The sequence below is a fragment of the Streptomyces sp. GL_148 genome, assembly GCF_057834205.1.
The window spans coordinates 6,814,376-6,928,647 of record NZ_CM174396.1 but is presented as its reverse complement, the minus strand read 5'-3'; the positions used below and the strand labels follow the sequence as shown (position 1 = coordinate 6,928,647).

Sequence of the window (114,272 nt, the reverse complement as noted above, 5' to 3'; positions counted from 1 at the left end):
GACCTTGTTGTCCGAGCCGTGCCGGATCTGGCCCGGCTTGACGGGCACCCGGTCCAGGTACGTCGTGTAGCCGACCAGCACCTCGGCGTCGGCCAGCACCCGCCGGGTCTCGGCGGTCAGCCACAGCGGCCCGGCCGGGCCGGTGCCGACGACGGCGACCTCGCCGGGTCCGGACGGCACGCTGCCCGGGTTCCCGATCCGGCTGGGCACCACGGCGACGGCGAAGTAGGGGACGGATGCGGGGTCGGTGTCCGCCAGGACTCCGGTCCGCTCCCCCGCCATCGTCGCGCGCTCCACGTAGCGCGCCTCGGCGAGCCGGCCGCTGTTCTCCATGGCCCGCCGGATGGCGGGGAAGGTGCGGCCGAGCTTCATCACGACCGCCGAGTCGGTGGCGGCGAGGCGGGCCGTGAGCTCCTCCTCGGAGAGGGTGCCGGGCAGGATCGTCAGCACTTCCTCGCCCTCGACGAGCGGCGTGCCGAGCCGTGCGGCGGCGGCGCTCACCGAGGTCACCCCGGGGATCACCTCGGTCTCGTACCGGCCGGAGAGCCGCTTGTGCATGTGCATGTACGAGCTGTAGAAGAGCGGGTCGCCCTCCGCGAGCACGGCGACGGTGCGGCCGGCGTCCAGGTGGACGGCGAGCCGGGCGGCGGACGCCTCGTAGAACTCCTCCATCGCGCCCTGGTAGCCGCCGGGGTGGTCGGTGGTCTCGGTGGTGACCGGGTAGACCAGCGGCTCCTCGATGTGGTCGTCGCGCAGGTGCTTCGCGGCGATGGAGCGGGCGATCGAGCGGCCGTGGCGGGCGGAGTGGTACGCGACCACGTCGGCCTCCGCGATCACCTCGACGGCGCGCAGCGTCATCAGCGAGGGGTCGCCGGGCCCGAGCCCCACTCCGTAGAGCCGTCCGGCGCTCATTCGGCCACGCTCGCGATGGCGTTGACGGCGGCGGCGGCCATGGCGCTGCCGCCGCGCCGGCCCCGGACGATCAAGTGGTCGAGGGCGGAGGGGTGTTCGGCGAGGGCGTCCTTGGACTCGGCGGCGCCGATGAAGCCGACGGGGACGCCGATGACCGCGGCGGGGCGCGGGGCGCCCTCCTCGATCATCTCCAGCAGCCGGAAGAGCGCGGTCGGCGCGTTCCCGACGGCGATCACCGATCCCTCCAACAGGCCCCGGTCGCGCCAGACTTCGAGGGCGGCGGCGCTGCGCGTCGTGCCCATCTTCGCCGCGAGCTCCGGCACGGCCGGGTCGGAGAGGGTGCAGATCACCTGGTTGTCGGCGGGCAGCCGCTTGCGGGTGACCCCGCTGGCGACCATCTGCACGTCGCACAGGATCGGCGCTCCGGCCTCCAGGGCGGCGCGCGCCCGCAGAACGACCTCGGGCGAGTAGCCCAGGTCCCGGGTCAGGTCGGTCATCCCGCAGGCGTGAATCATGCGCACCGCGACCTGGGCGACCGAGGCGGGCAGCCCGGAAAGGTCCGCCTCGGCGCGGATCGTGGCAAAGGACTGGCGGTAGATCTCGGCGCCGTCCTTCTCGTACTCAAACACGGTGTACTCGCTCATTTCTTCACTGCGTCTTCGGACACTCGGGGTTGGCGGCGCGCGTCGGCGACGGCCTGGGCAAGTTCGTGGGACGGCACCGGGCGCCCGTCGAGCCGGTACCCGTCGGAGGTGGCGACGAGGTCGACCCAGGCCGCGCCGCGCGGATGCCCGCACCGGCGCTCGCACCCGGACCAGTGCACGGGCGCGCCGGCGGGCCCGGCCGGCGCCTCACCGTGCGCACCGGGCGCACGGTCCGCACCATCCGCACCATCCGCACGGTCCGCACCACCCGCACCACCCGCACCATCCGCGTCTACGACGGCCCGCGCGTCGGCGCGTACGTCGGACAGCGCCTTGGCGCAGCCCGGCCGCCCGGTACAGGCGGTGACGGACTCCCAGGGGCCGTCGGGCGCGACGGACAGGCCGGCGGCCACGAGCTGCGCGTAGCCGTCGACGGGCCGCCGGGTGCTCGCGCGGGGCAGGACGATGCTGCGCCACGGGGTGATCCGCAGCTCACCGTCGCCTCCCCCGGCGACGCCCACCAGGACCCGCCACTGGTCGGCGGTGAGCCGGCCCAGCGGGGGCAGGACGCACAGCGGCGTCCGGTCGCCGGTGCCGGGTCCCCACGGCCTGGGCGGCGGCGCGTAGGGCCAGGCCACCTCGGGAACGACGGCCGCCGCGATACCGGCCGATCCGAGCCGTACCGCGAACTCCCTGGCATTCAGGGCGTGTTCGGCGGGGAGTTCGGACACCCGCCAGGCGCGGGTGCCGGCGGCGTCCGCGGAGTCGAGGAAGTACTGGGCCGCGAGCAGCGCGGCCCGGGGCGCGTCGGGGGCGTCCACCTCCACCGCGCCCGGGGCCGCACCGAGCCGGACCAGTGCCCGGCCCCGCGGTCCGCCGAGCACGGTGACATCGGGGTCGAGCGCGGCGACGTCCCCGCGCCCGTCGTCGATGGCGAACAGGAACCGTCCGGACAGGGCCGCCGCTCGGGTGCTCGCGCACAGCAGCCGGTCCAATTCCCCGACCCAGGTGGTCACATGGGGCCGCTCGGGGCTCAGGATCCCCGACAGCGGGGTCGCCACGATGTTCCGTACCCGCTCGTGGCTCGGCGCGGGCAGCAGTCCGGCCCCGTCCAGCAGCTCCGCCAGCCCCGCGCCGCAGCCTTCGGCGAGCCCGCGCAGCTGCACGTTCCCGCGCGAGGTGAGTTCCAGGTGCCCGTCCCCGAACCGGTCGGCGGCGAGCGCCAGTACCGAGGCCTGCCGGCCGGTCAGCAGACCCCCCGGGATCCGGACCCGCGCCAGGTACCCGTCATCGGCGGCATGCAGGCGCAGCGCGCCGGGGCAGGCGTCGCCGCGATCCCGTATGACGGGTTCGTCCCGCGCTGCGGCGGAGGGGGGCGTGGGCATGGCGGCGAGCATACCCACGATTCTGCGCCCACCCCCTGTGTCGATCACCACCCCGAACCAGCCACCTCCGACCAACCCCCACCGACACCCGGACCCCTTCCACCCGGCCGGCGCCCGCCGAATCCAGGCCCACCGACGCCCGCCCCCTCCCACCCGGTCGGCGCCCGCCGAATCCAGCCCCGCCGGCGTTTGAGGCGCGGGGCCCGGGGCAGAGCCCCGGCAGCGGCGCCGCACCCGACCACGCCCACCCCCACGCCCCGGCCCCGGACCCGCCCCAAGACCCCCGCTCACCAGCCCCCTAAGATGAGTCCCAGGCGGCCAACAGGCCCGCCATCGCCGAGGACGGCGACATGGGAGGAAGCCCGGTGCGAATCCGGCGCGGTCCCGCCACTGTGAATCCGCGCGGCAGCGAGCCGCACCGGATGAGTCAGGAACTCCCGCCGTCCTCACTGCCCGGGGCGCGGAAACCCCGAGGAAGGCCTGCCGCCGCATGATCCTGCTGCTGTCGACGTCCGACACCGATCTGCTCAGCGCCCGCGCAGCGAACGCCGGGGACGCTCCCGTCCCGTACCGGTTCGCCAACCCCTCCCGCCTTCCCCTCGACGACCTCCCCGGTCTCCTCGACGGCGTCACCCTGGTCGTCGTACGCCTCCTCGGCGGACTCCGCGCCTGGCAGGACGGCCTCGACCTGCTCCTGGCCCCCGGCCAGACCCGCCCGGTGGTCGTCCTGACCGGCGAACAGGCCCCCGACGCCCAGCTGATGGAAGCCTCCACCGTCCCGATCGGCATCGCCGCCGAGGCGCACGGCTACCTCGCCCACGGCGGCCCGGCCAACCTGGAGCAGCTCGCCCGCTTCCTCTCCGACACCGTGCTGCTCACCGGCCACGGTTTCGAGCCCCCGGCGGCCTCCCCCACGTGGGGCCCGCTGGAGCGCGCCCCGCAGCGCACCGAGGGCCCCCGGATCGCGGTGCTCTACTACCGCGCGCACCAGATGAGCGGCAACACCGCCTTCGTGCACACCCTCTCCGAGGCGATCGAGGCCCACGGCGCCCAGGCGCTCCCCCTCTACGTCTCCTCCCTGCGCTCCCCGGAGCCGGAGCTGATCGCGCAGCTGGAGTCCGCCGACGCGATCGTGACCACCGTCCTGGCCGCCGGCGGCACCAAGCCCGCCACCGCCTCCGCCGGCGGTGACGACGAGTCCTGGGACGCCGGCGCGCTGGCCGCTCTCGGCGTGCCGATCCTGCAGGCCCTGTGCCTGACCGGCTCCCGGTCCGCCTGGGAGGAGAGCGACGAGGGCCTGTCCCCCCTCGACGCCGCCACCCAGGTCGCCGTCCCGGAGTTCGACGGCCGCCTGATCACCGTCCCGTTCTCCTTCAAGGAGCTGGACGAGGACGGCCTGCCCGCCTACGTCGCCGACCCCGAGCGGGCCGCCCGCGTGGCCGGGATCGCCGTGCGCCACGCGCGCCTGCGCCACATCGAGCGCCGCGACAAGAAGATCGCCCTGGTCCTCTCCGCGTACCCCACCAAGCACTCCCGCATCGGCAACGCGGTCGGCCTGGACACTCCGGCCAGCGCCGTGGAGCTGCTGCGCACGCTCATCGCGGGCGGGTACGACTTCGGCCCGGTCGAGGACGTCCCGGGCCTGGTCTCCGGCGACGGCGACGAGCTGATCCGCGCCCTGATCGAGGCCGGCGGCCACGACCAGGACTGGCTCACCGAGGAGCAGCTCGCCCGCAACCCGGTCCGCATCCCGGCGGCCGACTACAAGCGCTGGTTCGCCGAGCTCCCGGCCGATCTGCGTGAGAGCGTCGAGCGGCACTGGGGCGAGGCCCCGGGCAACATGTTCGTGGACCGCTCGGCCAACCCCGAGGGCGACATCGTGCTGGCCGCCCTGCGGCGCGCCAACCTCCTCATCCTCATCCAGCCGCCGCGCGGCTTCGGTGAGAACCCGATCGCGATCTACCACGACCCGGACCTGCCGCCCTCGCACCACTACCTGGCCGCGTACCGCTGGATCCAGGCCCGCTCCGAGGACGGCGGTTTCGGCGCCGACGCGATGATCCACCTGGGCAAGCACGGCAACCTGGAGTGGCTGCCGGGCAAGAACGCCGGCCTGTCGGCGTCCTGCGCCCCCGACGCCGCGCTCGGCGACCTGCCCCTCATCTACCCGTTCCTGGTCAACGACCCGGGCGAGGGCACCCAGGCCAAGCGCCGGGTGCACGCCACCCTGGTCGACCACCTGGTGCCGCCGATGGCGCGTGCGGAGTCGTACGGCGACATCGCGCGCCTGGAGCAGCACCTCGACGAGTACGCCCAGATCTCCGCGATGGACCCGGCGAAGCTGCCGGCCATCCGCGCCCAGATCTGGACCCTGATCCAGGCCGCGAAGCTGGACCACGACCTGGGGCTGGAGCAGCGCCCCGACGACGACGGCTTCGACGACTTCCTCCTGCACGTCGACGGCTGGCTGTGCGAGATCAAGGACGCCCAGATCCGCGACGGCCTGCACGTCCTGGGCGGCGCCCCGACCGGCGACGCCCGCGTCAACCTGGTCCTGGCCATCCTGCGCGCCCGCCAGATCTGGGGCGGTACGACGGCCCTGCCCGGTCTGCGCGAGGCGCTCGGCCTCGACGAGTCCGCGGCCACCCGCACCACCGCCGACGAGGCGGAGGAGACGGCCCGCGCACTGGTCCAGGCGATGGAGGACGCGAACTGGGCCCCGGAGGCGGTGGCTTCGGTCGCCGCCGGACACTCGGCGGACGTGGCGGCCGTACTGGACTTCGCGGCCCGCGAGGTCGTCCCGCGGCTGGCCGGCACCACCGACGAGATCGCCCACGTGGTCAGCGCCCTGGACGGCGCGTTCGTCCCGGCCGGCCCCTCCGGCTCCCCGCTGCGCGGTCTAGTCAACGTGCTGCCGACAGGCCGCAACTTCTACTCGGTGGACCCCAAGGCCGTCCCCTCGCGCCTCGCGTGGGAGACCGGCCAGGCCCTGGCCGATTCCCTCCTGACCCGCTACCGCACGGACAACGGCGAATGGCCCGCCTCCGTCGGCCTGTCCCTGTGGGGCACGAGCGCGATGCGCACCTCGGGCGACGACGTGGCCGAGGCCATGGCGCTGCTCGGCGTCCGCCCGGTCTGGGACGAGGCCTCGCGCCGCGTCACCGGCCTGGAGCCGATCCCGCTCGCGGAGCTCGGCCGTCCGCGCATCGACGTGACCCTGCGCATCTCGGGCTTCTTCCGTGACGCGTTCCCGCACGTCATCGGCCTGCTGGACGACGCGGTACGGCTGGCGGCCTCGCTGGAGGAGCCCGCGGAGGACAACTTCGTACGGGCCCACGCGCAGGCCGACCTGGCCGTGCACGGGGACGAGCGGCGGGCCACCACCCGTATCTTCGGCTCACGCCCGGGCACGTACGGCGCGGGCATCCTGCAGCTGATCGACTCCCGCGACTGGCGCACCGACGCCGACCTCGCGGAGGTCTACACGGTGTGGGGCGGGTACGCGTACGGCCGGGGCCTGGAAGGCCGCGCGGCGCGCGAGGAAATGGAGACCGCCTACAAGCGGATCACGGTCGCGGCGAAGAACACCGACACCCGTGAGCACGACATCGCCGACTCCGACGACTACTTCCAGTACCACGGCGGCATGGTGGCCACCGTCCGCGCCCTGCGCGGCACGGCCCCCGAGGCGTACATCGGGGACTCGACCCGGCCCGAGACGGTCAAGACGCGCACGCTGGTCGAGGAGACCTCCCGCGTCTTCCGCGCCCGCGTCGTGAACCCGAAGTGGATCGAGGCGATGCGCCGCCACGGTTACAAGGGGGCCTTCGAGCTGGCAGCCACCGTCGACTACCTCTTCGGCTACGACGCCACGACCGGCGTGGTGGCGGACTGGATGTACGACAAGCTGACCGAGACGTACGTCCTGGACCCGGAGAACCGCGCCTTCCTGGAGGAGGCCAACCCCTGGGCCCTGCACGGGATCGCGGAGCGGCTGCTGGAGGCGGAGTCCCGCGGCATGTGGGAGAAGCCGGACCCGCAGGTCCTGGAGGCGCTGCGCCAGGTGTACCTGGACACGGAGGGCAACCTCGAGGGCGAAAGCGACTGACCACGACTCGGGGGGCCTCCCGGGGCGCATGCCCTCGGGAGGCCCGCCGGGTGACTACACCTTGGCGGTCTGGTTCAGCGCCACCAGCGCCTGCGCCCAGCGCACGTACTTCAGCTGGCCGAAATCTGCGACGGTCTTCACGCCGAAGGCCTCCTGCAGCAGCTCACCGTCCTTGTCGGTGACGCCCTTGAGCGCGGCGACCGGAGCCGCGAGCACCTCCGCGAGCGGCTTGTCGGCCCACGCCTTGTCCAGCACCTTGTCGAGGTCGATCGCCATGGGTGTCCCTCCAGGAACGCCGAAATGTGCACCTATGGATCAAACCTAGAACAATCGGACAAGCATCCCGCGCTGCGACACCAGCACCTCCGGGTGCGTCGAGCGCTCCCCTCTCCCCGCCCCCCACCCCCGACCGAGGGGCGGGCGGCCCGCATCCCCCTTACCGATTCCACGTATAATCCGCCCCGTTCACCCTGAACTTCGCGTCGGATATCGGAACCGAAAAGGCTGTGACCAAGAAATGAATTCACTGCGGGCGCTTCTCGACGGCGGGATTCCGCTGGTGGCCGTCAGCTTCGACGACAGCGAGACCGAGCCGCGCGCACACGCCGCGAAGAGCGCCGGCGTCGACGTGGCCGAACTGCGCGTCGACCGCTACGCGGCGACCGACACGGCCCATGTCCTGGCGCAGGTGGACGCGTTCAAGACACTGCCCGTACTGGCCACCATCCGGTCGGCCCGCGAAGGCGGCGACTGGAAGGGCACCGAGGCGCAGCGGCTCGAACTGTTCTGCGCGCTCGCCCCTCAGGTCCAGGCCGTGGACATCGAGCTCTCCTCCGGGGAAATCCTCTCCGAGGTGATCGAGGCCGCCCACCGGCACGACACGGTGGCGCTCGTCTCCTATCACAATTTCGAATTCACCCCGGACACCGAGGAACTCCAGACGGTCATCGACGACGCGAAGAGCGCCGGCGCCGATGTGGTCAAGGTGTCCACCATGGTCCGGTCCGAGGGCGACGTCCGACGGCTGGCCTCGCTGCTGCTGCGCGCCGGAGCCGAGGACACCCGGCTGATCGTCATCGCCATGGGCGAGGCCGGAGCGGTCTCGCGCGTCTTCTTCCCCGCCCTCGGGTCGCGGATCACGTACTCCTTCTTCGGTGCCAGCTCCGCCCCGGGCCAGCTCGACTTCCCCGAGACCTTCGGCCTGCTGCGCAAGTTCTACCCGGCGTTCGACGAGCGGAAGTCCGCGGAGGCCTGAGCCGCGCCACCGACGCGCCACCGACGCGCCAACGGCGGGGGGCGGGGAAGGACGCCGGGGAGGGAGGCCGGGGAGGAACACGCCGCCTCCCCCGTCTCCCTACCGGTCAGCAGCCCCATCCGCCACAGAACGGCACACACGTCACCTGATGAAGTGAACTCCCCCTTATCCCACCGGCAACACGGGTAGTGCCCTGCTGATCTCGTGAGGAACCAACGAGACAGTCAGATGAAAGGCCCACCCTGCCGTGACGCAGCCGTTTCAACTGCCGGATTTCTATGTGCCTTATCCGGCGCGACTGAACCCCCACCTGGAGGACGCCAGGGTCCACACCAAGAAGTGGGCCCGCGACTTCGGGATGCTGGAAGGTTCCGGCGTCTGGGAGGAGCGCGACCTCGACTCGCACGACTACGCCCTGCTCTGCTCGTACACCCATCCCGACTGCGGCAGCGAGACGCTGTCCCTGGTCACCGACTGGTACGTGTGGGTGTTCTTCTTCGACGACCACTTCCTGGAGATGTACAAGCGCTCCCAGGACCGTGCGGGCGCCAAGGCCTACCTCGACCGGCTCGGCGCCTTCATGCCGATGGACCTTACCGACGGATTCCCCGAGGCCACCAACCCCGTCGAGGCGGGACTCGCCGACCTGTGGGCCCGTACCGTCCCGGCCATGTCGATGGACTGGCGGGAACGGTTCTCCTTGTCCACCAAGAACCTGCTCGACGAGTCGATGTGGGAACTCGCCAACATCAACATCGGACGGGTCTCCAACCCCCTCGAATACATCGAGATGCGCCGCAAGGTCGGCGGCGCCCCCTGGTCGGCCGGGCTCATCGAGTACGTTTCCGCGGAGGTCCCGGCGCGCGTCGCGCACTCCCGCCCCCTCGGCGTGCTGCGCGACGCGTTCTCCGACGCCGTGCACATCAGGAACGACATCTTCTCCTACCAGCGCGAGGTCTCCGACGAAGGCGAACTCTCCAACGCCATCCTGGTGCTGGAGACCTTCCTCGACTGCACCACCCAGGAGGCCGCCGAGGCCTCCAACGACCTCCTCACCTCCCGGCTCCAGCAGTTCGAGCAGACCGCCCTCGCCGAACTCCCCCAGCTCTTCGCCGACCACGCCATGAACCCGGCGGAGATCGCCGCCGTCCTCGCCTACGCCAAGGGGCTCCAGGACTGGCAGTCCGGCGGCCACGAGTGGCACATGGTCTCAAGCCGCTACATGAACAAGGAGGCACGGGCCACCGCGCCGCTCACCCTGCCGTTCATGCCCTCGGGCCTGGGCACCACCGCGCTCGACCTCCGTTCGATCCTCACCCCGCGCTCCCTGGAACTGCGCAAGCGCTCCTTCACCCACGTCCCCTTCGAGCGCACCGGCCCGTCCGTCGTCCCGGACATCTACATGCCGTTCCCGCTCACCCTCAGCCCGTACCGCACCCGCGCGCGCGAGGAATCCGTCGCGTGGGCCCGGGAGATGGGCCTCCTCGACCCCCAGCCCGGCGACCCCGGCTCGGCGATCTGGACCGAGGAGAAGCTCCGCGGCTACGATTTCGCGCTCTGCTCCGCCGGCCTCGACCCCGACGCCACCCCCGAGGCCCTGACCCTCAACGCCTCCTGGCTCACCTGGGGAACGTACGGGGACGACTACTACCCCGTGGTCTTCGCGCAGGCCAAGAACCTGTCGGCGGCCAAGGCCACCCACGCCCGGCTGGTCGCCATGGTCCCGGTGGACCACGCCGAACAGGCCCTGCCCGCCACCGCGATGGAGCGCGCCCTCGGCGACCTCTGGGTGCGCACCAGCCAGGGCATGAGCCCGTCCGTGCGCTCGGAGTTCCGGGCCACCCTCGTGGACATGCTGGAGAGCTGGCTGTGGGAGGTGGACAACCAGATCCTGAACCGCATCCCGGACCCGGTGGACTACGCGGAGATGCGCCGCCGCACCTTCGGCACCTACCTCACCATGTACCTGTGCCGGCTCGGCCAGGCGGGCCGGGGCATCCCCGAGGAGATCTACTCCTCCGGCACCATCCGCTCCCTGGAGAACGCCGCCGCCGACGCCGCCTGCCTGATGAACGACATCTTCTCGTACCAGAAGGAGGTGGAGGTCGAGGGCGAGGTGCACAACTACGTGCTCGTCACCCGCAACTTCTTCGACATCGGCTACGAGGAGGCCCTGCACATCTGCCACTCGCTGATGACGCAGCGCACCGAGGAGTTCGAGCACATCGTCGCCAACCAGCTACCGCTGCTCTACGAGGACTGGAAGCTGGACGCGGGGGCGCGGGCCGGGCTCGACACCTACGTCACCGAGTTGCAGGACTGGCTCGCCGCGATCCTCAACTGGCACCAGAAGGTGAAGCGTTACCGCGAGGAGGACGTGCATCGGCTGGGTGACGGGATCTCCACCGGCGTCCTCAGCGCCGGCTTCGGCATGTCGGCCGCACGGATCTCCCTGCCCGCCGGCTGAGCGCGGACCGCTGATCCCGCGGCGGGGGCGGTCCTCCCTCGGACTCCGTCCGGGGGGACCCCCTGCCCGCCCCCGCCACGCCCGCTCCGCGGCTCCCGGAGAATCACGCGGTGTATGCCCCTCGTAAAGTGGCCCGCGTGATCAGAAAGAGAATCCTCACGGCCCTGCTCATCGGGGGCCTCCTGACGGTGGGCGCTCCGTCCGCCTCTGCCGAGGACACGACGACGTACGTGACCACCGGCCCCGTCTTCAACAAGCCCAAGGGCACGACAGCCGAACAGGGCGCGATCCTCAGCCAGCTCGGCCGCCTCGTCAATGGCGCCCAGAGCGGATCGGACATCCGCATATCGCTGTACCTGTTCGGATCGAGCTGGCTCGCGGATCAGCTCGCGGCGGCGCACCGCAGAAACGTGAACGTGCAGGTCCTCGTCGACGACGACAGCATCACCGAGGCCTGGATGTCCGGCTCCGGTGCGACGGTGAGGGACAAGCTGACCGCAGCCTTCGCGGCGACCCCGCCCGCGGGCGAGACGTACGGCACGTCCTGGTTCAGGGTGTGCGCCGCGAACCAGCCGTGCCTGGCCAAGGGCACGGGCGGCGTCAACCACAACAAGTTCTTCCTCTTCTCCCGGACCACCGGCTCCGGCTTTCCCGACAAGGGCAAGCCGGTCGACAACGTCGTCCTGCAGTCCTCGGGCAACCTCACCACGTGGGACCGCGAGTCCGCCTGGAACGACGCCATGACCGTCGCCGACAACGGGGTCCTGCACGCCGGCTACACCCGCTACTTCGACCTGTTGGCCGCGTCGCAGGCGCTGCCGGACGGTTCCGGGCGGGTCGACAACCTGGCGATCGACGTGGAGGCGGGGCTGGCCAAGGGCTACTTCTTCCCGCGCAACTCGACGGATCCCGCCGCGAAGACGGACGTCGTCGAGAACATCCTGAGCATGGTCGAGACCCCTGTGACGAACCCCGACGGGACCACTGCCCCGGTCTGCTACGGGAACACCGGCGGCCACGGAACGGCCGACGGCCGTACCGTGATCCGCATCGCCAACGGTCACATCTCCCGGCCGGTCGTGGCCGAGAAGCTCTGGAAGCTGGCCAACGCCGGCTGCTTCGTCGACGTCGTCTACGGCAAGCTCGCCGACTACGAAGCGGAGGGTGTGCACCGCGAGACGGCCTACTGGCTCACGAGGACGACTGAGAAGGGCAAGATCTCCCTCCACCGTCTGAGCAACGACGACCTGAAGAACCCGGCCGACCCCCAGGTCTCCGGAACGGCCGGCCACACCAAATACCTGCTCATCGAGGGCTCCTACAAGGGCGCGAAGGACCAGAAGCTCATCTTCACCGGCAGCCACACCTACACCGGCATGGCCCTCACCAGCAACGACGAGGCGCTGTTGAAATACAACAGCTCGACGGTGCACGACGCCTACGTGCTGAACTTCCGCGAGCAGCGCGCCGCCGCGATCGCGGAGGCCCAGTACGGCGGAGCCCTGTAGCAGGACCGGCCAGGGGCCGACGGGGGCATGCCGGCGGCGGGACTAGAACTCGTCGGCCGTGTGCGGCAGCAGTCCGGTACGCAGCCCCGCGTCCAGGGCCGCCGCCGCGCCGGGCGTGTGCTCCACCAGCAGGGCGGCCGCGGCCAGTTCAACGGCCCGGGTCCCGCCGAGGTAGCAGGCCGCGAGCTCCCGTACGTCCAGGGCCAGGTCCGGTTCCCGGCCCGCGGCGGGCTCGTACGTCGCCCCGTCCGGTCCGGCCTTCAGGAGGAACCGCCCCGCGTTCGCGGGCAGCCTTACGTCGGTCAGTTCCAGTACGAGTTCCACGGGCGCGGCCCACGAGCGCCCGGTCAGCGCCGCCGCCACGTCGACCAGCCGCAGCCACAGCGCCGGGAACACGGAGGTGACCCGGACCTGGTCCCGGTCGGCGGCGAAGTGCAGCAGCGGGTCGTCGGCCGGCCGGCCCCACGCGGTGACCCGGCCCGTGAGGTCGAGGGAGGCCACGCATTCCCACAGGGTGGCCGCGACCTCCGGGGTGTCGGCCTCCAGCTCGTCGACCCGGACCAGACCCGGGGTCCGTACGGCCCCGGCGTCCTCCCCGGGCTTCGTGCGGTACAGGACGTAGCCCGCGATCGGCTCGCCCGGCTCCCCCAGGACGATGATCCGCGGCGGGCTGAGCTCCTCGTCCTCCTCGTCCTGCTCGGTGAGCCACTCCTCGGTCCAGCGCCGGTCGCTGCGGGTGGGCCGCCCGGCCCGGACCGCGCGGGCCGCCTCGTGGTACGGGCCGACGACGGCGACCGCCTCATCGGGGGCGACCAGCCGCAGCGGCCGCCGGTCCGGCTCGATGCGCAGGGCCAGCGGCCGGGTGGAGTCGATCTCGATGGTGGCGCCCTGGGTGGCGCCGCCGTAGCCGAAGCGCCCGTAGATGGCGGCCTCGGAGGCCCACAGGGCGGCGACGGGGCTGCCGGCCACCCCCGCCCGCCGCAGCATCTCACCCATGAGGGCGGTCAGCACGCCGCGCCGGCGGTGGGTGGGGGCGACGGAGACGAAGGTGAGCCCGGGACAGGGCAGGTCCGCCCCGGGCACCGAGAGCCGGAACGCGTGCGCGGCCATGAAGCCGACGATCGCGTCGCCGTCGTAGGCCCCGATCCGCAGGCAGTGGGCGAGCAGTTCGCGGTGCCGCTCGCGCCCCTCCTTCTCGGGACGGTCGTGGAAGACCAGGTACGCGAGCTCCAGAGCGCGGTCGATGTCGGCCTCGGGCACCTCGCGGATCTCCACCATGATCCAGAGACTAATCGGTCATGGCGGACCAGTCACTTCATAAGGGGCGGATTCCCGCCACGCCGGCTCCGGGTCAGCGCGCCGCGGGCCCCGTCCAGTCCGCCGGGACGTGCCCGAGCCGGACCCGCTGCGGGTGGTCGCCGACGGGTACGGACACCCGCTTGGCGCCGGTCGCGAAGTCGATGGCCGTGACCTGGTCGGCGCCGCTCTCGGAGATCACACAGCCGGAGCCGTCGCCGTCGACGGTGGCCCAGTAGGGCTTGGCGGCGGGCACGAGCGGCCCTTGCTCCAGGGTGGCCCGGTCCACGACGGTCACGTAATCGTCCATGGTCCCCGCGACGCACAGCTTGGACCCGTCCGGACTCATGGACATGCCGTGGTGCCGGGAGTCGTTGACCCAGGTGGTGCGGTCGGTGCTGGTGGCGGGGTTCTCGGGGAGGGTCTTGATGCGGGTGATCCGGTCGGAGGCCACGTCGTACTCGACGAAGCCGTTGAAGAAGGACACCTGGAAGTAGAGCTTCGACTCGTCCGGGGCGAAGGACATGGGCCGCACCGCGTCGGACAGGTCGGAACGGCCGAAGGCGTCGAGGCGGGCCCGCATGTCGATCACCCGGACCGGGCGGAAGGTCTGCGCGTCGACGACCGTGATCCTGCGGTCGCCCTTCGTCCAGTCCAGCCAGGGTGCGTCGAGGGCGGAGGTCACGTCACCGATGGAGCTGTTCCACAGGAACCGGCCGTCCCGGGTGAAGGCGTTCTCGTGCGGCTTGTCACCGGTGGTGAAGGAGCCGACCTGGCGGCCGCTCGCCATGTCGAGGACGTGCACGGTGTTGGCGGTGGAGGCCGAGACTGCCACGCGGGTGCCGTCCGGGGAGACCGCCATGTGGTCGGCCCGGTAACCGGCCACGGGGAAGCGCCAGTTGACCCGGCCGGTGCGGACGTCGATGGAGACGATGTCGGCGAAGCTGGGGCGGGAGGCGACGACGGCGGAGCCGTCCGGGGTGGTGTACATGTCGTCCACGAACTGGTCGTGGCCCTCGCCCGCGGTGGCCCGGACGCCCAGGAAGTAGGCGAGCTTCACCGGGTTGAGGTAGATCTCCCGGAGCCGCTCCTGCTTGTCCGGGATCATATTGATCCGGCCCACCTTGGCCAGGTCCCCGGTGGAGGCGAGGACGTCGGCGGTGCCCTCCCAGTTGTTGCCCACGAACAAGACCTCGCGCGGGCCCGGGCCGGCGGACCCGGCGCCCGCCGGCAGCCCGGCGCCCACAGCGGGCGCGGGACCCGTCGCGAGGGCGGCCAGCGCCAGCGCGGCCACGGCCGCCAGGGCCGGCAGGGCGCGGCGGTTACTCGTTCGACTGGCAGACATCCGGTCAACTCCATTACGGGGAGACGCTGTTACCGGCCGGTAAGATAGGCGGAACAACGAAAGGGCGCAACCCCCACGGGGTTGCGCCCTTTCCACACCACGCTAGAGCTGGAGCTCGTCACCTCTTCAAGCGACGGAACCGATCCTGCTGATCACCGTGTTCGCGACGTCCGGGTGGATCGGGATGTGCGCGCCGGTCAGGGCCACGCCGGTGCCGCCGCGCCGGTTGGCCACGATCTCCGCGGCGATGGACAGCGCGGTCTCCTCCGGGGATCGGGCCCCGAGGTCCAGACCGATCGGAGAGCGCAGCCGGGCCAGTTCGAGCTCGGTCACACCGACCTCGCGGAGCCGCTTGTTGCGGTCCTCGTGGGTGCGGCGGGAGCCCATGGCGCCGACGTAGGCGACGGGAAGTTTGAGGGCCAGTTCGAGGAGCGGGACATCGAACTTGGCGTCGTGCGTGAGGACGCACAGGACGGTCCGGCCGTCGACCGTACCGGCGGAGGACTGCTCCTCCAGGTAGCGGTGCGGCCAGTCGACCACGATCTCGTCCGCTTCGGGGAAACGCTTCTTCGTGGCGAAGACGGGCCGGGCGTCGCACAGCGTCACCCGGTAGCCGAGGAACTTGCCGATCCGCACCAGGGCGGAGGCGAAGTCGATGGCCCCGAAGACGATCATCCGGGGCGGCGGGACGCTGGACTCGACCAGCACCTTGAGCGGCTCACCGCAGAGGCGGCCGTCGGCGCCGATCTCCAGCACGCCGGTCTTGCCGGCTTCGAGCATGGCCCGTGCCTCGTCGGCGATGGCGCGGTCCAGCTCGGGGTGGCCGCCGAACCCGCCCTCGTGGGAGCCTTCGCCCCGGACGAGTACGGCGCGGCCCATGAGCTCGGCCGGGCCCTCGGCGATCCGGGCGACCGCCGCCGCCTCCCCGCGGGCGGCGGCGGCCAGCGAGGCCGCGAACACCTCCCGGGCGGGAGAGCCCACGGGGACCGGGGTCACCAGGATGTCGATGATTCCGCCGCAGGTCAGACCGACGGCGAAGGCATCGTCATCGCTGTACCCGAAGCGCTCCTGGACGGTCTCGCCGTCTTCGAGCGCCTGCTGGCACAGCTCGTACACCGCACCCTCCACGCATCCACCGGAGACCGAACCGATGGCCGTGCCGTCACTGTCGACGGCGAGGGCCGCTCCGGGCTGCCTGGGTGCGCTCCCGCCGACCGCCACGACCGTGGCGACGGCGAAGTCACGTCCCTGCTCGACCCACCGGTTCAGTTCTTCGGCGATATCCAGCATGGGGGCCTCCTCGGAGGGGTTCAGATTCCAGTATCGGATACGTGGAGGGTGCGGCTTTTGGTACGGATCAGATCAGCCCGGGTCAGCTGACCCCGAGCCAGCCCTCGATCGGGTGCAGCGCGAAGAAGACCAGGAAGATTCCGGTCAGCGCCCACATGAAGGCACCGATCTCGCGCGCCTTGCCCTGCGCCAGCTTGATGACGACGTAGGAGATGACACCGGCGGCGACGCCGGCCGTGATCGAGTACGTGAACGGCATGATCACGACGGTCAGGAAGACCGGGATCGAGGTGGCGCTGTCGGCCCAGTCCACGTGGCGGGCGTTCTGCATCATCATCGCGCCGATGACCACGAGGGCCGCGGAGGCGACCTCACCGGGGACGATCTGCGTGATCGGGGTGAAGAAGAGGCAGAGCGCGAAGAACAGACCGGTGACGACGGAGGCGAGGCCTGTGCGGGCACCCTCACCGACGCCGGTGGCCGACTCGACGAACACGGTCTGGCCGGAGCCACCCGCGATGCCACCGATGGCGCCACCGGCACCGTCGATGAACAGCGCCTTGGACAGGCCCGGCATGCGGCCCTGGTCGTCGGCGAGCTTGGCCTCGGTGCCGACACCGATGATGGTGGCCATCGCGTCGAAGAAGCCGGCGAGCACGAGGGTGAAGACGATCATGCCGACCGTCATGACACCGACGTCGCCCCAGCCGCCGAAGGAGACGTCACCGAAGAGCGAGAAGTCCGGCATCGAGACCGCGGAGCCCGAGAGGACCGGCGGGCCGCTCTTCCAGGCCTTCGGGTCGATGTCCGCGACGGCGTTCAGGATGGCCGCGAGGACGGTGCCGCCGACGATGCCGATCAGGATCGCGCCGGGGACCTTGCGGGCCTGCAGGGCGAAGATGGCGAGCAGGGTCACGCAGAAGAGCAGGACGGGCCAGCCGGCGAGCTCGCCGCCGTGACCGAGGGTGACGGGGGGACCGAATTCCGAGCCCTTGCCGACGAAGCCCGCGTTCACGAGGCCGATGAGGGCCACGAACAGGCCGATGCCCATGGTGATCGCGTGCTTGAGCGCGAGGGGAATCGCGTTCATGATCATCTCGCGGAGGCCGGTGACGACCAGGAGACAGATCACGACACCGTAGATCACACACATGCCCATGGCCTGGGGCCAGGTCATCGCGGGTGCGACCTGCGAGGCGAGCACGCCCGACACGGACAGACCGGCGGCGAGCGCCAGCGGCACCTTGCCGACGAAGCCCATGAGGAGCGTGGTGATGCAGGCGGCGAAGGCCGTTGCGGTGATCAGGGCCGCGGGGGCCATCGTGGTGCCCGCGACGTCCTTGCCCGAAAGGAGCAGGGGGTTCAGCAGGAGGATGTACGCCATCGCCATGAAGGTCGTGATACCGCCACGAACCTCGTTGCCGACGTTGGATCCGCGCTTGCTGATGTGAAAGTACCGGTCGAGCCAAGACTGACCAGCGGGGGTCGAAGAGCCGTCTCCGGCTCCCTCCGCACTGGTCTTGGGCTCCACAGAGGACTGGGTCATGGTGCCTAACTCCCAAGGTTCAAAGGGGCACCCGCATAAAGATTGGAGACACGGGATTTGGGAAAACGCGTTTGGCTGCACGACCCGGGGTGACGGCCCGAGGCGACGCAAATAGTGCACTGGGTGCACTGCGTGTACTGCGGGTACTGCGTGGGTGCGGTACGGCTGGTACTGCTGGTGACACCGGGGGGTAGGTGGTGTGACCGGGGGTGATATCGGGGTACTTCCGGTGAAAACTTGACCGCGAGCGGTGCGGTACTGATGACTCCGGACTTCTTGCTCCGGGCGGTGCGACTGGAAGTGTGACGTTCCCGTGTCACACCGCCCGGAAATCTGGGGGGGGGTCCGGGGGCCTCGCGGCCCCCGGACCACGCCGTCCTAGAGGGTGCCGGTGAGCAGTTCCGGACGGATCGGCGTCTTGTTGATCTCCAGACCGGTCGCCGCCCGGATCGCCGCGATGACGGCCGGGGTGGACGAGAGGGTCGGGGCCTCGCCCATACCGCGCAGGCCGTACGGGGCCTTCGGGTCGGCGAGCTCCAGGACGTCGACCGGGATGGTCGGGGTGTCGAGGATGGTCGGGATCAGGTAGTCCGTGAAGGAGGGGTTGCGCACCTTCGCGGTCTTCGGGTCCACGATGATCTCTTCCATGATCGCGACGCCCAGGCCCTGGGTGGTACCACCCTGGATCTGGCCGACCACGGAGAGCATGTTCAGCGCCTTGCCGACGTCCTGGGCGGTCGCCAGCTCGACGACCTTGACGAGGCCGAGCTCGGTGTCCACCTCAACGACCGCGCGGTGCGCGGCGAAGGTGTACTGGACGTGACCGTTGCCCTGGCCGGTGACCAGGTCGAAGGCCTCGGTCGGGGCGTGACGGAACTCGAGCTCGATGTCGATCGCGTCCTCACCCTCGAGGATGTCGGCGATGTCCGCGAGGACCTCTCCGCCATCGGTGACGACCTTGCCGCCTTCGAGGAGCAGCTCGGCGGTCGCCCACGCGGGGTGGTACGAGCCGTTCTTGCGCCGGCCGATCTCCAGGACCGCCTCGCGGACGGCCTCACAGGTGTTCTTCACCGCGCCACCGGTCATGTACGTCTGCCGCGAGGCGGACGTGGAACCGGCGGAGCCGACCTGGGTGTCGGCCGGGTGGATGGTCACCTGCGTGACACCCAGCTCGGTACGGGCGATCTGCGCGTGGACGGTGATACCGCCCTGGCCGACCTCCGCCATGGCCGTGTGGACCATCGCGACGGCCTCGCCGTTGATGACCTCGAGGGTCACGCGGGCGGTGGAGTAGTCGTCGAAGCCCTCGGAGAAGCCGACGTTCTTGATTCCGACCGCGTAGCCGACGCCGCGGACGACGCCTTCACCGTGGGTGGTGTTCGACAGACCACCGGGCAGCGCGCGGACGTCCGCGCTCTCGCCGGCGGACTCCCACTGGCGCTCCGGCGGCAGCGGACGGGCCTTGACCCGGCGCAGCAGCTCGGCGACGGGCGCCGGAGCGTCCACGACCTGGCCGGTGGGCATGATCGTGCCCTGCTCCATGGCGTTGAGCTGGCGGAACTCGACCGGGTCCATGCCCAGCTTCGCCGCGAGCTTGTCCATCTGGGCCTCGTAGGCGAAGCAGGCCTGGACGGCGCCGAAGCCGCGCATCGCGCCACAGGGCGGGTTGTTCGTGTAGAGCGCGATCGCCTCGATGTCCACGTCCTCAAGGACGTACGGACCGACCGAGAGGGAGGAGGCGTTGCCCACGACCGCCGGGGAAGCGGACGCGTACGCGCCGCCGTCCAGGACGATCTTGCACTTCATGTGCGTGAGCTTGCCGTCCTTGGTGGCGCCGTGCTCGTAGTACAGCTTCGCCGGGTGACGGTGCACGTGGCCGAAGAAGGACTCGAAGCGGTTGTAGACGATCTTGACCGGCTTGTTCGTGGCCAGGGCCAGGAGGCAGGCGTGGATCTGCATCGAGATGTCTTCACGGCCACCGAACGCGCCGCCGACACCCGAGAGCGTCATGCGGACCTTCTCCGGCGGCAGGCCCAGGACCGGGGCGATCTGCTGGAGGTCCGAGTGCAGCCACTGGGTGGCGACGTAGAGCTCGACACCGCCGTCCTCGGACGGTACGGCCAGACCGGACTCCGGGCCGAGGAAGGCCTGGTCCTGCATGCCGAAGGTGTACTCGCCCTCGACGATGACGTCGGCGCGATTGCGGGCCTCTTCCACGTTGCCGCGGATGATCGGCTGGCGGTGCACGATGTTCGGGTGCGGGACGTGACCGATGTGGTGGTCGTCGCGGCCCTCGTGGATCAGCGGCGCGCCCTCGGCGAGGGCGGAGGCCTCGTCCGTGACGAGCGGCAGCTCACGGTAGTCGATCTTGATCTTGGCGGCCGCGCGGCGGGCGGTCTCCGGGTGGTCGGCGGCCACGAGGGCGACCGGCTCACCGTGGTGACGGACCCGGCCGTTGGCGAGAACCGGGGTGTCCTGGATCTCGAGGCCGTAGTTCTTCATCTCGGCCGGCAGGTCGTCGTACGTCAGGACCGAGTAGACACCCGGCATCGCCAGGGCCTCGGAGATGTCGATCGAGACGATCTCGGCGTGGGCCACGGTGCTGCGGAGCGTCTGGCCCCACAGCATGTCCTCGTGCCACATGTCCGAGGAGTACGCGAACTCACCGGTCACCTTGAGGGTGCCGTCCGGGCGCAGCGTGGACTCGCCGATGCCGCCCTTGGTGTGCTTCTGCGTGACGTTGGTCGGCGTACCCGCCGGAACCGTGCGCGTGTTCTGGGCCATGGTCAGACCGCCTCAGACTGACGGGCGGCCGCGAGGCGGACCGCGTCGAGGATCTTCTCGTAGCCCGTGCAGCGGCAGAGGTTGCCGGACAGGGACTCACGGATGTCCTGGTCGGACGGGGAGGGGTTCTCCTCCAGCAGCGCGTCGGCCTGGACCAGGAGGCCCGGGGTGCAGAAACCGCACTGAACGGCGCCGGCGTCGATGAACGCCTGCTGGATGGTGGAGAGCTCGACGCCCTCGCCGGTCTGCGAGTCGCCCGGCTTGGCCTGCCACTGCTTGGCAGCGTCCAGGGTGACGCCGCCCTTGCTGCCGCAGCCGCCGCCGGTGCCGCAGGCACCGCCGTGGCCGTGCTCGTCGCGCTGCTTGGCGAACTCCGCCAGGCCCTCGACGGTCACGACGTCGCGGCCCTCGACCTGACCGGCCGCGACCAGGCAGGAACAGACGGGCACGCCGTCGAGGCGGACGGTGCAGGAACCGCACTCGCCCTGCTCACAGGCGTTCTTCGAACCGGGCAGGCCCAGGCGCTCGCGCAGGACGTAGAGAAGGGACTCGCCCTCCCAGACGTCGTCGGCTTCCTGCTGACGGCCGTTGACAGTGAAATTGACGCGCATGATTACGCAGCCCCTTCAAGCGAGCGGCCGTTGTTCGAACCGCGGTACTGCTCCCACGTCCAGACGAGCTGGCGGCGAGCCATGATGCCGACCGCGTGGCGGCGGTACTTCGCCGTGCCGCGGACGTCGTCGATCGGGTTGGCCGCGCCGGAGGCGAGGTCACCGAACTGCTTGGCGATCGACGGGGTGATGACCTTGCCGGACTCCCAGAAGCCGCCCTCTTCGAGCGCGGCGTTGAGGAATTCCTCGGCGGCCTTCGCCCGGATCGGGGTCGGCGCGGCCGAACCGATGCCGGTACGGACCGTGCGGGTCTCGGGGTGCAGCGCCAGGCCGAACGCGCAGACGGCGATGACCATCGCGTTGCGGGAGCCGACCTTGGAGTACTGCTGGGGGCCGTCCGCCTTCTTGACGTGGACGGTCTTGATGAGCTCGTCGGCGGCCAGCGCGTTGCGCTTGACGCCGGTGTAGAACTCGTCGATCGGGATCAGGCGGGATCCGCGTACGGACTCCACCTCGACCTCGGCGCCCGCCGCGAGCAGCGCGGGGTGGGAGTCGCCGGCCGGCGAGGCGCAACCGAGGTTGCCGCCGACACCGCCGCGGTTACGGATCTGCGGGGACGCGACCGTGTGCGAGGCGAGCGCGAGTCCCGGAAGCTCCGTGCGGAGGTTCTCCATGATCTGCGTGTACGGGACGGAGGCGCCCAGACGTACCACGTCCTCGCCGACCTCCCACTCCCGCAGGAGACCGATGCGGTTCAGGTCCAGGAGGTACTCCGGCCGACGGTGGTCGAAGTTGATCTCGACCATCACATCGGTGCCACCCGCAATCGGCACAGCTGTGGGGAACTCGGCCTTAGCGGCGAGCGCCTCCTCCCAGCTGGCGGGGCGAAGGAAGTCCATGTGCGGCTCTCTTCTTCTTCATCGTGTCGTTCACTTCAAGCCAGGAGGCCGTTGGGCCCTCGACTGGTCGTTCACGTGCTGTTAACGCGGTGTGGACTCAGTACACCGGCCGCGTGTCCCCCGGGTGCAGTCACCGAAACCATGAAGGAGTTGGCTGGGGACCTCCCTCGTCTTGTAGATTCGTATGAAAGGCAGGATGCGACGACCTGCCCGATTTCCAACGGCAACATTCGAGACAGATCGGCGGCGACATCATGCGGCTGCGCGCACTGCTGGAAACCGAGGCGCTGGGGCTGCGGCTGCTGGGCGGCGAGGAAGAACTCGACCGGACGGTCCGCGGGGTCATGACGACCGACCTGAGGGATCCCAGCCGATACCTATCCGGAGGGGAGCTAGTCCTCACTGGCCTGGCATGGAGACGAAATTCAGCCGACTCCGAGCCGTTCGTACGAATCCTCGCGAGCGCCGGCGTGGCCGGGCTCGCGGCCGGCGAGGCCGAGCTGGGTGACATTCCCGACGACCTCGTCTCGGCGTGTCTGCGCAACCGTCTGCCGTTGTTCGCTGTAAACGAAGACGTTGCATTCGCCACCATCACCGAGTACGTGGTGCGGCAGGTGTCGGGAGAGCGTGCCGGCGACCTCGCGGCCGTCGTGGACCGCCATCGGCGGCTCATGACCTCCGGTCCGGCCGGTGGCGGACCCGATGTGGTGCTCGATCTGCTCACCACGGACCTCGATCTCCGGGCCTGGGTGCTCTCACCCACCGGCCGGCAGATCGCCGGGGCGGGCGAGCCGCTGGCGCCGGGCATCTGCGCGGCACTGGCGAGCGAGCACCTCGCGGCGGTCCGGACGGGCCGCAGGGGACCGCACCGGATCTCCCTCCAGGGTATTACCTACTCCCTCTTCCCGATCAGGGGACACGGTCGCGGCGCCGCAGGTCCGGCGGCCCGGGACGTCCGCGAGAGCGTGCTGTCCGACTGGCTGCTGGCCGTCGAGGCCGACGCCGGCGACTGGCCGGCCGAGCGGCTCGACCTGCTCCAGGGCGTCACCCAGCTCATCGCGGTCGAGCGGGACCGCCGCGACGCGGCCCGCACGGTGCGCCGCCGCCTCGCCCAGGAGGTCCTGGAGCTGGTCCAGACGGGCGCTCCGCCCGCCGAGATCGCCGCCCGCCTGCGGGTGGCCGCGCCGGTCCTCCTGCCCGGACTGGGCACCGCCCCGCACTGGCAGGTCGTCGTGGCCCGGGTGGACTGGGACGGCGGTGACATCGCGGGCGGCCCCGTAGCCCAGTCGCTGCTGGAGGAGATCCTCGTAGACCCCTCCGTCTCCGGTCCCGAACCCTCGGACCGGATCGCCGTAGCGCACGCCGGGGACGAGGCGATCGCCCTCGTACCGCTGCCCGCGCCCGCCGGGGAGCCCGGCGAGGAGAAGGGCCCCGACACCGCCCTGCACGCGGAAACGCTGCTCGCGGCCGTACGGGACCCCCTGGCGGCCGGACTCGCCGACGACGGCCGGCTCACCCTGGGCGTCAGCGCGGCCGTGTCCTCCGCCGAAGGGCTCCGCGGAGCCCTGGAAGAGGCCCGGCACGCCCGCCGGGTCGCGGCGGCCCGCCCGGGCCGGGTCTGCGCGGCCGGCCACCACGAGCTGGCCTCGCACGTCCTGCTGCTCCCGTTCGTCCCGGACGACGTCCGCCGCGCCTTCACGGCCCGGCTGCTGGACCCGCTGCGGGACTACGACCGCCGCCACCGGGCGGAGCTCATCCCCACCCTCGAGGCCTTCCTGGACTGCGACGGCTCGTGGACCCGCTGCGCGACGCGCCTGCACCTCCACGTCAACACGCTGAGGTACCGGGTCGGGCGAATCGAGCAGTTGACGGCGCGGGACCTTTCCCGGCTGGAGGACAAGCTCGACTTCTTCCTCGCACTGCGGATGAGCTGAGGAGATCCACCGCCTGACCGGCCGGGGGGCCGGTCGGGACCGATCGGGCTCCCGTCCGGGGCCGGTTGGGGGCGGCTGATGATCCGTCCGGACTTTGTGAAAGAGTTCACCCGACCCCTTGGCCGAACCTGCCGATCCGTGCTCTCATTTCGCCCCAGGGCTCAACGACGTGCTGCTTGGTTGCTTTGGGGAGGGCAATGTGGCGGATACCGCCATGTCCAGTGCCGGAACTATCGGGGGAGACGACCCCCTCCAGCGGGCGATATGGCGGCTGCGCTCGCGCGGCTGTTGGACCGACGCGGCGGCCCTGCTGACGCCGCACCTGCACGATGCCGGAGCCACCGTGCAGCGGACCGCACTGCTGGTCGAACGCTGCCTGTTCACCGGGCAGGGCTGGGCCGAGGCGGAGGACGCGCTGCGGGTCGCCGAAGCGGTCTCGCAGGACGACGACGACCGGGGCGCGGCCGCGTGCGAACGCGGTCACCTGGCGTACGCGGCGACCGTACTGGGCGTGCGCGACCGGGCCGACGAGGCCCGCTCGGCGCTCGGCCGGGCGGCGGCCCTGCTGTCTCCGGGGTCGCGCACCCGGCCGCTGCTGGACTTCCGCCGGGGCCTGGTCGCGGAGCACCTCACGGACGCGCCTTCCTCCGCCCTGCCGGCGTACCGCCGGGCCCACGCGGGCGCCCTGGCCCACGGCGACGTCCTGCTCCTGTCCTTCACCTGGCGGCACCTGGCGGCGCTGGCACTGCGGGACGGGGAGGTCGCCGAAGCCCGCAAGGGCTTCGCGGAATCCCTCCGCATCCGGGAGGACCTCGGCTTCCTGATCGGCACGGCCCCCGCCCTGGCGGCCCTGGCCGAAGCCGAACCGGAACCGGAGGCCACCCGCCTCCGCGCGGAGGCCCGCCGCCTCTTCCACCTCCTGGGCGGCATCCCCACCTGGCTGGCAGACCAACTCCACCCGGTGCCCGCAGTTCCTTCTTGACGCGAACTCCGTCCGGCGGCGGCCGGGCGGAGCGCACGCCACCGCCGTGAGTTCGGCCCTGCGGGGCGAAGTCCCCTACCCGCCCTTCCACCGTTCCCCGGGCCAGCCCGGACCCGGTCCTCAAACGCCGGACGGGCTGGAGGGGCCCCGGGCTGCGCCCGGACCCCCTGGGGCTCCGCCCCAGACCCCGGTCCTCAAACGCCGGACGGCTGAAAAGCCCCAGACCCGGCGCCTCAAACGCCGGACGGCTGGATTGGCGCGGGCGGGCTGGAATGCCCCGGACCCGCACCGCGAACACCGGAGGGACGGCCGGAAAGCCGGACGGACGGCGGGAAGCCAAACCCCGGCCCTCAACTCCGGACGGCAAAGGACCCGCCGGACGCCTGAAAGACCCACCCCGTCGGCGGGGCAGGGGGTCGGCCCGGGACGGGGACGGGGGCGGGGTGGGGTGTTGGCCGGGACGTAAAGCGTGATTTGTGGCGCAGGTACACCCCGCGCCCTGTCTAAGTCAGGGTCAGGGCGCCTAAATCATGCAGTCCAGGCCGACACCCCACCCCGCCCCCGGCACCGGCCCACCCCCGCAGCCACAGCCACGCCGGCCACACCCCAGCCCCGCCGGCGTTTGAGGCGCAGGGTCTGGGGCGGAGCCCCAGGGGCCTCGGCGCAGCCCGGCATCGGTCAGGGAGACGTGAAGTGGCTGCGGATCAAGGACTCCGCCTCCGGGAGGGCGCCCGTGGACAGGGCCGCCAGCACGGCCACATGCTGCGCCGCGTCCGCGACGAGGTCCGTCCGGCGGATGCGGCGCGGCCCCGGCAGGGGCCACTGCGAGCGGCGGTGGAGATCCTCCGCCACCAGGAGCAGCTGGCCGTTGCCCGCCAGCGCGAGCACCGCCCGGTGAAACGCTCGGTCCGCGTCGGCGTACCGCGCCGCATCACCCGCGGCCGCCGCCTCCACGGTCTCCGCGGCCGCAGGCCCCAGCGCGGCCCAGGCCCCGGACGGCACCGTACGGGCCAGCCGCAGCATCACGGGGACTTCGAGCAGCGCCCTGACCTCGGCCAGTTCCGCCAGCTCCCCCGGGGTCCGGGTCAGGACCCGGAAGCCCCGGTTCGGGAGGCATTCGACGACCCCCTCCAGCGCCAGCTGCTGCATCGCCTCGCGCACGGGCGTCGCGGAGACCCCGAAGCGCTCCCCCAGGGCCGGGCCCGAGTAGATCTCCCCCGGCGCCAGCTCGCCCGCGAGCAGCGCCGCGCGCAGGGCGTCGAGGATCTGCCCGCGCACGGAGTGCCGCACCACCTTGCGGTCCTGCTTGAGGTCCTGCTTGAGGTCCTGCTCACGGTCCTGCTGTTCCGGTACCCGGGCTCGGTCCGTATCGCGCACTCGGTCCTCCCACGGGTTTCGACCTGCCCCGAAGGATAGCCCGCCTTCCCACACCCGACAGAGATCAGGTAAGGTAAGGCTTACCTGTTAACGATCGCGTGATTCGGTGGTTCGCGCATGACCGTCATGACCGTCACGGCCGTCGCGCCCACCCAGGGCCACGTCCACCCCGTACGCACCCCCGCCCCGGCCGGCTCTCCGGTGGCGGACGCCTACGCACGGCTGACCGAGGCCTACGCCGGACTGCGCGTCACCGAGCTCGCCCCGCACGAACCCTCCCCTCGCGGTGTGGGGTGGGTCGGTGCGGACGAGCTCGCGGCGGGCGGCGAGGCCCTGGAGGCGTTCCTCGCGTGGGACGAGGCACAGATCCTCCGCGACTACGGGCACCCGGGTCGGCCCGACGTGGTGGCGGGGTTCGGGCTGCACCGGTACGCGTGGATGGCCTGTCTGCTGATCACGATCCCGTGGTTCCTGGACCGGCGCGTACCGCTCCTCCCCCCGGACACCGTGTCCTTCCACCGGACACAGGGCCGGATGGCCGTACGCGTCGACTCCTTCACCTGTCTGCCGGACGACCCGGCGGCAGCGCTCCCCGGGGCCCGGGTCGTGCCCGACGAGGACGCGCTGCGCGCAGAGGTACGGGCTGCGGTGGCCCAGCACCTCGAACCGGTGATGGAGGGCTTCGGCCCGCGGATGCGGCGCGGGCGGCGCGCCCTGTGGGGCATGGCGACCGACGACGTGGTCGAGAGCCTCTGGTACGTGGGCAACCTGCTCGGCGAAGCCGAGGAGCAGCGGGCCGTGCGCGAGCTGGACCAGCTCTTCCCCGGCTCGACCGCCCCGTACACGGGCGGCGCGGGCTTCCGCACCCTGGAGGCCCCGGACGGCCGGGAGCTGCCCACCCGCGACCGGGCGAGCTGCTGCTTCTTCTACACGATCCGCCCCGACGACACCTGCCTCACCTGCCCCCGCACCTGCGACGAGGACCGCGTCGCGCGCCTGACGGCCGACAGCTGAGCGAGGCGTCCGACCCTACGGCGCCAGGGTGCGCAGGACGCAGAACTCGTTCCCCTCGGGGTCGGCCATGACCACCCAGCTCCGGTCCGGGCCCTGGCCCACATCCGTCCGGGTGGCACCGAGGCCGAGCAGTCGGGTCACCTCGTCCTCGGTACTGCAGTCGACCGGGCTGACGTCGAGGTGAAGCCGGTTCTTCACGGCCTTACCCTCGGGCACCCGGACGAACACCAGGGTGGGCGGCATGTGACGGGCCCGGATGTCCTCGACGGTCGGCACCCAGGAGCCGATCTCGACCATGTCCTCGCTCCGGTCGATCACCTTGATGTCCAGGACCTCGCACCAGAAGGCCGCGAGCCGCTCCGGATCGTGGCAGTCGACGCTCAACTCGGTGAACCTGCTCGTCACAAACCTTCTCCAGGACAGTGCGGACCGGCACCACCCAGGGCGCCGACGGGTCGGCCAGTGTCACCCACCCGGGCGTACGGCCGCCACCGACTTTCCGCGCCGCCGCCCCCGCCGACTCAACCCACCCGTCCGACTGACGAAAATCGAACTCAACTCGACCCACCCGAGCTGGAGTTCGAGCCGCAACACCCTATCCGGCGGGCTCCACCCCTCGTTGGCGTCCACTTGCCCCGAAACCCGCGTGTACGACTCACCGCCTGCGCCACTATGGCGCCCGGAAAGCCGCACAGTCCGAACAGCCGCGTAACCGGGATCTCCCTCCTGAAGGAGGGGGCTTTCAGCCGCTGTGGTTGAGGGCCGCCGTTACCAGCACGAGCCAACAACGCATATGGGAGGTGAATGAAGTTGGCTACGTTCCGCGTAGGCGAGAAGACCCACCAGTCCGTGCTTCCTCAGCGGGCTGCTCTGGAATTCGAGTCAGCAGACACCCCCCGGATCGGGGACGAAACGGGACTCGAACACCGCACACGTGCGGTAACCGGCGTGGAACATGTGCGAGGGGAGACCGCCGATGCCTCACCTGACATCGACGGCGTCACCCCCAACCATCAGGTTGGGGAGAAGGCCCGTGAGGGCCACCCCGTCGTGTTCGTCCTAGACAAGGACGGCCATCCGCTGCAACCAACCAGCCCTGCAAGGGCCCGCAAGCTCCTCCATCAGGGCCGGGCCGTCGTGGCTCGGCACACCCCGTTCGTGATCCGGCTCAAGGACCGCACGGTCTCTGCATCGCAGGTGGACGGTGTGGATCTCGGGATCGACCCCGGCTCGAAGCGCACCGGCATCGCCGTGTTCACAGCGAAGGGCGGTGCGCGCCGTGGTGTGTATGCGGTCGAGCTCGCCCACCGAGGCGGCCGGATACGGGACAAGCTCACCACTCGCGCCGCCTACCGGCGCGGCAGACGTGCACGCAATCTGCGCTACCGCGCACCCCGCTTCTCCAACCGCACCCGCCCCAAGGGCTGGCTCCCCCCGTCGCTGCGTCACCGCGTGGAGACCACTACGTCGTGGGCCACCCGCCTCGCGCGCTGGGCACCTGTCCGTGCGGTACACGTGGAGCGGGTGGCGTTCGACACCCACGTCATGTCCCACGGAGGTCCGCTGGAGGGTGCCGAGTACCAGCACGGCACCCTGCACGGCACGGAAGTCCGCGAGTACCTCCTCGCCAAATGGGACAGGGCCTGCGCCTACTGCGGTGCCACAGGAGTTCCTCTCAACATCGACCACATCCACCCACGCTCGCGGGGCGGCAGCGACCGCATCTCCAACCTTTGCGCCGCCTGCATCCCCTGCAACGAGAAGAAGTCCAACCAACGCGTCGAACACTTCCTCGGAGAATCCCCGCGCCTGCTGGCTCGGATCCTTGCCCAGGCCAAAGCCCCGCTCCGCGACGCGGCAGCCGTCAACGCCACCCGTTGGGCTCTGTGGCGCGCCCTCGACGCCGCCTTCCCAACGGTGCACACCGCATCCGGTGGCCGTACGAAGTGGAACCGGCAGCGAACCGACCTGTCCAAGACCCACACCCTCGACGCCCTGTGCGTCGGTGAACTCGACACCGTCACCCGCACCCCGGGCTACATCCTCGCCATCACGGCAACCGGACGCGGCACCTACACGCGCACCCGCCCCGACAAGTACGGCTTCTCCCGCCTCCGCCTGCCCAGGCAGAAGCAGTTCTTCGGCTACCAGACCGGAGACCTCGCCCGCGCCGTCGTCCCCGCCGGCAAGAAGACCGGCACCCACACCGGACGGATCGCTGTCCGCTCCAACGGCTACTTCAACATCAGAACCGCACACGGCCTCGTCCAGAGCATCGGCCACAGACACTTCCGCCTCCTCCAACGAGCTGACGGCTACGCCTACACCACCCGACCCGAAGGGCCTACCGACACCACCTGACCAGCCCTGACAAACCGAAGAGACCTCCGAAGCTCCGCACCCCGAGTCAAGGACTCGTTTCCTCTCCCAGCTAAAGCAGGGAGTATCCACGAAAGAAGCAAGCGATGAGACTGACCGACATATCGCTGGACTGGCTGCTTCCCGGCAGCCTGCTGATCCTGGGCGTACTTGCGGCAGTGGCGGTACTGGCCCGGGGCAAGCGCGAAGGCGAGAAGGCCGGGGTGGCCGAGGACAGCTGGGAGCGCAGCGAGGAGCGGCGGCGGCGCAAGGAAGCCGTCTACGGGACCGCCTCCTACGTCCTGCTGTTCTGCTGCGCGGCCGTCGCCGCGGCGCTGTCCTTCCACGGGCTGGTCGGCTTCGGCCGGCAAAACCTCAACCTGTCCGGGGGCTGGGAGTACCTGGTCCCCTTCGGCCTCGACGGCGCCGCCATGTTCTGTTCGGTGCTCGCCGTCCGCGAGGCCAGTCACGGCGACGCGGCGCTCGGTTCGCGCATGCTGGTCTGGCTGTTCGCGGGAGCCGCCGCCTGGTTCAACTGGGTGCACGCCCCGCGCGGCCTCGGCCACGACGGGGCTCCGCAGTTCTTCTCCGGCATGTCGCTCTCGGCGGCCGTGCTCTTCGACCGCGCACTGAAGCAGACCCGCCGGGCCGCACTGCGCGAACAGGGCCTGATTCCACGGCCGTTGCCGCAGATCCGGATGGTCCGCTGGATGCGGGCGCCCAGGGAGACCTTCGGTGCCTGGTCGCTCATGCTGCTGGAGGGGGTGCGCACCCTGGACGAGGCCGTGGACGAGGTGCGCGAGGACAAGAAGGAGAAGGAGCAGGACCGCCACCGCAGGCGGGATCAACACCGGCTGGACCGGGCGCACATCAAGGCGCTCGGCCGGCAGAACCGGGCGTTCGGGCGCGTGGCCCGGGCCCGTCAGGTCGAGGTACCGGGGCTGGCCCCCGGAGCGGGCTCCGCGCCGGTCGGCGCGGAGCCGGCCATAGCGGAAACCGGACAGCTGCCCCTACGGCGCCGGCCCTCCCTGCAGGCCGTGAGCGGAACCGAACCCGCTGACACGGCCCTCGGCCCCCGGACGGTGGACCTCACCGCCGAGGACGATACGCAGACGCTCCCCCGACTCGACTCCCTGGAACGCAAACTGAAGGACCTGGAGCAGCAGTTCGGCTAAGGCTGAGGCGGAGGTGACGGGCACGGGCCCGCCCGGGATCCCCGTCCCGGGATCCCAGTCTCAGGATCCGCCTCGTGGGGTCCGCCCGATCACTCAGGCGGGCCCCGCCTCCTTCGCTCCGTCGAGCTCGAACCACACCACTTTGCCTCCGCCGAGCGAGAGCCCGAGCGCGTCCACGCCCCAGGCGTCGGCGAGCGACTGCACCAGCACCAGCCCCCTGCCGTGCGTACCGTCGTCGGCGGACGGTACGTGCGGCCGGGGCCGGCGGGCGGCGTAGTCGCGGACCTCCACCCGTAGCCGGTCGGCGGCGAAGGTCGCGGAGACCTCGGCTCCCTGATCGGTGTGGACGAGGGCGTTGGTGACGAGCTCGGTGATCAGCAGCTCGGCCACCTCGGCGGCCTCCGCCCGGCACCGGTGACGCATCAACTCCCTTAAGTCCCTGCGGACTTCCCCGACCGCTTTCAGATCGGCCCGCCGCACGCTCCGGGTGATCCCCGACGCGTCCACCGCCGCCCCGTTCTCGGCCGACGGTTCGCGCGGCACCGGCCGCCCTCTCCGCCACAGCATTCCGGCCTTCGCCCCCACCCGCACGGCGATGTACCTCCCGTATGTCCCCGCTCCCCGACGGCCCGCCTGTCGAACAGGCCTACGGGATGCATGCCCCCCGGGGGAATCCGCACGCATCCGGGCTCAAGGGCGCGGCACGTTACGGAGGTTGGATCGCGCCATCTGGATCATCCGGCCCACCCCTCCGTCCAGCACGATCTTGCTGGCCGAAAGTGCGAATCCGGTCACCATTTCAGCGCTGATCTTCGGCGGAATGGACAGGGCGTTGGGGTCCGTGACCACGTCCACCAGAGCGGGTCCCTTGTGCTTGAAAGCGTCCCTCAAAGCCGCTGTGAGCTGCTTGGGCTTCTCCACGCGGACCCCGTACGCGCCCGCCGCGCGGGCGATCGCCGCGAAGTCGGGGTTCTTGTTCGTCGTTCCGTACGAAGGAAGGCCGGAAACCAGCATCTCCAACTCGACCATGCCGAGGGATGAGTTGTTGAAGAGGACCACTTTGACGGGGAGGTCGTACTGCACCAGGGTGAGGAAATCTCCCATCAGCATGGAGAAACCACCGTCGCCGGACATCGACACCACTTGACGTCCGCGATCGGTGAACTGTGCGCCGATGGCCTGCGGGAGGGCGTTGGCCATGGATCCGTGACTGAAGGAGCCGATGATGCGGCGCTTTCCGTTCGGGGAAAGATAGCGCGCCGCCCATACGTTGCACATGCCCGTGTCCACGGTGAAGACGGCGTCCTCGTCGGCCAGTTCGTCGAGCACCGCGGCCACGTACTCGGGGTGGATGGGCGTGCGCTTCTCCACCTTGCGCGTGTACGCCTTCACCACTCCCTCCAGGGCGTCGGCGTGCTTCTTCAGCATCCGGTCGAGGAACCGGCGGTCCGTCTTGGCCTTCACCCGGGTGTTCAGCGCGCGCAGGGTCTCGCGCACGTCGCCCCAGACCGCGAGGTCCAGCTTGGTGCGGCGGCCCAGGTGTTCGGGCCGGATGTCCACCTGGACGATCTTGACGTCGTCGGGAAGGAAGGCGTTGTACGGGAAGTCCGTGCCGAGCAGGATCAGCAGATCGCACTCGTGGGTGGCCTCGTAGGCCGCGCCGTATCCGAGCAGCCCGCTCATGCCGACGTCGTACGGATTGTCGTACTGGATCCATTCCTTGCCGCGCAGCGCGTGCCCGATGGGGGCCTTGACCCGGCCGGCGAACTCCATGACCTCGGCGTGCGCGCCGGCGGTGCCGCTGCCGCAGAAGAGGGTGACCCGGTCGGCCTCGTCGATGAGCCGGACCAGCTTGTCGATCTCGCCGTCGCCGGGCCGTACGGTCGGCCGCGCGGTCACCAGCGCATGCTCGGCGCTCTGCTCCGGTGCGGGCAGGGAGGCGATGTCCCCGGGCAGGGACACCACGCCGACGCCGCCGCGCCCGATGGCGTGCTGGATGGCGCTCTGCAGGACCCGGGGCATCTGGCGCGGGTTGGAGATCAGCTCGCTGTAGTGGCTGCACTCGGTGAACAGCCGGTCGGGGTGGGTCTCCTGGAAGTAGCCGAGCCCGATCTCGGAGGAGGGGATGTGGGAGGCCAGCGCGAGGACCGGGGCCATGGAGCGGTGGGCGTCGTAGAGCCCGTTGATCAGGTGGAGGTTGCCGGGGCCGCAGGAGCCCGCACAGGCGGCGAGGGAGCCGGTGATCTGGGCCTCGGCGCCGGCCGCGAAGGCGGCGGTCTCCTCGTGGCGCACCTGGATCCACTCGATGCCGCCGGTGCGGCGGATCGCGTCGACGACGGGGTTGAGGCTGTCCCCGACGACTCCGTACATCCGGCGCACGCCGGCGCGCACGAGAATGTCGATGAACTGCTCCGCCACGTTCTGCTTGGCCATGGAGGGGGCGCCCTTCCCTTTTCCGGTTCGGCTCTGTCGGGTGCGCCTCCCATCCACGCATGATCCGCCGGGTCACGCCTCCCAGACCGCGGCGGCCGTCCGGTCGTCGGCGTAGCCCTTGAGGCGGAGCTGGGTGTCCGCGAGGAAGGCGGCGAGGCCCGGCGGGGATGCGTCGGCCCAGCGGGCGGCGAGCTCCGCGGAGAGCGGCTGCTCCTCGCGCATCGGGTCCGCGAGGCCGCCGGAGCACAGGAGCAGGGTGTCGCCGGGGCGGGCCACGGAGGCCCTGAAGCGGAAGCGGAACCCTCCGGGGGGCTCGGCGGGTGCGGGGACGGGGGCCGGCTCCTCCAGGTCCCGCCACTGTCCGTCCCGGAGCCGGAACAGGCCGCCCGCGCCCGCGCCGAAGCAGACCCGGGTGCGGCAGCCGGGGTCGACCGGCAGCAGCAGTCCGCGCAGCCCGGCCGTGTAGCCGTCCTCCGGGAGCCCCAGCTCGGCGGCGCGGGCGCGCAGCTGCCCGTAGCCGCGGTCGGTGAGCCGCTGGAGCCCCGAGCGCAGGGCTTCGCGGCGGCCGTCCCGGATGTCCTGCGACAGCCGCTCCTGGCTCCGCCCGACGGCTCCCGCGACGGAGCGGCACACCTCGGCGGCGGCCTCGGCGGCTCCGGGCGCGGCCCGGTCCCCGCCGGCGAGCACGACCAGGACCAGCGCATCGGGGCCGGTGCCGAAGCGGGCGGTGAGCAGGAAGTCCCGCCGGGCCTCGCCCCGGAACCGGGCGGAGTCCCCGCGCACGGAGGCGGCGCGCAGCGTGTAGCCGCCGTACTGGGCCCCCTCCAGCACGGTGTCGGGGGTCAGCGCGGCGAGGCCGGCCGGATCGGCGGCGGGCAGCGCGATGGGCTCCGCGGCGTAGGTGGGCGGCCGGTCCCCCAAATGCGCCACCACGGGCCGCGGCACCCCGAAAACCCCGGCCCCGGAGGCACCGCCCTCATCCCCGGCCCGAACCTTGGGCAGAGCCCCACTCCCGGCCACGTGCCCGGCCTCGGGGCCGCCCAGCCGACCGGCTCCCTGCCGGGCCTCCTGCCCGTCCCCGCCGCCCGGCCCTCCTGGGCCGGAGCCGCCCGACCGGAGCCCGACGTCGGAACCGTCTGCGGAGACCGGAGCGGCACCCCACCCCACCCCGGACCCGGGATGCGACCCAAGGGCGAAGCCGGTGCCGGTGCCGCTGCCAGGACCTGAATCAGGGCCGGGCCCAGACCCGGGATCGGCCCCAGGGCCGGAACTGGAACCTGAGTCGCGGCCGGGGCCGACGCCAGCGCCGAGGCCGGTGCCGAGGCCGGCTCCGGACCCCGAGGCGGGACCGGGACCGGGACCGAAGCCGGCGCCAAACCCGGGATCGGAGCCGAGGCCGGGGATGGTGCCGGACTCGCGTCCGATGCCGGACTCTGAACCGGCGGCAGCGCCGGACCTGCGATCTGAGCCCGGTCCAAACTCCGACCCGGAGGCGGGACCGGAACCGAAGCCAGTGTCAGACCCGGAGCCGGAGCCGGACCCGAGGCCGGGGACGGTGCCCGGCGCGTGGCCGATGCCGGACTCTGAACCGGCGGCAGCGCCGGACCTGGGATCTGAGCCGGGGCCAGCCCCGGAGGCGGGACCGCGGCCGAAGCCGGCCTCAGACCCAGAAGCGGATCCTGGGCCGGGGACGGCGCCGGACTCGTGGCCGATGCCGGACCCTGAACCGGCGGCAGCGCCGGACCTGCGATCTGAGCCGGGGCCAAACCCCGACCCGGACCCGGACCCTGGAGCGGGGCCAGGCCCGGGCCCCGGAGCCGGACCAGAGCCGAAGCCGGACCCCGGAGCCGGACCAGAGCCCAGCCCGGCCCCGGAACCGGCCCCCGGCGGCGTGCCGGTGCCTTGACCCGTCCAGGGACCGTCATCGGTACCGGTACCGGTATCCGCACCCGGTGCCGGGCCGGCCGGGCCCGGGTGCCCGGCTCCGGCGTATGCGCCGTCGGGGCCGCGCCCGGCCCCTGCCGGGTCCCGCTGCGGGGGCGCAGGTGCTGTGGGCGCCTCGTCCCGTAGGCCCCAGCTCCAGTCGGACGGTTCCCCCGACTCCTCGGCGGGCAGCGCGGGCGGGACGGCGACGCTCCCGAGCGCGTACCAGGTCTGGCCGCCCTCCCGGGGGTCACGGGGCGGCGGCAGCACCGAGCCGCCGTACGCGTCCCCCGCCCGGACCTCAGGCTCCGGCGGGCCAGCCTCCGGCTCCACCGCCGGCCCGGACACCGCCGCAGGCGGCTCCGCTTCCGCCTCGGGCACCTGCCCGACAGCCGGCGCATGCGCCCCCGCCGCAGGCCCGGACTCCGGCGCGGACGCCCCGGCCTCGGCCAGCGGCCCGGAACCCGGTACCAGCGGCCCGGCCTCCGCCACCGGCCCGGCACCCGCCACAGGCCCGGCACCCGGCACTGGCGGCCCGGCCTCGGGCACCGGCCCGAAACCCGCCACCGGCAGCCCGGCCTCCGCCACCACCCCGAAACCCGCCACTGGCAGCCCGGCCTCGGGCACCGGCCCGGTATCCGGTACCAGCGGCCCGGCCTCCGCCACCGGCCCGGAAGCCGCCACCGGCGGCTCCGCCTCCGGGTCCGGCGCGACCAGCGCCCCCGTCGGGTCCCTCCGGGGAGGGGGTACCGGGGCCGGGGCCACCAAGACCGCCGCCGAGCGGAAGCGGTGTTCCAGGGTGTCCCGGGGGTCGGGTTCCGGGCCCGCGTCGGGGTCTTCGTAGAGCTTCTGCCACCAGTCATCCGCGCCCGCGTCCCGCTGACTCATGGCCCTCATTGTCGGGCTCCGGCGGAGCCGAAATCCGGCGAACGCCGGAAAAAGGGCAGGGAGGGGCAGGGAAGGGCAGGGAAAGGGCGGGAAAAAGGGGGGCCCATCGGACCGCCGTCCGATGGGCCCCCTGCTTCATGTCGTACGACTCAGCGAATGTCGTACGCCCGCGCGACCATCTGGGTGACGGTGGCGCCGTTCTTGTCGGTCAGCTCGACCTTGAGCATGACCTGCTTGCCCGCGGCTCCGGCGTGGTCCACGGTCGCGGTCCACTGCCCGCCGCGCTCGGCGACCTCCGCCTCGGTCCAGCTGCCGCCCTCGTCGTACGAGTACGACAGCTTGGCCGACTTGAGCGCGCCCGGCGCGTAGCCCGCGTGCCCGCTGACCGAGAGGCCGATCTGCTGGCCGTTGGCCGCGGCCAGCGTCTTCAGGCCGTCCAGCGGGGCCGAGATCCGCGGGAAGATGATCGGCAGCGCCTGCGAGTACTGCGCCGCGTCGAGCTTCGAGCGGAAGGTCCAGGTGGTCTGGATCCCCGAGGAGCGCTGCCAGGTACGGGCCGGCTGGCCGAACTTCTCCAGCTGCTGGGTCAGTTCGTACGTGGCCTCGCCGGCCGGGACCTCGAAGGCCCCGAACGGGTAGCCGGTGTCGCCCAGCGACTCGCCGTCGCGCTTGAGCGAGACGTTGCCGACGTCGCCGAAGGAGCCCTGCTGCGCGTAGTGCCCGCTGTCGCCCCACATGGCGGAGGCGAAGCCGATCCAGTTGCCCTGCCGCTCGGCCGCCAGCTGGTCCTTGCCCGCGGTGTCGCGCGGCGCCACCGGGCCGATGACCCCGTCGTACCAGTTTTCGGCGCGCCGGGAGCCCGCCTTGTACGTGCGGTGCTGGTCGGTCATGAACTCGCCCCACGGGAAGCTGCTGGAGACCATGTGGTCCCAGGCGGTGTCCCCGGCGGAGTAGTACTCGGTGCGCTTGCCCGGTACCGCGACGGTGTCGATGGAGCCGAAGTACACGGCGTTGCCGAGCGGGCGGTAGGCCCCGGTCACGTCGATGAAGTCGGAGGCGACGCCCATCGACTGGTAGGCCGATTCGACGGCGCCGAGCTCGCGGTCGCGCACCCGGTAGGTGCGGTCGCCGTGGACCTGGCCCTTCTCGATCTGGGCCAGGTTGTAGACGTACGGGCTCTTCGCGCTGCCCTTCCAGCTCAGCGTGAGCGGTCCCTGGGCGAGCTTGGCCAGCAGGGCCTGTCCCTCGGCCGATTCGACGGTCAGCGCCGGGAGGGCGCCGCCCGCGTAGCCGGTGAAGCCCTGCCAGCGGCCGGGGGCGTCGCGGTAGACGAGGACGGCCTTGGCGCCGGCCGCCTTCGCGTTGCCCGCGATCTCGTAGAACGAGCCGTCCTCCGCCATCTTGACCAGGACGATCGCGCCCTTGGCGGCGACGGCGGCGAGCTCCTCGGGGGTGCCCGAGCCCGCGCCCACGAGCGGGGCGCTGCCGGTGCCGTCGAGGTTGTCGCTGCCGGTGGAGGCGGTGATCGGGTGCAGCACCGGGCCGCCGTTCGCCTTCAGCTCGGAGAGCAGCGGAGCGGCCGCCCGCCAGTAGCTGCCGAACTCGAAGTCGCCTTCCTTGGCATTGCCGTCGACCGAGGCGTAGTAGCCGCGGATGGTGCGGCCGCCCATGGCGGTGCCGGCGTGCTGCCACTCCTCGCCCCAGGTGCGGGAGAAGGCGAGGGTGGTGGCGCGCGCCTCGGTGGGCTTGTCGGTGGCGATGCTCAGCTTGGCCGCCTTGCGGGCGTCCAGCACGATCACCGTGTCCTTCTTGATCTCCGTCTGCGGACGGCCGAGGTAGGTGAGCGAGTCGTACATCGTCGGGTTCTCGCCGGCGTCGGGGGTGCCGACGAAGGCGGAGAGGAAGTACGAGCCGGGACGGACCCGGTAGACCTGGTCGGCGGCGCCCTCGTTGAAGCGGCGCTCACCGGTGGCGTCGTCGGTGCCGATCACGTCCAGGGAGGACGGGCCGGTGGCCGGCTTGCCCTCGCGGTCGAGGAGCTTGACGCGCAGCGTGACCGTCTCCGGCTCCACGTAGAGGGAGAAGGGGGTGGAGACGTGCACGCCCTTCGCCGTGGCGACGACGCGGCCGGTGACGTCCCCGTACTGGGAGCGCTCCAGCTTCGCGGCGGGGTCCAGGGCGAGCGGCACCTTGACGGTGGCGCCGGCCGGGACGGTCACGGTGCGCCTGTCCAGGCGGGCGACCTGGCTGCGGACGGCGGAACCGTCGTTGCCGGTGACCTTCTCGACGGAGAGGTTCAGCGTGACGGGCTCGGTCCCCGTGTTGGTGTACGGGACCTCGACGCCGGTGCGGTCGCTGCGGTCCTGCGGCCAGTTGAAGGTGCCGCCCTGGAGGGCGGGGGCGCCGGTGACGGTGGTGTCGACGGCGGCCTTGACGTCGAGGCGGCCACCGCCCGTCTCCCGTACGTCGCCCGGGACCGCGGTGTTGGCGGAGCCGACGAGCGCGGCCTTGATCTGCTGCGGGGTCCAGTCGGGGTGGCGCTGCTTGACGATGGCGGCGGCGCCCGCGACGTGCGGGGTGGCCATCGAGGTACCGGACATGGACGTGTACGCGTACACCCCGCGGCCGCCCATGGCGGCGGCGGAGATCTGGACGCCGGGGGCGGCGATCTCGGGCTTGAGGGTGTGGTTCAGGCCGGCCGGGCCGCGGCTGGAGAAGGAGGCCGTCTTGTCGTCGCGGTCGACGGCGCCGACGGTCAGCACGCTGGGCGCGCAACCGGGCGAGGAGACCGTGTTGTTGCCGGGGCCGGAGTTGCCGGCGGCGATGACGAAGAGGGTGTTGCTGCTCTGGGCCAGCGCCTCGGTGGCGGCGGCCATCGGGTCGTCGCAGGAGAGCTGGGAGGGGTCTCCCAGGCTCATGGAGACCACGTCGGCCTTGCTGTCCACGGCCCACTGCATGCCCGCGATGATCCACGAGTCCAGGCCGTAGCCGTAGCCGTTGAGGACCTTGCCGCTGAGCAGCTGCGCGCCGGGGGCGACGCCCTTCTTCGCCCCGCCGCTCTCGGTGCCGGAGCCGCCGACGGTGGAGATGGTGTGGGTGCCGTGGCCCTGGCGGTCCTCGGCGGTGTCCGAGTCGGTGAAGTTCATCGCCTCGGTCACCCGGCCCTTGAGGTCGGGGTGTCCGAGGTCGGTGCCGGTGTCGAGGACGGCGACCGTGGTGCCCGTGCCGTCGAATCCGGCGGCCCACGCGGCGGTGGCTCCGACCTGCTGGGTGGAACGCTCCAGGTTCGCCTGGACCTTGCCGTCCAGCCACAGCTTCTTCAGCCGGGGGGAGGCGGCCGAGCGTGCGTGCGGGTTCACGTGCGCGCCGGTGACGTCGGCCCAGAAGTCGGCGGCCTTCTCCTTGTCGGCGGCGAGCGCGACGCCGCCGATGGAGCCGAGGACCAGCGACTGCTCGGCGCCGGCCGGAACGGGCGGGGCGCTGCGCGCCAGGCCCGCGGAGGCCTCGTAGACCGCGATGAGCGGGAGCTTCTTGGCGTGGGCGTCGTCGTAGCCCTGCCGGATCAGGCCGGTGACGTTGAAGAGTTCCTCGTCGGCCTTGCCCGCGGCGAGCGCCTTGATCGCGCTCTCGGGGTAGACGTAGAGGTCCTGGCCCGCCTGGCGGGTCTGCACGATCGGCTGCGAGCCGTCCTCGCGGGGCATCGCCGTGGCGGCGGTGCGGCCGGCCGCGTCGGTGGACACCAGGATCCGGTCACCGGTGACCAGGGTCACCGTGACGGGCCCGGTGGGCTGCCGGGCGGCGGCCTCGCTCCCGGTGAGTGGCCTCTTCTCGGTGCCGGTCCCTGCTCCGGACGCTCCGTCGCTCGGCTGTGCCGTGGACGGGCCCACGGCCGTGACGGCCAGGACGGCCGCGATGGCCGCTCCCAGTGCCGTACGCGATATCGGGCGCATCGCTCTCCCCAGGTGAATTCCGGCCAACTACTGCATTGCACGGCGAAATCGCCGCGTAAATGGCTTCTGGCCAGCGGATGTTGGTGCTGCGGTGGCGCCACCTTGGCAGAGGGGCACCTGGTGCGGCGATGATGTCGGCGGCGGGTTTGCGCCGTGGCCGCTTCCCGCCAGGAACGGCACTGAGAGGGCTGGGTGGACGGGTTGCTGAGTGCGATAGGTCTCGACGAAGGACAGGAGTCCGCTTACCGCGCGCTGGTCGCGCTGGGGGCGGCGGAGATACCGGACCTCGCGCACCGGCTGACGCTGCCGGTGCAGCAGACCGAACGGACCCTGCGCCACCTGGAGCGCCACGGGCTCGCCGCCCAGTCCTCCGCCCGGCCCGGCCGGTGGGTGGCGGCACCTCCCGGGGTGGCCCTGGGCGCCCTGCTCACCCAGCAGCGGCACGAGCTGGAGCAGGCGGAGCTGGCGGCGGCGCTGCTGGCGCAGGAGTACCGGGCGGAGGCCGCCGAGCCGGCCGTGTACGACCTGGTGGAGGTGGTGACGGGCGCGAGCGCGGTGGCGCACCGCTTCCACCAGCTCCAGCTCGGCGCCGTCGAGGAGGTGTGCGCGCTGGTCAGCGGCCGGCCGCAGGTGGTGACGGGGACGGAGAACGAGGCGGAGGAACGGGCGTCCGTACGGGGCGTCGCGTACCGGGTGGTCATCGAACGGGAGGTGCTCACCCTGCCGAGCGGGATCCGCGAGGCGTCCACGGCGCTGGCGCGGGGCGAGCACATCCGGGTGACGGCCGCGGTGCCGACCAAACTCGTCATCGCGGACCGGACGCTCGCGATGGTCCCGCTGACGGCGCGCGGCGCGGAGCCGGCGGCGCTGGTCGTGCACGCGTCGGGACTGCTGGAGTCCTTGATGGGCCTCTTCGAGGCGGTCTGGCGGGAGTCGCTCCCGCTGCGGCTGGGCTCCACCGGGGCGCCGGAGGAATCGGACGGCGGTCCCGACTCCACGGACCTGGAGATCCTCACCCTCCTCCTGGCGGGGATGACGGACGCGAGCGTGGCGAAGCACCTGGAACTGGGCCTGCGGACGGTCCAGCGACGGGTCAAGGGCCTGATGGAGCTGGCGGGGGTCACGACCCGGCTCCAGCTCGGCTGGTACGCGTACGAACGGGGCTGGGTGGCCCGATAGCCCCGGGCCGGGCAGGCTGAGCAGATGGATCTGCCTCAGCTGCCCCAGTTGCTGCTGGTGGGGCTGGTGCTGGTGCTCGGATTGCTCGGGGTACTGGTACCCGGCGCCCCCGGCACCCTCCTCGTCTGGGCCGGACTCCTGTGGTGGGCGCTGCACGAACAGTCGTCGGCGGCCTGGGGCCTGCTGGCGGGCGCGACGGCGCTGCTGCTGGTGGTGCAGGTGGTGAAGTGGCTGTTGCCCCCGCGGCGACTCCGGGGGGTCGGCGTCACCCGCCGGATGGCGGTGTACGCGGGCGTGGGGGCGGTACTGGGCTTCGTGCTGCTCCCGGTCGTGGGCACGGCCCCCGGCTTCATGGGCGGCATCTACCTCTGCGAGCGGCGCCGCCTGGGCACCCACGGGGAAGCGTGGGCGTCGGTCCGGGCGGTGATGCGGGCGGTGGGGACGAGCGTGCTGGTGGAACTGTTCGCGTGCCTGCTGGTGGTGGGGGCGTGGGTGGGGACGGTCCTGTGGACGTAAACGCCGGCGGGGCTGGACAAATCCAGCCCCGCCGGCGTTTGAGGCGGTCTTTTCAGCCCGTCCGGGATTTGAGGACCGGGGTCCGGGCAGCACCCGGGGCCGGGTGGTGCCCAGCCCCGGGTGCGGGCTACGGTCAGGCCCGGCCCGTTCGCTTCGCGGAATAGTTCGCGCGGCCCTCCGCCGAGCGGAGCCTCCAGTCGCGCCTGATCTCCGCCCGGAGCCGCGCGTCGGTCTTCGCGACGATCCGCTGGTTCTCCCGCAGCAGCTTGCGGTAGCTGTCCAGCCGCCGCTCCGCCAGCTCCCCGGAGTCCACCGCGGCCCGCACCCCGCACCCCGGCTCCGCCTCGTGCGCGCAGTCGTGGAAACGGCACCGCTCCGCATACTCCTCGATCTCCGAGAAGACCTGCCCGACGCCCGCTTCCGCGTCGAAGAGCCCGACGCCCCTCAGCCCGGGGGTGTCGATGAGCACGCCGCCGCCCGGCAGCGCGAGCAGGTTGCGCGTCGTGGTGGTGTGGCGGCCCTTGCCGTCGACCTCGCGCGCCGCCTGGACCTCCATCACCTCCGCCCCGAGCAGGGCGTTGGCCAGCGTGGACTTGCCCGCGCCGGAGATCCCGAGGAGCACGCTCGTACCGTCCCCGACCACCGCGGCGAGCACGTCCGTGCCCTCCCCGGTCATCGAGGACACGGTGAGGACACCGACCCCGGGGGCCGTCGCCTGCACGTCCTCGACGAGGTGTCCGAGGGTGACCGGATCGGGGACGAGGTCGGCCTTGGTCAGGACGACCAGCGGCTGCGCCCCCGATTCCCAGGCGAGCGCGAGGAACCGTTCGATGCGGCCGAGGTCCAGTTCGACGGCCAGTGACACCGCGATGATCGCGTGGTCGACGTTCGCGGCGAGGATCTGGCCCTCGGACCGCTGCGAGGAGGTGGACCGTACGAAGGCGGTCCGGCGCGGCAGGTACGTCTTCACGTAGCGCGGACTGCCGTGCGCCTCCACCGCCGCCCAGTCGCCGGTGCAGATGACCCGGAGCGGGTCGTGCGGGGTGACGTAGGCGGTGTCGGCGCGGACGATGCCGTCCGCCGTCATGACGTCGCACTGACCGCGGTCGACCCGTACCACCCGGCCGGGCACGAGGCCCTGTTCGGCGTACGGGGCGAACTCGGCCGCCCACGCGTCGTCCCAGCCGTAGGGGGTGAGAGCGCGCGAGGGCGAAGCCTGCGAGAAAGAAGAGGGAGAAGAGAAAGACAAGGGAAACCCTTCACAGGGTGGCCCCGGCGGTGCACGCCGCTACCGGGCGCGAAAGAGGTGAGAGGTCAGCCGGAGGCCACGGGAGTGGAATTGATGAACTCCTGGATGCGGGCAACGCCCATCGCAACGACAGCCATCAGTCACACCTCCCGTACGCACTCACCTGAACACGGCGGCCACCGGCCACCGCAAGGAACGCACTCACCCTAGCCCGACCCCACGGAGCCCCGTCAACCGAATTTCACGCACCCGTGCCAGGCGCGCTCGGGACGCGGCGCAGCGGTGCGCCTCGTCGACCACCTCACGGAGGCGGTCGGCCAGCAGGACTTCACCCAAGTCCCCTTCCCACCCTTGACAGCGGGAGAGGCCACGCACCATGATCCCACGAAATCACGCAAGTTGAGCATCACATGCTACGGATTTCGTTGTCAGGCAGGCTAGTTGCAGTCCATTTCGCGCGTCGCTACTGAGCTGGAGGCAAGTCGAATGCTGATCCGCACGATGACCGACCACGATCTCGTCGATGCGTACGGCATCCGTTATCAGCAGGTTTATCCCCACGGCGGCGAAGCGCTCACGCCCTGGGGATTCGGTCGCGCGGTCGTCGATCCCGACGGAGCGACGGACCCACACACGCACGAGGAGAACGAGGTCTTCCTGATCCTGGAGGGCGTCGGCGAGATGACGATCGGTGAGGAACACCGGTCCGTCGGCCCGAACACGGCCGTCTTCATCCCCGGCGGGAGCCGCCACCACATCAGGAACACCAGCAGCGGTGAGCCGCTGACTTTTCTGTCGATCTACTGGCCCACGGAGCACGGGCACATCGACCTCTGAGACCTCTGAGATCCCTGAGACCCCTGAGGAGAGCAACACAGCATGGCCAAGTTCAGCATCATCACGGCGGCTCCCCCCACGCCCAACGGGGACCTCCATCTAGGGCACCTCGCGGGCCCCTACTCGGGTGCCGACATCTACGCCCGGGCCTGCCGGCTGCGGGGAGAGCGCAGCGTGTACGCCACCGGCTCGGACGTGCACCAGAGCTACGTGCCGGCCAAGGCCCGCTCCCTGGGCCTCGCGCCGCTGGAGATGGCCCAGGGGTTCGCGGACGAGATCGCCACGATCTTCTCCTCGGCCGGCTTCGTCACCGATTCGTATGTCCGTCCCCAGCACTCGCCGCTTCATCAGGAGACCGTCCGCGAGTTCGTCCGTGCGCTCCATGAGCGCGGCCGTCTGGAGCGGCGCACCGAGGACTGCCTGTACTGCGAGAACTGCAGCCGCTACCTCTTCGAAGCGCACGTCACGGGCAAGTGCCCGGAGTGCGGATCGGTCAGCGACGGAAACTCTTGCGAGAACTGCGCCTGGCCCAATGTGTGTACCGATCTGACGGACCCGCACTGCAACGCCTGCGGCTGCGCCCCCTCGCTCCGCAGCTTTGAGCGGCTCGTCTTTCCGCTGAGCCAATACGCCCAACGGCTCGCCGATTTCCATCAGAAGGCCGTGCTGAGCCCTCAACTCGAGGCCCTCTGCCAGGAGATGAACGAGCGCGGCCTTCCGGACATACCGATCAGCCATCCGACCGACTGGGGCATACCCGTGCCGGTGGAGGGCTTCGAGGACCAACGCATCTATGTCTGGGCCGAGATGGTGCCCGGCTACCTCGCCGCGTTCGCCGAGGCGCTGGGCGCCACGGGCGGCGCGGGCGCCACGGGCGGCGCGGCAGAGCACTGGCGGCAGGTCTGGAATGATCCCGGCACCGAAGTGGTGCAGTTCTTCGGCTTTGACAACGGTTACTTCCACGCCGTGCTGTTCCCTGCGCTCCTCATGGCGTACGACGAGACGCTACGGCTGCCCAGCGCGCTGCTGAGCAACGAATTCTACGAACTCGATGCGGCCAAGTTCTCCACCAGCCGGCGGCACGCGATCTGGGCGGGCGACCTGCTCGCCCATGTCCACTGCGACGTCGTCCGGTTCGTCCTCGCGCTCGACCGCCCCGAAGACCAGCGCACCAACTTCACCTGGGACCGCTTCCGCGCACTGGCCGACGGCGAACTCGTCGGCCAGTGGCAGCCATGGCTCGACGCGCTCTTCACCCGGCTGGAGACGGCGAGTGCCGGACGCATCCCGGACGCCGCAGCCGCCTCCCGCTCTCACCGTCGCTACCTCGCCGACCTGGCTCAGCTCGCCGAGCGCGGCCACCGCGCGTACCGGGCCGAGGGTTTCTCGCCCCGGCTCGCGGCCCGCACCTTGAGTGAACTGGTCCGCGGCGCCCGCGGGTTCGCGGCGGCTCAGAGCCGGCTGTACTCCTCCCGGCCCGGGTCTGCGCAAGCCGCGGCGGCGCTCGCGGCGGAGGCCACGGCCGCCCATGTCCTGGCCCAGCTCGCCCATCCCGTCATGCCGGAGTTCGCCGAGCGGCTGTGGCGGGCGCTGGGCTGCCCGGGAGCGCCGGCCTGGAAGGGTGCGCAGCCACTTCCCGTGGGACAGCGTACGGAAGCCGGCGTGACGTTCTTCAGCCCGCTGCCGGCGGATCTCGAAGCGAAGGTGATGGGCTCGTGACCGCCCGGCACCTGCGCTGCCCGGGCCATGCCGCGATCGCATGAAGAGCGCCTTCGTCATCGGGGCGGGCGTGTTCGGGCTGTCGATCGCGCGGGAACTGGCCCGCCGAGGCCGGCGGGTGACCGTCGCCGATCGCCACCCTCCCGGGCACACCGGCCCCTCAACGGCGGAGACCCGGATCCTGCGCTGCTCGTACGGGACCCGGCACTGGTACTCCGCGATGGCCCGGGCGTCCGCACGGCAGTGGCGCGACCTCGGAAGAGAAGTCGGCCGGGACCTGCTGATCCCCTGCGGAGTCCTCAGCTTCGCATCGCGCAGTTCTTCGGGCCCGGAGGACACGGGCTGGGAGCGGGCGTCCCTCGCCGCACTGGACGATCTCGGCATCCCGGCCGAGAAGCTGACGCCACCGGCTGTGGAGCGGCGCTTCCCGGGCGTGGGCGCCGCGGACTTGCTCTTCGCGCTCCACGAACCCGAGTCGGGAGTGCTCCGGGCGCGGCAGGCCGTGCAGGCCCTGGCCGAGTCGGCGCAGCGCCACGGATGCCGACTGCTGCGCGGCACCGCCGTCCCCGACGGTGCCGGGGTGCGGATCGGCGAGGCGACGTACACGGCGGACGTGGTCATCTGGGCGGTCGGAGCGGCTCTGCCCGGCCTCTTTCCCGGACTGACCTCGGCCCGCGCGGCGCGTCAGATCAGCTACTTCCTTGATTCGGCGGAGCTGCCGTGCGCCCCGGGAACTCCGGCGTGGATCGATCGCGGCCATGGTGTCTACGGGGTGGGGGCGCTGAGCAGCCGGGGCGTCAAGGTCGTCCCCGACGTGGAAACACCGGTCGTTGCGCCGTCGCCGGTCGCGCCACTGGAACTGCCCGCCGCCACCAGGAGGTACCTGCGGCGGCGGTTCCCCGCCCTCGGCGCCGCCCCGGTGATCGCGACCGAGACCTGCGCCTACGCGGCGATGGAGGACGAGGAATTTCTCGTGGGACGGCATCCAGCCCATGAGCACGTGTGGCTGGTCGGCGGGGACTCCGGCCACGGGTTCAAGAACGCACCTGCATGGGGGACGTACGTATGCGACGCGGTGGACGGTACGAGAACGGTGCACGCCAGATGGCGGCTTCGCTAGGCGGGCCCCGGCCCGACGACGACGGCGGTCGCGGGGACGGTGACGGCAACCGCGGGGACGGTGACGGTAACCGCAGAGACCGTGACAGCGGTCACCGGGCCGGCGACCAGCTCCTTGACGCGCTGGAGCGGCTCGTTCCCGGGGATGCGGGCCGGAGCTTCGGTACGGACATCGACGAGGCACACGAAGTGCTCCTGTCCGAGGCTCCACGAGAGCAGAAGGAGGCGGTCCTCCGGCGGTGGTTCGGGCGCAACCAGCCCTGTGTCTTCGCCAAGGTCGCGGCGCGCGCGGATGCGCATCCGGTGCTCGACGTGTGCTGGATCGACGACGCCGACCTGGAGCGCGGAGCCCGCCATGTCCAGGAGCGGCTCCAGCAGGCCAGGACCAAGTGGAAGCAGCGGGCATCCGAAGGACTCACCAGCAGCCTGCAGGTCATGTTCAACAGCGAACGTCTCGCGCACGCCGTGCCGGGTCCCGAACTGGTCGAGATCTGCCTGGTGTTGACCGGCCTCTATCTGCCTCAGTGGGCGCCGATCGAGGCCGACACGATATGCCTCGACGGCATTCCGCTGCGGCGGCCCGCCGGACGGATGGAGCTCTTCGCCGCCAGCATGACCACGTTCTTCACCGGAGCGCATCTGACCGGGATCCACGATCACCGGGTTCCGGGCGGAGTGCTGCTGAACCTCAACGCGGTGGGACACCACACCCAGGCGGCCTACGACGCCGGGCAGTTCCCCAGCCTGGCGGCAGCCGTCGAGCGCTCGCACCAGACGGCTTTGCGCTCGGTCGGCAACGGCGGCATCGGCCATCCGGACGGCCACGGCAGCACCTGGCACATCAGGCCGGGGCAACCGGGCGGCTATGGGAAGCGGGGTCCGCAGCGGCCCGGTTACGCGCCACCCGACGCGGACCCCGAGCGGTACGGGTCGCTGTACCACATCGATGTCACCGTGAGTTCCCAGTACGCCGGCCCGAACCCGTTCACGTCGCCCACGCCCCCTGTCGAACCCGAGGAATGGACGATGATGCTCGACTACTTCACCGCCGATGAGACACCCGGCTACCACAACCCCGCCCTGATGAGCGGTCTGCCGATTCCGCCCGGCCAGGCTCATGACGCACCGTGGAAGCCGGTACCCCGGCCGAACACCCTCCGCGAGTTCTGATGGCCGGCGCACCGATGTCCGTGACCGGACCAGAGCATGAACTGCTGAGCCTGGGACCGGGATCCCGCCTGCCTGCCGACGGAGCGCTGCACACCGTGCGGGCGGCCGTCCAGGTCCGCAGCGCCACCCAGCGCTGGGCCGAATACCTGCTGGACGGAGGAGAACATTCGCTGTGGCTGGCTGTCGAGCAGGTCCCCGGCGGCGGCGTACGCGCCTCCCGCTGGACCCGGACCACGGCGGACGCGGCGGGATTCGATCCGTCGCGACCAGCGCTGCGAGGCGTTCCCCTGGAAGAAACGGAGCGCGGACACGCCGACTTCGAAGCCGCCGGAGTCTTTGACGACCTGATGGGCATCACCCCGGGTCACGGGCGGCTCAGCTATTTCGACTATGCCGGGCCGGGAGTCCGCGCTTCGCTGGAGCACTTCTCCTCCGGCGCCCCCGGGCTGCTCGGCATCGGAACGGATCTGCCCGCATTGGGCGACAGAACGGACGAGCAACATGTCTGACGGTTCCGCCAGTTGGCTGGACACCTTCTTCACCAACGCCTATACGGACTCCGACCTCGAACTGCGCGACACCGGGACCACCGAGGCCATGGTCCGATGCGTGTCCTCCGCTCTCGGCCTGGTTCCGGGCGCGGCCCTCATGGACCTGGCGTGCGGCACCGGGCGGCACAGCGTCCCGCTCAGCGCAGCGGGGTACGACGTCACCGGCGTCGACCTGATGGAGCACTATCTCCACGAGGCCCGCGCCCGCGCCCGCGACGCGGGGCGTGAAGTCAACTTCGTACAGGCCGACATGAGGGACCTCGGAGCCCTGCCACAAGGCTCCTTCGACGCGGTCGTGAGCCTGCACACCAGCTTTGGATTCTTCGACACCGAGGATCAGAACCTCTCGGTCCTCACCCAGATCCGTCGGGTACTCGCCCCGGGCGGGAAGCTGCTCATCGATGTGATGAACCGCGACTGGTTCCTGAGCCAGAGCGGCGAGTCGTTCGGGGTCGGGGCGGACGAGTTCGTGGTCAGGAACTTCGACTCCAGCGCCGGGGCCACCTATCTGTACGAAGAGCGGTTCTCCCCGCTGACCAGCAGGATCCGGTGGCACATCCGCTCCGTCGTCGACAAGGGCTCCGCCGACGACGGCTCCGCCGGGAACGGCAGGGAACGGAACGTGACCGCCGACTACCGGATCTACAGCGCACACGAGCTCTCCTCCCTGCTGACCCGCGCAGGCTTCGAAGTCCTCGATCTCTACGGCGACTACGACCTCTCCCCCTTCCATGTGCACTCACCGCACCTCATCTGCACCGCCACCACCACTCCCCGAGAGAAGTGACAGAACATGCACGACACAGCCGCACAGACCGCGCTGCACCGCATGATCCACACTCAGGCCGATGCCCTGGACCGCATGGCCCAGGCAGATCTGGCCGCCCCTGCCGAGAAGCTGGCGGGAGCCCGCCGCGTCCTTCTCGTAGGAACCGGTACCAGCCAGCACGCCGCGGAGCTGGGCACGATGATGCTCGCCGACGCGGGCGTGGACGCCCGCTGGGCCTCCGCGGCCCACTTCGCCCGCTGGGGCGCGCCCCTGCGCACGGGTGATGCCGTGGTCGTCATCACCCACACCGCCGAGACGGCGTTCGCGCTGCGCTGCCGCGAGCAGGTACGCGCCGGGGGAGCGAGTCTGATATCCCTCACCGGCATCGGCAGCGGCTGGCCCGAAGCCGTCGAAACCGTGGAACGGGAGCAGTCCGAGACCTACACCGTCAGCTACACGGCGGCCCTCGCCGTACTCGCCGGACTCGCTCACCGGCTGGGAGCCGGACAGTACGGCCCCGAACAGCTCCGACGCACCGCCACGGCCATCCGCGCGGTGTACGAGGAGGCGGGCATCGAGCAGATCGGGCTGCCGGCCCGCTCTCTGGCCGTCATCGGCGCCGGCCCCTGGGCCGTCACCGCGCGAGAGGGCGCATTGAAGATCCGCGAGGCCTCACGCATCCTCGCCGAAGGCTTCGAGGCGGAGAACTACCTCCACGGCTCGGCCGTGCCGTTCGGCGCGGCCGACGGACTCCTGCTGCTGGAACCCGGTAGCGACCCCGACGGACTGGTCGCCGCGCTGGGCGAGGCCGCACGGCAGGAGGGCATCAGCGTGAGCACGCTGGAGGACCCCGAAGGCGACCTCCCTCCCGTCCTGGCACAACTGCCCATGACCGTACGCCTGCAGCTGCTGGCCGCACGCTTCGCGGACGTACGACGGCAGGACCCCGACGTGGCCATCACCGGCGCCTGGGCCAAGACCGAACTGTGGTCTCTGGGCGCGCCCACGAGCTGACCGCGACAGCCACGCGGTCAGCCGACTCGCGACTCCCTTCGGCCTCTTCCGCGCCGCCGCCCGCGCAGGGCGACGCTCACGGCGCTCTCCCCGCTGCCCAGACTTACCGTCGGTCAGTCGGACCGTAAAACCCTGACCTCAAGTCCGGCAAGGAACTAAGCTGTTCTTCATGGAGAACCGCGGAACCGCAGATCCTGAGACGCTTTACGAGACGCAAATCGCCCCTGCCGCGTCGCATAATGCGTCGATTATCGAGACGGCTCCCGACACCCGCAGGCAGATTCTGCGGGTCTCCATGGAGCTGTTCGGAGTCCACGGCTTCCACGAGACCTCGCTGCGGGAGATCGCCGAACGGGTGGGTGTCTCCAAGCCGGCGGTGCTCTACCACTTCCCCGGCAAGGCCGACATCCTCGGTGCCCTCGTGGAGCCGATGCTCCGCGATCTGGCGGCCGCCCTGGCGCGCGCCGCGGCCACGGCCCCGGCCACGGCCCCGGCCCCGGCCCCGGCCACATCCGGGTCCACGGCATCCCGGTCCACCGCATCCGGGTCCGACCGGGTGCGGTGGGCCGCCATCGAGGGTGTGCTCGACGTCTGGCTGAAGCACCGTCACCTGCTCCGCCTGAACCTCCAGGACATGGCCCTGGCCACCCCCGGCCCGGCCTTCGCCCGGCTGCGCGACGCCATGCTCCGGGCGAACTCCCTGGTCGCGGGGGCGGATCCCGGGTTCACGGAACGGGTACGCGCCGCCCAGGCCATCGCGATGCTCTGCGACCCGGTGGTGCTCTTCGCCGACGCCCCGGTCCCGGCGCTGCGCGAGGCCGTCCTGGACGGCGTACGACGCCTGCTGGACGGGCCCGCAGAGCCCGCGCGGCCCGCGCCCGGAGGCCGGCGCGGGCGCCCCGCCGCCATGAGCCCGGCCATGATCGAGGCCGCCCGCCGGATGCACGCGGCGGGCAGCGGGGCCACCGCGATCGCCGCCGCCCTCGGGGTCTCCCGGGCCACGGTCTACCGGCACCTGCCCCCGGAAGAGGACACCGAGTAACCGCCCCGCCCCACCGGGGTACGCCCGGGCGACGGCGACGCGTCCACACGGGTACGGCGTCCGATTCGTTCAAGACCGGCCGTCGCGAGGGTGCCTAGCCTGACGTCATGACTCCCCGACTCGACATGATCGGCATCGTCGTCTCCGACATGGCCGCATCGCTCGCCTTCTACCGCCGTCTCGGCATCGACCTCCCGGCCGAGGCGGATTCCCAGCCGCACGTCGAGGCCGTCCTGCCGGGCGGGCTGCGGATCGGCTGGGACACGGAGGAGGTCATCCGCTCCTTCGACCCGTCCTGGACGCGCCCCGCGAGCGACGGCCGGGTGGGGCTCGCCTTCCTGTGCGACTCCCCCGCCGAGGTGGACTCGCTGTACGCGGAGCTGACGGCGGCCGGGCACACGGGCCACCTGAAGCCCTGGGACGCCTTCTGGGGGCAGCGCTACGCCGTCGTCCTGGACCCGGACGGCTCCGGGGTCTCCCTCTTCGCGGCGGCAGAAGCAGCCGCACCGGCCGGCCCCGCCGCGTAGGCCCCCGGCGTGGTCCCCGCCAGGGCGCGCACCTCGCGGCTGTAGTGGGCCTGGTCGGCGTATCCGGCCTCCGCGGCCACCGCCGCCTGCGGCAGCCCGCGCCGGGTCAGCGCGAGGGCCCGCTGGAGGCGCAGGATCCGCCCGAGCGTCCGGGGGCCGTACCCGAAGGCGTCGAGCGAGCGCCGGTGCAGCTGCCGCTCGCCGAGCCCGACGGCCTCCGCCACGGCGGCCACGCCCTGCCCGGCGCGCAGCCGGGCCGAAACCTCCGTGACCAGGGGGTCCGGGGGCCCCCCGTCGGCCGTGCGGAGCCGGGCCAGCTCCTCCAGTCCCGCGCGGGGATCCCCGTACGCGGCCACGAGCGCGGTGAGGCGCCGTACCTCGGCGGCGGGCCACAGGTCGGCCAGCTCGACCCGCCGGTCGCGCAGGACCCGGGCCGGTACGCGCAAGCGGTCTCGGGGAGGTGGGGTGCGTTTCCGCGTCGTTCGGTGCGGTGCCTCGGCGTGCTGCCGCATCTCCCGCGTACTGGACGTACTCGGGTGATGCGGCAGTGCGGCGAGGCGCCGTGCCGGGCGACGCGGAGGCGTGCCCCACCTCCCCGAGACCGCTTGGCAGCGCGGGCGCCGTGCCGGGGGCCAGCCGGATCCCGGCGAAGCCGGAGCCCGGGACCTCTCCGGCGGGGTGCGGGGCGGTGTCCGGTCCGGCCACCAGGAGCCGCCCGTCCACCCACAGCAGGTCCATGCACCCGTCGGGCAGCACCATGTCGGCGCCGGCCCCGCCGGCCCGCCAGAGCACCGCTCCGGCGACCGTCAGGGACGGCCGTTCCTCGTACCCCGAACCGGGCACGGAGTCCGCGGGATCAGCCACGGGCACCAGGCTACGGCGGCCGTCAGTGCTTGCGCAGGCGGGAGTGGTAGTCCTCCGGGGGCAGGAACTTCGACCAGCGCTCCGGGAACTCCGAGGGCATGCCCCCGTCCTCGTCGCCCTCGTCGTCCTCCGACTCCCCCTCGGCCAGGGCCCGCCAGGCGGCGGCCCGGGCCACGAGCTGGGCGGCCTCCGCCTCGCGGACCCGCTCGTTCGCCTCGCGCGCCGCCGCGGTGGCCACCGAGGGCCAGACGCGGTCGATGGCGGCGTTGACGGCGGCCCCCACGAGGACGGCGAAGGCCGAGATGCCGATCCACAGCAGGATGGCCACGGGGGCGGCGAGCGATCCGTAGATGGTCGGGCCCTCCACCGTGTTGGTGAGGTAGATCCGCAGCAGGAACGAGCCGAGCACCCACATGGCGAGGGCGACCAGCGCACCGGGCACGTCCTCGATCCAGGGCGAGCGGACCGGTACGGAGACGTGGTAGAGCGTGGTCAGGAAGGCGATGGAGAGCAGCGTGACCACGGGCCAGTACAGGACCGCGATGACCTCGGTGCTCCAGGGCACCAGGCGCACCACCGCGTCCGGGCCGACCACCATCAGCGGCAGCACGATGGCGCCGATCAGCAGGGCGGCGATGTAGAGGACGAAGGCGAGCAGCCGCGTCTTGACGATGCCGCGGTGTCCGTCGAGCCCGTACATGACGGTGATGGTGTCGATGAAGACGTTGACGGCGCGCGAGCCCGACCAGAGGGCGAAGGCGAATCCGAGGGAGATGAGGTCGGGGCGGCCCCGGCCGGTGACGTCGTCGAGCATCGGTTTGGCGATGTCGTTGACGCCCCGGTCGGAGAGCACGGTGCCGACCGCCCGCAGGATGTTCTCCTCGATGCTGGCGACGGTCGTGCCGCCCGACCAGCCGTCCACGTAGCCGAGGAGGCCCAGCAGGCCCAGGAAGAGCGGGGGCAGTGAGAGCAGGGTGAAGAAGGCCGCCTCGGCGGCGAGTCCGAGGATCCGGTACTCGATGCACGAGTTCACGGTGTCTTTGAGCAGCAGCCACGCCATCTTGCGCTTGGAGACGTTGCGGTAGAGGGCGCGGGCCCGGTGGAGGCGTCCCGGAATCCGCTCGGGTGTTTCTTTCACGTGCTGCACGTCCTTACGGTATCGGCATGGCAGCCACCACCCACACAGTCAGCAACCAGGCCCCGCCCCTCGTGGGCCACGACGTCTACGGCAGCGACCGCGTCCTGAGCGAGGGGGTCGAGCGGCACCTCGCGGACGCCGCGCCCGAACTCGCCGCGGAGGTAAGGGAAGAGCTCACGGATCTCGGGCGCGCGGCCGGGTCCCGGCAGGCGCAGGACTGGGGGACGCAGGCGAACGAGAACCCGCCGAAGCTGCGGACGCACGACCGGTACGGCAACCGGATCGACGAGGTGGAGTTCCATCCCTCGTGGCACCGGCTGCTCGGGCACGCCGTGGGCGCCGGGCTCACCGACGCGTGGGGGCGGCCGGCGGGTCATCTGCGCCGGGCGGCCGGGTTCTTCGTGTGGTCGCAGGCGGAGGCGGGGCACGGGTGCCCGGTCTCGATGACGCACGCGGCGGTACCGGCGCTGCGGACCGATCCGGAGCTGGCGGCCGAATGGGAGCCGCGGCTGACCGCGCACGTGTACGAGGAGGGGCTGCGGCCGGCCGGGCAGAAGGCCGGGGTGCTCTTCGGGATGGGCATGACGGAGAAGCAGGGCGGCAGCGACGTCCGGGCGAACACGACGGCGGCGGTGCCGCTGGACGCCTCGGGCGAGTACCTGCTGACGGGGCACAAGTGGTTCTGCTCGGCGCCGATGTGCGACGGGTTCCTCGTACTGGCGCAGGCGCCGGGCGGGCTGACCTGTTTCCTGGTGCCGCGGGTGCTGCCGGACGGGACGCGCAACGTCTTCGCGATCCAGCGGCTGAAGGACAAGCTGGGCAACCGGTCGAACGCGTCGAGCGAGGTGGAGTTCGACGGGACGTGGGCGCGGCGGGTGGGCGAGGAGGGCCGGGGGGTGCGGACCATCATCGAGATGGTCGCGGCGACCCGGCTGGACTGCGTGATCGGTTCCGCCTCGCTGATGCGGCAGGCGCTGACGCAGGCCGCTCACCACGCGGAGCACCGCTCTGCTTTCGGAGCACCGCTCATCGACCAGCCGCTGATGCGCAACGTGCTCGCCGACCTCGCCCTGGAGTCGGAGGCGGCCACCACCCTCACGCTCCGCCTCGCGGCCGCGTACGACGCCGTCCAGAGCACGGGCAACGAGCAGGAGCGGGCCTTCCTGCGCATCGCGGTGCCCGCCGCGAAGTACTGGGTGACCAAGCGCTGTACGCCGATGGTGGCGGAGGCACTGGAGTGTCTGGGCGGAAACGGCTACGTCGAGGAGTCCGGGATGCCCCGGCTGCTGCGCGAGTCCCCGCTGAACTCCATCTGGGAGGGATCGGGCAACGTCCAGGCCCTCGACGTGCTGCGCGCCCTGCAGCGCGAGCCGCAGGCGCTGAACGCCTTCCTCCAGGAGGTCGGCCTGGCGCGCGGCGCCGACCACCGGCTGGATTCGGCCATCAAGAACCTGCTGACCGAGCTCGCGGACCTGGAGGGCATCGAGGCACGGGCCCGGCGGGTCGTGGAGCGGATGGCCTTGGTACTGCAGGGATCCCTGCTGGTGCGCTGGGCTCCGCCGGAGGTGGCCGACGCCTTCTGCGCCTCGCGCCTGGGCGGTGACTGGGGGGCGGCCTTCGGCACGCTGCCGCACACGCTGGATCTGGGATCCGTGGTGGAACGGGCCCGGATCGCGGGCTAGCGGAGGGCCCCAACCCTCCGGAAGCCGGGCTGATGCGGAGGGCCCCAACCCTCCGAAAAGCACTGCGGCCGGGATCCGGGCCCGTCGACCTGGAACAGGGATGGCGCCGCGCCGACTCGGCACCACCCCTGATCCGAGAAGCCCCGAGGAAGGAGCTGTCACGTCGCTTGGCGACGTCCGTAGAGTTTCGATCGGCCGACCGGGACTTGGCGAGAGTTGCAAGACGTTGCAACCTTTGACTCGGAACCGCTCTCCGGGCGTACCGGTCCACCCTGGAAGGGGCGCGCACCGGACGGCCCACCGGGCGGGGCCCGTCGTACGTCTGTTCCGCACGGGGAGGTTCCGGTGGCCCACACCACAGGCAGCGCGGTCGATGCGGCACGCATCTCGGCCATGGACGCGCGGGAGGCCGCGCGTCTGCTCAAGGGGGTACGGGCGGCCGCGCTGGCCGGGGACCGGCCGCCGGCCGCGCCGCGCCCGGAGATCGCCGAGTCCTGGCGCCGGATGATGGCGGGCGGGGTCCACCCGGACCGCGACAGCCGTTCGCGGATGCTGTCGCTCGCCGAGACCGAGGAGCGGCGCCAGAGCTCTCCGCTACGGGACCTGCTGCCCGTCCTGCGCGAAGGGCTGCTGCCCTCGCTGGACGAGGCCCTGCACATCATGGTCGTCGCCGACGCCGACGGGCGGCTGCTGTGGCGGGAGGGCCACTCCTCGATCCTGCGCAACGCGGACCGGCTCGGCTTCGGGGTGGGCGCCCACTGGGACGAGTCGGTGGTCGGCACCAACGGGGTCGGCACCGCCCTGGTGGCCCGCAGACCGGTCCAGGTGTTCTCGGCGGAGCACTTCGTCTCCAGCCACCACGACTGGACCTGCGCCGGAGCCCCCGTACGGGACCCCCGCGACGGCTCGCTGCTGGGGGTCCTCGACGTCAGCGGGCCGCTCGCCACGATGCACCCGGCGACCCTGGCCTGGGTGAGCTCGGTGGCCCGGCTCGCGGAGCGGGAGCTGCGGGTACGGCACCTGGAGTCGCTGGAACGGCTGCGGTCGGTGGCGGCCCCGCTGCTGGCCCGGCTGCCGGGGCGGGCGCTGGCCGTGGACGGCAACGGGTGGACGGCAGCCGTCACCGGGCTCGCACCCGTCGAGCGGATCCCGCTGCCGAAGTCCTTCGGGCCCGGCCGGGTGTGGGTGCCGCAGCTCGGCGACTGCCTGGTGGAGCCGCTGCCGGGCGGCTGGCTGGTGAACGTCACGGAGGCCCGTACCGGCGCCGGGGCGGCCGCCCGCGTCGTCCTCGACCTCAGCCGGCCGGGGGCCTGGCGGGTCACCGTCTACGGCGCCGCGGGGAGCTGGTCGCAGGAGCTGAGCCCGCGCCACGCGGAGCTGCTGTTCCTGCTCGCGGAGTCCCCCCGGGGGCGCTCGGCGGCGGAACTCTCCCAGGAGCTGTTCGGGGACCCGACGCGCACGGTGACGGTCCGCGCGGAGATCTCCCGGGTGCGCCGCAACCTCGGCGGCGTGCTCGCCCACCGCCCGTACCGCTTCGCCCACGACGTGGAGGTGGAGCTGATCCGTCCCTCGAACCCGGCCGCGCTGCTCCCGCACTCCACGGCGCCCGCGGTGATCAGCGCCCGGCTGGGCCCGACCGGGACGGGCATGATTCCCTGACGTCCATGAGCACCGTCACACTGACCACCTGGTCCCTGGAAATGACCGCACCGTCCGACCTCGTCCCGGCGGCCGTCCCGGGTCCGGAGATCCGGATCGTCCGGTCGGAGGTCCCCTCCCCCGAGTTCAGCCGGTTCCTCTACGCCTCGGTGGGCGGTGACATCCACTGGACGGACCGGCTGGCGCTGACCCGCGCCCAGTGGGTGGAGCAGCTGGGCCGTCCCGGCGTGGAGACGTGGGTGGCGTACGACCGGGGCACCCCCGCGGGGTACGTGGAACTCGACCCGCAGCCCGACGGTGTGGTGGAGATCATGTACTTCGGCCTCCTCCCCGACTTCCGGGGGCGGCGCATCGGCGGCCACCTGCTGACCGTGGGCATCGAGCGGGCCTGGTCGCTGGCCGAGCGCTGGCCGGAGCTGGACCCGACGCGGCGCGTCTGGCTGCACACGTGCAGTGACGACGGGCCGACGGCCATGGCGAACTACCAGCGCCGCGGCTTCAAGGTCTTCAAGGAGGAGACGGAGGAGAAGGAGTCCACTCCGACCCCCGGCCCCTGGCCCGGCGCGTAACCGCAGCTGAAAGACGAGCCCCGCCGGCGTTGGAGGCGCGGGGGTCCGGGGGCGGCGCCCCCCGGGAGCGGCGCCGCACACGCCCACGACCCTGGGGCTACCGGGTCCAAAGGGGCTCCTGAGGTGACTCCCGTCACGGGGATCTTGCGATGCGAGACGAGTTCGTCCGGATCGTGGACAGTAGTGGACTCCTCCAATCGCCACATGCCACGCTTCCCCCCATGAACGGAGCTGGAATTGCCTTGGTGAGTCGGCGGCACGTCGACCTCGGCCGCATGTCCAGCGCCATCTGTCCGGCGCGCTGACGCACAGCACCGCCGCGACAGCGCCCCGCACCGACGTCGCCGCGGACGCGAACACACCGCCCGCCGTCAGCTATCACCGCAGTCCCCTGTAGGCCGGTCGACGCCCCAAAAAGGCGACGAAACAGCCACATCCGCTCCACGCGCGCCAGGGGTCACGCCGCCGCTCCCCCTGCCCCTGCCTCGAGCCGCCGAAGAAGGACGTACCGCCATGGCCGCCACCCCCGATACGACCGCAGCCGCCGCACCTGCCGCCGCCGCGCGCCGCAAGACCGGCCGTCACCGCGGTGAGGGCCAGTGGGCCGTCGGACACCACACGCCCCTCAACGGCAACGAGCAGTTCAAGAAGGACGACGACGGTCTCAATGTGCGGGCGCGCATCGAGAACATCTACTCCAAGGCGGGCTTCGACTCGATCGACCCCAACGACCTGCGCGGCCGCATGCGCTGGTGGGGCCTCTACACCCAGCGCAAGCCCGGGATCGACGGCGGCAAGACCGCGATCCTGGAGCCGGAGGAGCTGGACGACAAGTACTTCATGCTGCGCGTCCGCATCGACGGCGGCCGGCTGACCACCGAGCAGCTGCGCGTCATCGGCGAGATCTCCGAGGAGTTCGCCCGCGGCACCGCCGACCTCACGGACCGGCAGAACGTGCAGTACCACTGGATCCGCATCGAGGACGTCCCGGAGATCTGGCGCCGTCTGGAGGCCGTCGGCCTCTCGACCACCGAGGCCTGCGGTGACACCCCCCGCGTGATCCTGGGCTCGCCCGTCGCCGGCATCGCGCTGGACGAGATCATCGACGGCACCCCCGCCATCGACGAGATCTACGCCCGCATCGTGGGCAACCCGGACTTCTCCAACCTGCCCCGCAAGTTCAAGTCCGCGATCTCCGGCTCGCCGCTGCTCGACGTGGCGCACGAGATCAACGACATCGCCTTCGTGGGCGTGAACCACCCCGAGCACGGCCCCGGCTTCGACGTCTGGGTCGGCGGCGGCCTCTCCACCAACCCGAAGCTGGGTGTGCGCCTGGGTACCTGGGTCTCGCTCGACGAGGTCCCGGACATCTACGAGGGCGTCATCTCGATCTTCCGCGACTACGGCTACCGCCGGCTGCGCACCCGCGCCCGCCTGAAGTTCCTCGTCGCCGACTGGGGTCCGGCCAAGTTCCGCCAGGTCCTGGAGGACGAGTACCTGAAGCGCAAGCTGACCGACGGCCCCGCGCCCGAGCAGCCCAGCGGCCAGTGGCGCGACCACGTCGGCGTGCACCAGCAGCAGGACGGCAAGTTCTACGTCGGCTTCGCGCCCCGCGTGGGCCGTGTCGACGGCGCCACCCTGACGAAGATCGCCGCCGTCGCCGAGCAGCACGGTTCCGGCCGGCTGCGCACCACCGCCGAGCAGAAGATGATCGTGCTCGACATCGAGGCGGGACAGGTCGACTCGGTCGTCGCGTCCCTGGAGGCGCTGGACCTGCGGGTCAACCCGTCCCCGTTCCGCCGCGGCACGATGGCCTGCACCGGCATCGAGTTCTGCAAGCTGGCCATCGTCGAGACGAAGGCGCGCGGCGCCTCGCTGATCGACGAACTGGAGCGCCGCCTGCCGGAGTTCGCCGAGCCGCTCACCATCAACATCAACGGCTGCCCGAACGCCTGCGCCCGTATCCAGGTGGCGGACATCGGTCTCAAGGGCCAGCTGGTCCTGGACGACGACGGCAACCAGGTCGAGGGCTACCAGGTCCACCTGGGCGGCGCACTCGGCCTGGAGGCCGGCTTCGGCCGCAAGGTCCGCGGGCTCAAGGTCACCTCGGCCGGTCTGCCGGACTACGTCGAGCGTGTCGTCTCGCGCTTCGAGGACCAGCGCGAGGACGGCGAGCGCTTCGCCGCCTGGGTCACCCGTGCCAAGGACGAGGATCTGTCGTGAGCGAGCGCGCCGCACCGTTCTACTGCCCGTACTGCGGCGACGAGGACCTGTTCCCGAACGAGACAGGCCACGGCGCCTGGGAATGCAGGGCCTGCAATCGAGCCTTCCAGCTGAAGTACCTCGGGCTGCTGGCCCGGGGTGTTCAGTCCAATGACGCTGGAGGGGACGAGATATGACCACGATTCAGGACGCCGGTCCCAAAACCGCGGACCTCAAGACCGCGGACCTCAAGGCGCTGGCCGAGCAGGCGGGCCGCGACCTCGAGGACGCCTCCCCGCTGGAGATCCTCACCTGGGCGGCCGAGACCTTCGGCAAGAAGTTCGCCGTGACCTCCTCCATGGAGGACGCGGTCGTCGCCCACCTGGCCTCCCGCGCCTTCCCCGGCGTGGACGTGGTCTTCCTGGACACGGGCTACCACTTCGAGGAGACCATCGGCACCCGTGACGCGGTCGAGGCCGTGATGGACGTCAACGTCATCACGCTCACCCCGCGCCAGAGCGTCGCCGAGCAGGACGCCGAGTACGGCCCCAAGCTGCACGACCGCGACCCCGACCTGTGCTGCGCGCTGCGCAAGGTCAAGCCGCTCGAAGAGGGCCTGACCGCGTACGCCGCGTGGGCGACGGGCCTGCGCCGCGACGAGTCCCCGACCCGGGCGAACACCCCGGTGGTCGGCTGGGACGAGAAGCGGCAGAAGGTCAAGGTCTCGCCGATCGCCCGCTGGACCCAGGACGACGTGGACGCGTACGTCCTGGAGCACGGGGTGCTCACCAACCCGCTGCTGATGGACGGTTACACCTCCGTCGGCTGCGCCCCCTGCACCCGCCGGGTGGCGGAGGGCGAGGACGCCCGCGCCGGCCGCTGGGCGGGGCGCGGCAAGACCGAGTGCGGACTGCACGGCTGATGACGACCACCAGTGCGGCCGGCAGCGGGGCCACCGGCAAGACCAACGCAGGTACAGAACCGACGGAGACGAACCAGATGAGCGTGAGCGACCAGGGCGCCACCGTGTGGCTGACCGGGCTGCCGAGCGCGGGCAAGACCACCATCGCCTACGCGCTGGCCGAGCGGCTGCGCGCCGAGGGCCACCGCGTGGAGGTCCTCGACGGCGACGAGATCCGCGAGTTCCTCTCCGCCGGTCTCGGTTTCAGCCGCGAGGACCGGCACACCAACGTGCAGCGGATCGGCTTCGTCGCCGAACTCCTCGCGTCCAACGGCGTGAAGGCGCTCGTCCCGGTGATCGCGCCGTTCGCGGACAGCCGTGAGGCCGTCCGCAAGCGGCACGCCGCCGAGGGCACCTCGTACCTGGAGGTCCACGTGGCCACCCCGGTCGAGGTCTGCTCCGAGCGTGACGTGAAGGGCCTGTACGCCAAGCAGGCGGCGGGCGAGATCTCCGGTCTGACCGGGGTCGACGACCCGTACGAGGCCCCGGAGTCCCCGGACCTCCGTATCGAGTCGCACACGCAGTCCGTACAGGAGTCGGCTTCGGCCCTGCACGCGCTGCTCACCGAGAGGGGTCTGGCATGACCGCCACCGTCGCACACGTCCACGAAGGGACGGACGCGCCGTACGCGCTGTCGCACCTCGACGCCCTCGAGTCGGAGGCCGTGCACATCTTCCGCGAGGTGGCGGGCGAGTTCGAGAAGCCGGTGATCCTCTTCTCCGGCGGCAAGGACTCCATCGTCATGCTGCACCTGGCGCTCAAGGCGTTCGCGCCCGCGCCGGTGCCGTTCACCCTGCTCCACGTGGACACCGGCCACAACTTCCCCGAGGTCCTGGACTACCGCGACCGCGCGGTCGCCAAGCACGGCCTGCGTCTGCACGTGGCCTCCGTCCAGGAGTACATCGACGCCGGCAAGCTGCGCGAGCGCCCGGACGGCGTCCGCAACCCGCTGCAGACCGTCCCCCTCACGGAGGCGATCCAGCAGCTCAAGTTCGACGCCGTCTTCGGCGGCGGCCGCCGCGACGAGGAGAAGGCCCGCGCCAAGGAGCGCGTCTTCTCCCTGCGCGACGAGTTCTCCCAGTGGGACCCGCGCCGCCAGCGCCCCGAGCTGTGGCAGCTCTACAACGGCCGCCACGCACCGGGCGAGCACGTGCGCGTCTTCCCGCTCTCCAACTGGACCGAGCTGGACGTGTGGCAGTACATCGCCCGCGAGAAGATCGAACTGCCGGAGATCTACTTCGCCCACGAGCGCGAGGTCTTCAAGCGCAACGGCATGTGGCTGACGGCCGGCGAGTGGGGCGGCGCCAAGGGCGACGAGACCACCGAGACCCGTCTGATCCGCTACCGCACCGTCGGTGACATGTCCTGCACCGGTGCCGTCGACTCCGACGCCACCACGCTGGACGCCGTGATCACCGAAATCGCCGCCTCCCGGCTCACCGAGCGGGGCGCGACCCGCGCCGACGACAAGATGTCCGAGGCCGCGATGGAAGACCGCAAGCGCGAAGGGTACTTCTAGAAATGACCTCCACCACCGATCAGTTCGCCGGCTTGGTCGACCCTTCCGTGACCACGCTGCTGCGCTTCGCCACCGCCGGTTCCGTCGACGACGGCAAGTCCACGCTCGTCGGGCGCCTCCTGCACGACTCCAAGTCGATCCTCACGGACCAGCTGGAGGCCGTCGAGGCCGTGTCCGCCCAGCGCGGTCAGGACACCCCCGACCTCGCGCTGCTCACCGACGGCCTGCGGGCCGAGCGCGAGCAGGGCATCACCATCGACGTCGCGTACCGCTACTTCGCCACCGCGCGCCGCCGGTTCATCCTGGCCGACACGCCGGGGCACGTGCAGTACACCCGCAACATGGTCACCGGCGCCTCCACCGCCGACCTGGCCGTGGTCCTGGTCGACGCCCGCAACGGCGTGATCGAGCAGACCCGCCGGCACGCCGCCGTCGCGGCCCTGCTGCGGGTGCCCCACGTGGTCCTGGCCGTCAACAAGATGGACCTCGTCGGCTACGAGGAGTCCGTCTTCGCGAAGATCGCCGAGGAGTTCACCTCGTACGCCTCCGACCTGGGCGTCCCGGAGATCACCGCGATCCCGATCTCGGCCCTGGCCGGTGACAACGTGGTGGAGCCCTCCGCGCACATGGACTGGTACGGCGGCCCCACGGTGCTGGAGCACCTGGAGACCGTCCCGGTCAGCCACGACCTCACCGCCTGCCCGGCGCGTTTCCCGGTGCAGTACGTGATCCGCCCGCAGACCGCCGAGCACCCGGACTACCGGGGCTACGCCGGCCAGATCGCCTCCGGCGTGCTGCGCGTCGGCGAGGCCGTCACCGTCCTGCCGTCGGGCCGCACCTCGGTCATCGAGGGCATCGACGCGCTCGGCGAGAGCGTCGACATCGCGTGGGCCCCGCAGTCGGTGACCCTGCGTCTGGCGGACGACATCGACATCTCGCGCGGCGACCTGATCGCGCCGTCGTCGAGCTCCCCCGCCACCACGCAGGACGTCGTGGCGACGGTCTGCCACGTGGCGGACCAGCCCCTGTCCGTGGGCGCCCGGGTGCTGATCAAGCACACCACGCGCACGGTGAAGGCGATCGTCAAGGAGATCCCCTCGCGGCTGACCCTGGACGACCTGTCCCAGCACCCGAACCCCGGGCAGCTGGTGGCCAACGACATCGGCCGAGTCGTCGTCCGTACCGCCGAGCCGCTCGCGCTCGACTCGTACGCCGACTCGCGCCGCACCGGGTCCTTCCTGCTGATCGACCCGGCGGACGGCACGACCCTGGCGGCCGGCATGGTGGGCGAATCCTTCGTCTCCAACGCCGGGCCCGATAAGAGGGCAGTCCAGGCTGATGACGAAGGGTGGGACTTCTGATCATGCTTGCCGATATTTTCTCCACCTTCGCGAAGGAGGGCGGCCGCGTAGGCAGCGGCTCCCTCGGCAGCGGCACGGGAGGCGTGGGGCGATGTGCGTGATGACGTACGCGCACCGCATGCGCGCCCACACCCCCCACGAGCCGTACCTGCCCTTGTTCAGCAAACGAAGACGTGCGTCGTGACACGACGCTACGAGAGGAAGCCCTCCCGTGCCTGCCATCGGTACCTCCGCTAAGACCCTGCGCCGCAGCATCGTCGCCGCTGCCGCCCTCCCGCTCCTGATCGGCGCGCTCGCCTCGTGCGGCTACGGCTCCGACGCCGAGAAGGACGACGCTCCGAAGGCGAACGTCGCCGACGACTCCGCCAAGAAGCTGTCGGCCTCCGAGGTCCGCATCGGCTACTTCCCGAACCTGACGCACGCCACCGCGCTGGTCGGTCTCCAGGAAGGCCTGATCGCCAAGGAGCTCGGCGCCACCGCGATCAAGCCGCAGTCCTTCAACGCCGGCCCGTCCGAGATCGAAGCCCTCAACGGCGGCTCTCTCGACATCGGCTTCATCGGCCCCTCGCCGTCGATCAACGCCTACGTGAAGTCCAAGGGTTCCAACCTGCGGATCATCTCCGGCTCCGCCTCCGGCGGCGTCAAGCTCGTGGTGAACCCGGCGAAGATCAAGACCCTGGACGACCTCAAGGGCAAGAAGATCGCCACCCCGCAGAAGGGGAACACGCAGGACGTCGCGTTCCTCAACTGGATCGCCGAGAAGGGCTGGACGGTCGACCCGGAGTCCGGCAAGGGTGACGTCTCCGTCGTCCGCACGGACAACAAGGTCACCCCGGACGCCTTCAAGTCGGGCTCGATCGACGGCGCCTGGGTGCCGGAGCCCACGGCCTCCAAGCTCGTCTCCGACGGCGCCGCCGTCCTCCTCGACGAGACCGCCCTGTGGCCCGACAAGAAGTTCGTGATCACGAACATCATCGTGTCGCAGAAGTTCCTCAGGGAGCACCCGGACGTCGTCGAGGCCGTGCTCAAGGGCACGGTGAAGACCAACGAGTGGATCAACGCCAACCCGGACAAGGCCAAGGCCTCCGCGAACGCGAAGCTCGCGGCGGAGGGCGGCAAGCCGCTCGACGCCAAGGTCATCGATCCGGCGTGGCCGAGCATCCTGATCACCGACGACCCGCTGGCGTCGACGCTGAAGACCCAGTCGGAGTGGGCGGTCAAGGCCAAGCTCATCGAGAAGCCCGACCTGAACGGCATCTACGACCTGACGCTCCTGAACAAGGTGCTCAAGGCGGCCGGCAAGCCCGAGGTCTCCGACGCCGGTCTCGGCGCCAAGTAGTCCCGTACCCCAGCAACCCAGGAGGTGACGACCATGGCCACCATGCTTGCCAAGGCTGCCGAGGGAACGGTAGCGGAGCAGACGCACGCCGCACGCATCGAGCACGTCTCGAAGTCCTTCTCCGGCCCGGCCGGATCGCAGCTCGTCCTGGACGACATCAGCCTCGATGTCGCTCCCGGAGAGTTCGTCACCATCCTGGGTGCCTCGGGGTGTGGAAAGTCCACCCTGCTCAACCTGGTCGCGGGACTGGACAAGCCGTCCGTGGGGTCGATCGAGACCCCCGGCGGCCGTCCGGCCCTGATGTTCCAGGAGCACGCCCTCTTCCCGTGGCTCACCGCGGGCAAGAACATCGAACTCGCCCTGCGCCTGCGCGGGGTGGCCAAGGCCGACCGCAAGCCGGAGGCCGAGCGACTGCTGGAGCTGGTCCGGCTCAGCGGCTCGTACGGCAAGCGGGTCCACGAGCTGTCCGGCGGCATGCGCCAGCGCGTGGCCCTGGCCCGGGCGCTCGCCCAGGACAGCCAGCTGCTGCTGATGGACGAGCCGTTCGCGGCGCTCGACGCCATCACCCGCGACGTGCTGCACGGCGAGCTCACCCGCATCTGGGAAGAGACGAACCTGTCCGTCCTGTTCGTCACGCACAACGTCCGCGAGGCCGTACGGCTCGCGCAGCGTGTGGTCCTGCTGTCCTCGCGCCCCGGCCGGGTCGCGAAGGAGTGGACCGTGGGCATCCCGCAGCCGCGCCGCATCGAGGACGCGGACGTCGCGGAGCTGTCCCTTGAGATCACTGAACACCTGCGTGGGGAGATCCGCCGCCATGGCCAGCACTGACACCACTCCCGACGCCCAGTCCAAGGGCAAGGCCGAAGACCTCGCCGGACTGGAGGCGGGCCTCGACGCGCTCGACGCCGTCCAGACCCACCGCACCCCCGTCCGCGAAGTCCTCGTCAAGAAGGTCCTGCCGCCGGTCATCGCCGTCGGCCTGGTCCTCCTCGTCTGGCAGATCCTCGTCGCCGCGAAGATCACCGACGAGACCAAGCTCCCCGCCCTGTCCTCCGTCTGGGACAGCCTGTCCGACATGTGGATGAAGGGCACCCTGCTCGAGGTCATCTGGACCAGCGTTTCGCGCGGTCTGCTCGGCTTCCTGCTGGCCCTGGCCATCGGCACCCCGCTCGGTCTGCTCGTCGCCCGGGTGAAGTTCATCCGCGCCGCGATCGGCCCGATCCTCCAGGGGCTGCAGTCGCTGCCCTCGGTCGCCTGGGTGCCCCCGGCGGTGCTCTGGTTCGGGCTCAACGACGCGATGATGTACACCGTCATCCTGCTCGGCGCCGTCCCGTCGATCGCCAACGGCCTCGTCTCCGGCATCGACCAGATCCCGCCGCTGTTCCTGCGGGCCGGCCGCACCCTGGGCGCCACCGGCCTGCGCGGCGCCTGGCACGTGGTCATGCCGGCCGCGCTGCCCGGGTACCTGGCCGGCCTCAAGCAGGGCTGGGCCTTCTCCTGGCGCTCCCTGATGGCCGCCGAGATCATCGCCAGCTCTCCCGACCTGGGCCTGGGCCTGGGCCAGCTCCTCGAGAACGGCCGCAACAACATCGACCTGCCGGGCGTGTTCCTCGCGATCATCCTGATCCTGGTCGTGGGCATCGCGATCGACCTGCTGATCTTCAGCCCGGTCGAGCGGTGGGTGCTGCGCACCCGCGGCCTGCTGGTCAAGAGCTGATCACGTGTCCGCGCACCTCACGCACCGGGCACAGGGCCCCGCCCTGCTCGTCATCGCCCACGGCAGCCGCGACCCGCGGCACGCGGCGACCGTGCACGCCCTCACCCGGCGAGTACGGGCGCTGCGGCCGGGGCTGCGTGTGGAAACGGCGTTCCTGGACTTCGACACCCCGACCGTCGACCAGGCGGTGGCCTCGCTCTACCTGTCGGGCGTACGCGAGATCGTGGCGCTCCCGCTCCTCCTGACGCGGGCGTTCCACGCGAAGTCCGACATCCCGGCGGTGCTCGCCGGAGCCACGTCCCGCCTGCCGGACCTCTCGGTCCGGATCGCGGATGTGCTCGGCCCGTCGCCACTGCTGCTGGCGACCCTGGAGCGCCGGCTGTGGGAAGCCGGCCTCACCCCGGCGGACCGCGCCACCACCGGTGTGGTGCTCGCGTCCGCCGGTTCCTCAGACCCGGAGGCGATCGCAGTGATCGCTGAAATCGCGCGGGAGTGGCGGCACACCGGTTGGTGCGCCGTGCGGCCTGCGTTCGCCTCCGCTGTTCTCCCCCGGACGGAGGACGCCGTACGGGCGCTGCGCGCGGAGGGCGTCCGCCGGATCGCGGTGGCCCCCTACGTCATCGCCCCCGGCCGGCTCCCCGACCGCATCGCGGCGGGCGCCGAAGCCGCGGGCGCCGACGTGGTCTCCGCCGTCCTCGGCCCGTCCCCGGAACTGGCCCGGCTGTTGCTGCGCCGCTACGAAGCGGCCGCCGCGGCCCCGGCCCGCATCCCGGCCCTGGCGGCCTGACCCGCCGCTGCGCGGGGCGAAGTCCCCTACCCGCCCTTCGCCCGTTCCCCGGGCGCTGCCCGGACCCGGTCCTCAAACGCCGGACGGGCTGGATAATCCAGCCTCGCCGGCGTTTGAGGCGCGGGGTCTGGGGCGGAGCCCCAGCTGGGGGTCCCCCGGACGGAGTCTGGGGGATGGTGGAAGGGCGGGTAGGAGACTTCGCCCCGCGCAGCGGCGAGGGTCGCTGCGGGGACTTCGCCCCGCAGGGCCTACCCACCCCCACCCGGGCTACGCCCTCCCCGCGGCCTCGTCGGCCAGGGCCGTCAGGTCCCGGGCGGACATCGCCCCGGGCGGCAAGCCCTCCCGCGCAAAGATGTTCGCCGCGTGCCGCAGCGTGTCGTTGACCGGAGTGGCCACCCCGTGCAGCCGCCCCAGCAGGACGACCTCCCCGTTGAGGTAGTCGGCTTCCACCGACCCCGTCCCCCGCGCCAGGCTCTGCCAGGACGACCCGCCCCGCACCACCCCGGCCGGCGCCTCCACCTTGCCGTCGCGCGCGGACGACTGCTCCGCCTCCGAAGCCCAGTCGATCCCCGCGGCCGCGAAGGCGGCCTTCGCCTCGCGTACGGCCCGCAGCAGCAGCGCCGCCTTCGCGGGCTCCGGCTCGGGGCCGGTCGTCGCCTGGATCGCGTTGCCCAGATTGCCCAGCAGCTTCGCGTACTTCCACCGCATCACGTCCTCGACGACCGGCGCCCCGAACCCTGCCTTCTCCAGGTCGGCCGCGATCCGCCGGACGGGCCCGTCGGCGCCCCTCGCGGCCTTCCCGAGGTGCAGGATCCCGGTCAGCGGAGCACACACCGCGGAAACCACCCCCGGCTCCAGGAAGGTCGCCGGCAACCACACGCAGACCCCGTACACGCGCGCGAAGCGGCGTAGGGCGAGGCGTTCGCTCTCCACTCCGTTCTGCGCGCACAGCACCGGCAGCCGCTGCGCGGCCGTACCGCCGCCCGCGACCTCCGCGTCGGCCCACGCGTCGAGCGCGGCGAGCGCGTCCTGGGTCTTCACGGTAAGCAACAGCACGTCGTCGGGGCGCAGTTCACCCAGCTCGGCCGGGACCGTGACGACAGGCAGCCGGTGCACCCGCTCCCCGTCCGCCGTGGTGAGCCGCAGCCCGCTCGTCCGCAGGGCCTCCGCGTGCGGGCCTCGCGCGACGAGGACGACCTCACTGCCGGACTCCGCGAGACGTCCGCCGATGGTCGCGCCGATCGCTCCGGCGCCGATGATGATGTAACGCATGCCCACGAGCCTGGCACATCCGCGGTCCTGGGCTACGGTCGGGCCATGTCTGTTGACGTGGATGAGACGTTCGCACTCGGCGGGGACCTGCCCGTACGCCGCCTCGGCCTGGGCACCGGCGGCCTGGTGGGCGCCGGCTACTGGGGCCCGCGCGCCGCCCGCCCCGCATCGGTCGCGCTGCTGCGCACCGCCGTCGCACGCGGGGTCACGCTGATCGACACCGCCGACAACTACGGCCCCCACCTGGCCGAGGAACTGGTCGCCGAAGCCCTCCACCCGTACGGGGAGCGGCTGGTGGTCTCCACCAAGGGCGGGGTGGTGCGCACCGGCCCCGACCAGTGGCATGCGGCGGGCCGCCCGGAGGACCTGCGTTCCATGTGCGAGGCGAGCCTGCGCAGGCTCCGCCTGGACCGGATCGACCTCTACCAGCTGCACCGCTTCGACCCGGCCGTCCCGCCGGCGGAGCAGCTGCGCACGCTGGCCGAGCTCCGGGCGGAGGGCAAGATCCGCCACATCGGGCTGAACACGGTGACGGCGGACCAGCTCAGGGAAGCCCTGTCCCTGGTCCCGGTGGCCTCGGTCCAGAACCCGTACAACCTCCTGGACCGTTCCTCGGCGGAACTCCTCGCGCTGTGCGAGGAGCGCGGCGTCGCCTTCCTCCCCTACTACCCGCTGGGCAGCGGCGCCCTGACCCGGGAGAGCGCCGCCGCACTGACTGCGGTCGCCGCCGAACACGGCGCGTCCAGCGGCCAGATCGCCCTCGCCTGGCTCCTCCAGCACTCCCCGGTGCTGTGCCCCACGCCCGGGACCGGTTCCCCGGACCACCTGGCGGAGAACCTGGACGCGGCAACGGTCCACCTGACTCCGCACGAGATGACCCTGCTGAACGGGCTGGCGGACTAGGTCGTCTCTTTCGGCCTGGTCCCCGTCCACTGCCCCGAGGGTCAGTCCCGCGTGAGCTCCACCAGCTTGGCGACCGTGTTCCAGTTGCGGGTGGTCACGTCCAGGCCCTTGACCAGCGCGGGCTTCGCGAGGGCCTCGCCGAGTTTGGAGCGGCCGAGGCCGTTCGGAGCGTAGAGGTAGATGACGCGGTCGCCCACGCGGTACTCCTCCGGGAGGTACGCGGGGGCGTCGATCGAGGCGAAGCGGGACTCTGCGGGCTGCTCGGAGCAGAAGGTGGCGTGCAGCTGCTTGCCTTCGAGGTCGGCGGCCGGGAAGGGGCAGGCGTCGGCGACGGCGCGCAGGTAGGCGCCGTCGAGGACCAGGCAGGGGACCCGGAAGCCGAAGTGGGCTTCGATGGCCGCTTCCAGGTCGCGGGCGAGGTCGGCCGGGGCCTTGCCCGTCGTGCTGGTGAAGACGGCGTTGCCGCTCTGGAGGTACGTCTGCGCGTCCTCATGGCCGAGGCCTTCCAGGACCTGGCGCAGCTCGGCCATCGGCACCTTCTTGTTGCCGCCGACGTTGATGCCCCGGAGCAGCGCCGCGTACTTCGCCTTGGCCGGCTTGGCCGTCTTGGCCGGCTTGGTCGTCTTGGTCATGCCTGCACGATAGGGCGCGGCCGGAGCGGAGTTGCGTGTGGCGCAGGCGGAGCCCAATTCGTTTGATGGCGGGGGCAGTCGGTAGGGTGCCAGGTCACGACCGCAACCGGTGGGATACGGGCTGGTCAGGGCTCTGCCGCAGTGCGTGGCATCTCCATGGCTGCCGTACGGGCGCCTGCCCGCTCGCTCGCATCTCGGGGCGGTCTTCACGGCCGGGCAGTCGGAACCCGGCCGCCGGGTCAGGAGGAATGCGTGGCACAGCTCATCGCCGAGGTCTCAAGGACGTTCAACGAGTTCCTGCTCTTGCCGAACCGCACCCGGACCGACTGTTCGCCCGCCACGGTCGACCTGTCCACGCCCCTGGTCCGGCACGTCGTGGGCCGGCGGTCGGCGATCGAACTCGGCTCCCCGTTCACCTCCGCGATCATGCAAGCGGTGAGCACACCGGAACTCGCGATCGCGCTCGCACGCAGCGGCGGACTGAGCTTCCTGCACCACAACCAGTCGGTCCGGGACCAGGCCGCAGCCGTCCGCGAGGTGAAGAACTTCAAGGCCGGGTTCGTCACGAGCGACACCAACGTCCGCCCGGACGACAGCCTGAGCCACCTGGTCGCCGTCATGCGACGCACCGGTCACAGCACCGCCGCGGTCACCCACGACGGCACCCCCGTCGGCCGCCTGCTCGGCCTGGTGACCTCGCGCGACTTCCACCCCCAGCGCCACGACCTCGACGGGCCGGTGAGCGGCCGGATGACCGCCCTCGCCGACCTGCCCCACGCCGGCGCCGACATCACGCTCTCCGAGGCCAACGCCCGGCTGTGGGACCAGCGGCTGGACTGCCTCCCGGTGCTGGACGCCGAGGGCCGTCTGCAGTACCTGGTGTTCCGGTCCGACTACGCGGACAACAAGCGCTTCCCGAACCAGGCCGTGGACAGCGCCAAACGCCTGCGGGTGGGTGCGGGCATCAACACCCACGACTACCAGGAGCGGGTCCCCGCCCTGATCGAGGCGGGCGCGGATGCCCTGTGCTTCGACTCCTCCGACGGCTACAGCGACTGGCAGGCGCAGGCCCTGGCCTGGGTGAAGAAGCACTACCCGGAGATCCCGACGGGCGGCGGAAACGTGGTCGACGGCGAAGCGTTCACCTTCCTCGCGGAGGCCGGGGCGGACTTCGTGAAGGTGGGCGTGGGCGGCGGCTCCATCTGCATCACCCGCGACCAGAAGGGCATCGGCCGCGGCCAGGCCAGCGCCGTGCTGGACGTCGCCGCCGCCCGCGACGCCTTCCGCGATCGCACCGGCGAGTACGTGCCGATCTGCTCCGACGGCGGACTGGTGCACGACTACCACGTGGCCCTGGCGCTGGCGATGGGAGCCGACTTCGTGATGATGGGACGCTACTTCGCCCGCTTCGACCAGGCCGCCGGCGCCAAGCTCCCCTCCCGGGACGGCTTCGTGAAGGAGTACTGGGGCGAGGGCTCGCACCGCGCCCGCAACTGGCAGCGCTACGGACAGGGCGGCCAGGGCCTGATCTTCGAGGAAGGCGTGGACGGCTACGTCCCCTACGCCGGCGACCTCACTGAAGGGCTTGCCCTGACCATCGCCAAACTCAAGACCACGATGGTCTCCTGCGGTTCGGCCACGCTCGCGGAATTCCAGTCCACCGCCCGGCTGACCCTGGTCTCCGACCAGAGCTTCCAGGAGAGCCACGCCAACGTCACCCTGCGGGACACCCCGGCGACCCTCGCCTGAGTTCACGCCGTCCGCGCCCCGGGCAGTTCGGCCCCGCGCAGTTCGGCCTCGATCAGGTCGGCCGCCTGTCGCGTGCCGCCCTCCGTCGCCATCTCGCGGCGGATCCGGTCCGCGCGGGCGGCCACCCCCGGGTCGGCGACCAGGGCGAGGACGGCTTCGCGCAGGGTCGCGGCGTCGGCCTCGGCCATCGGGACGTGCCGGGCGACACCGAGGGCGGCCAGCATGTCGGCGTTGGCGAACTGGTCGACGGCCTGCGGGACCGCGACCATCGGGGTGCCGGTGGCCAGCCCCTCCTGGCAACCGCCCGTGCCCGCGTGGGTGATGAAGGCGTCGGCCTGGCTCAGGATGTCCAACTGGGGAACCCAGCGGTGGACTTCGACGTTGGCGGGGACCGCACCGAGCTCGGCCTCGTCGGTGAACTTGCCGATCTGGAGCACCACGTGCCAGTCGGGCAGGTCCCCGAAGGCCTCCAGGCAGGCCCGGTAGAAGGCCGGCTGCTTGGTGAAGGTGGACCCGAAGGAGACCAGGAGGACCTTCTTCCCGTCGGCGCCCGCGGGGCGCGTCCAGGTGCCCTGGGTGGCGCTGCGGTCGCCCTGGCAGGCGCCGACGAAGGTGTACACGGCCTCGTCGACCCGGTCGGCGTGGGGCTGGAGGGCGCGCGGGATGAGGACGACGCTGCGGCGGGGGCGGCCGACGAAGCGGTCGCTGTCCTCGTCGATGCCGTTCTCGTCGAGCCAGGCGCGGAAGCGGTCGTAGTACGCCTTCCCGCGCGCGGACGCCCGCAGTTCGGCGGTCATCGGCTCGCCGACCTCCTCCTCGTAGCCGGTCCAGGCGACCAGGGTCGGGGAGAGGGAGACGGCGGGGACGCCCCAGCGGTGGGCGAGGACCCGCGCGGGGTAGGCGGTGATGTCGTGGAGGACGAGGTCCGGCTCGTCGCCCTCGAAGGCGGCCGCGAGCTGCGGCAGGGCCTGGACGGCGTCGGCGAGGAAGGGCTCGATGTTGTCGATGAGCTCGGTGCCCCACGCGTCGGGGTCCTCGTCGGTGGGGAGGGTGGAGTTCCAGATCACCGGGGTGGCGCCGGTCTCGGCGATCTTGTCGGCGTACGCGGCGGGGATGGCGTAGCTGACGCGGTGGCCACGGGCGACCAGTTCGCGGATCACTTCGATGCTCGGGTTCACGTGGCCGGCGGCGGCGATGGAGAACATGGCGATGTGGGCGGGCTTCGGCGTCGTGGTCATGAGGAAAAGATAACGAGACGAGACGTCTCGTGCAACCTGTGGGGGAAAGCTCTCGAGGACGGGCCGGATGCGAAACTTGTCCGGTCATGAGCACCCGGGTACGCCCCGGTGCCGCCCGGGGCACCCGGGGAAACGGACGGACTGCGGAGACGGCATGGACGAGGCACGCGCCCGGGAAGCCCTGACGGCGGCGGGCCTGGCACCGGCGGGGGCGTCCGGACCCCGGCTGCTGGCCCTCGGCGAGAACGCCGTCTTCGCGCTCGACGACGGCCTCGTCGCCAAGGTCGGCCGGGAGGCGGCGCTGCTGCCGCGCGCCGGGCTGGAGCTCGCGGTGGCGGCCTGGCTCGCGGAGTGCGGGGTTCCCGCGGTCCGGGCGGCCGAGCCGGAGCCCCGGCTGGTGGACGGGCACCCGGTGACGGTGTGGCACCGGCTCCCCGACGCGGTCCGCCCGGCCGGCCCGGGGGACCTCGCGGCGCTGCTGCGGCAGATCCACGCCCTGCCCGCGCCCCCCTTCGCACTGCCCCCGCGCGATCTGCTGGGCGGGGTCGAGCGCTGGCTGCGGCTCGCGGGCGGGGCGATCGATCCGGCGGACGCGGCGTATTTGCGGGCCCGCCGCGACGGGTACGCCGCCCAGGTCGCCGGCCTCACCCCGCACCTCGCGCCGGGCCCGATCCACGGCGACGCGCTGCCCCGCAACGTCCACGTGGGCCCGGACGGGCCGGTGCTCGTCGACCTGGAGACGGTCTCCGCCGACCTGCGCGAGCACGACCTGGTGGTGATGGCCCTCTCCCGCGACCGGTACGGACTGCCCGGCGCGTCGTACGAGGAGTTCACGGCGGCGTACGGCTGGGACGTGCGCGACTGGGAGGGCTGCGCGGTCCTGCGCGGCGCCCGCGAGACGGCCAGCTGCGCCTGGGTCTCCCAGCACGCCCCGGCCAACCCGAAGGCCCTGGCCGAGTTCAGCCGCCGGGTGGCATCCCTGCGCGAGGGCGACCCGGAAATCCGCTGGCATCCGTTCTAGGGGTCGCGTATCAATTCCGGCATATGAAACTTCCCCTCGCCATCCACCGGGCCCGGCTCGGCCCGGCGGAGTTCAAGGTGATCCGCCCGGCCCGGCCGCCGGCGCGCGCGGTGCTGTCGGAGGGCTACTGGTACCTGGACGCCCAGGTCGACCAGCAGGCCGCGCAGCTCGTCGCCGGGCTGTGGTCGCTCGCCGCCACCTCCCCGCGCTCGCTGGTCCACGTACCGCTGCGGCGCACCGACCCCGACACCGGCGAGGCGGGCCTCGACCTGGTCCTCCTGCACCACTCGCTCCAGTTCGCCCCCTCGCGCTGGAAGGAGCTGCGGGCCCGGCTGGGCCCGGGCCGGCCGCAGACCGCGGACCTGCCCGGGCCGCCTTCGGCGGACCGCGGCGTCGACCACCGCCCGGAGCGGCTCCACCGGGAGAACCGGGACCGGTTCCACCAGCACGTCCACGCCGGGACGCTGTTCATGACGGGCAGCGCCAAGCTGTTCGCCGACACCTCGTGGCTCTTCGCCGACGTGGCCCACCGGGGTCCGGGCTACGTCCGGGCCCACCCGCGCCACGCGCACTACTGCGCCACGATGGGCCAGGGCGACGGCCTCACGGCCGACGGCGGCAGCGGGCTGCACGTCGTCTACCGTGATCAGTGGCCGGACCGCTGACCCGCCGCCCCTCGTGGGGTCAGGCCGCCGCGCCGGACCCCGTACGGGCCTCCCATTCACGGCCGATGCCGCGCAACATCGCCGGGTACACCCCGAGGTAGCGGAAGGGCTTGATGCCCGCCATGTAGACGGCGCCGAGGAGGCCGTTCGGCTTGACCAGGACGGCCATCTGACCGTGGTAGCCGCCGGCTCCGTCCGGGACCCAGCCGATGTGCAGCACCCCGTGCACGGTCCGGTTGGCCGTCTCCGCCGCCCATTCGTCATGGGTCTGGTAGACGGAAGTGAACGGGAACGTGCTGAGGTCGGGCCCGCTGGGCCCCTCGGCGAGGTCCGCGGGCAGCCGGTCCCGCAGCGCCGGGACCCTGCCGCCGACGCCGTCGGCCGGCTTGTCCCAGCCGAACAGCGCCCCGAGCTTCCAGCGGATCGCGAAGAGCGCGCGCCCCACGGGGGAGTCGACCATGCTCCCGTTTCCGCTCGCGAACTGGTCCACGAGCCGTGCGAGGTCGTCCGGTCCGCCCGGTGTCGGCAGTGCCCACACGTCCTCGAGCTGGAAGTCGCCGGCGATCTCGTGGATCCGCCAAGGACGGTCGGTGTGCGCGGTTCTGGGGAGTCTCATGAGCAAGCCCCTATCTATACGATGCCGTATAGATAGCAGACTAACACTGATCTATACGCCACCGTATAGATCGGTGGACGGCGCACGTACCGAGGGGAGACACGCCGTGGGCGCGACCCGCACGCCACGTCACAGCTGGATCGAGGAGGGGCTGCGCGCGCTCGCCGCCGGAGGCCCGCAAGCCGTCCGGATCGAGCCGCTCGCGCAGGCTCTCGGTGTCAGCAAGGGCGGCTTCTACGGGCACTTCGGCAACCGGGACACGCTGCTCACCGAGATGCTCGACACCTGGGAGCGCGAGGCCGCCGAGGCGGTGATCGAACAGGTCGAGGGCGCGGGCGGCGACCCCCGGGCCAGGCTGAAGCGGCTGTTCGCCATCGCCGCGGCCTCCGACAGTCCGGCGCGGGGCGTCCCCCTCGACCTCGCGATCCGCGACTGGGCGCGGCGCGACGAGTCCGTCGCGGAGCGGCTCCGGCGCGTGGACAACCGCCGCATGGACTACCTGCGTTCGCTGTTCGCCGCGTTCGTTCCCGACGAGGACGACGTCGAGGTCCGCTGCATGATCGTCTACTCCATCCGGATCGGCAGCTTCCTCATCGCCGCCGACCACGGCCCCCGAAGCCGTTCCGAGGTCATGGAGCACACCCGGGACTGGCTGCTGCGATAGGCGATGGCGGGGGCCCGGGAGCCCGGTCTCCCGAACCGTCCGTCAGACCCGGTACGGCACCACGGGCCAGGCCCGCTCGACTATCGCCTCGGGGTCCGAGGTCCGCCGCAGGTAGCTCTGCAGCGAGGCCGCCTGTTCGGCCGCCGCGCGGATCTGGAGCTCGTGCAGGTCCGCCAGGGCAACTGTCCCTATCGCCGCGTGCACGGCTCCCATCCGCCGCGCTGCGCGGGCCGCCGCCAGCGCGTCCGCGCCCGCGTCGTGCGCCGCTTCCAGGGTCACGCCGTAGTGCTCGCAGAGGGCCTGGAGGGTCCGCCGGCCCTTGCGGTACCGGTCCGCGTGCTTGTCCAGCACCAGCGGGTCGATGACGGGCGGCGCGGACGTCCCCGGCCAGCGCTCGCCCAGCGGACGGATCCCGTGGCGGCGGCACTCGCGGTCCAGCAGGGTCAGGTCGTACCGCGCGTTCATCACCACCAGCGGGGTCCCCGAGCTCAGCGCCTCCACGAGCGTCCGGGTGATCTCCTCGATCGCCGCGGCCGCCGCCATCCCCCGCGAGCGGGCGTGGTCCGTGGAGATGCCGTGGATGGCCGAGGCCTGCTCCGGGATGGGTACGCCGGGATCGACGAGCCACGTCCGCTCCCCCGCCACCTGCCCGTCCGGCCCGACCGTGACGACGGCCGCCGTCACGATCCGGTCGGACTCGATGTCGGTCCCCGTGGTCTCCAGATCGAAGGCCACCATCGGCCCGCCGTGCCAGTCCCCCATCCAGTCCCCCGCCCAGTCCCCCATCGCGTGCCCCCCGTACCCGTCCCTTTACGTCAACGGCTTTCAGCCTGCCACGGGCCACTGACAGCCCGGGAGCCGGGGCGGCCGCCCCCGCTCACGACACCGGGCGGGAGTCCTGCCAGATCGACTCGAATTCCTCGCGGTACGTCGGGAACAGCCCGTGCTCGTGGCCAGGTCGTACCTGTGCGGCCCGGCCGCCGCCCCGCAGGACCAGGACCGGTGCCTCCATGCCCCGGGCCCGGCGCAGGTACGACTGGACCACCGCGATGCCCGAGGACTCGCCCTCCACCAGGTACGCGGTGAAGCGCGGGGTCTCGTCGAAGACGTGGATCTCGAAGCGCGAGGGGTCGCGCAGGCCCGCCCGGACCCGTCGCACGTGCAGGATGTTCATCTCCACCGAGCGGCTCAGCTCGCCCTTGCGCAGGCCCAGCTCCCGCTCGCGCCGTTTGACCGCGCTGCTCGCCGGGTTCAGGAACAGCAGCCGCACCCGGCAGCCGGCTTCCGCGAGCCGTACGAGTCTTCGGCCCGAGAAGTTCTGGACCAGCAGGTTGAGCCCGATGCCGATGGCGTCGAGCCGCCGCGCACCGCCGAAGAGGTCCTCGGCCGGGAGCTGGCGCTGCAGCCGCACCCGGTCCGGGTGGACGGAGATGACGTCCGCGTACCGGTCGCCGACCAGGTCCTCGACGGCGTCGATGGGCAGCCGGTCCGCCGCCGGCGAGCCCGCGCCGCCGCCCAGTACCTCCAGCAGCCGCGCCGACGCCCGCTCGGCCTGTTCCAGGACCGCCCGCGACAGGGCCCGGTTGCGCGAGACGACGTTGCGGGTGACCTCCAGCTCGTCCAGCGCCTGCTCGATCTCGCGCCGGTCGTCGAAGTACGGCTCGAAGCAGGGCCAGTGCTGGACCATCAGCTCGCGCAGCTGCGGCAGGGTGAGGAAGCTCAGCACGTTGTCGTCGGCGGAGTCCAGCAGGTAGCCCTTGCGCCGGCTGACCTCCCGTACGGCGACCGCGCGCTGCACCCACTCCTGGCCGGCGGGACCCGCGGCCGCCACCACCCAGTCGTCCCCGCCGTGCACGGGCTCGTAGACCGGCCGCAGGACCGCCCCGACCACGGACCGCAGCCGCTGCTCGATCAGGTTGAGCCAGATGTACGCACGGCCGGCGCGCTGGGCCCGGGTCCGGACCTCGCTCCAGGCGTCCGCGCCCCAGTCCAGCTCGGCACCGGCTCCCGCCTGCGCCTTCCCGGTCCCACCGGCCTCCGGCGGGGCCAGCGACACGGCCCCGGCGGGAATCCCGCCGGCCGCACCGCCCGCGGCGTCCGCCGGGCCGCCCTCGTGACCACCGTCACCAGGGGGCAGCTCCAGACCTCCCGAGCTCACCCGTGCACCGCCTCCTGCGTCTGGACGCCCGTCTCCAGTGATCACGGAAGGGTACTCCGCGCGTGCGGCACCCTGCAGCCCGATGCGCGGCCCTGCGGCCGGGCGCGGGCTCACGGTCCGTACCCGGCCCGCCCGTTGGCCCATTATCCGCTCTGCCGACGATCCGATCTCCCCATGGTCCGGCAACCCTCTTACCAGCTCTCCGGGTCACCCGGTAGCACCCTCCCAAGTCCCCGCGTGAGACCCCTCTTTCGGGGAAGATCTGGCAATGACGTGGTCCACGCCGGATCAGCCCTACACAGAGGGACACCAGAGGGACAGAGGGGAAGAGTCGTTTCTATGCAGGTCTGGCCGGGACAGGCGTATCCGCTCGGCGCCACGTATGACGGCGCCGGCACCAATTTCGCGGTCTATTCGGAGGCCGCCCGACGCATCGAGCTGTGCCTGCTGCACGACGACGGTTCGGAGACCGCGATCGAACTGCGCGAGACCGACGCGTTCGTCCGGCACGCCTACCTGCCGGGCATCATGCCCGGCCAGCGCTACGGGTTCCGGGTGCACGGCCCCTACGAGCCCGAGCGCGGCCGGCGCTGCAACGCGGCGAAGCTGCTCCTGGACCCGTACGCGCGGGCCGTCGCGGGGAGCGTCGACTGGGGCGAGGAGGTGTACGGCTACCACTTCGGCCGGCCCGACTCCCGCAACGATCTGGACTCCGCGCCCAAGAGCATGAGTTCGGTCGTGGTCAACCCGTACTTCGACTGGGCCAACGACCGGCCGCCGCGCCACGAGTACCACCACACCGTGCTCTACGAGGCCCACGTGAAGGGCCTGACCATGCGTCACCCGGACCTCCCCGAGGAGCTGCGCGGCACGTACGGGGCCCTCGCGCACCCGGCGGTCATCGGGCACCTGACCAAGCTGGGGGTGACGGCGCTGGAGCTGATGCCGGTCCACCAGTTCGTCAACGACCACCGCCTCGTCGACGACGGGCTCAGCAACTACTGGGGCTACAACACCATCGGCTTCTTCGCCCCGCACAACGGCTACGCCTCGGGCGACCGCGGCCAGCAGGTGCTGGAGTTCAAGTCGGCCGTCCGGGCCCTGCACGAGGCCGGCATCGAGGTGATCCTCGACGTGGTCTACAACCACACGGCCGAGGGCAACCACCTGGGCCCGACGCTGTCCTTCCGGGGGCTGGACAACGCCTCGTACTACCGGCTGGCGGACGACCCCCGGCACTACATGGACACCACCGGCACCGGGAACTCGCTGCTGATGCGCTCCCCGCACGTGCTCCAGCTGATCATGGACTCACTGCGCTACTGGGTCACCGAGATGCACGTGGACGGCTTCCGCTTCGACCTCGCGGCCACGCTGGCCCGCCAGTTCCACGAGGTGGACCGGCTGTCCTCGTTCTTCGACCTGGTCCAGCAGGATCCGGTGGTCAGCCAGGTCAAGCTGATCGCGGAGCCGTGGGACCTGGGCGAGGGCGGCTATCAGGTGGGCAACTTCCCGCCGCTGTGGACCGAGTGGAACGGCAAGTACCGGGACACCGTACGGGACTTGTGGCGCGGGCAGCCGCGCACGCTCGCGGAGTTCGCGGGCCGGCTGACGGGCTCCTCGGACCTCTACCAGGACGACGGCCGGCGGCCGCTGGCCTCGATCAACTTCACCACCTGCCACGACGGTTTCACCCTGAACGACCTGGTCTCGTACAACGAGAAGCACAACGAGGCCAACCGTGAGGGCAATCGGGACGGCGAAACCCACAACCGGTCCTGGAACTGCGGGACGGAGGGGCCGACGGAGGACCCGGAGACCGTGGAGCTGCGTGAGCGCCAGATGCGCAACTTCATCGCCACGCTGATGCTTTCGCAGGGCGTGCCGATGATCAGTCACGGCGACGAGTTCGCCCGCAGCCAGGGCGGCAACAACAACGCCTACTGCCAGGACAACGAGCTGTCGTGGGTGACCTGGCCGGAGCCCGGCAAACCGGCGCCCGCGCTCTTGGAGTTCACCCGGCGGATGGTGTGGCTGCGGCGGGAGCACCCGGTGTTCCGGCGGCGCCGGTTCTTCCACGGCCGGCCGGTGGAGGGGACGCACGACGAGCTCTCGGACATCGCCTGGTTCACCCCGCACGGCGAGGAGATGCGGGCCCGCGACTGGCAGGCCCAGCACGCGCGGGCGCTGGCGGTGTTCCTGAACGGGGAGGCCATCTCGGAGCCCGGCACCCGCGGGGAGCGGATCACCGACGACTCGTTCCTGCTGATGTTCAACGCGGGCGCCGAGGCGCAGGACTTCACGGTCCCGGCCGGGCACGGAGCGCAGTGGCGGCTGGTCGTGGACACGGCGCGGCCGGAGGTGCTGGCACCCGGTACCGGGCCGCAGTATGCGGCCGGGGACCGGGTGACACTGACGGGACGGTGTCTGGTGGTGCTTCAGCGCCCGGCGTAGGCGGCGCCTTCCAGGACGGCGTCCGGACGGGCGCCCGTGCCGGAGGCCACCGGGGCGTGCGTACGGGCCGCCGGCACCTTGGTGACGAGGGCCAGGACCAGGCACAGGGCGGCCGCGCCCACGGCCACCGCGAAGGCGGCCCAGGGCCCGTACCACTCGGCGAGCCGCCCGGAGACGGCGAGCGAGGCGGCCTGGCCGGCGACGAGCGAGCTGGCGGCGATGGCCATCGACTCGGCGAGCCGGGACGGCTCCACTGCCCGCTCCGTGAGCGCGAAGGCGGTGATCAGGTGCGGTGCGTAGGCGGCTCCGAGCACGGTGACGACCACGTACAGCGGCCACAGGGTGTCCGTGAAGAGCAGGGGTACGGAGAGCACGAGCGCGGCGGCCGTGGCCACCCGCCAGCGCAGCCGCAGCCCGAAGCGGGCGGGCAGCGCGCCGAGCGAGAGCCCGACGGCGGCGCTGACGACTCCCATGGCCGCGTACACGATGCCGGCCTGGCCGGGGACGCCCAACTGTGCGGTAAGGGCGGCGATTCCGGCCTGGCAGGCACCGAACATGGCGCCCTGGAGGGCGAGGGAGCCCCGCACCGCGAAGACCACGCGCGGCGGGCGGACCCGGGAGCGCTCCTTGTCCCGGCGGACTCCGGCGGGCACTCCGGCCGTGACGGCGGCGGTCGGGTGCAGCGCGTAGAGGGTGCCGAAGACGGCGACGAGGGCGGCCGCGCCGCCCAGCGCGACGGCCGGGTGCAGGGCGAGCGTGGCCAGGCCCACGAGGGCGGGCCCGAAGACGAAGGAGACCTCGTCCAGGGTGCCTTCGAGGGAGTGGATGGCGCCCACGACGCTCTCGTCGGACTTGGCGCGGTGCGCCAGGGCCACGGAGCGGGTACGGGCGAGCGGTCCGATCAGCGGGACCGAGGCCCCGGTGATGAAGCCGATCGCGGCGAGCGGGACGGTGGCGAGGTCGGCGAGCGCCCCGGCCACCAGGGCGGCGGTCGCCACCGCGTTGACGGCGGCGGCCGCCAGGACGACGGAACGCTGCCCGTGGCGGTCGGCGAGCCGGCCCAGGACGGGGCCGAAGACGACCTGTCCGGCGGAGAGGGTGCCACCGACTATGCCCGCGGTGGCGAGGGAGCCACTGGTCTCGGCGACCAGGAGGACGCTGCCGAACTGCGACATCGCGACGGGCAGGCGGGCGAGGAAGGAAATGAGCGGGAGTAGGGGCCCGGTCAGGGCAATTACTTTTCGATAGGTGTTGACGGTTCCAAACACTTGAGCAACGTTAACCCGGCGCAGTCACCCGGATGCATTGGGTAATGGCACGGAATCCCGCATCCTGGGTACGTACGTTCTCATGAGCCTGCCCCCGCGCACCGGTCGCACCCGCCCCGAGTTCAACCGGCCGGAAACCGATGTACCACCGGCCGTCACCCCGGCGTCGACCTACCGCCTCCAGCTGCGCCCCGAGTTCACCTTCGGCCACGCGCGGGGCGTCGTACCGTACCTCGCCTCGCTCGGCGTGTCGCACCTGCACCTGTCCCCCGTGCTGGAGGCGGTGCCCGGTTCGTCCCACGGGTACGACGTCACCGACCACACCCGGGTCCGGGTGGAGCTGGGCGGAGAGGACGGGCTGCGGGCCCTGGCCGCCGAGGCGCGGGCGCACGGGCTCGCACTGGTGCTCGACATCGTGCCGAACCACATGGCCCTGCCGGCGCCGCTCGGCCTCAACCGGCCGTTGTGGGAGGTGGCCCGGGAGGGGCCCGGCTCGCCGTACGCGCGCTGGTTCGACATCGACTGGGAGGCGGGCGGGGGGCAGCTGCTGCTGCCCGTGCTCGCGGAGCCGCTGGATCCGGGATCCATCGAGATCGGGGAGGGCGCCGGCGGGGCCGTGCTGCGGATCGGGAAGCTGGAGTTCCCCCTCCGCGAGGGCACGGCCGCTCTGGAGCCGGCGGCGCTGCTCGCCGCCCAGTGGTACCGGCCCGCGTGCTGGCGGGAGGCCCGCACCGGCCTCAACTACCGTCGCTTCTTCACCATTTCGGAGCTGATCGGGGTCCGCGTCGAGGACCCCGAGGTCTTCGCCGTCACCCACGCCAAGGTGCTGGAACTGGTCCGGGACGGGGTCGCCGGCGGGCTGCGGATCGACCACGTGGACGGCCTGGCGGACCCCGAGGGGTACCTGCGGCGACTGCGTGACGCCGTCGGCGGGGACTGCTGGGTGGTGGTCGAGAAGATCCTCGCCCGCGAGGAGCGGCTGGCTCCCGCCTGGCCGGTGGCCGGGACCACCGGGTACGACGCGCTGTACCGGGTGGACGGGGTGCTGACCGACCCGGCCGGGGCCGCGCGGCTCGACGCCCGGTTCCGCGAGGCGACCGGGCAGCCCCGCTGGGAGGTGACGGCCGCGGCGGGCGCCCGGGAGGTCCTGACATGGGACCTGGCCGCCGAGCTCGCCACCCTGGAGCGATTGGCGGGCCCGGAACTCGCCTGTGCGGTACGCGAGTTGCTCATCGCCTATCCCGTCTACCGCCCCTACCCCGGCGATCAGCGGCTCGCGCCGGAGGCCCTGGAGCGGGCCGCCGCGCGGTCCGGCGCGGGCCCGGTGGCCGGCGTACGCGAACTGCTGCTGCGGGACCCGGCCTTCGCGGCCCGCTTCGCCCAGACCTCGGCGGCCCTGCGCGCCAAGTCCCTCGAGGACAGGGCGTTCTACCGGTACGCCCCGCTGCTGTCGGCCACGGAGGTGGGCGGGGATCCGGGGGCTCCGGCGGTCACGGTGGCGGAGTTCCACGCGTACTGCGCCGAGCAGGCGCGGCTGTGGCCCCACGCCGGAACGGTGCTGACCACGCACGACACGAAGCGCAGCGCGGACGTCCGGGCACGGATCTCGGCGCTCTCGCAGGACCCGGATTCCGTGCCGGAGCCCACCGGCGCGGATCCCCAACTCGCCTGGGTGGCCTGGCAGACGGCGTACGGACTCGGAGCCGGCGACTCCCCCGTGGTGCGCCGCGACCGCCTCGCGCAGGCCCTGCTCAAGGCCGTCCGCGAAGCCGCCCTGCACACCTCGTGGACCGAGCAGAACCGGGCGTACGAGGCCACGGTCCCGGGGTACGTCGTGGCGGCCGCCGCCCCGGAGCCGGCCGGGCCCCTGGCGGCGGCCGCCCGCGCCAATCTGCTCGGCGCGGCGCTGCTGCACCTGGCCATGCCCGGGGTCCCGGAGGTGTACCAGGGCGCGGAGACGGAGTACCGGGCCCTGGTCGACCCGGACAACCGGCGACGCGCCGTCTTCCCCCGGGAGGCCCTGGCCCGGCTGGACGCGGGGGCCGCGCCGTCCGGCACGGCCGAGGAGAAGCTCGCCCTCACCGCCGCCCTGCTGCGGCTGCGGCGGAGCCGGCCCGGGCTGTTCACCGGCTACGCGCCGCTGCTCGCCCGGGGCCCGGCGGCGGAGCACTGCGTGGCCTTCGCCCGCTCGGCCGGCCTGGTGGCGGTGGCGACCCGCCTGTCGCACGGACTGGCCGGGGCCGGCGGCTGGCGGGACACGGCCCTGCCCCTGCCGCCTGGACGCTGGCGGCACCTGCCGCTCCTCGGCGCGGGGGCCGCTGCCGCGGCCGCGTACGCAGGCGACCTGCCGCTCGCGGAACTCCTGGGCGACACCACCCCGGTAGCCATCCTCCTCCGGGAGGACCCGACCCGGGCATGAGCTGCTCCCCGCCCCGCCCTTTCACCGTTTCCTGGGGCTCCGCCCCAGACCCCGGTCCTCAAACGCCGGACGGGCTGGATTTTCCAGCCCGTCCGGCCACATCCAGCCTCGCCGGCGTTTGAGGCGCGGGTCCGGGCGGTGCCCGGGCCGGGCGAAGACGGCTAGGGCAGGCTCGCGGCGGGAATGGGATCACCTGTGACCCTCATCCGTGACATGTGCTACCCCACCCCCCACGAACTGGCCCTGGCCGCCCGCGCCCTGGCCGATGAACACCCCGCCCTGGCCCGGCTCCGCCAGATCGGCGCGTCCCGGGCCGGGGAACCCCTGTGGCTGCTCTCCGTGGGCCGCACCCCGGCGACGACTGCGGCAACGGCTCCGAACGTGCTCGTCGTCGCCGGCGCCCACGCCAACGAGCCCGTCGGCGGGGCCACCGCCCTCGCGCTCGCCCGGCACCTGATCCGCGTACCCCCCGCCACAGCCACAGCCACAGCGACCTGGCACTTCCTGCTCTGCGCCGACCCCGACGGCGCGGCCCTGCACCGCACTCCCCGCCCGTACTCCCTGCTCGACTACCACCGGAACTTCTTCCGGCCGCCCGGCCCCGAACAGCCCGAGTGGGCGCCGTCTTTACTGCCCCCGGACCGTCTTCCGCCGGAGACCCTCGCCCTGACCCGGCTCATCGACGAGCTCCGGCCCGTCCTCCAGGTCTCCCTGCACGGCACCGATCTCGGCGGCTCCTGGGTGCAGCTGACCCGGGACATACCCGGTCTCGCGGAGCCCTTCGGCAAATCGGCCGCCGAGCTGCGCATTCCGGTCGAGACCAGCGCCTCCGACGCCTCGGGGTGGCCCTCGCCGGGGGCGGGGATCTTCGTGATGCCCGAGCCCGGGACCAGGGACGACGGGCCGTTCCACCCCGAGGACACCCGGCTCAGCACCTGGTACCACGCCCACCGCCACGCCGGCACCACCGCGATCGTCGAAGTCCCCATGTGGGCCTCGGACCTGGTCGACGACCCGGCCCCGCACCCCGACCCGCGCGCCGCGCTGCGCGTCCTGGCCGGCCGGCTCACCGCCGACGCCGCGCAGGTGGCGGCCCTGCGGGAGGGCGCGGCCGACGGTACGGACCCGGCCGCCGGGGCCCTGCTGCGCGCCGTGGACTGGACGCTCGCGCTGATCCCCCGGATCACCGCCGAGTGGACGGGCCCCGGGGCTCCCGCCGAGGCGACGGCGGCTTACATCGGGAGCATCGACGCCTTCGGACGGCGGCTCTCGCTGCGCGCCGCGGCGATGCTGCTCCGGGTGCTGCGCGCCCAGGGACAGCCGACGGCACCGGCCCTGGACCGGCTCGTGACGGGGTGGTGCGAGGAGTTCGCGGACCGCTTCCAGGCGCGCTGGGTCCCGGTGGCCACACAGGTGGAGCACCAGTCCCGGGTCGTCCTGGCGGCCTACGACCGGCTCGTGGCGGCGGGCCGGTAGCCGGGCCGGAGCGTGAGGCGGACAGGCGGGCAGGCGGGCAGGCGGGCAGACGGGGCCTGCAGGCGGGGACCCGTGGGCGGGCGCGGGCTACTCCACCGGCAGGGCGTACCGGAGCTTCGGCTTGCCGGTGGCCCCGAGCCGGTCGTAGAAGCGGATCGCGCCCTCGTTCCAGTCGGGCGTCTGCCACTCGACGTGGCCGAGGCCCAGCTCGCGTGCGAGCGCGGCCACCCCGTCCATCAGCGCCGCGCCGAGGCCGTGTCCGCGGGCCTCCTCGGCCAGGTAGAGGCAGTCCATGTGGAGGTAGTGGCGGGCCTCCCAGAAGGAGAATTCGGCCGAGCAGGCGGCGTACCCGGCGACCTCGCCCTGCGGGGTCTCGGCCAGCAGCACCCACAGCCGGGCCCCGTCGGCGAACAGCTGCGCGCCGAGCCGGTCGGCGAGCGGGGCCGGGCGGGGCGCGGACCTCTCGTACACCATGTGCTCGCGCATGAGCTCGACCAGCCGGGGCAGGTCCTCGGGGCGCGCGGGCCGTACGACGGGGGCGGCAGACGTGTGTTCCATGGGTTCCATCCTCCGCACGGCACGCTTCGGCCCGGCAACCGGGTCCCGGGGCCGGCCTCCGGCCGCTCCCCGCCCGCGCCCCCGCACGCCCGGGCCCCCGCCGGGCTCCCGCCGGACCCCCCAGCCTCGGATTCAGCCGCCCGACAGCCGGAAGCTCATCCGCCCGAAGCCGATCTGGTCCCCGTCCCGCACCACCGCCGAGCCCGTCACCCGGCGCCCGTTGACCGTGGTCCCGTTCGTGGAGCCGAGGTCCCGGACCACCCAGACCCCGTCCCGGATGCCCAGTTCCGCGTGGGCCCGCGACACGGTCTCGTGGCTCAGGCGCAGCCCGTTGCCCGGGTCGCGGCCGATCCGCAGCGGTCCGGCACTCGGGTGCGGAAGGAGCAGCGGGGGCAGCTTCTCCACGGCCCAGGCCCGCCGTACGCCCACGGACACCGCCGAGACCCGCCCCACCCAGCCGAACAACCGACGGGTCCACGGGCTCTCCTCGCCCTCCCGGCCCTCCAGGTCCGCGGTGAGCACGGCGAGGTCCTCGGAACGTCGGGCGACAAGGGCGAGTTCCATGCGGCGCAGGAAGGTGTCGTGCGACAGCTTGCCGACGGCGGCACCCTCCCTGAGCTGGCCCAGGGCGCGGTCGCGCTCGGCATCGGAGAGCCGCGGCGCGGGGAAGGCGGAGAACTCGAAACTCGACGTCACCAGGTGATTGTCGGCCTGTCGGGGGCAGAGTGTCCAGAACTCCCGCGCCCGGCCGGGGATGATGGCCCGGAGACGCAGGTTGGGTAGCGCCGCCAGACGAGGGGACCGTCCGTGCAGTTCGAGGTGTGGGCACCGCTGACAGACCGGGTAGCACTGCGGCTCGACGGGGCCGCGTACGCGATGGAGCGCGATCCGCAGCGCCCCGGCTGGTGGGTCGTGGAGGCCGCGGCACGGGACGGATCCCACTACGGGTTCCAGCTGGGCGGCGGCCCGGAGGCTCACGTTCCCGGTGACGATCCGCGCGACCCGGTACACCCCGGACACCACGCGGAGCACCCGGCCCATCCGGACCACACGCACCCCGTACGCCCCGATCCGCGCGGCCGGCGCCTGCCGGAAGGCCCCGACGGGCTCTCGGCCGTGGTCGACTTCGCCGCCCTCACCCCTGCCGAACCGGCGCCCTCCCCCCGGGTGCCGCTGCAGGACGCCGTCCTGTACGAGCTGCACATCGGCACCTTCACCCCCGAGGGCACCTTCGACTCGGCCGCCGCCCGCCTCGGCCACCTCACCGCCCTCGGCATCACCCACGTCGAGCTGATGCCGGTGTGCTCCTTCCCCGGGCGGCACGGCTGGGGGTACGACGGCGTCGCGCCGTGGGCGGTGCACGAGCCGTACGGGGGGCCGGCCGGGCTGATCCGGTTCGTGGAGGCCGCGCACACCGCCGGGCTCGGCGTGGTGCTCGACGTGGTGCACAACCACCTCGGCCCCTCCGGCAACCACCTCCCCGTCTTCGGCCCGTACTTCACCGAGACCCACCACACCCCCTGGGGCGCGGCGGTGAATCTGGACGCGCCCGGCTCCGACGAGGTGCGCGCGTACTTCCTGGGCAGCGCGCTGGCCTGGCTGCGCGACTACCGGATCGACGGGCTGCGGCTGGACGCGGTGCACGCACTCGCCGACGACCGGGCGCTGACCTTCCTGGAGGAGCTGTCCGCGGCGGTGGACGAGCTGGCCGCCGAGACGGGACGGCCGCTGTTCCTGATCGCGGAGTCGGACCGCTGTGATCCCCGCACCACGAACCCGCGCGCCGCCGGGGGCCTGGGCCTGCACGCGCAGTGGAACGACGACTTCCACCACGCCCTGCACTGTGCGCTCACCGGCGAGTCGCAGGCGTACTACGCGGACTTCGCCGAGGCCCCGCTCGGGGCCCTCGCCAAGACCATGACCCGGGCCTTCTTCCACGACGGGACCTGGTCCTCCTTCCGGGGCCGCCACCACGGCCGCGCGGTGGACCGCGGCCGCACCCCGGCGCACCGCTTCCTCGGCTACGCCCAGACCCACGACCAGATCGGCAACCGCGCGCTGGGCGACCGGCTCTCGGCCTCCCTGTCCCCCGGGCTGCTGGCGTGCGCGGCGACGGTGGCGCTGACCGGGCCGTTCGTGCCGATGCTGTTCATGGGCGAGGAGTGGGGCGCCGGCACGCCGTGGCAGTACTTCACCGACCATCCCGACGAGGAGCTCGCCGAGGCCGTACGGGCGGGCCGGCGGCGGGAGTTCGCGGAGCACGGCTGGAAGGCGGAGGAGATCCCCGACCCCCAGGACCCCGCCACCCGGAACCGCTCCTGCCTCGACTGGGCGGAGCCGGGCCGTGCGGCACACGCCCGCCTGCTGGACTGGTACCGCGCCCTGATCACGCTCCGCCGGACCCACTCCGACCTGCGCGATCCCGATCTGGCGGCGGTGCGGATCGCCCATGACGAGGAGCGCCGCTGGCTGACGTTCCGCCGGGGCGACGTCCGCGTGGTGGTGAACCTCTCCGCGGAGCCGGTCACCGTCGCGCTCGGCCGCAACGGCGTCCGGGTCCTGGCCGCCTGGCTCCCCGTCGAGCATCCGGACGCCGACGGACGGGTCCACGTACCGGCCGAGTCGGCGGTGGTCCTGGGCCCCTGAGGCCCGTAAACCCGGTCGCGGAGGCCCGGGGCCGTCTGGTGGGATCGACCCCATGAAGATCGAATCTGTCGGAACGTCCGCGGCCGGGGGCAGCCGCTCGGCCAAGTACGACCGGATCGGGGTGGGTTACCGGGAGGTCCGGCGGCCCGATCCGCGGCTGGCCGCGCTGATCGCGGACGCCCTGGGGGACGCCCGGACCGTCGTCAACGTGGGCGCGGGCGCCGGTTCGTACGAGCCTCAGGATCGCGAGGTGACGGCCGTGGACCCGTCCCGGGTCATGCTCGACCAGCACCCGGGGACCCGCAAGGTCAGGGCCGGAGCGCAGCAACTGCCCTTCCCCGACGGGGCGTTCGACGCCGCGATGGCGGTGATGACCGTCCACCACTGGCCGGACCCCGCGGGCGGTCTGGCGGAACTGCGGCGGGTCTCCCGGCGCCAGGCCGTCTTCACCTGGGATCCGGAGCACCGGACGCCTGATCTGTGGTTCTTCGAGGAGTACTTGCCGGAGGTCGGGGAACGGGAGCGCTCCACGTTCGTCCCGCTGTCCGTGGTGACCGGGGCGCTGGACGCGCACACCGTGCTGCCCTTCCCCGTCCCGCACGATTTCACCGACGGCTTCCGGGCCGCCTTCTGGCGCCGGCCCGAGTCCTACCTCGACCCGGTCGTACGGGCTGCCAGCTCCACCTTCGCGAGCCTGCCGGCCTCCGTCGTGGAGCCGGCGATCGCCCGGCTGCGCGAGGACCTGCGGTCGGGGGCCTGGCAGCGGCGCCACGCCGCCCTGCTGGAGCGGGAGAGCGTCGACTACGGCTACCGCCTGGTCCTCGCCGGGGCCTGAACCCCCGGCGAGGGGCGCTCTCCCACTGCTGCGCGCTTACTCCACGATGGCCAGCTCCCGGGAGGCGTTGTTGAAGCTGCGGCAGCCGTTCTCGGTGACCGTGATGATGTCCTCGATGCGGACCCCGAACCGCCCCGGGAGGTAGATCCCCGGCTCCACGGAGAAGCACATGCCGGGGACGAGGACCTGCTCCTCCCCTTCCACCATGTACGGCGGCTCGTGCGTGGTGACTCCGATGCCGTGGCCCGTGCGGTGGATGAACTGCTCGCCGTATCCGAACTCCGTGATCACCGCGCGGGCCGCCCGGTCCACGTCCTGGCAGGCGGCCCCCGGCCGGGCCGCTGCCACGCCCGCCAACTGGGCCTCGCGGACGATGTCGTGGACGCGCTGCTCTTCCTCGGTGGGTTCGCCGACGTGGACGGTACGGGAGATGTCGGAGCCGTAACCGTGCTTCAGGCCGCCGAAGTCGAGGACCACCATGTCCCCGTGCTCGATGACCCGGTCACCGGCCTCATGGTGCGGGTTGGCGCCGTTGGGGCCGGAGCCGACGACGGTGAAGTCCACCTGGGAGTGGCCGTGCACGCGCAGCAGCGCGGCCAGGTCGTCGGCGACGTCGCTCTCCCGGCGCCCGGCGAAGGGGACGTGGAGGATCTGCGCGTACGCGGCGTCCGCCGCCTCGCCGGCCGCCGCGAGCCGGGCCAGCTCGCGCTCGTCCTTGACCGCGCGCAGCATCGGCAGCGCATCGGTCAGCGAGACGTACGAGGTCGTCGGCAACTCCCTCTGCAGTCCGAGCAGATGCAGCGCCCAGGCATTGTCGCTGACCCCGAAGCGGCCGGTCGCGTCCAGCAGCGGGGAGGTCACGGTGTACGGGTTCTTCCCGTCGGCCCAGTCCCGCAGGGTCAGCGCGCCCGCGCCGGGGGACTTCGCCGCGTCGGGGGCTTCCAGCGCGGGGACGACGAGGACGGGGTCCTGCCCGGCTGCGAGGACGAGCAGGGTCATCCGCTCGGTGTCGACGGGCCGGTACCCGGTGAGGTGGGCCAGGTCGGGCCCGGGGGCGACCAGCAGGCCGGCGAGCCCCGCGTCGGCGGCGGCCTGCGCGGCGGCGGCCATCCGGGCGGCGTAGTCGGCGGCAGTGAAGGGATCGGAGTCATGGTCCATGCCGGGATCCTCCCGCGCCCCGCCCCCGGACGGCAGGGGGCCGCGCCGATCACCCCGCCCCCGCCCCCGCACTGCCCGCTTCGCGGGGGCTTGTCCCCCGGGGCTGCGCCCCGGACCCCTGAACGCCGGCGAGGCTGAATCCTTCAGCCCGTCCGGCGTTTGAGGACCGGGTCCGGGCAGAGCCCGGGGAACGGCGGAAGGGTGGGTAGGGGACGGGCCCCGCAGGGCTTCGTGTCACGCCGGGGTCACCGCCCGCAGGGCCCACTCCAGCGGCCCCCGCCGCAGCTCCGTACCGCGCAGGAAGTGGCCCCAGGCCAGGCACCCGATCACCGCGACCCCCGAGAACGCGGCCAGCACGCCCCAGCCGCTCCAGCCCCGCAGGAACACCGCCAGCGCGAGCGCGTGCGCCACGTACACCGTCAGGGCCATCGCCCCGACGGCGGCGAGCGGCCGCAGCAGCCGCGTCGCCGCCCGTCCCGCGCCGTGCGCGGCCAGGGCGAGCAGGCCTATGAGGGCCGCCCCGACTCCGGAGTTGCCGAGGGTCTCCAGCGGGGTCTGGCTGTAGGGGCCGGCCACCAGCAGCCAGTCCCAGGAGGTGCTGGGAACGGCACCGAACTGCTCCGCCAGCACGGCCGCGACCGGGTCGGGCTCCGCCGCCGCCCAGGGGTGCTCCCGTGCGACGGCCTCCAGCAGCGGCCCGCGCCGCCCGCCGGGTCCCAGCGCGAGCCAGGAGGCGCCGTAGCCGGCGACGGCAGCCGCCGCCCCGTAGCCGGTCAGCAGCCGCAGCGACCGCTCGCCCCGCAGGTCGGCGAGGCGGCCCAGGGCCATGCCGGCCAGGATGTACGGGAAGTAGGTGAGCAGCGGGTACGCGCCCGAGAGCAGCAGCTCCCGCAGCATCGCCCCGGCCCCCGCCCAGCTCGCCAGGTCGGAGGGGACGGGTGTGGCACCGCGCCCGCCGGTGCGCAGCCCGAGGGCTGGGCCCAGGAGGTAGGAGAGGACCGGGCCCAGCACCACCGAGGCGCCGGCGACGGCCGTCAGGGTGCGGGTGCGCAGCCGGGTGAAGGGTTCGGCGGCCAGGAAGTAGACGGCGTAGAAGGCCAGGATCACGAGGATGCCGGGCGAGAGCGCGGCGAGGCACAGGCCGAGCGCGGCGAGGATCGCGCAGCGGGTCAAGGTGGCCCGCAGGGGCGGGGGTCCGGCGGAGCGGGCGCGGGCGAGCGCGAGGGAGAACCCGGCGATGAGGGTGAAGACGGCGGGTGCCCGGCCGTCGGCGGCGACGAGCAGCCAGCCGGGCCCCTCGGGCGTGGGCGGCGGGCCGACGTGCACGGCGAACATGCCGAGGACGGCGATGCCGCGGGCGGCGTCCAGCCCGGTCAGTCGGTTTGTTCCCATACGGGTAGGGATGGCGATCCGGGCCGCGGGGTTGCCTGTGCCCCCGCCCGGAGCCGGGTCGCCGGGTCGCCGGCCGGGTCGCCAACCGGGTCGCCGGAAAAGCCGTCGCGGGAGCACCCCGCTGATCAGCTATGCTGTGCTTGCACATCGAACGGGTGGTCCGCCGCCCTTCGTGGTGGGTGTAGCTCAGTTGGTAGAGCACCTGGTTGTGGTCCAGGTGGCCGCGGGTTCAAGTCCCGTCACTCACCCTGTTGATCCCGTGGGGGTTACGAGTTTTCCTCGTAACCCCCACGGGTTTTTTCGTTCCCCTGCCGGAGCGGCGCGTCGCGGGCGGCCGGGCCCGCCTGCCCGGGCCCTGGCAGGATCACACGTATGAAATGGGACATCGGGGGCGATCCGGCGCTGCTCCTCGCCGTCCTCGTGGCGGCCGCGGTGTTCGGGGTCACCGTGTGGCTGTGGCCCCGGCTCGCGGGGTCGAGGGTGCGGCCGGTGCTGGGGCGGGCCGGGCTCCAGCTCGCGATCACCCTGACGACCGGGTCGGCGCTGCTGCTCGCGGTGAACTCCTCGTACGGCTTCTACGGGTCCTGGCGCGACCTGCTGTCGCTGCGCCGCGAGGCCCCGGCGCCGGCGGGCGCCCGGGCCCCGGGGCGGGGGGCGCTGCTGGTGCGGGGGACCCACTCCTGGCGGCACGCGGGCTCCGACGACCCGGCGGTGATCGGCCGGATCGAGGTGGTGACCGTGCGCGGGGCCCGCAGCGGGCTGTCGGGGCAGGGGTACGTGTACCTGCCGCCGCAGTACGTGCACGCGTCGGCCGGGCGGCGCGCGGAGTTCCCGGTGGTGCTGGCGCTGACCGGGTTCCCGAGCACGCCGGGGGTGCTGATCGACCGGCTGCGGTATCCGCAGCTGGCTCTGGAGGCGGTACGGGCGGGGCGGATGCGGCCGGCGGTGCTGATCCTGATGACGCCGACGGTGGCGCCGCCCAGGGACACGCAGTGCGTGGACGTGCCGGGCGGGCCGCAGGCGGGGACCTTCTTCGCCCGGGACCTGCCGGCGGCGGTCTCCTCGGCCTACGGCCTCACCCGGGATGCCCGGGGGTGGGGCGTGATGGGGAATTCGGTGGGCGGCTACTGCGCGCTGAAGCTGGCCCTGCGCACGCCGGACGCCTACCGGGCGGCGGCCGCGCTGTCGGCCCCGTACGCGGCGGCGCGGGACGCGGACACCGGTGACCTGTTCGGCGGCGACGCGGGCCGCCGGCAGGAGGACGACCTGCTGTGGCGGCTGCGGAACCTGCCGCAGCCGCCGGTGTCCCTGCTGGTGGCGAGCAGCCACAAGGGCGAGCACCAGTACCCGGCGACGCTGGAGTTCATCGACGCGGTACGGGCGCCCGCGCGGGTGTCCTCGATCCTGCTGCCGCGGGGCGGGCACACCTACGAGACGTGGGCGCGCGAGGTGCCGTCGGCTCTGGAGTGGCTGGTGAGGCGGCTGAGCCCGCACTGAGGGACGGCACCCGGCCCCGCCCTACCCGCGCAGGAAGGCCTCCACCTCGGTGGCGAAGGCCACCGGGCTCTCGTGGGGCGCGTAGTGGCCGGCGCCGGGCAGCGGCCGGATGCGGCAGTTCGGGTACGAGACCTGCCAGGTGGCCCGCATGAAGTCGACGGTGAGCGCGAGGTCGTACTCGCCGACGAGGACCAGCACCGGGACGGTGCTGCCCTTCACGGCGGCGGACAGGTCGAGCGGCTGCCAGCTCGCGAGGTACCCGGCGAAGGCCTCCGGCCGGGACACGGCGAGCGAGTGCGCGACCATCCGCTCCACCCAGTACGGGCTCGCGCGGCGGCCGGTGACGATGTCGAGGATGGCGCGGCGGTTCTCGGCGTTGCCGGCGGCCCCGTAGAAGAGGTCGTGGGTGGCGTCGTCCATCTCGTAGGGGCCTGCGGGGACCGGGTTGATGCCGATCAGCTTCTCGACGCGCTCGGGTGCGCGCACGAGGACCTGCTGCATGGCCTTGCCGCCCATGGAGTGGCCGAGGAGGGAGAAGGTGTCCCAGCCGAGCTCGTCGGCGAGCGCGAGGACGTCGTCGGCGATCTCGGGGAGCGTGTAGCGGCCGGGGACGTCCCCGCGGTCGCCGTAGCCGCGGTAGTCGAGGAAGGCGTACGAGAACTCCCGCGGGTCCAGACAGTCCAGTACGGAGCCCCAGTTGGCGGACGTGCCGAACCAGTCGTGCAGCACGATGACGCGGACGGGGCCGGTACCGATCCTGCGGTGGGCGATGGCCATGCGTTCTCCCTCGGTGACGGGGCGGAAAGAATTGCCGCCGTACGTTCTGCCCACCGCGCCTACCATCACACCGTGAAGCCGACACCTTCCGTTGCCGCGGCCGCCGTGGTCCGCGTGGAGCGCATCCGGGTCCGCGACGGGCGCTCCCCGGACCGTCACCCGTACCATCCGGCGCGCTACGAGATCACCCACCCGGCCGAGATCGCCGAACTCCTCGCCGTCTGGCCCGAGCCCGTGCCCGAGCGGCCGGCCGGACCCGACCCGCAGGACGCCTTCGTCTGCATGTGCATGGAGCACGATCCGGACCCGTTCGACGCCACGGACGATCCCGCGATCCGCCACGTACCGCCCGTGCGGCCCGAGCCGCTCGCCCGGCTGCTCGACCGCGACGCCCCGGACGGCATTCCGGCCCGGCACCGGGCCCGGTGGGTGGCCGCCGCGCCCGAGGTGCTGCGCGGGTACGCCGGGGCCATGGCCCGGGGCGAGGATCCGCCGCGCCCCGCACGGATCTCGCTGGCCGCCGCCTTCTCCTGGCAGGGAGCCGTGCGCGAGGACCCCACCGACGCGGCCTCGCTCCTGGCGGAACTGGCGCCCGGGCGGCTGCTCGTGGGGGCGGCCACCGAGGACCTGGCGTGGGCGGTACGGGAGACCGACCGCGGCGGGCTCGACGCGGCCGTGCGGTTCTTCGCGAGCGAGGAGTTCACCACCCGCCACCCCAAGCGGCGCCGTGTCCCGGACACCGCCCGGGACCTGCTGCTCCGGCACGCCCGCAGCCACCGTCCCCGCGACCTCCCGGTCCTGGAACGGCGGCTGCTGCGCATGCCGGACGACCGCGTCAGACGGTCTTGATCGCCGGGTCCGAGACTCCGGCCGCGCCCGTCTCCACGTGGCCGGCGAAGCGGCGCAGGAAGGTGGCGTCGGCGTCGGAGACGACGGTGACGTCGTACCAGCGGGCCGTGCCGGACAGCACCACGGTGTGCGCGACGGTGCCGGCCGCCGCGACGCGCACGGTCTGGGCCGTGCCGCCGTAGGCGTTGGTGACGGTCAGGTTGACGGCCGCGGTGCCCCCGTTGGTCAGGGACAGCACCAGGTTGCCGGTGGTCTTGTCGTGGCGGGCCGTGACCTCGGGGCCGGCCTTCTTCGCCGGGCCCTTCCAGGTGCGCAGGAAGCCGTTCGGGCCCCAGACCGAGAGGTTGATCTGGTTGCCGGTGGAGCTGCTCGTGCTCCATGTGTCCGACAGGGTCTTGCCCGCCTCGACCGTGTAGGGCCAGGGGCCGTCCGTACGGTTGCCCGAGGTGCTGTGGAAGTGGGCGCCGAGGGAGGGACCCGAGGAGAAGGTCAGGGTGAACTTACCCGTGGAGACCGTGGCCTTGCCGTCCACGTACGGGGCGTAACCCAGTGCGCGGGTCGGCTTGGAGCCCGCCTCCTGCTTGGGCAGGGTGCCCGTGGCCGGAGGGGTCGGGTGGTAGGACGGGTGCCGGTTCTTGTCCGGCGGTACGTACGCCGCCGTGGACGGCAGGGCGGCGGGTGCGGCGTCGGCCTGGGTGAAGTCGAAGGCCGAGGTCAGGTCGCCGCAGACCGCCCGGCGCCACGGGGAGATGTTGGGCTCCTGCACGCCGAAGCGCTTCTCCATGAAGCGGATCACCGAGGTGTGGTCGAAGGTCTCGGAGCAGACGTAGCCGCCCTTGCTCCACGGGGAGACCACGATCATCGGGACGCGCGGGCCGAGGCCGTACGGGCCGGCCGCGTAGCCGGAGACGCCCCCGGTGTACAGGTCGCCGGTGACGCTCGCCGTGGACAGGCCCCAGGCGGAGGAGGTGGGCGGGTACGGCGGCACGACGTGGTCGAAGAAGCCGTCGTTCTCGTCGTAGGTGATGAAGAGGGCCGTCTTCGCCCATACGGCCGGGTTCGCGGTCAGCGAGTCCAGGACCTGCGAGATGTACCAGGCGCCGAAGTTCGTCGGCCAGTTGGAGTGCTCACTGAACGCCTCGGGGGCGGCTATCCAGGAGATCTGCGGGAGGGTGCCGTTCACGACGTCCGCGCGCAGCTTGTCGAAGTAGCCGCCGCCCGCCTTGACGTCGGTGCCGGTCCGGGCCTTCTCGTACAGGGCGCTGCCGGGCTGGGAGTTGCGGTAAGTGTTGAAGTACAGCAGTGAGTTGTCGCCGTAGTTGCCGCGGAAGGCGTCGTTGATCCAGCCCCAGGAACCGGCCGCGTTCAGGCCGTCGCCGATGTCCTGGTAGACCTTCCAGGAGACTCCGGCCGACTCCAGGCGCTCGGGGTAGGTCTTCCAGCCGTAGCCGGCTTCCTGGTTGCCGAGGACCGGGCCGCCGCCCACTCCGTCGTTGCCCGTGTAACCCGTCCACATGTAGTAGCGGTTGGGGTCGGTGGCACCGATGAAGGAGCAGTGGTAGGCGTCGCACACCGTGAAGGCGTCGGCGAGGGCATAGTGGAACGGGATGTCGTTCCGGGTCATGTACGACATGGTCGTGGCCGTCTTGGCCGGGACCCACTTGTCGTACTTGCCGTTGTTGTACGCCTGATGGCCGCCCGCCCAGTCGTGGTTCAGGCCCTCCAGGAACTGCATGCCCAGATCGTTGATCTGCGGGTTGAAGGGCAGGATGTCCTTCGTGCCGTTGGACTGGTGGAAGACGGACTTGCCGTTGTCCTGGAGGACCGGCCTCGGGTCCCCGAAGCCCCGGACCCCCTTCATCGCGCCGAAGTAGTGGTCGAAGGACCGGTTTTCCTGCATGAGGACGACGATGTGCTCGATGTCCTGGATCGTGCCGGTACTTCCCTGGGCCGAGATGGCGGCGGCCCGCGCGATGCTCTCGTTCAGCATCGTGATGGCGGCGGCGCCACCGGCGATCTGCAGGAACCTGCGCCGATTGACTTCAGTCATGGAGGACGACCTCTGCGGGTGAGACGGGGGCGGGGGGATGTAAGGGGCGCCCCAAGAACAGCGGCCCCGGGGTACCGGTCGGCGTTGCTTTCATGACAGTGGGCCGTACACCTGGAGAACGGAATACCTCGTCGGACGGTTCATGCCCCACGCGCCACTTCCCTTCGCGGCCGTGGCCGGCGTGCGGCGGCCGGCGGTCCCGGGTACTCACCCGGCCGACCGGCGGGATGAGCATCCGTACTCAGGACCGGGACCGGACGGCGCGTCATCGTGAGGGCATGCCGAATCAGCCATCCGTACCGCGCCCGCGGCTCCGCGCCGGGATCACAGCCGTCGCCGGCATCCTGCCCGGGGACGTCCTCACCTCCGACCGGCTCCAGCACGAGATCGCCGGCCGGACCGGACTCACGCTGCCGCCACGGCTGTTGACCCAGGCCACCGGCATCCGTACCCGCCGGGTCGCGGGCGACGGGGTGTACGCGTCCACGCTCGCGGTGGGCGCGGCCCGCCGGGTACTGGACAGCGCCGGGCTCGGGCCCGCCGACATCGACCTGCTGCTCTTCGCCTCCGCCTCCCGGGATGTCGCCGAGCCCGCCACCGCGCACATCGTGCAGGCCGAACTCGGCACGAAGGCCCACGCCTTAGACGTCACCAACGCGTGCAACAGCTTCGTCAACGGCATCGATCTCGCCCGCGCCATGATCCTCGCCGGCCGGGCCCGGCGGGCCCTGGTGGTCACCGGGGAGACCCCGAGCCGGGCCGTACGGACGGCGCCCGCCGACTTCGCCGAGTTCCGCGCCGGCTTCGCCGGCTACACCTTCGGCGACGCGGGGGCCGCCGTGATCGTGGAGCCGGTGGAGCGCGGCGGGATCCTCGACGTGGACACCGAGACCCACTCCGAGCACTGGGAGGTCGGGGGCATCCCGGGCGGCGGTTCGCGCCACCCGCGCGGGGACGCGTACACCTACTTCCGCGGCGACGGGCACGAACTGCGCGGGGTCTTCGAGAAGGTGGGCACCGCCGTCATCGACCGGACCCTGCACCGCACGGGCATGGACTGGGACGACTTCTCGAAGGTGCTGGTGCACCAGGTGACGGTGCCCTATCTGGAGCGGTTCGCCGAGCTGACCGGGGTGCCGGCCGGGAAACTGGTGGTGACCGTGCCCGAGCTCGGCAATATCGCGAGCGCGACGATCGGGGTTCAGCTGGACCGGATATTCGGTGAACTGAAGCCCGGAGACCGGGTGTTGTTCGTCGGGCTCGGCGGCGGGATCAGCATCATGACGATGCTCTGGGAGAAGTCGTGAGCGCGGCCGGGCGGTTGTGGGTGGTGGTGCCCGCGCACGAGGAGGAGGCCCGGATCGGCGGGACCCTCGCCGCGCTCGCCCGCCAACGGGACCGGGATTTCACCCTGTTGGTCGTCGACAACGCCTCGGCCGACCGGACGGGCGCCGTGGCCCGGGAGTTCGCGGCGGGCGCCCCCTTCGCGGTGGAGGTCATCGAGGAACCGGAGAAGGGCGTCGGCTCCGCCGTGGACACCGGCTTCCGGTACGCGATCGGGCGCGGCGCGACCCTGCTCGCCCGCACCGACGCCGACTGCCTGCCCCACCCGGGGTGGACGGGCGCGGCGCGGGCGGCGCTGGCCCGCGACCCCGGGCTGGTGTGCGGGCGGATCGTGGCCCGCCGCGACGAGCACGGTCCGCTGGGCAGGGCCGGTTTCGGGGTCCTCGTACGGCTCGCCGGGCTCTTCGGCCGGCTGCGGCCCGAGCACGCGCGGCGCCGCGGCTACCGCGCCCCGTACCGGATGCACGCCGGGAACAACATGGCCATCACCGCCGAGCTGTACCTGGCCGTCGGCGGGATGCCCCGGCGCCCCTCCCCCACCGACCGGCTCTTCCTCAACGCGGTGCGCCGCCACACCGACCGGATCACGCGCTGCCGGGCGATGGTCGTGGAGAACTCCACGCGCCGGCTGCGGGCCTACGGGATCACCGGCACGGCCCGCTGGTACCTCGGCCGCGGCAGCGGCCCGCACGGAACGGACGACCCCCGCTGATGCTGGACCGCCTCGACCACGCGCTGCGCGCCCGCCCCGAGCGGCCCGCCGTCCTGACCGCCACGCGTACGGGAGCCACCCGGACCGCCGCCACGCGCGGGGAACTCGCCGAGCTGGCCGACGCGTTCGCCGCCGCGCTGTACGCACGGGGGCTGCGCCCCGGGGACACCGTCGGCGTCGCCGTACGCCCCGGGCCGCGCGCGCTCGCCGTCCTGCTCGCGCTGTGGCGGCTCGGTCTGCGCGGGGCCGTCCTCGACCCGGGCGCCGGACCCGACGTTCTGCGCGCCCGGCTGGCTTCGGCGCGGCCCGTGCTGGTGCTGGCCGACGCCGCCGCGCAGGCGGTGGCCGGGTGGGCACGGCCGCTGGCCCGGCGGGCGGCCGGGCTGGAACTGCCGGAGCTGGCCGGGCTGGGCGCGCCGGTGGCCACGGTCGGGCGGCGGCTGCCGGGGTGCGCGCCCGCGCTGGACCTGCGGGCGGCGCGGGGCGGTGTCCCCCCGCGGTTCACGGGTGACGGGGACGGCGACGCCGTCATCGTGTTCACCTCCGGGACCACCTCGCGGCCCCGGGCGGTGGTGCACACACGGGCGAGCCTGGCCGCGGGGATGGAGACGGTGTCGGCACTGTTCTCCCCCGCGGCCTCCCCCGCCCCGGGGAAGTCCTGGGCTTTTCCCGCGGCCGGCGAACCCGTGCTCGGCGGCACCTTCTTCGTGCTCGTCCCCGCCCTCGTGCGCGGCGCCCCCGTGGCCCTCCCGGCGCGTTCGCCCCGGGTGCTGGCCCGCCAACTGGCCCGGCTGGCGCCGCGGGACACCTACCTCACCCCGCCGCAGCTGCGGGACGCGCTGCGCGCGGGGGCCCGCTTCCGGGGGCGGGTGTGGACCGGATCGGCTCCGGCGAGCGCGGAACTGCTGGGGCGCGTCAGGGAATCGGGAGCCGATGAGGCCTGGGGGGTGTACGCGCTCACCGAGTTGTTCCCGGCCGCCGCGGTGGAGTCCCGGGAGAAGGCCGCCCACGAGGGCCCTGGCGACCTGGTCGGCGCCCCGCTGCCCGGCGTGCGCGCCGAGGCCGACGCGGACGGGCAGCTGCTGCTGGCCGGCCCCGGGGCCCGGCACCGCTACCTCGGCGAGGCCCCGGACCCGTGGGTGCGTACGGGCGACCGGGCGCGCCTGGACGGCGCGGGCCGGATCGTGCTGGAGGGCAGGGCCAAGGACATGGTGCTGCGCCGGGCCGAGAACATCTACCCGGGCCTGTACGAACCGTCCCTGCACGTGCCCGGGGTGGAACTGGCGCTGCTCGTGGGGGTACCGGCGGATGCCGCTGACCGCCACGGCGACGGCTACGGCGACGAGCGGCTCGTGGCGGTCGTCCAGCCCTGCCACGGCGCCGCCGAGCCCGCGCTGCGGGCCGCGCTGGCGGGCCCGCTGCGCCGCATGGGCACGGCCGCGCCCGACGCCCTGCTGTTCGCGCGGATCCCGCTGTCGGGACGCTCCCGCAAACCGGACCGCGCGGCAACGGCGGCTCTGGCGGCCCACCGGCTGGGCTCCGTCGCTGGCTCGCGCTCTGGCTCCCGCCCCGACTCCGACTCCCGCTCCGGCTCCGGCTCCGGCCCCGGCCCCGACTCCGGCCCCGCACGGAACGGAGCGCACCAGCCATGAACCGCCACCCCGGCCAAAGCCTCCCGCGCGCAGCGGCGCGCCCCGTGACGGCCGCACCCACGTGGCGGGCCCGCGCCCGCGCCGCCCGGCAGCGGGTCGGCGCCGCCCGGCTCCGCCCCGGGACGGGGCCCCGCGCCCGGCCCGCCGCCACCACCCCGTGGCGGGCCCGCACCTCGGACGTCCGGGAGCGGGTCATGGCCTCGCACCGCCGCTACACCCGGGCCAACGGCGACGCCCTCGCGGGCTCGCTCACGTACGCCCTGCTCGTCGGGACGGCCCCGGCGGTGCTGCTGCTCGGCTCGCTGGCCGGCCGGGCCGGGGCCGGTGGAGGCGGAGGCGGGGCCGGGCGGGCCGTGGACGGGCTGGCCGCGGCCCTGCTGCCCGCCGCCGCGGCTCCGCTGGCCGGGCGGCTGCCCACCGCTGCCCCGCACTGGCGGCCGCTGCTCGTCCTCGCCCTCGGCTGGTCGGTGGTGCGGCTGACCCGGGCGCTGCGTACGGGCATCCGGGCCATGTGCGGGCAGAACGCGGGCAGCGGAAACCCCGTGCGCGACGCGGCCCGGGACATCGCGGGCGCGGCCGCGCTCTGCCTCGCGGGCACCGCCATCGCCGCCGTGGTGACGGCGGGCGGTCCGGGCTGCGCGGTGCCCGCACTGTGGGCGCTGTTCGCGGCCGTCCTGTGGCTCGCCCCGCGCCGGGTCGCCGGCAGGCCCCGGCCGGCCGCCCTCGCGGGTCCGGCGCTGGCGGCCGCACTGGCCTGCCGGCTGCTCGCCCTCGCCGCGGACCCCTATCTCGCCGCGACCGCCGCACTGCACGAGGACCTCTACCGCGGGGCCGGGCCGCTGATCGGACTTCTCGTCTGGGGCGGCCTGTGCGCCCGGGTGCTGCTCCGCGCGGCCTCCTGGGCCGCCACCACCAGCCAACCGGAAGGAGCGAGGAGTTGACGAACCTGTGGGTGGTCGTGCCCGCGTACAACGAGGCGGCGGCCATCGGGACCACCCTGGCCGCGCTCGCCGCCCAGCACGACACCGGATTCACGCTCGCGGTCGTGGACAACGCCTCCACCGACCGGACGGCGCAGGCCGTACGGGACTTCGCTCGCTCGGCCCCCTTTCCCGTCGAGCTGGCCCGGGAGGAGCGGCCCGGCGCCGGGACCGCCGCCGACACGGGCTTCCGGTACGCCATCGCCGCCGGCGCCACCCACCTGCTGCGCACCGACGCCGACTGCCTGCCCGCCCCGGACTGGACGGCCGTCGCGAAGGCGGAATTCGGGCGGGGCGCCGAGATGCTGTGCGGCCGCAGCGTGCCGCGCAGCGACGAGCGGCCCACCCTCCTCGAAGCCCGGCTGCTGCCGGCGCTGATCCGGCTCACCTCGCTCTACGGCCGCTACCGGCGGGCCCACCGCCACCCGCGGTACCGCACCCCGTACGTCCTGTGCCACGGCCACAACCTCGGCATCACCTCCGGCCTCTACCTGCGCTGCGGCGGCGCCCTGCGGGTGCCGCTGCACGAGCGGTCCGAGGACGTGGCCCTGCTGAACCGGGCCCGCGAGCACAGCGACCGGATCGTGCGCGCGGAGCACCTGGTGGTACAGAACAGCCTGCGCAGGCTGCGGAGTTGGGGACCCCGCCGCACCCTGCTCTGGTACTGGGACCGGCGCTACCGGCCCGCCGACACCGCGGAGACACACGTCCGATGACCACCGACCCGACGATCCCCACCCCGATCCGGACCCCGGTCCGGACCCGCGCGACGGCCGGTACGAAGGCCCGCACCAAGGCCCACACCAAAGCCCGCCGCCGGGACCGGCGCGTCTACCTGCGCGCCCACCCGCTCCTGTTCGCACTGCTCGCCGCCACCCGCGGGCGGCCCGTGCGCCGGATCGGCCGCGGCACGCTGCTCGTCCACGGCACGGCGGCCTACCGGGAGGCGCTGACCCGGCTGCCGCTGGACCGCACCGCGCCCGGCACCACGGGCGGCGCGGCCCGGGCCGCCCGGGTGGAGGGCGTGCTCTTCGATCAGGAGGGCTCCGGCCACCGGGCGGCCCGGCGGGAGCTCGCCGAGCTGCTCGGCGCGGCCGGGACCAGGCAACTGCGGCCGGTATGGCATCCGTTGCTCCTACGGCGGCTCGCGCCGCTGCCGCTCGGGGGCACGGTGGACCTGGTCCCGCTGGCCCGGGAACTGGCCGGCTCGGTGGTGTACGCGCTGCTGCGTCCCGGCGCCGAGGGCGGCTCCCCCGCCTGCCCGCTCGCCCTCGCGGAGGCCGCAGCCGAGGCCGCGGCCGCCTCCGTGCGCAGCCACCTCCCCGGCCCGCCCCGCCCCGGCGCCGAGGTGGCTGCGGTCCGCGCCGCCGAGCGGCTCCGCGGGCTCCTGGGTCCCGGGGCGGACGACCGGGCCGCGATGCTGGCGGTCGCGGCCGTCAACACCACCGTCGCGGCGCTGCCCCGGGCCGTGGCCTGGTGCGCCGACGCGGGGCTGTGGGACCAGGCGGCGGATCCGGCGCTGTGCCCCGCCCTGGCCGACGAGCTCCTGCGCGTGACGGCGGCCTCCCCCCTCCTCCCCCGGGTGGCCGCGGCCGACGGCTCGGTCGGGGGCTGCCCGGTCCGGGCCGGGGACCGGCTGCTCCTGGTGGCCCGGCACGCGGCCGGAGCCCACCTGTGGGACCCCGACGGGCGCCGCCCCGCCGAGCCCGGCGTCGCCCGCCTGGTCTTCGGCGCCGGGCCGCACGCCTGCCCGGGAGCCCGCCTGGCGCGGGGGCAACTGGTCGGCGTACTGGCGGCGTTGGCTCCGCACCGGCCGGTCGTGGTCCGGGCCCGGGTGGACCGCCGGGCCGCCCTGCCCGGGTGGCGTTCGCTGGTCGTACGGGCGGCGGCATGACATCCCGTAGGGCGACATCCCGTAGCGCGGCCGGGGTACGGATCGCCGTCACGGGCGCGAGCGGCTTCTGCGGCGGGCACGTGGCCCGCGCCGCCGCGGCGGCCGGGGCCCGGGTGGTGTGCGTGGGCCGCAGGCCGGGCCCGCTCGGGGAACACCGCTTCTGGGACGCGTCCCTCGCGGAGCCGGACCTCTCGGGCGTGGACCTCGTCGTGCACTGTGCGGCGGCGGTCGGCGATCCGGCCCCGGGCTCCCCCGCCGAGGCCGTCATGCACGCGGTCAACGTGACCGGCGCCGAACGGCTGTTGCACGCGGCGGGCGCCCGGCCGGTGGTGTGGGTCGGCAGCGCCAGCGTCTACGACCCCCGCCTGGACCGCACGCTCGTCCGCGAGGACCACCCGCGCGCGGGGCACCTGAACGCCTACGGCCGCACGAAGGCCGCCGGCGAGGCCCTGGCGCTGGCCGCAGGCTCCGTGGTTCTCCGCCCGCGCGCCGTCTACGGCCCCGGCGACACCCAGCTCCTGCCCCGGCTGCTCTCCCGGGTCCGCGCCGGGACCCTGTTCCTGCCGGGCCCGGACGTCCCGCTCAGCCTGACGGCGGTGGAGAACCTGGCCGGGGCCTGCCTGGCGGCTCCCGCCTGGCCCGCGGGCGCGTACAACATCGCCGACGCCCGCCCCTACCGCCGCGACGCGGCCGTCCGCGAGGTCCTGCGCGCCCACGGCATCCGCGCCCGCGTACGCCACCTCCCGCCGGCCCTGGCGGCCCTGGCGGCCGGGATCACGGAAGCCCTGTCCCGGGGCGAACCGCCCCTGAGCCGCTACGCGGTGGACCAGCTCGCGCACCCGGTGGTCCTGGACCTGACCCGCGCCCTCTCCCAGGGCTGGACCCCGTCCAGAGCCCTCCCCGACTACCTCGCCGGCCTGCGGGGGTGAGCCGCGCGAGGACGACGACAGCGAGGGCTGGATCCGACCGGAACGGGGCCAACGGGCGCCGGTGAAGGCCCTGTTGTTAGGGTGGCGCCATCGATGAGGGGCGGGGGCCATGGCAAGCGATGCAGATCTCAACGCGTCCGAGGGCGACCTGACGCGGCTCGCCGACGACATGGATTCCATGCAGCGGCACCTCGACGCCCAGGTCCGGCGCATGGACGCGATCGTCGACCGGATAGAGGCGGGCTGGAAGGGCGAGACCGCCCAGGCCTACCGGGCCCTGCACCGGGGCGCCGCCGAGGACGCCGTACGCATCCGGGAGATCCTCGTCGTCCTCGAGGAGGCCGTACGCATGGGCCGCGACGGGTTCACCCAGCAGGAGCTGGACGTACTCCAGGCGTTTCGCAGAGTGCGCAGCTCGGTCGACGTCGCACGCGAAGTGGACCGACTCTCCGAGGGCACGGCGGGCACGGCGCCGGCAGCACCGCGCAGCGCCCTCTCGGACATCTGACGCACACGTACTCCCGAGGAAGGGGAGCTCCGCATGTCCGGTGGTGACCACATAGGAGTCAGCTTCGCCGCGCTGCAGGGACTGACGCGGGAGCTGGAGGACATCCTTCGCCTGCTCAACGAGCGGCTCGAGGCGCTTTACGCGCGCACCGAGAAGGTGGCGCTGAGCTGGGAGGGCGAGGCCCGTGACGCCTTCGTCGACGAACTCGACCGGTGGGACCGGCAGATGCAGGACCTGGAAGCCGCCCAGAAGTGGCTGCACGAGGTCGTGACGACGGGCCACTCGAACTACAGCGCCGCGCACCGGGCCGTGCTGCGCGGCTGGGGGGCGGGCTGATGGCCGGGCCCACGGCACCCGCCCAGGGCGGCGGGTTCGATGTCACTCCCTCCCAGCTGAACGGTGTCGCCGGGAACGTGGCCCTGCAGCAGAACATGCTGCACACGGCGGCGAACGACTTCCTCTACGACCTCGTGGAGTACATGGACTGCGGCGGGTACGGGAGCGCCGCGCAGGGCGTGTCCGCCGCGTACGTCAAGGTGGGGAATCGTTTCCTCGAAGTATGGGCCCGGAGCGTCGCCGGCGTGGGGGGCGTCGCGGTCGGATTCGTCACGACGGCGAACAACTACTCCCGGGCGGAGGCCGCCAGCCATCCGTCCGCCGCGGTTCCCCCCGTCCAGTTCCCCGTCCCCAAGGTCATCGACACGCCCCCGAAGTACCAGCAGATCACCGACCTGCGCTGGGGCGACATGGACGACTACAGCAGCGGCTTCATCTCCTGGCTGATGGAGGGCGTTCCCGACTGGGCGGCGGACATCCTGCGCGGGCTGTTGCACCACGTCGGCCGGTGGGGAAAGGCCGCCGACATCCTGCCCCTTCCGGACTACCTGGAGATCGACAAGATCGCCCTGGCCTGGCTGAGGCCCGGCTTCGCCGTCACGCAGGTGGACAGCGCCCTGACCGAGCTGGTCGGCTCCATCTCCGACCCCAACAACGGCGAGTGGCAGTCGGCGATGCGCCAGTTCGTCAGCTCCCTCTGGGGCACCACGGCGTGGGGCACCTCGACGGCGGGCTACCAGTGGAAGCACGACGCCGCCGGCGGGCAGGGCAGCGGCAGCCATCCCGTGATGAGCGTGCTCTTCGACACCACCCAGGAAGTCAGCAAGGCGATGCGCACCTTCGCCGAGTCGGCCGAGAGGATGCGCCACGAGGTGTGGCGCCTCTACAAGAAGGCCATCCGGGACGCGCTGGCCGAGCTGACGGATCTGCCCGACTTCGACGACGTCAAAAAGATCGGCAAGAAGCTGCTGGGGATGGGCAAGGAGGTGGCCATCGGCATCACGCTCAAGGTGGACACCGCCGCGATCAACCGGGCGGTTTCGGCGTACGAAGCCGAACTGCGCGGGGTGGAGAGCCGCCTCAACGCGCTGATGCTGGCCCTCGACGAGGCGTACCGGAGCGCTCCGACCTTTCAGTCGGAGGAGGGCCGCTCCCAGGCCTTCGGCGCCCGCTCCCTGAACGAATTCAAACCCGAGCACCGCTTCACCGTCCCGGGGCAGGACCCGGACAACATGTTCTATCCGATGGACCTGGCGAACCAGGAGGGCCTCTACGACAGCCATCCCATCGACAAGCACGTCGGCATGACCGACGACCAGCTCAGGCAACGCCTCCGCGATCAGGCGGGCGCCCCCGCCGCTTCGTCCTTCAAGGATCTCGCCGCCGCACAGAGATACACCCAGTCGACCATCGAGAACATCGACAATGCCGATCGCATCTCGAAGTGGATCGAAAGCGTCGAAAAGAAGATACAGAACAATCCGAACTACGACCCGAACAAATCCGAGATTCAGCCGCCGCTCTATCTGGAGTTCCCGAACGAGTCCACGGGGCGCAGCGTCGCGCGCGGCGACTATGATGCGGACGGGATGAACGCACAGGCCACGGACAAGAACTGGGTGCAGGTGCGACTCATCTACAAGGACGGCCTGGTGCCCCCCTTCATCGTGCTCACCGCCATGCCGCACAACGGACCCTAGAAAGGTGGATTACGTGCAGCCATCCCCTACGGCGCTGTTCACCGGCGGCCCGGCGCTTCGGCTCATCGATCTCGCCCTCTCGGTCCAGGACTCGGGCGGGAAGCTCTCCCTGGACGACGAGATCCGGCGCTACATCCGGGTGGTCGGCAAGGACTGGGCCGCCCATTGGAATTGCCCGGTCTACGTCGCGGCCGGCGTACTGGAGTTCACCGGGGATTGCGTCGCACAATCCGGCACGCTCGCATCATATCCGCCGGAATTCAGGGAAAAGGTGACGCGGGCCGCCGCCGGAATGGATCCCGCCGAGTATCTGCGCACGCTTGCCGAAATGGTGCGGATCCTCGACCGCGAACCGGCGCCCGAGTACGACGAGCTGCCGATGGCGGGGTGGGAATTCCTTCAGGTCTTCCCCTACCTCTTCGGCTTCGACGCCGTCCTCATGGACGAGGGAGACCTCCCGTTCGCGGACAATGTCCGCAGGTTCGTGACCAGCGAGCATCCGTACTGCACGGATCGCGCCGTCGCCCTCACTACGGAGGCTCAGCGCGCCCTCGTGCTCTTCCCCGGCGAGCAATGCCTCAGGGGCCACAACTACTGGGGCACCCGCGATCGTCTGCGCGAGCTCATCGACACCGTCAACGACCACATGCAGCGAGAGCACTCATGACCCCCGCCGAGAGCACGGCCGCGGCCGCGAACCGCGCCGCCACGTATCCCGACCGCGAGACGGCCCAGTGGGCCACTCAGCAGGTCGTCACCCACAACGAGCAGGTGATACACCGCTGGTTGGCGCAGTCCACCCGACAGCGGCTCACCATCGAGGCCGCGTGGCCCTCCCGCCCCGAGCCCGTCGGCCGGGTCCTGCTCCAGGCGATGATGCTGGCCGGCCGGGACGCCGTGGACGTACGGGCCGCCCGCGTCGTGCTCCGGCGCAATGCCGCCGCCGCGCACGGGTTCAGCGTCCACCGCACCTTCCCGATCTACCTCTAGAGGCTGCCCCGTGTCCCTCAAGCCCCTCGAACACGACCGGAAGTACGGCGAACTCGACCAGGTGATCCGCGCACACCTGGGCCGCACCGCGGACGACGAAGAGGCCCTCACCGCCTACCTCCGGCACTGCTGGCGCACCCGCCCCTGGGCCATCGCCGTCGCCGAGCACCAGCTCCGCGAGTACGCGCAGAACCCGCCGGGACGGCTCCGGCTGCGCCTCGGCGAGTTCTACCCCGTGCCCGACGTCGGGCTGCCCGACAACGAGATCCAGGACTGGCTGCTGCGGCTGGCGGCCCGGCTCAAGGAGAGCGTGGAGACGGGCGCGGCCCCGGCCCCCGCCACCCCGCGGACCCGCTGGGAGTGGCACGCCCGGTTCCCCGAACTCGGGCAGTTGCTCGGCGGCTGGTTCTCCCAGGACATGCCGGACGAGTTCGAGGACCACGAGGCGGCCCTGCGGGACTACCTCGACGGCACGGATCGGGGCTTGATCGCCCAGCTCGGCGGCGAACTGCACGACCTGCTGTCCCTGCCGCTGGACGAATCGGACTACGCGCTCGCGCTGGCGGAGCTCGGCATGGAGGTCGATCCGCCCGCCTCCCGCGGCCCCGGCGCCTGGCTCGCCGAACTGGCGGACCTGCTGCACTGAACCGGACGGACCCGCTCCAAAGGCGGGCCCGCCGGCCCGGTCAGCGCCCGGCGGTCCCCTCGGCCGGGGTGAGCCGCAGGGAGATGGAGTTGATGCAGTACCGCTGGTCCGTGGGGGTCGGGTAGCCCTCGCCCTCGAAGACGTGGCCCAGGTGGGATCCGCACTTCGCGCACAGGACCTCGGTGCGGACCATGCCGTGGGCGACGTCCGCCTTCAGTTCGACCGCGTCGGAGTCCTTCGGGTCGTAGAAGGACGGCCAGCCGCAGTGCGATTCGAACTTCTCCGTGGAGCGGAACAGTTCGGAGCCGCAGCCGCGACAGCTGTAGACGCCCTCGGTCTTGGTGTCCGTGTACTCACCGCGGAAGGCGGGCTCGGTCCCGGCGAGGCGCAGCACCTGGTACTCGGAGGGGGTCAGCTCCGCCTGCCACTGCTCGTCCGTCTTCTCTACCTCGTACGACATGACTGTTCTCCCGCTTTCCCGCTCTTCCCAGAGCCGTCAGTTCGACAGACGGGCCAGGATGGCCGGCCCCAGGTCGGTGACGTCGCCCGCACCCATGGTGAGAACGAGATCGCCGGGCTTGGCCATTCCCGCGATGACGTCGGCGACGGCTTCCTTGGAGTGCTCGGGGGTGACGTCGGCCCCGGCGGCGCGCGCGGCGTCGATGATGATCTCGCTGGTGATCCCGGGGACCGGGTCCTCGCGGGCGGGGTAGATGTCGAGGACGACCGAGGCGTCGGCGAGGGCGAGGGCCTGGCCCATCTCCTTGCCGAGTTCCTGGGTGCGGGAGAACAGGTGCGGCTGGAAGACGACCAGGATGCGGGAGTCCCCGGCGGCGCCGCGGATGGCCTCCAGGTCGGCGGTCATCTCGGTGGGGTGGTGCGCGTAGGAGTCGATGACCTGGACCCCGGCGGCCTCGCCCTTGAGCTGGAGGCGGCGCTTGACCCCGGTGTACTTGCCGAGGGCGGAGGCCAGGTTGTGCGCCGGGATGCCGAGCGCGACGCCGGCGGCGAGGGCCGCGACGGCGTTGTGCGCGTAGTGGCGGCCGGGCACGGAGACGGTGAAGGTGAGCATCCGGCCGTCGATGACGACGGTGACCTCGCTGCTCAGCCCGCGCGGGGTGATCTTGGTGATCTGAACGTCGGCGGTGGGCTCCTCGCCGTACGTGACGATCGTCAGATCGGGGTTGCCGCTGACCCGCCCGGCGATCTCGGCCGCGCCGGCCTGGCCGTGGGCGATGACCAGGGTGCCGCCGGCCGGGATCTTGCCGACGAAGGTCTCGAAGGACTCGTAGATCTCGTCCATCGACGCGTAGTTCGCGTGGTGGTCGAGCTCCGCGTTGAGGATGATCGCGACCTGCGGGGTGTACTTGTGGAAGCTGCGGTCGCTCTCGTCGGCCTCGGCCACGAAGATGTCGCCCTCGCCGTGGTGGGCGTTGGAGCCGGGGGCGTCCAGGTCGCCGCCGATGGCGTACGAGGGGTCCAGGCCCAGCGCCGAGAGGGAGACGGCCAGCATCGAGGTGGTGGTGGTCTTGCCGTGGGTGCCGGCGACGGCGATCGGCCGCAGGCCGTCCATCAGCCCGGCCAGGGCGTCGGAGCGGTGCACGACCGGGATGCCGAGCTCGGCGGCGCGGGCCAGCTCCGGGTTGTCGGCGCGGATGGCGCTGGAGACGACCACGCAGGTGGCGTCGTCGGCGAGATGACCGGCGGCGTGCCCGACGTGGACCGTGGCGCCGTGGGCGCGCAGCGCCTGGGCGGTCTCGGAGTCACGGGCGTCGCTGCCGGCCACCTGGGCGCCGCGCTGGGCCAGGATCTTCGCGATGCCGGACATGCCGGCGCCGCCGATGCCGATGAAGTGGGGCCGTTCCATGGCGGTCGGCAGGCCGGGCTTCATTCAGGTAGCTCCAGGATCGAGTGCGTACGTACGGCAGCCGGATGCGCGGTTACGGGGATACCGGGATGCGCGGTCCGGCCGCCTCCACCCTATTCCTTGTGGGCGAAGAGCTTGAGCACCGGAACGCCGACCTTGTGGCGCGCCCGCGAGGCCCAGTCCCGGTGGAAGAACTCCTCGACGTAGTGCGGGGCGGTCAGCACGATCACCTCGTCGGCGTTGGTCTCGTCCACCACCGCCTTCAGCTTGTCGAGCGGATGCTCGTCGACGATCTGCCCGACGGCCTTGGCGCCCTTGGCCCGCAGGGACGCGAGGGAATGCTCGATCGCCAGTTCGGCCGGGCCGCGGGCGGCCTCGCCCTCCGGTTCGTCGCCCTCGTGAATGGCCTCGGGAAGCTCACCGAGCGCTACGTCGTCGATGGCGCGCAGCAGCCGGTCCCGGTCGCCGCGGGGCTGCATGAGGACGATGAAGGAGACCGGCTCGTCTCCGTGGAGGGTCGTGACGAAGTCCACGTCGACGGGGGTCAGCGGCTGCTCGATCATCAATACGCTCGTGAACACGGACGCCCTCTCCTTCGTGGGCCGAGGCCGGCCGGCCGGCCCCTGCGGAAACCATCCTGCCCCGCTGTCACACGGGGCCTATGCGGTTATACCTGCCCACTTATGTGCCCAGCGGAAGCTAAGCGGAACGACAAATTCCGCCTCTCTTCAGATCCGACGGTAACGCGTGAAGAGAAACCCGGCCTCTTCCAGCAGGCAGGCCGGTGCGAGCTGGTGCGGAACCGTGACGGACGGCCCCCCGGAGATCCGCTGGGCGTCACCCGCCGTGAGCATCGGCGAGATCGTCAGGCACAGCTCGTCCAGCGCGTCCGCGGCCACGAACTGGCCCAGCAGCCGGGGCCCGCCCTCGGTGAGCTGGCGGCGCAGCCCCCGGTCCGCGAGTTCCCGTACGGCCCTGGCCGGGTCCACGCCCGCCCCGTCGCCGGCGACCACCACCTGCGCCCCGGCCCTGGCGGCCTCGGCGACCCGGTCGGCGGGGGCGGCGGCGCCCGTGAGCACCAGGGTGGGCGCGAGCGGGGAGGTGAACAGCGGCAGCGAGAAGTCCAGGTCCAGGCTCGCGGAGACCACGGCGATGACGGCGGCGGGCCCCTGACCGGCCGCCGCGCGGCGGGCGGCGAAGGCCTCGCGGGCCCGCGCCGGGCGGTAGCCCTCCTGGCGAACCGTTTCCGCACCGACGACCACCACATCGGCCAGGGCCCGCAGGGTGCCGAAGATCCGCATGTCGGTCTCGTTGGAGATGGGCTGGGAACGCCCGTCGTGCTGGGCCGCGCCGTCCAGGGTGGAGACCATGTTGGCCCGCAGCCAGTGGCCGTCCGGGCCGAGCCCGGGGTACTCGTACGCCTCGGCGAGTTCGTCCAGCGACCACTCACGGTCGGTCTGGTCCGCTGATGTCTGATCGGTCACAGGGAACAGGCGTCGCATCGGTGCAGTGTGCCACGCCCCGTAGAGTTAAGAGCTGTGTCAACATCACTCTCGCCCTCAGCGTCAGCCTCCGGGCGGCCCCCGATAGCCGACGCGGGACCGCAGTCCCTGTGCGCCCGCGAGCCGCGGGTGCCCGCGGAACGGCTCGTGGCCGAGATGGTGCCGCCGCCGCGCTTCGACTCGGTGCGCTTCGACACCTACGACCCGGACCCGGCCCAGCCCAGTCAGTCCGAGGCCGTCACCGTGCTCAGCGGCTTCGCCGCCGGCCTGGGCGGGGCGCACGCGTCCGGTGCCGGCAAGAAGCGCTGGTTCTCGAGGACCCCGAAGAGCACCGCCCCCACCGGCCCGCGCGGGGTCTACCTCGACGGCGGCTACGGCGTCGGCAAGACCCACCTGCTGGCCTCCCTCTGGCACGCCACCCCGGCCGAGCCGGCCCTCAAGGCCTTCGGCACCTTCGTGGAGCTGACCAACCTCGTCGGCGCGCTCGGCTTCCAGCAGACCGTCCAGACCCTCGGCGGGCACCGCCTCCTGTGCATCGACGAGTTCGAGCTCGACGACCCGGGCGACACCGTCCTCGTCTCCTCCCTGCTCAGCCGCCTGGTCGAGCAGGGCGTGGCGCTGGCCGCCACCTCCAACACCCTGCCCGGCAAGCTCGGCGAGGGCCGCTTCGCCTCCGCCGACTTCCTGCGGGAGATCCAGGGGCTCTCCGCGCACTTCCGTCCGCTGCGCATCGACGGCCAGGACTACCGCCACCGCGGCCTGCCCGAGGCCCCCGCGCCGTTCTCCGACGAGCAGGTGGCGAAGGCCGCGTACGCCACCGAGGGCGCGAGCCTCGACGATTTCCCGGGGCTGCTGGAGCACCTGGCGAAGGTCCACCCCAGCCGGTACGGGGCCCTGACCGACGGCATAACGGCCGTCTGCCTCACCGACGTCGGCCCGGTCCCGGACCAGTCGACGGCGCTGCGCCTGGTGGTCCTCGCCGACCGGCTGTACGACCGGGAGGTTCCGGTCCTGGCGGCGGGCGTCCCCTTCGACAAGCTGTTCAGTGACGAGATGCTGAACGGCGGCTACCGCAAGAAGTACTTCCGGGCCATCTCGCGGCTCACCGCGCTGGCACGCGACGCGAAGCCCCTGGTGTCCCAGTAGGTTTGGAGACGTCGGCCCGTTCCGCGGGCCGGCCGTTTCCACTTCTGCGAAGGGATCCACCATGGCTGGCGCCACCCGCAATGCACACGCCGTCTGGGAAGGCGACCTGTTCGAGGGCAAGGGCGAGGTCACGCTCGACTCCTCCGGCCTCGGCAGCTACCCCGTCTCCTGGCCCGCACGGACCGACGCGGAGGC

At 72.3% G+C, this 114,272-nt stretch carries 97 protein-coding genes, 1 tRNA gene, 2 pseudogenes and 1 riboswitch (2 of these 101 running past the window's edge); of the genes and pseudogenes, 62 read left to right on the top strand and 38 right to left on the bottom strand.

What is annotated here, in order from left to right; genetic code table 11:
• The 3 genes in view from AC3IYI_RS31405 to AC3IYI_RS31395 are tightly spaced (each overlapping or abutting the next) and all read right to left on the bottom strand, a layout consistent with a single transcriptional unit that may run on beyond the window.
• A protein-coding gene (locus AC3IYI_RS31405) for a precorrin-2 C(20)-methyltransferase (RefSeq protein ID WP_489406844.1) crosses the window boundary here: on the bottom strand, positions 1 to 912 show its 5' portion. It extends 576 nt beyond the left edge of the window; the window shows 912 of its 1,488 coding nt (coding positions 1-912); the start codon lies at positions 910 to 912; its stop codon lies off the left edge, out of view.
• The gene (locus AC3IYI_RS31400) at positions 909 to 1,556 is read right to left on the bottom strand and encodes a precorrin-8X methylmutase (RefSeq protein WP_243338785.1); all 648 of its coding nucleotides are present in this window, start codon (positions 1,554 to 1,556) and stop codon (positions 909 to 911) included. The genes AC3IYI_RS31405 and AC3IYI_RS31400 overlap by 4 nt, the downstream gene beginning before the upstream one ends.
• Complete coding sequence (locus tag AC3IYI_RS31395) at positions 1,553 to 2,941, bottom strand: cobalamin biosynthesis protein CobG (protein ID WP_489406843.1); 1,389 nt, start codon at positions 2,939 to 2,941, stop codon at positions 1,553 to 1,555. Before AC3IYI_RS31395 ends, AC3IYI_RS31400 begins: the two co-directional genes overlap by 4 nt.
• A 333-nt stretch (positions 2,942 to 3,274) precedes the next feature.
• A riboswitch (cobalamin riboswitch) is annotated at positions 3,275 to 3,378 on the top strand.
• Between the two features lie 53 nt (positions 3,379 to 3,431).
• Here AC3IYI_RS31395 and cobN point away from each other — a divergent pair.
• A complete protein-coding gene (gene cobN, locus AC3IYI_RS31390) occupies positions 3,432 to 7,049 on the top strand; it encodes a cobaltochelatase subunit CobN (protein WP_489406842.1) in 3,618 nt (1,205 codons plus the stop codon).
• Positions 7,050 to 7,103: 54 nt separating this feature from the next.
• Here cobN and AC3IYI_RS31385 read toward each other — a convergent pair whose 3' ends face one another.
• On the bottom strand, positions 7,104 to 7,325 hold the full coding sequence (locus AC3IYI_RS31385; RefSeq protein ID WP_489406841.1) for a hypothetical protein: 222 nt from the start codon (positions 7,323 to 7,325) through the stop codon (positions 7,104 to 7,106).
• Between the two features lie 241 nt (positions 7,326 to 7,566).
• Here AC3IYI_RS31385 and aroD point away from each other — a divergent pair, with 241 nt between their 5' ends.
• The 3 genes from aroD (at position 7,567) to AC3IYI_RS31370 (ending at position 12,279) form a co-directional block, all read left to right on the top strand.
• Positions 7,567 to 8,304 (top strand): type I 3-dehydroquinate dehydratase, encoded by a 738-nt coding sequence (gene aroD / locus AC3IYI_RS31380; protein WP_489406840.1) that lies wholly within the window; start codon positions 7,567 to 7,569, stop codon positions 8,302 to 8,304.
• A 247-nt stretch (positions 8,305 to 8,551) separates the two neighbouring features.
• Positions 8,552 to 10,771, top strand: a complete 2,220-nt coding sequence (locus AC3IYI_RS31375; RefSeq protein ID WP_489406839.1) for a terpene synthase family protein — start codon at positions 8,552 to 8,554, stop codon at positions 10,769 to 10,771.
• Between the two features lie 137 nt (positions 10,772 to 10,908).
• A complete protein-coding gene (locus AC3IYI_RS31370; protein ID WP_489406838.1) occupies positions 10,909 to 12,279 on the top strand; it encodes a phospholipase D-like domain-containing protein in 1,371 nt (456 codons plus the stop codon).
• Positions 12,280 to 12,321: 42 nt separating this feature from the next.
• Here AC3IYI_RS31370 and AC3IYI_RS31365 read toward each other — a convergent pair whose 3' ends face one another.
• The 7 genes from AC3IYI_RS31365 to AC3IYI_RS31335 form a co-directional block, all read right to left on the bottom strand.
• Entirely contained in the window at positions 12,322 to 13,557 is a 1,236-nt protein-coding gene (locus AC3IYI_RS31365) for a GNAT family N-acetyltransferase (RefSeq protein WP_489406837.1), read from the bottom strand.
• Positions 13,558 to 13,630: 73 nt separating this feature from the next.
• Entirely contained in the window at positions 13,631 to 14,920 is a 1,290-nt protein-coding gene (locus AC3IYI_RS31360) for a YncE family protein (protein ID WP_489406836.1), read from the bottom strand.
• 126 nt (positions 14,921 to 15,046) lie between these two features.
• Entirely contained in the window at positions 15,047 to 16,210 is a 1,164-nt protein-coding gene (locus tag AC3IYI_RS31355; RefSeq protein WP_489406835.1) for an XdhC family protein, read from the bottom strand.
• Positions 16,211 to 16,292: 82 nt separating this feature from the next.
• The gene (locus AC3IYI_RS31350) at positions 16,293 to 17,756 is read right to left on the bottom strand and encodes an NCS2 family permease (RefSeq protein WP_489406834.1); all 1,464 of its coding nucleotides are present in this window, start codon (positions 17,754 to 17,756) and stop codon (positions 16,293 to 16,295) included.
• Positions 17,757 to 18,134: 378 nt separating this feature from the next.
• Positions 18,135 to 20,540 carry a xanthine dehydrogenase family protein molybdopterin-binding subunit gene (locus AC3IYI_RS31345; protein WP_489406833.1) on the bottom strand — a complete coding sequence of 802 codons (2,406 nt, stop codon included), beginning with the start codon at positions 20,538 to 20,540 and terminating at the stop codon, positions 18,135 to 18,137.
• Positions 20,541 to 20,542: 2 nt separating this feature from the next.
• Positions 20,543 to 21,151, bottom strand: coding sequence for a (2Fe-2S)-binding protein (locus AC3IYI_RS31340; protein WP_243338761.1), 609 nt, complete (start codon positions 21,149 to 21,151; stop codon positions 20,543 to 20,545).
• A 2-nt stretch (positions 21,152 to 21,153) separates the two neighbouring features.
• Positions 21,154 to 22,050, bottom strand: a complete 897-nt coding sequence (locus tag AC3IYI_RS31335) for an FAD binding domain-containing protein (protein WP_250744166.1) — start codon at positions 22,048 to 22,050, stop codon at positions 21,154 to 21,156.
• Positions 22,051 to 22,304: 254 nt separating this feature from the next.
• On the opposite strand from AC3IYI_RS31335, the gene AC3IYI_RS31330 reads away from it, so the two are divergent.
• Positions 22,305 to 23,984: a PucR family transcriptional regulator gene (locus tag AC3IYI_RS31330; RefSeq protein WP_422519080.1), complete on the top strand. Its 1,680-nt coding sequence runs from the start codon at positions 22,305 to 22,307 to the stop codon at positions 23,982 to 23,984.
• Between the two features lie 199 nt (positions 23,985 to 24,183).
• Positions 24,184 to 24,966, top strand: a complete 783-nt coding sequence (locus AC3IYI_RS31325) for a hypothetical protein (protein ID WP_489406832.1) — start codon at positions 24,184 to 24,186, stop codon at positions 24,964 to 24,966.
• Between the two features lie 678 nt (positions 24,967 to 25,644).
• Here the strand turns inward: AC3IYI_RS31325 and AC3IYI_RS31320 are convergent.
• Positions 25,645 to 26,343, bottom strand: a complete 699-nt coding sequence (locus tag AC3IYI_RS31320) for a GntR family transcriptional regulator (RefSeq protein ID WP_489406831.1) — start codon at positions 26,341 to 26,343, stop codon at positions 25,645 to 25,647.
• A gap of 126 nt (positions 26,344 to 26,469) precedes the next feature.
• On the opposite strand from AC3IYI_RS31320, the gene AC3IYI_RS31315 reads away from it, so the two are divergent.
• Complete coding sequence (locus AC3IYI_RS31315) at positions 26,470 to 27,357, top strand: (2Fe-2S)-binding protein (RefSeq protein WP_489411743.1); 888 nt, start codon at positions 26,470 to 26,472, stop codon at positions 27,355 to 27,357.
• A 15-nt stretch (positions 27,358 to 27,372) separates the two neighbouring features.
• Here AC3IYI_RS31315 and AC3IYI_RS31310 read toward each other — a convergent pair whose 3' ends face one another.
• The gene (locus AC3IYI_RS31310; RefSeq protein ID WP_489406830.1) at positions 27,373 to 27,762 is read right to left on the bottom strand and encodes a VOC family protein; all 390 of its coding nucleotides are present in this window, start codon (positions 27,760 to 27,762) and stop codon (positions 27,373 to 27,375) included.
• A gap of 543 nt (positions 27,763 to 28,305) precedes the next feature.
• Between AC3IYI_RS31310 and iscB the strand changes: the two genes are divergently transcribed.
• Both iscB and AC3IYI_RS31300 read left to right on the top strand, forming a co-directional pair.
• Positions 28,306 to 29,718: an RNA-guided endonuclease IscB gene (gene iscB, locus AC3IYI_RS31305; RefSeq protein ID WP_489406829.1), complete on the top strand. Its 1,413-nt coding sequence runs from the start codon at positions 28,306 to 28,308 to the stop codon at positions 29,716 to 29,718.
• A 104-nt stretch (positions 29,719 to 29,822) separates the two neighbouring features.
• Positions 29,823 to 30,890, top strand: coding sequence for a DUF2637 domain-containing protein (locus AC3IYI_RS31300; RefSeq protein ID WP_489406828.1), 1,068 nt, complete (start codon positions 29,823 to 29,825; stop codon positions 30,888 to 30,890).
• A gap of 93 nt (positions 30,891 to 30,983) precedes the next feature.
• Here the strand turns inward: AC3IYI_RS31300 and AC3IYI_RS31295 are convergent, their stop codons facing one another.
• From AC3IYI_RS31295 to AC3IYI_RS31280, 4 genes are all read right to left on the bottom strand, one after another.
• On the bottom strand, positions 30,984 to 31,370 hold the full coding sequence (locus tag AC3IYI_RS31295; protein WP_388509985.1) for an ATP-binding protein: 387 nt from the start codon (positions 31,368 to 31,370) through the stop codon (positions 30,984 to 30,986).
• Positions 31,371 to 31,580: 210 nt separating this feature from the next.
• Positions 31,581 to 33,323: a pyruvate dehydrogenase gene (locus tag AC3IYI_RS31290; protein WP_489406827.1), complete on the bottom strand. Its 1,743-nt coding sequence runs from the start codon at positions 33,321 to 33,323 to the stop codon at positions 31,581 to 31,583.
• Between the two features lie 72 nt (positions 33,324 to 33,395).
• A complete protein-coding gene (locus AC3IYI_RS31285) occupies positions 33,396 to 34,256 on the bottom strand; it encodes a protein phosphatase 2C domain-containing protein (protein WP_489406826.1) in 861 nt (286 codons plus the stop codon).
• A gap of 2,027 nt (positions 34,257 to 36,283) precedes the next feature.
• The gene (locus tag AC3IYI_RS31280; RefSeq protein WP_489406825.1) at positions 36,284 to 40,084 is read right to left on the bottom strand and encodes a S8 family peptidase; all 3,801 of its coding nucleotides are present in this window, start codon (positions 40,082 to 40,084) and stop codon (positions 36,284 to 36,286) included.
• A 201-nt stretch (positions 40,085 to 40,285) separates the two neighbouring features.
• Here AC3IYI_RS31280 and AC3IYI_RS31275 point away from each other — a divergent pair, with 201 nt between their 5' ends.
• On the top strand, positions 40,286 to 41,263 hold the full coding sequence (locus AC3IYI_RS31275; protein WP_489411742.1) for a helix-turn-helix domain-containing protein: 978 nt from the start codon (positions 40,286 to 40,288) through the stop codon (positions 41,261 to 41,263).
• 24 nt (positions 41,264 to 41,287) lie between these two features.
• A complete protein-coding gene (locus AC3IYI_RS31270; RefSeq protein WP_489406824.1) occupies positions 41,288 to 41,779 on the top strand; it encodes a DUF456 domain-containing protein in 492 nt (163 codons plus the stop codon).
• 133 nt (positions 41,780 to 41,912) lie between these two features.
• On the opposite strand, the gene rsgA is transcribed toward AC3IYI_RS31270, so the two are convergent.
• The gene (gene rsgA, locus AC3IYI_RS31265; RefSeq protein WP_489406823.1) at positions 41,913 to 43,028 is read right to left on the bottom strand and encodes a ribosome small subunit-dependent GTPase A; all 1,116 of its coding nucleotides are present in this window, start codon (positions 43,026 to 43,028) and stop codon (positions 41,913 to 41,915) included.
• A 486-nt stretch (positions 43,029 to 43,514) separates the two neighbouring features.
• On the opposite strand from rsgA, the gene AC3IYI_RS31260 reads away from it, so the two are divergent.
• From AC3IYI_RS31260 to AC3IYI_RS31250, 3 genes are read left to right on the top strand one after another with little or no spacing between them, the layout of a single operon-like run.
• Complete coding sequence (locus tag AC3IYI_RS31260; RefSeq protein ID WP_489406822.1) at positions 43,515 to 43,865, top strand: cupin domain-containing protein; 351 nt, start codon at positions 43,515 to 43,517, stop codon at positions 43,863 to 43,865.
• A 42-nt stretch (positions 43,866 to 43,907) separates the two neighbouring features.
• Positions 43,908 to 45,584: a methionine--tRNA ligase gene (locus AC3IYI_RS31255; protein WP_489406821.1), complete on the top strand. Its 1,677-nt coding sequence runs from the start codon at positions 43,908 to 43,910 to the stop codon at positions 45,582 to 45,584.
• A 40-nt stretch (positions 45,585 to 45,624) separates the two neighbouring features.
• Positions 45,625 to 46,704 carry an FAD-dependent oxidoreductase gene (locus AC3IYI_RS31250; protein ID WP_489406820.1) on the top strand — a complete coding sequence of 360 codons (1,080 nt, stop codon included), beginning with the start codon at positions 45,625 to 45,627 and terminating at the stop codon, positions 46,702 to 46,704.
• Here the strand turns inward: AC3IYI_RS31250 and AC3IYI_RS31245 are convergent.
• Entirely contained in the window at positions 46,701 to 46,889 is a 189-nt protein-coding gene (locus tag AC3IYI_RS31245; protein WP_489406819.1) for a hypothetical protein, read from the bottom strand. The genes AC3IYI_RS31250 and AC3IYI_RS31245 overlap by 4 nt on opposite strands.
• A 3-nt stretch (positions 46,890 to 46,892) precedes the next feature.
• Between AC3IYI_RS31245 and AC3IYI_RS31240 the strand changes: the two genes are divergently transcribed.
• The 6 genes from AC3IYI_RS31240 to AC3IYI_RS31215 all read left to right on the top strand — a co-directional run bounded on the left by AC3IYI_RS31240 (position 46,893) and on the right by AC3IYI_RS31215 (position 51,776).
• A complete protein-coding gene (locus tag AC3IYI_RS31240; protein WP_489406818.1) occupies positions 46,893 to 47,873 on the top strand; it encodes a hypothetical protein in 981 nt (326 codons plus the stop codon).
• The gene (locus tag AC3IYI_RS31235; RefSeq protein ID WP_489406817.1) at positions 47,873 to 48,382 is read left to right on the top strand and encodes a DUF4178 domain-containing protein; all 510 of its coding nucleotides are present in this window, start codon (positions 47,873 to 47,875) and stop codon (positions 48,380 to 48,382) included. Before AC3IYI_RS31240 ends, AC3IYI_RS31235 begins: the two co-directional genes overlap by 1 nt.
• Positions 48,375 to 49,211, top strand: coding sequence for a class I SAM-dependent methyltransferase (locus AC3IYI_RS31230; protein ID WP_489406816.1), 837 nt, complete (start codon positions 48,375 to 48,377; stop codon positions 49,209 to 49,211). Before AC3IYI_RS31235 ends, AC3IYI_RS31230 begins: the two co-directional genes overlap by 8 nt.
• 6 nt (positions 49,212 to 49,217) lie before the next feature.
• A complete protein-coding gene (locus AC3IYI_RS31225; protein WP_489406815.1) occupies positions 49,218 to 50,207 on the top strand; it encodes an SIS domain-containing protein in 990 nt (329 codons plus the stop codon).
• A gap of 169 nt (positions 50,208 to 50,376) precedes the next feature.
• Complete coding sequence (locus AC3IYI_RS31220) at positions 50,377 to 51,249, top strand: TetR family transcriptional regulator (RefSeq protein WP_489406814.1); 873 nt, start codon at positions 50,377 to 50,379, stop codon at positions 51,247 to 51,249.
• 107 nt (positions 51,250 to 51,356) lie between these two features.
• Positions 51,357 to 51,776, top strand: coding sequence for a VOC family protein (locus AC3IYI_RS31215; protein WP_489406813.1), 420 nt, complete (start codon positions 51,357 to 51,359; stop codon positions 51,774 to 51,776).
• Here AC3IYI_RS31215 and AC3IYI_RS31210 read toward each other — a convergent pair.
• A pseudogene (locus AC3IYI_RS31210) lies at positions 51,689 to 52,222 on the bottom strand (helix-turn-helix domain-containing protein); the annotation flags it as partial. The gene AC3IYI_RS31215 and the pseudogene AC3IYI_RS31210 sit on opposite strands and share 88 nt — an antisense overlap.
• A 440-nt stretch (positions 52,223 to 52,662) precedes the next feature.
• Positions 52,663 to 53,787, bottom strand: a complete 1,125-nt coding sequence (locus AC3IYI_RS31205; protein ID WP_489406812.1) for a YihY/virulence factor BrkB family protein — start codon at positions 53,785 to 53,787, stop codon at positions 52,663 to 52,665.
• Between the two features lie 17 nt (positions 53,788 to 53,804).
• On the opposite strand from AC3IYI_RS31205, the gene AC3IYI_RS31200 reads away from it, so the two are divergent.
• The 14 genes from AC3IYI_RS31200 (at position 53,805) to AC3IYI_RS31135 (ending at position 67,574) form a co-directional block, all read left to right on the top strand.
• Positions 53,805 to 55,460 (top strand): acyl-CoA dehydrogenase family protein, encoded by a 1,656-nt coding sequence (locus tag AC3IYI_RS31200; RefSeq protein WP_489406811.1) that lies wholly within the window; start codon positions 53,805 to 53,807, stop codon positions 55,458 to 55,460.
• A 393-nt stretch (positions 55,461 to 55,853) separates the two neighbouring features.
• Complete coding sequence (locus AC3IYI_RS31195; RefSeq protein ID WP_489411741.1) at positions 55,854 to 57,119, top strand: helix-turn-helix domain-containing protein; 1,266 nt, start codon at positions 55,854 to 55,856, stop codon at positions 57,117 to 57,119.
• Positions 57,120 to 57,124: 5 nt separating this feature from the next.
• The gene (locus tag AC3IYI_RS31190) at positions 57,125 to 57,688 is read left to right on the top strand and encodes a GNAT family N-acetyltransferase (protein WP_489406810.1); all 564 of its coding nucleotides are present in this window, start codon (positions 57,125 to 57,127) and stop codon (positions 57,686 to 57,688) included.
• A gap of 149 nt (positions 57,689 to 57,837) precedes the next feature.
• Positions 57,838 to 57,993, top strand: a complete 156-nt coding sequence (locus tag AC3IYI_RS31185; protein WP_351382296.1) for a putative leader peptide — start codon at positions 57,838 to 57,840, stop codon at positions 57,991 to 57,993.
• Between the two features lie 208 nt (positions 57,994 to 58,201).
• Positions 58,202 to 59,911, top strand: a complete 1,710-nt coding sequence (locus AC3IYI_RS31180; protein WP_489406809.1) for a nitrite/sulfite reductase — start codon at positions 58,202 to 58,204, stop codon at positions 59,909 to 59,911.
• A complete protein-coding gene (locus tag AC3IYI_RS31175) occupies positions 59,908 to 60,087 on the top strand; it encodes a DpnI domain-containing protein (protein ID WP_214956597.1) in 180 nt (59 codons plus the stop codon). Before AC3IYI_RS31180 ends, AC3IYI_RS31175 begins: the two co-directional genes overlap by 4 nt.
• Entirely contained in the window at positions 60,084 to 60,812 is a 729-nt protein-coding gene (locus AC3IYI_RS31170) for a phosphoadenylyl-sulfate reductase (RefSeq protein ID WP_489406808.1), read from the top strand. Before AC3IYI_RS31175 ends, AC3IYI_RS31170 begins: the two co-directional genes overlap by 4 nt.
• Positions 60,813 to 60,889: 77 nt before the next feature.
• Complete coding sequence (gene cysC, locus AC3IYI_RS31165; protein WP_215148038.1) at positions 60,890 to 61,435, top strand: adenylyl-sulfate kinase; 546 nt, start codon at positions 60,890 to 60,892, stop codon at positions 61,433 to 61,435.
• Positions 61,432 to 62,370 carry a sulfate adenylyltransferase subunit CysD gene (cysD, locus tag AC3IYI_RS31160; RefSeq protein WP_243338715.1) on the top strand — a complete coding sequence of 313 codons (939 nt, stop codon included), beginning with the start codon at positions 61,432 to 61,434 and terminating at the stop codon, positions 62,368 to 62,370. Before cysC ends, cysD begins: the two co-directional genes overlap by 4 nt.
• 2 nt (positions 62,371 to 62,372) lie before the next feature.
• Entirely contained in the window at positions 62,373 to 63,731 is a 1,359-nt protein-coding gene (locus AC3IYI_RS31155; RefSeq protein ID WP_489406807.1) for a sulfate adenylyltransferase subunit 1, read from the top strand.
• Between the two features lie 211 nt (positions 63,732 to 63,942).
• Entirely contained in the window at positions 63,943 to 65,070 is a 1,128-nt protein-coding gene (locus tag AC3IYI_RS31150) for an aliphatic sulfonate ABC transporter substrate-binding protein (protein WP_489406806.1), read from the top strand.
• Positions 65,071 to 65,103: 33 nt separating this feature from the next.
• A complete protein-coding gene (locus AC3IYI_RS31145) occupies positions 65,104 to 65,898 on the top strand; it encodes an ABC transporter ATP-binding protein (RefSeq protein ID WP_489406805.1) in 795 nt (264 codons plus the stop codon).
• On the top strand, positions 65,885 to 66,787 hold the full coding sequence (locus AC3IYI_RS31140; protein ID WP_489406804.1) for an ABC transporter permease: 903 nt from the start codon (positions 65,885 to 65,887) through the stop codon (positions 66,785 to 66,787). The genes AC3IYI_RS31145 and AC3IYI_RS31140 overlap by 14 nt, the downstream gene beginning before the upstream one ends.
• A 4-nt stretch (positions 66,788 to 66,791) precedes the next feature.
• Positions 66,792 to 67,574 (top strand): sirohydrochlorin chelatase, encoded by a 783-nt coding sequence (locus tag AC3IYI_RS31135; RefSeq protein WP_489406803.1) that lies wholly within the window; start codon positions 66,792 to 66,794, stop codon positions 67,572 to 67,574.
• Between the two features lie 267 nt (positions 67,575 to 67,841).
• On the opposite strand, the gene AC3IYI_RS31130 is transcribed toward AC3IYI_RS31135, so the two are convergent.
• Positions 67,842 to 68,846, bottom strand: a complete 1,005-nt coding sequence (locus tag AC3IYI_RS31130) for a ketopantoate reductase family protein (protein WP_489406802.1) — start codon at positions 68,844 to 68,846, stop codon at positions 67,842 to 67,844.
• Positions 68,847 to 68,891: 45 nt separating this feature from the next.
• On the opposite strand from AC3IYI_RS31130, the gene AC3IYI_RS31125 reads away from it, so the two are divergent.
• Positions 68,892 to 69,749 (top strand): aldo/keto reductase, encoded by an 858-nt coding sequence (locus AC3IYI_RS31125; RefSeq protein WP_489406801.1) that lies wholly within the window; start codon positions 68,892 to 68,894, stop codon positions 69,747 to 69,749.
• A 41-nt stretch (positions 69,750 to 69,790) separates the two neighbouring features.
• Here AC3IYI_RS31125 and AC3IYI_RS31120 read toward each other — a convergent pair whose 3' ends face one another.
• Entirely contained in the window at positions 69,791 to 70,381 is a 591-nt protein-coding gene (locus tag AC3IYI_RS31120; protein WP_489406800.1) for a DUF1697 domain-containing protein, read from the bottom strand.
• 252 nt (positions 70,382 to 70,633) lie between these two features.
• On the opposite strand from AC3IYI_RS31120, the gene AC3IYI_RS31115 reads away from it, so the two are divergent.
• Positions 70,634 to 72,130, top strand: a complete 1,497-nt coding sequence (locus AC3IYI_RS31115; protein WP_489406799.1) for an IMP dehydrogenase — start codon at positions 70,634 to 70,636, stop codon at positions 72,128 to 72,130.
• Between the two features lie 2 nt (positions 72,131 to 72,132).
• Here AC3IYI_RS31115 and mgt read toward each other — a convergent pair.
• A pseudogene (mgt, locus tag AC3IYI_RS31110) lies at positions 72,133 to 73,403 on the bottom strand (macrolide-inactivating glycosyltransferase).
• Positions 73,404 to 73,522: 119 nt separating this feature from the next.
• On the opposite strand from mgt, the gene AC3IYI_RS31105 reads away from it, so the two are divergent.
• Both AC3IYI_RS31105 and AC3IYI_RS31100 read left to right on the top strand, forming a co-directional pair.
• A complete protein-coding gene (locus AC3IYI_RS31105) occupies positions 73,523 to 74,389 on the top strand; it encodes a phosphotransferase enzyme family protein (RefSeq protein WP_489406798.1) in 867 nt (288 codons plus the stop codon).
• Positions 74,390 to 74,412: 23 nt separating this feature from the next.
• Positions 74,413 to 75,054, top strand: coding sequence for a hypothetical protein (locus AC3IYI_RS31100; RefSeq protein ID WP_489406797.1), 642 nt, complete (start codon positions 74,413 to 74,415; stop codon positions 75,052 to 75,054).
• Between the two features lie 19 nt (positions 75,055 to 75,073).
• Here AC3IYI_RS31100 and AC3IYI_RS31095 read toward each other — a convergent pair whose 3' ends face one another.
• Positions 75,074 to 75,670: a DUF2867 domain-containing protein gene (locus AC3IYI_RS31095; RefSeq protein ID WP_489406796.1), complete on the bottom strand. Its 597-nt coding sequence runs from the start codon at positions 75,668 to 75,670 to the stop codon at positions 75,074 to 75,076.
• Positions 75,671 to 75,776: 106 nt separating this feature from the next.
• Here AC3IYI_RS31095 and AC3IYI_RS31090 point away from each other — a divergent pair, with 106 nt between their 5' ends.
• Positions 75,777 to 76,334, top strand: coding sequence for a TetR/AcrR family transcriptional regulator (locus AC3IYI_RS31090; protein WP_489406795.1), 558 nt, complete (start codon positions 75,777 to 75,779; stop codon positions 76,332 to 76,334).
• A 42-nt stretch (positions 76,335 to 76,376) separates the two neighbouring features.
• On the opposite strand, the gene AC3IYI_RS31085 is transcribed toward AC3IYI_RS31090, so the two are convergent.
• A complete protein-coding gene (locus AC3IYI_RS31085) occupies positions 76,377 to 77,120 on the bottom strand; it encodes an exonuclease domain-containing protein (RefSeq protein WP_489406794.1) in 744 nt (247 codons plus the stop codon).
• 91 nt (positions 77,121 to 77,211) lie between these two features.
• Positions 77,212 to 78,492, bottom strand: a complete 1,281-nt coding sequence (locus tag AC3IYI_RS31080) for a DUF5919 domain-containing protein (protein WP_489406793.1) — start codon at positions 78,490 to 78,492, stop codon at positions 77,212 to 77,214.
• Between the two features lie 339 nt (positions 78,493 to 78,831).
• Here AC3IYI_RS31080 and glgX point away from each other — a divergent pair, with 339 nt between their 5' ends.
• Entirely contained in the window at positions 78,832 to 80,946 is a 2,115-nt protein-coding gene (gene glgX / locus AC3IYI_RS31075; RefSeq protein ID WP_489406792.1) for a glycogen debranching protein GlgX, read from the top strand.
• Here glgX and AC3IYI_RS31070 read toward each other — a convergent pair.
• The gene (locus tag AC3IYI_RS31070; protein WP_489406791.1) at positions 80,931 to 82,214 is read right to left on the bottom strand and encodes an MFS transporter; all 1,284 of its coding nucleotides are present in this window, start codon (positions 82,212 to 82,214) and stop codon (positions 80,931 to 80,933) included. The genes glgX and AC3IYI_RS31070 overlap by 16 nt on opposite strands.
• A gap of 82 nt (positions 82,215 to 82,296) precedes the next feature.
• On the opposite strand from AC3IYI_RS31070, the gene treY reads away from it, so the two are divergent.
• Together treY and AC3IYI_RS31060 are read left to right on the top strand one after the other, a co-directional pair.
• Positions 82,297 to 84,633 carry a malto-oligosyltrehalose synthase gene (gene treY / locus AC3IYI_RS31065; RefSeq protein ID WP_489406790.1) on the top strand — a complete coding sequence of 779 codons (2,337 nt, stop codon included), beginning with the start codon at positions 82,297 to 82,299 and terminating at the stop codon, positions 84,631 to 84,633.
• A gap of 195 nt (positions 84,634 to 84,828) precedes the next feature.
• Positions 84,829 to 86,109, top strand: coding sequence for a M14 family zinc carboxypeptidase (locus tag AC3IYI_RS31060; RefSeq protein ID WP_489406789.1), 1,281 nt, complete (start codon positions 84,829 to 84,831; stop codon positions 86,107 to 86,109).
• A gap of 87 nt (positions 86,110 to 86,196) precedes the next feature.
• Here AC3IYI_RS31060 and AC3IYI_RS31055 read toward each other — a convergent pair whose 3' ends face one another.
• Both AC3IYI_RS31055 and AC3IYI_RS31050 read right to left on the bottom strand, forming a co-directional pair.
• Positions 86,197 to 86,667: a GNAT family N-acetyltransferase gene (locus tag AC3IYI_RS31055; RefSeq protein ID WP_489406788.1), complete on the bottom strand. Its 471-nt coding sequence runs from the start codon at positions 86,665 to 86,667 to the stop codon at positions 86,197 to 86,199.
• Between the two features lie 132 nt (positions 86,668 to 86,799).
• Complete coding sequence (locus AC3IYI_RS31050; RefSeq protein WP_489406787.1) at positions 86,800 to 87,363, bottom strand: FHA domain-containing protein; 564 nt, start codon at positions 87,361 to 87,363, stop codon at positions 86,800 to 86,802.
• 111 nt (positions 87,364 to 87,474) lie between these two features.
• Here AC3IYI_RS31050 and treZ point away from each other — a divergent pair, with 111 nt between their 5' ends.
• Together treZ and AC3IYI_RS31040 are read left to right on the top strand one after the other, a co-directional pair.
• Positions 87,475 to 89,313, top strand: a complete 1,839-nt coding sequence (gene treZ / locus AC3IYI_RS31045; protein ID WP_489406786.1) for a malto-oligosyltrehalose trehalohydrolase — start codon at positions 87,475 to 87,477, stop codon at positions 89,311 to 89,313.
• Positions 89,314 to 89,365: 52 nt separating this feature from the next.
• Entirely contained in the window at positions 89,366 to 90,148 is a 783-nt protein-coding gene (locus tag AC3IYI_RS31040) for a class I SAM-dependent methyltransferase (RefSeq protein WP_489406785.1), read from the top strand.
• Positions 90,149 to 90,184: 36 nt separating this feature from the next.
• Here the strand turns inward: AC3IYI_RS31040 and AC3IYI_RS31035 are convergent, their stop codons facing one another.
• Together AC3IYI_RS31035 and AC3IYI_RS31030 are read right to left on the bottom strand one after the other, a co-directional pair.
• Positions 90,185 to 91,306, bottom strand: coding sequence for a M24 family metallopeptidase (locus tag AC3IYI_RS31035; protein ID WP_489406784.1), 1,122 nt, complete (start codon positions 91,304 to 91,306; stop codon positions 90,185 to 90,187).
• Between the two features lie 234 nt (positions 91,307 to 91,540).
• On the bottom strand, positions 91,541 to 92,698 hold the full coding sequence (locus tag AC3IYI_RS31030) for a heparan-alpha-glucosaminide N-acetyltransferase domain-containing protein (RefSeq protein ID WP_489406783.1): 1,158 nt from the start codon (positions 92,696 to 92,698) through the stop codon (positions 91,541 to 91,543).
• 175 nt (positions 92,699 to 92,873) lie between these two features.
• Here AC3IYI_RS31030 and AC3IYI_RS31025 point away from each other — a divergent pair.
• Both AC3IYI_RS31025 and AC3IYI_RS31020 read left to right on the top strand, forming a co-directional pair.
• Positions 92,874 to 92,946 (top strand) — tRNA-His (locus AC3IYI_RS31025).
• A gap of 124 nt (positions 92,947 to 93,070) precedes the next feature.
• A complete protein-coding gene (locus AC3IYI_RS31020; protein ID WP_489406782.1) occupies positions 93,071 to 94,195 on the top strand; it encodes an alpha/beta hydrolase in 1,125 nt (374 codons plus the stop codon).
• Between the two features lie 21 nt (positions 94,196 to 94,216).
• Here the strand turns inward: AC3IYI_RS31020 and AC3IYI_RS31015 are convergent, their stop codons facing one another.
• Complete coding sequence (locus tag AC3IYI_RS31015) at positions 94,217 to 94,972, bottom strand: alpha/beta fold hydrolase (protein ID WP_489406781.1); 756 nt, start codon at positions 94,970 to 94,972, stop codon at positions 94,217 to 94,219.
• Between the two features lie 72 nt (positions 94,973 to 95,044).
• Here AC3IYI_RS31015 and AC3IYI_RS31010 point away from each other — a divergent pair, with 72 nt between their 5' ends.
• A complete protein-coding gene (locus tag AC3IYI_RS31010; protein ID WP_489406780.1) occupies positions 95,045 to 95,821 on the top strand; it encodes a hypothetical protein in 777 nt (258 codons plus the stop codon).
• On the opposite strand, the gene AC3IYI_RS31005 is transcribed toward AC3IYI_RS31010, so the two are convergent.
• Positions 95,808 to 97,871 carry a phosphocholine-specific phospholipase C gene (locus tag AC3IYI_RS31005; protein ID WP_489406779.1) on the bottom strand — a complete coding sequence of 688 codons (2,064 nt, stop codon included), beginning with the start codon at positions 97,869 to 97,871 and terminating at the stop codon, positions 95,808 to 95,810. The genes AC3IYI_RS31010 and AC3IYI_RS31005 overlap by 14 nt on opposite strands.
• A 278-nt stretch (positions 97,872 to 98,149) precedes the next feature.
• On the opposite strand from AC3IYI_RS31005, the gene AC3IYI_RS31000 reads away from it, so the two are divergent.
• The 13 genes from AC3IYI_RS31000 to AC3IYI_RS30940 all read left to right on the top strand — a co-directional run bounded on the left by AC3IYI_RS31000 (position 98,150) and on the right by AC3IYI_RS30940 (position 109,562).
• Positions 98,150 to 99,178, top strand: a complete 1,029-nt coding sequence (locus AC3IYI_RS31000) for a 3-oxoacyl-ACP synthase III family protein (protein ID WP_489406778.1) — start codon at positions 98,150 to 98,152, stop codon at positions 99,176 to 99,178.
• Entirely contained in the window at positions 99,175 to 99,927 is a 753-nt protein-coding gene (locus AC3IYI_RS30995; protein ID WP_489406777.1) for a glycosyltransferase family A protein, read from the top strand. The genes AC3IYI_RS31000 and AC3IYI_RS30995 overlap by 4 nt, the downstream gene beginning before the upstream one ends.
• Positions 99,927 to 101,579 carry an AMP-binding protein gene (locus AC3IYI_RS30990; protein WP_489406776.1) on the top strand — a complete coding sequence of 551 codons (1,653 nt, stop codon included), beginning with the start codon at positions 99,927 to 99,929 and terminating at the stop codon, positions 101,577 to 101,579. The genes AC3IYI_RS30995 and AC3IYI_RS30990 overlap by 1 nt, the downstream gene beginning before the upstream one ends.
• Positions 101,576 to 102,520 carry a YhjD/YihY/BrkB family envelope integrity protein gene (locus tag AC3IYI_RS30985; RefSeq protein ID WP_489406775.1) on the top strand — a complete coding sequence of 315 codons (945 nt, stop codon included), beginning with the start codon at positions 101,576 to 101,578 and terminating at the stop codon, positions 102,518 to 102,520. The genes AC3IYI_RS30990 and AC3IYI_RS30985 overlap by 4 nt, the downstream gene beginning before the upstream one ends.
• The gene (locus AC3IYI_RS30980; protein WP_489406774.1) at positions 102,517 to 103,275 is read left to right on the top strand and encodes a glycosyltransferase family 2 protein; all 759 of its coding nucleotides are present in this window, start codon (positions 102,517 to 102,519) and stop codon (positions 103,273 to 103,275) included. The genes AC3IYI_RS30985 and AC3IYI_RS30980 overlap by 4 nt, the downstream gene beginning before the upstream one ends.
• Entirely contained in the window at positions 103,272 to 104,453 is a 1,182-nt protein-coding gene (locus AC3IYI_RS30975; protein WP_489406773.1) for a cytochrome P450, read from the top strand. The genes AC3IYI_RS30980 and AC3IYI_RS30975 overlap by 4 nt, the downstream gene beginning before the upstream one ends.
• Positions 104,450 to 105,382: an NAD-dependent epimerase/dehydratase family protein gene (locus AC3IYI_RS30970; protein ID WP_489406772.1), complete on the top strand. Its 933-nt coding sequence runs from the start codon at positions 104,450 to 104,452 to the stop codon at positions 105,380 to 105,382. Before AC3IYI_RS30975 ends, AC3IYI_RS30970 begins: the two co-directional genes overlap by 4 nt.
• A gap of 109 nt (positions 105,383 to 105,491) precedes the next feature.
• Entirely contained in the window at positions 105,492 to 105,890 is a 399-nt protein-coding gene (locus AC3IYI_RS30965) for a WXG100 family type VII secretion target (protein WP_489406771.1), read from the top strand.
• 33 nt (positions 105,891 to 105,923) lie between these two features.
• On the top strand, positions 105,924 to 106,226 hold the full coding sequence (locus AC3IYI_RS30960) for a WXG100 family type VII secretion target (protein WP_489406770.1): 303 nt from the start codon (positions 105,924 to 105,926) through the stop codon (positions 106,224 to 106,226).
• A complete protein-coding gene (locus AC3IYI_RS30955) occupies positions 106,226 to 107,926 on the top strand; it encodes an RNase A-like domain-containing protein (RefSeq protein WP_489406769.1) in 1,701 nt (566 codons plus the stop codon). Before AC3IYI_RS30960 ends, AC3IYI_RS30955 begins: the two co-directional genes overlap by 1 nt.
• A 4-nt stretch (positions 107,927 to 107,930) precedes the next feature.
• Complete coding sequence (locus AC3IYI_RS30950; RefSeq protein WP_489406768.1) at positions 107,931 to 108,593, top strand: hypothetical protein; 663 nt, start codon at positions 107,931 to 107,933, stop codon at positions 108,591 to 108,593.
• Positions 108,590 to 108,916, top strand: a complete 327-nt coding sequence (locus AC3IYI_RS30945) for an RNase A-like domain-containing protein (RefSeq protein WP_489406767.1) — start codon at positions 108,590 to 108,592, stop codon at positions 108,914 to 108,916. Before AC3IYI_RS30950 ends, AC3IYI_RS30945 begins: the two co-directional genes overlap by 4 nt.
• 10 nt (positions 108,917 to 108,926) lie before the next feature.
• Positions 108,927 to 109,562 carry a contact-dependent growth inhibition system immunity protein gene (locus tag AC3IYI_RS30940; protein ID WP_489406766.1) on the top strand — a complete coding sequence of 212 codons (636 nt, stop codon included), beginning with the start codon at positions 108,927 to 108,929 and terminating at the stop codon, positions 109,560 to 109,562.
• Between the two features lie 40 nt (positions 109,563 to 109,602).
• Here the strand turns inward: AC3IYI_RS30940 and msrB are convergent, their stop codons facing one another.
• The 4 genes from msrB to AC3IYI_RS30920 all read right to left on the bottom strand — a co-directional run bounded on the left by msrB (position 109,603) and on the right by AC3IYI_RS30920 (position 112,931).
• Positions 109,603 to 110,022: a peptide-methionine (R)-S-oxide reductase MsrB gene (msrB, locus tag AC3IYI_RS30935; protein ID WP_489406765.1), complete on the bottom strand. Its 420-nt coding sequence runs from the start codon at positions 110,020 to 110,022 to the stop codon at positions 109,603 to 109,605.
• 36 nt (positions 110,023 to 110,058) lie between these two features.
• On the bottom strand, positions 110,059 to 111,453 hold the full coding sequence (murC, locus tag AC3IYI_RS30930; RefSeq protein WP_489406764.1) for a UDP-N-acetylmuramate--L-alanine ligase: 1,395 nt from the start codon (positions 111,451 to 111,453) through the stop codon (positions 110,059 to 110,061).
• An 89-nt stretch (positions 111,454 to 111,542) separates the two neighbouring features.
• The gene (locus AC3IYI_RS30925) at positions 111,543 to 112,010 is read right to left on the bottom strand and encodes an indole-3-glycerol phosphate synthase (RefSeq protein ID WP_250742023.1); all 468 of its coding nucleotides are present in this window, start codon (positions 112,008 to 112,010) and stop codon (positions 111,543 to 111,545) included.
• A 147-nt stretch (positions 112,011 to 112,157) separates the two neighbouring features.
• Positions 112,158 to 112,931: a pyrimidine reductase family protein gene (locus AC3IYI_RS30920; protein WP_489406763.1), complete on the bottom strand. Its 774-nt coding sequence runs from the start codon at positions 112,929 to 112,931 to the stop codon at positions 112,158 to 112,160.
• 36 nt (positions 112,932 to 112,967) lie between these two features.
• Here AC3IYI_RS30920 and zapE point away from each other — a divergent pair, with 36 nt between their 5' ends.
• Both zapE and AC3IYI_RS30910 read left to right on the top strand, forming a co-directional pair.
• The gene (zapE, locus tag AC3IYI_RS30915; RefSeq protein ID WP_489406762.1) at positions 112,968 to 114,077 is read left to right on the top strand and encodes a cell division protein ZapE; all 1,110 of its coding nucleotides are present in this window, start codon (positions 112,968 to 112,970) and stop codon (positions 114,075 to 114,077) included.
• A gap of 61 nt (positions 114,078 to 114,138) precedes the next feature.
• Positions 114,139 to 114,272: the 5' portion of an OsmC family protein gene (locus tag AC3IYI_RS30910; RefSeq protein WP_489406761.1), read on the top strand. It continues 298 nt past the right edge of the window; 134 of the gene's 432 nt are visible here — the first part of the coding sequence; it begins with the start codon at positions 114,139 to 114,141; its stop codon lies off the right edge, out of view.

Bases quoted from the DNA above. Each gene is read 5' to 3' on its own strand.
- cysD (WP_243338715.1), top strand. From the start codon at position 61,432: ATGACCGCCACCGTCGCACACGTCCACGAAGGGACGGACGCGCCGTAC.
- AC3IYI_RS31200 (WP_489406811.1), top strand. From the start codon at position 53,805: ATGGCAGCCACCACCCACACAGTCAGCAACCAGGCCCCGCCCCTCGTG.
- AC3IYI_RS31290 (WP_489406827.1), bottom strand. From the start codon at position 33,323: ATGGCCAAGCAGAACGTGGCGGAGCAGTTCATCGACATTCTCGTGCGC.
- murC (WP_489406764.1), bottom strand. From the start codon at position 111,453: ATGAAGCCCGGCCTGCCGACCGCCATGGAACGGCCCCACTTCATCGGC.
- AC3IYI_RS31280 (WP_489406825.1), bottom strand. From the start codon at position 40,084: ATGCGCCCGATATCGCGTACGGCACTGGGAGCGGCCATCGCGGCCGTC.
- AC3IYI_RS31300 (WP_489406828.1), top strand. From the start codon at position 29,823: ATGAGACTGACCGACATATCGCTGGACTGGCTGCTTCCCGGCAGCCTG.
- glgX (WP_489406792.1), top strand. From the start codon at position 78,832: ATGCAGGTCTGGCCGGGACAGGCGTATCCGCTCGGCGCCACGTATGAC.
- AC3IYI_RS31315 (WP_489411743.1), top strand. From the start codon at position 26,470: ATGACCGTCACGGCCGTCGCGCCCACCCAGGGCCACGTCCACCCCGTA.
- AC3IYI_RS31330 (WP_422519080.1), top strand. From the start codon at position 22,305: ATGCGGCTGCGCGCACTGCTGGAAACCGAGGCGCTGGGGCTGCGGCTG.
- aroD (WP_489406840.1), top strand. From the start codon at position 7,567: ATGAATTCACTGCGGGCGCTTCTCGACGGCGGGATTCCGCTGGTGGCC.
- AC3IYI_RS31255 (WP_489406821.1), top strand. From the start codon at position 43,908: ATGGCCAAGTTCAGCATCATCACGGCGGCTCCCCCCACGCCCAACGGG.
- AC3IYI_RS30960 (WP_489406770.1), top strand. From the start codon at position 105,924: ATGTCCGGTGGTGACCACATAGGAGTCAGCTTCGCCGCGCTGCAGGGA.
- AC3IYI_RS31020 (WP_489406782.1), top strand. From the start codon at position 93,071: ATGAAATGGGACATCGGGGGCGATCCGGCGCTGCTCCTCGCCGTCCTC.
- AC3IYI_RS30985 (WP_489406775.1), top strand. From the start codon at position 101,576: ATGAACCGCCACCCCGGCCAAAGCCTCCCGCGCGCAGCGGCGCGCCCC.
- AC3IYI_RS31125 (WP_489406801.1), top strand. From the start codon at position 68,892: ATGTCTGTTGACGTGGATGAGACGTTCGCACTCGGCGGGGACCTGCCC.
- AC3IYI_RS31180 (WP_489406809.1), top strand. From the start codon at position 58,202: ATGGCCGCCACCCCCGATACGACCGCAGCCGCCGCACCTGCCGCCGCC.
- AC3IYI_RS31215 (WP_489406813.1), top strand. From the start codon at position 51,357: ATGACTCCCCGACTCGACATGATCGGCATCGTCGTCTCCGACATGGCC.
- AC3IYI_RS31130 (WP_489406802.1), bottom strand. From the start codon at position 68,846: ATGCGTTACATCATCATCGGCGCCGGAGCGATCGGCGCGACCATCGGC.
- AC3IYI_RS31145 (WP_489406805.1), top strand. From the start codon at position 65,104: ATGGCCACCATGCTTGCCAAGGCTGCCGAGGGAACGGTAGCGGAGCAG.
- AC3IYI_RS31225 (WP_489406815.1), top strand. From the start codon at position 49,218: ATGCACGACACAGCCGCACAGACCGCGCTGCACCGCATGATCCACACT.
- AC3IYI_RS31030 (WP_489406783.1), bottom strand. From the start codon at position 92,698: ATGGGAACAAACCGACTGACCGGGCTGGACGCCGCCCGCGGCATCGCC.
- AC3IYI_RS31140 (WP_489406804.1), top strand. From the start codon at position 65,885: ATGGCCAGCACTGACACCACTCCCGACGCCCAGTCCAAGGGCAAGGCC.
- AC3IYI_RS31005 (WP_489406779.1), bottom strand. From the start codon at position 97,871: ATGACTGAAGTCAATCGGCGCAGGTTCCTGCAGATCGCCGGTGGCGCC.
- AC3IYI_RS31235 (WP_489406817.1), top strand. From the start codon at position 47,873: ATGGCCGGCGCACCGATGTCCGTGACCGGACCAGAGCATGAACTGCTG.
- cysC (WP_215148038.1), top strand. From the start codon at position 60,890: ATGAGCGTGAGCGACCAGGGCGCCACCGTGTGGCTGACCGGGCTGCCG.
- AC3IYI_RS31100 (WP_489406797.1), top strand. From the start codon at position 74,413: ATGAAACTTCCCCTCGCCATCCACCGGGCCCGGCTCGGCCCGGCGGAG.
- AC3IYI_RS30945 (WP_489406767.1), top strand. From the start codon at position 108,590: ATGACCCCCGCCGAGAGCACGGCCGCGGCCGCGAACCGCGCCGCCACG.
- AC3IYI_RS31360 (WP_489406836.1), bottom strand. From the start codon at position 14,920: ATGTCTGCCAGTCGAACGAGTAACCGCCGCGCCCTGCCGGCCCTGGCG.
- AC3IYI_RS31095 (WP_489406796.1), bottom strand. From the start codon at position 75,670: ATGAGACTCCCCAGAACCGCGCACACCGACCGTCCTTGGCGGATCCAC.
- AC3IYI_RS30920 (WP_489406763.1), bottom strand. From the start codon at position 112,931: ATGCGACGCCTGTTCCCTGTGACCGATCAGACATCAGCGGACCAGACC.
- AC3IYI_RS30955 (WP_489406769.1), top strand. From the start codon at position 106,226: ATGGCCGGGCCCACGGCACCCGCCCAGGGCGGCGGGTTCGATGTCACT.
- AC3IYI_RS30975 (WP_489406773.1), top strand. From the start codon at position 103,272: ATGACCACCGACCCGACGATCCCCACCCCGATCCGGACCCCGGTCCGG.
- AC3IYI_RS31385 (WP_489406841.1), bottom strand. From the start codon at position 7,325: ATGGCGATCGACCTCGACAAGGTGCTGGACAAGGCGTGGGCCGACAAG.
- AC3IYI_RS31395 (WP_489406843.1), bottom strand. From the start codon at position 2,941: ATGCCCACGCCCCCCTCCGCCGCAGCGCGGGACGAACCCGTCATACGG.
- AC3IYI_RS31400 (WP_243338785.1), bottom strand. From the start codon at position 1,556: ATGAGCGAGTACACCGTGTTTGAGTACGAGAAGGACGGCGCCGAGATC.
- AC3IYI_RS31120 (WP_489406800.1), bottom strand. From the start codon at position 70,381: ATGACCAAGACGACCAAGCCGGCCAAGACGGCCAAGCCGGCCAAGGCG.
- AC3IYI_RS31355 (WP_489406835.1), bottom strand. From the start codon at position 16,210: ATGCTGGATATCGCCGAAGAACTGAACCGGTGGGTCGAGCAGGGACGT.
- AC3IYI_RS31340 (WP_243338761.1), bottom strand. From the start codon at position 21,151: ATGCGCGTCAATTTCACTGTCAACGGCCGTCAGCAGGAAGCCGACGAC.
- msrB (WP_489406765.1), bottom strand. From the start codon at position 110,022: ATGTCGTACGAGGTAGAGAAGACGGACGAGCAGTGGCAGGCGGAGCTG.
- AC3IYI_RS30970 (WP_489406772.1), top strand. From the start codon at position 104,450: ATGACATCCCGTAGGGCGACATCCCGTAGCGCGGCCGGGGTACGGATC.
- AC3IYI_RS30965 (WP_489406771.1), top strand. From the start codon at position 105,492: ATGGCAAGCGATGCAGATCTCAACGCGTCCGAGGGCGACCTGACGCGG.
- cobN (WP_489406842.1), top strand. From the start codon at position 3,432: ATGATCCTGCTGCTGTCGACGTCCGACACCGATCTGCTCAGCGCCCGC.
- AC3IYI_RS31270 (WP_489406824.1), top strand. From the start codon at position 41,288: ATGGATCTGCCTCAGCTGCCCCAGTTGCTGCTGGTGGGGCTGGTGCTG.
- AC3IYI_RS31170 (WP_489406808.1), top strand. From the start codon at position 60,084: ATGACCACGATTCAGGACGCCGGTCCCAAAACCGCGGACCTCAAGACC.
- AC3IYI_RS31055 (WP_489406788.1), bottom strand. From the start codon at position 86,667: ATGGAACACACGTCTGCCGCCCCCGTCGTACGGCCCGCGCGCCCCGAG.
- AC3IYI_RS31220 (WP_489406814.1), top strand. From the start codon at position 50,377: ATGGAGAACCGCGGAACCGCAGATCCTGAGACGCTTTACGAGACGCAA.
- AC3IYI_RS31260 (WP_489406822.1), top strand. From the start codon at position 43,515: ATGCTGATCCGCACGATGACCGACCACGATCTCGTCGATGCGTACGGC.
- AC3IYI_RS31365 (WP_489406837.1), bottom strand. From the start codon at position 13,557: ATGGTGGAGATCCGCGAGGTGCCCGAGGCCGACATCGACCGCGCTCTG.
- AC3IYI_RS31250 (WP_489406820.1), top strand. From the start codon at position 45,625: ATGAAGAGCGCCTTCGTCATCGGGGCGGGCGTGTTCGGGCTGTCGATC.
- AC3IYI_RS31350 (WP_489406834.1), bottom strand. From the start codon at position 17,756: ATGACCCAGTCCTCTGTGGAGCCCAAGACCAGTGCGGAGGGAGCCGGA.
- AC3IYI_RS31335 (WP_250744166.1), bottom strand. From the start codon at position 22,050: ATGGACTTCCTTCGCCCCGCCAGCTGGGAGGAGGCGCTCGCCGCTAAG.
- AC3IYI_RS31195 (WP_489411741.1), top strand. From the start codon at position 55,854: ATGGACGCGCGGGAGGCCGCGCGTCTGCTCAAGGGGGTACGGGCGGCC.
- AC3IYI_RS31185 (WP_351382296.1), top strand. From the start codon at position 57,838: ATGCGAGACGAGTTCGTCCGGATCGTGGACAGTAGTGGACTCCTCCAA.
- AC3IYI_RS31345 (WP_489406833.1), bottom strand. From the start codon at position 20,540: ATGGCCCAGAACACGCGCACGGTTCCGGCGGGTACGCCGACCAACGTC.
- AC3IYI_RS31015 (WP_489406781.1), bottom strand. From the start codon at position 94,972: ATGGCCATCGCCCACCGCAGGATCGGTACCGGCCCCGTCCGCGTCATC.
- AC3IYI_RS31040 (WP_489406785.1), top strand. From the start codon at position 89,366: ATGAAGATCGAATCTGTCGGAACGTCCGCGGCCGGGGGCAGCCGCTCG.
- AC3IYI_RS30990 (WP_489406776.1), top strand. From the start codon at position 99,927: ATGCTGGACCGCCTCGACCACGCGCTGCGCGCCCGCCCCGAGCGGCCC.
- AC3IYI_RS31085 (WP_489406794.1), bottom strand. From the start codon at position 77,120: ATGGGGGACTGGGCGGGGGACTGGATGGGGGACTGGCACGGCGGGCCG.
- AC3IYI_RS31155 (WP_489406807.1), top strand. From the start codon at position 62,373: ATGACCTCCACCACCGATCAGTTCGCCGGCTTGGTCGACCCTTCCGTG.
- AC3IYI_RS31000 (WP_489406778.1), top strand. From the start codon at position 98,150: ATGCCGAATCAGCCATCCGTACCGCGCCCGCGGCTCCGCGCCGGGATC.
- AC3IYI_RS31190 (WP_489406810.1), top strand. From the start codon at position 57,125: ATGAGCACCGTCACACTGACCACCTGGTCCCTGGAAATGACCGCACCG.
- AC3IYI_RS31035 (WP_489406784.1), bottom strand. From the start codon at position 91,306: ATGGACCATGACTCCGATCCCTTCACTGCCGCCGACTACGCCGCCCGG.
- AC3IYI_RS31105 (WP_489406798.1), top strand. From the start codon at position 73,523: ATGGACGAGGCACGCGCCCGGGAAGCCCTGACGGCGGCGGGCCTGGCA.
- treY (WP_489406790.1), top strand. From the start codon at position 82,297: ATGAGCCTGCCCCCGCGCACCGGTCGCACCCGCCCCGAGTTCAACCGG.
- AC3IYI_RS31230 (WP_489406816.1), top strand. From the start codon at position 48,375: ATGTCTGACGGTTCCGCCAGTTGGCTGGACACCTTCTTCACCAACGCC.